A 115,343-nucleotide genomic window follows, 5' to 3' on the forward strand; every position below is an offset into this window, starting at 1 on the left:
CATCCGTAGCTCAGCTGGATAGAGTACTCGGCTACGAACCGAGCGGTCGGAGGTTCGAATCCTCCCGGATGCACCATATTCTCCGTACTTTCAGCGATGAAGATGCAGATAAGATAGTTATAATCACCGCTGGCACCAGGAAGGATAACGTTGCGTCAGCAACGGCCCATAAGGTGAATAATCCTCCCGGATACGTCACTGCCCTGCAATCGCTTTTCCCCTTATCCTGAATATACCTCTTCATCTCTATTAGCGACAAAATCAACCAATTGCGATAAAGTACTGTCTGGTTATTCGGTTTGCGAGAACACGATGTACGCACGTTATGCTGGTTTGATTTTTGATATGGACGGTACTCTCCTGGATACCGAACCCACGCATCGCAAAGCGTGGCGTGAGGTTTTGGGGCGCTATGGTCTTCGTTTTGATGAACAGGCAATGGTCGCACTTAACGGTTCGCCAACCTGGCTTATCGCCCAGTCAATCATTGAGCTTAACCATGCCGATCTTGATCCCCTGTCACTGGCGCGTGAGAAAACCGACGCGGTAAAAAGCATCCTGCTGGACTGCGTAGAACCGCTGCCGCTGGTTGAGGTGGTCAAAGCGTGGCATGGGCGGCGTCCCATGTCGGTCGGTACCGGTAGCGAAAGCGCTATCGCGGAAGCCCTGTTAGCGCATCTGGGGCTGCGTCGTTATTTTGATGCGGTTGTGGCGGCAGATCACGTACAGCATCACAAACCCGCGCCTGACACCTTCCTACTGTGCGCCCAGCGGATGGGCGTCATGCCGACGCAGTGCGTGGTATTTGAAGATGCCGATTTTGGTTTACAGGCGGCGCGGGCGGCGGGAATGGATGCCGTGGATGTCCGACTATTGTGAGTGACGGACTGTCGCTCCTGTCTCTGTTTGCCAGTAGTTTTCTCAGCGCGACGCTGTTACCCGGTAATTCTGAGGTGGTTTTGGTTGCTATGCTGGTCTCCGGCGTCAGCCATCCCTGGGTCTTAGTCTTAACAGCAACAATGGGTAATAGCCTTGGAGGGGTAACTAACGTTATTCTTGGGCGTTTCTTTCCGCTGCGCAAAACGTCGCGCTGGCAGGAAAAAGCGACTGGCTGGCTAAAGCGTTATGGCGCAGCCACACTATTATTAAGCTGGATGCCGGTCATCGGTGATTTGTTGTGCCTGTTAGCGGGATGGATGCGCATCCCGTGGGGGCGGACGATCTTTTTTTTGTGTCTTGGTAAGGCGCTGCGCTATGTTGCGCTCGCAGCGGCGACGGTTCAGGGCATGATGTGGTGGTAATAATTGTAGGTTTGGCATGTATGGCCGCCATTACAGTTATGCTTATTAAAACGATTTGGACAGGCGGGAGGTCAATTTGATCCCGGACGTATCACAGGCTCTGGCCTGGCTGGAAAAACATCCTCAGGCGTTAAAGGGGATACAGCGCGGGTTAGAGCGCGAAACGCTGCGTGTCAATGCTGATGGCACGCTGGCGACAACAGGTCATCCTGAAGCGTTAGGTTCAGCGCTGACCCATAAATGGATTACCACGGATTTTGCGGAAGCCCTACTGGAGTTTATTACGCCAGTCGATGGCGATATCCAGCATATGCTCACCTTTATGCGCGATCTCCATCGGTATACGGCCAGGAAACTGGGCGATGAGCGGATGTGGCCATTAAGTATGCCCTGCTATATTGCGGAAGGGCAGGACATAGAGCTGGCGCAGTACGGCACATCAAATACCGGGCGCTTTAAGACGCTCTATCGCGAAGGGCTGAAAAATCGTTATGGCGCTTTGATGCAAACCATCTCCGGCGTACATTACAATTTTTCATTACCGATGGCGTTCTGGCAGGCGAAATGCGGCGTTACGGAAGGCGAAGCGGCAAAAGAAAAAATTTCTGCCGGCTATTTTCGTCTGATTCGCAACTATTACCGTTTTGGCTGGGTCATCCCCTATCTGTTTGGCGCGTCTCCGGCCATTTGTTCCTCTTTCCTGCAAGGAAAGCCAACCACATTACCGTTTGAAAAAACGGACTGCGGCATGTACTACCTGCCATATGCGACGTCGCTGCGTTTGAGTGATTTGGGCTATACCAATAAGTCGCAAAGCAATCTCGGAATTACGTTTAACGATTTGCATGAATACGTTGCAGGTCTGAAGCGCGCGATTAAAACCCCTTCCGAGGAGTACGCACGGATTGGTGTGGAAAAAGACGGTAAGCGGCTACAGATTAACAGCAACGTTCTGCAAATTGAAAATGAGCTGTACGCGCCCATTCGTCCCAAGCGCGTGACGCGCAGCGGCGAATCGCCTTCTGACGCGCTTCTGCGTGGTGGTATTGAGTATATTGAAGTTCGTTCTCTCGATATTAATCCGTTCTCACCGATCGGCGTAGACGAGCAACAGGTGCGCTTCCTCGATCTGTTTATGGTCTGGTGCGTATTGGCCGATGCGCCGGAAATGAGTAGCGATGAGCTGTTATGTACGCGTACTAACTGGAATCGCGTTATTCTGGAAGGGCGTAAGCCGGGCCTTACCCTGGGGATTGGCTGTGAAACCGCGCAGTTCCCGCTGCCTAAAGTAGGGAAAGATCTCTTCCGCGATCTGAAACGCGTGGCGCAAACGCTGGACAGTATCCACGGGGGAGAGGAGTATCAAAAGGTATGTGACGAGTTGGTCGCCTGCTTTGATAATCCTGAACTGACATTCTCTGCCCGAATCTTACGGTCTATGATTGATGAAGGCATTGGCGGCACCGGGAAAGCGTTCGGTGAGGCTTACCGTAATCTGTTACGCGAAGAGCCGCTGGAGATTTTACAGGAAGAAGAGTTTATTGCTGAACGTGACGCTTCAGTACGTCGTCAGCAGGAGATTGAGGCGGCGGATACCGAGCCGTTTGCCGCGTGGCTTGCAAAACACGCCTGACCCAAAAGAAAAAGGCCACTCACTGAGTGGCCAAAATTTCATCGCTGAAAACAGGGATGATGATAACAAATGCGCGTCTTTCATATACTCAGACTCGCCCCGGAACAAAGAGTTCAGTTTATTTTTAAAAAATTATCGGAGGTGACTAAATGCCATTATTAGATAGCTTCGCAGTCGATCATACCCGGATGCAAGCGCCGGCGGTCCGGGTTGCAAAAACGATGAACACCCCGCATGGCGACGCAATAACCGTGTTTGATCTGCGTTTTTGCATTCCGAACAAAGAAGTGATGCCGGAAAAAGGGATTCATACGCTTGAGCATCTGTTTGCTGGCTTTATGCGCGACCACCTCAACGGTAACGGCGTTGAGATTATCGATATCTCGCCAATGGGCTGCCGCACCGGCTTTTACATGAGCCTGATTGGCACGCCGGACGAGCAGCGTGTTGCCGACGCCTGGAAAGCGGCGATGGCGGATGTGCTGAAAGTGCAGGATCAAAACCAGATCCCGGAGCTGAACGTTTACCAGTGCGGTACGTATCAGATGCACTCGCTCAGTGAAGCGCAGGACATTGCCCGTCATATTCTGGAGTGTGATGTGCGCGTGAACAGCAATAAAGAGCTGGCGCTGCCGAAAGAAAAACTGCAGGAACTGCATATTTAGTCTTATTGGTAAGCGTTTCCAGTATTTAAATTAACCCCGGTTTATGGCCGGGGTTTTTTATTGCTTAATATAATTTGCGTTTATTATATTTGCGGCGAGAATATATTTTAAATTAAGTAATGCCTGGCCTGTTAAATAATAAAATGTGATCTGGTAAACAGAAAAGGCGGATAACTCACGATGCCAGAGTGTATTGATCACATAAACTAAAAATCATAAATAATTAATAGAAAAACATAATGGAATGCGCCAGATATCCAGGTAATAACAAGACTCTACTAATAGCCGGTCGATGGGGTTTTTAGCAAATCTTATCTGGTATACATCAAACTTAAGGGATAAAAAATGAAGGCTAAATATTTGGCGCTGATGATCGGTGCTTGCTTTTCTCATAACCTTTGGGCAGCGAATAATATCACTATTGAGCAGCGTCTGGCTGAACTGGAGCAACGTGTTGTTAATGCTGAAAAACGGGCATCCGATGCCGAGGCGCAAATTCGCTCGTTGAAACAGCAGCAGGTCGCCGCTACGCCGACGGTGAATGTCCAGTCTGCCGAGCCCATTGCAGCAGGTAAAACACCGCCGAAGCTGACCTTATCCGGATTCAGCGATATTAAGTTCTATGGCGATGTCGAATTTAATATGGATGCGGCAAGCCGTTCCGGTAGTCTGACATCGACGAGAACGTCAGCGAATAAAGATTGGGCACCGGGAACCAATGAACGCTGGGATATTAACGGACGCCTGTTGCTGGGCTTTGATGGCTACCAGCGGCTGGACAACGGTAATTTTGCCGGATTCTCTGTACAGCCTCTGGCGGACCTGACCGGAAAAATGAACCTTGATGATGCCGTTTTCTTCTTTGGTCGTGAGAATGACTGGAAAATTAAGGTTGGTCGTTTTGAAGCCTACGATATGTTCCCACTGAATCAGGATACGTTTATTGAATATTCGGGGAATACAGCGAACGATCTTTACAGTGACGGTTACGGCTATATCTATATGATGAAAGAAGGACGGGGACGTAGCGACAGTGGGGGTAACTTCCTGCTGAGTAAAACCATCGACAACTGGTATTTCGAAGTTAACACATTGCTGGAAAATGGCAGTACGTTATATACCGAGAAGCAGTACCACGGAATGGATTTAAGCAACGATAAAAACGTGGCTTACGTCCGTCCGGTTATCGCCTGGCAAAACGGGCGTTTTTCAACGGCGATAGCGATGGAAAGTAACGTCGTTAACAACGCCTATGGCTATTATGAGAATGGGAAGTGGATCGATCAGTCAGATCGTACGGGCTATGGTTTTACCATGACCTGGAATGGTCAAAAAACTGACCCGGAAGATGGCGCGGTGATTAACCTGAATACCGCTTATATGGATGCGACCGATGAGACAGATTTTACCGCTGGGGTGAATGCGCTGTGGCATCGATTTGAACTGGGTTATATCTATGCGCATAACAAAATCGAAGCCTTCAATGCTACCAATATCGATGCCGTTTGTGAGGACGATTGCTGGATCACCGATCCCGGCAATTATGATATTCACACCATTCATGCCTCATATTTATTCCCCAACGTGATGGATATGAAAAACTTTAACATCTACCTCGGCGCCTATGCTTCATGGGTAGAGGCCAATCCGAATAATGGCGATAACAGTGAAGATGCGCGTTACGGCGGGCGTCTGAGATTCAAATATTTCTTCTGATTGTTGGTCTACTAAAAAAGGGATCCGCAGATCCCTTTTATCAGATAGTTAGTGCGCGCCGCCACCGCCGCCGCCCGCACCGAAGGGCGGTTTGGCGAACCACACCAGGCCGAGCAGCACCAGGAAGATCCCCGCCGACATCCAGAAGATTTCGTTGGCGGAAATAATCAGCCCCTGATTCGTGATTTGCTGGGCTATCCAGCCTGACGCCTGTTGGTGCGTCATCCCTAAGCCTTCCAGTTTATCGTACATAGCCTGAGCGTTTGGATTATACGCCGTAATCGACTCGGTGAGCTGCGCATGGTGTAGCGACTCACGATCGGTCCACATAGTGGTGGTAATCGAGGTGCCGATGGAGCCCGCCAGCGTTCGCGTGAAGTTCGACAGGCTTGATGCCGCCGCCAGCCGTTCTGGCGGTAACCCGGAGAGCGTAATGGTGGTCAGCGGCATAAAGAAGCAGGCGACGGCAAATCCCTGAATAAACTGCGGCCATGCGGAAGCGCCGAAATCCATACCCGGTTCGAACGTCCAGGCGCGCCAGTAAAAACAGACGGCGTACATAATGAAGCTGAACGTGACCAGCCTGCGCATATCCAGTTTATGCGCGAAGCGTCCGATAATCGGCGACAAAATTACCGGAATAATGCCGACTGGCGCCGACGCCAGACCTGCCCACGTTGCGGTATAGCCGTACACCTCTTGCAAAAGCTGCGGCAGTAGAACAATGGCGCCGAAATAGAGCATATAGGCAAGGCTGATGCACAAGCAGCCAATAGTGAAGTTACGCGATTTAAAAAGAGAAAGATCGACGATAGGGTGATCGTCGGTCAGTTCCCAGACGATCAGGAAACTGATGGCGATGACGGCGACCACGGTCAGGATGATAATTTCCTGCGAGGAGAACCAGTCCAGCTCTTTACCGCGATCGAGCATAATTTGCAGGCTGCCGATGCCAATCACCAGTAACGCCAGCCCGACGGCGTCAATACGTCGCCGTTCGGTATGCGTTTCACGTCCGCGCAGCGTGTGTAACGTCATCAGGACGACGGCGATGCCAATCGGCACGTTGATGAAGAAAATCCATCCCCAGTGGTAATTATCACTGATGTAGCCCCCCAGAATCGGGCCGCAAATCGGCGCGACAATGACGGTCATTGACCAGAGCGCCAGCGCAATGGAGCGCTTTGCAGGCGGATAGTTATTCAGCAACAGGCTTTGCGAGAGCGGAATCAGCGGCCCGGCGACCACGCCCTGCACCACGCGGAAGAAGATCAGCATATTCAGGCTGCTGGATACGCCACAGGCCCAGGAGGCCGCGGCAAAGGCGACCGTCGACCACATGAACAGTTTGACTTCGCCAAAACGTTTCGCCAGCCAGCCGGTTAAGGGAATCGAGATAGCGTTCGCCACCCCGAAAGAGGTGATAACCCATGTCCCCTGGCTTAGGGAAGAACCCAGGTTCCCGGCGATGGTCGGAATCGCCACGTTGGCAATGGTGGAGTCCAGCACCTGCATGAATGTCGCCAGCGACAGCGCGATCGTCATGATGACGAGCTGCGCGCCCTCCAGCGGTTTTTGCTGTTGCATCACACGCACCTCAGGATTAACCCGCGTTAGCCTGTACGATGTCGTCGATCAGTTTATTGACCGGCGCGAGATTAATTTCGCGTGCGTTACTTTCGGCAACCGGCGTCGTTCGTACCTGGCTGGCCAGTACCTGACCATCGCGATTAGCGGTATCCACGGTGACCAGCGTCGATAAACCAATGCGCAGCGGATGTTGTTCTAACTGGCGGGCGTCCAGTTCGACGCGTACCGGCAGACGTTGAACCACTTTAATCCAGTTACCCGTCGCATTTTGCGCTGGCAGCAGGGAGAAGGCGCTGCCTGTCCCCATATCCAGACCGACGACTTTACCGGTGTATTTTACGTCGTCGCCATAAATGTCAGTAATAATCGTCACTGGCTGCCCAATGCGCATATTCGCTAATTGGGTCTCTTTAAAGTTAGCGTCCACCCACAGATCGGTTGCAGGCACGACGGCCATCAGCGGCGTGGTGGGGCTGATCTGCGCGCCAGGCTGGACGGCGCGGCGGGAGACATAACCGGTCATTGGACTGACGATGCGAGTACGCTCCAGCGCCAGCCAGGCGTTACGCACTTCGGTCGCCGCTTGTTGAACCGCAGGCTGATCTTCCAGATTACTGTTGAGTATCATTGCCTGGTTGGCATTGTACTGTTGAATGGCGACATCCAGCTGTGCCTGCGCGCTGGCGACGGCATCGCGGGCGTGTTGCAGCTCTTCCCGGCCAATAAGATTGGCATTACCCAGCGGCACACGACGGTTAAGGTCGCTCTGCGCTTGCGCCAGGGCGGTTTTTTGCACGTCGATATTCGCCTGCAACTGCTTACTGTTAATCATCAACTGGTGCGTTTGGCGCACGCTGGAGGCCAGCGCCGTTTTGGCTCTTTCAAACGCTTGTTTGGCGTCAGTCTGATCGAGCGTGACCAGAACATCGCCCTCTTTTACAAAGTCGGTGTTATCAGCCCAGACTTTCGTCACGCTGCCTGACACCTGCGCCATGATTTGAACCTGGTTCCCTGCCACGTAAGCATCATCTGTCTCTTCAATATGACGCAATACTAAAAACCAATAAATTCCATATGCCACGGCAATAATAACAAAGAGCAAGGTAAGAAGTAGCAGCGCTGTTTTGCGTTTGCCTTTCTTCTTAGCCGGTTGCTGCGGGGGTTGGATCTCCGCATTTGCGCTCATGTTGTTCTCCACGATCTTATTATTCACATCGGCTGAGCCGACCTGTTGTCAGAAAGGCCAGCAGTAATGCGTGCCGGCCTGTCCGCTTTCCTGTTATTAATCTGGATTTTTGAGCGGGTCGGCGCTTTAGCGCAGCGCCTCAAGAACAGTGCCTTCCTGCTCCATTTGATCAAGACGCGTCAGGAGTTTACGAGTGATGTGCTCAAGTTGATCTTTTTCGGCTGTGCTAAGTGATGACCAGAGTTGATGCAGACAATGATGCTGAGGCGGAAGCACTTCTTGCAAAAATGCCTGGCCTTTCTCCGTTAATTGCAGATGCAGGCAACGGCGGTCGTTATCGCTCTCACGACGCTCAATCCAGCCGCGTTTTTCCAGCTCATCTGCAATGCGTGTCGCATTGGTGCGAGATGAACCCAGCGCGCAGCTTAATTCAGACGGCTGAATACTGTGGTTTTCCTGAGACTCCAGCGTAATCAACGCCATAAACAACGTCTCGTTAATCCCTTGAGCCTTCAGCATTTTATTGCGGTTTTCCAGGAGCTTGCCTTGCATGTGCATACAAAGACGAGTCAAAAGAATTTCCTGGTAAGGAAAGTCTTCGTGACGGCTGGCGCGAAATTTTAGCATTTGTTCAATGGGCGTAAACGAACTATCCATTTGGGCATGACCTCATTAATTTCAGCCGATATAGTAACGACAGTGACAAATAAAGTAAATGTATTATTAATACAAAATCATTCTTTCAGGCTATAAAGCAACCAATGATACGCAGACTGAGACGCCAGCGGGAACATTGGGCCCGGTAAAGCGCCGCCTGCGGCAAATCCAGGAATGACGAGAAAAGCGTGAGTGCCTGCATGAAAAAATCAGGAGAGAACGATAAGCGGGAGGGGCGAAAGCCGGGTAAACGGCCTTACAACCCGATGCAAAAGCCACCGGAATATCACGGATAGCTATCGGTGAACGACCTTCGAATCCTTGAACGGGCGCTATTGGCCTGGGAGCAGATGGGGATGCAGGGCTTTCCATAGAATTATATTATTCTTCACCGGTATAAAAATAACCATGATAAATGAATAGCATAACCTTAACAGACTGGGGAGCTCCTTAACACCCTAAGGAGCTTAAACAAAGGTAAACGCTCACTATCCGCTTAATTTACGGCTTCCTGTCGGTGAAAACCTCGCCACCAGACCAGTAAATTAAGTAAGGCTACCGTGACACCCGCCAGACAAACGCCGGCCCAGCCGGCATGTTGCCAGGCGGAGGCGGAAATCAGCGACCCCGCGGCGCCACCGATAAAGTAGCTGGTCATATAGCCGGCGGTGAGCCGGTTACGCGCATCCGGATGCAAACGATAGATGACCGTCTGATTGGTGATATGTACCCCCTGAACGGTGAGGTCCAGTACCAGAATGCCAATAATCAGCGCCAGTACCGAGGTGTGCCCAAGCCAGATCGCCAGCCAGGAGAGTAACAGCAGCAGTAAGCCGAACGTGGTGGTGAGGTGAGATTTACCTTTATCGGCAAATCCGCCAGCCGGACGCGCGCCTAAAGCGCCGGCGGCCCCCGCCAGGCCAAACAGGCCAATCATCCCCTCGGAATAGCTAAACGGCGGCGCGGCGAGCAAAAAGGCCATTGACGTCCAGAGGATGCTGAAATTAGCAAAGGTCAGACAGCCCAGCAGCGCGCGGGTACGCAGCAGCTTATCGTGAATAAACAGGCTGAATACAGAACCCAACAGCTGCGGGTAGTTAAGATGGGTGTCGGATTTGAGCTTTGGCAGTCCGCGCCACAACGCGACGGCCATCAGCGCCATCAGCGCCGACGCTACCCAAAATACGGTGCGCCAACCGCCGAGGTTTGCCAGCAGTCCGGCGACCGTTCGCGCCAGCAGAATCCCCAGCAACAGGCCGCTCATAATGGTGCCGACCACTTTACCGCGGGTGGCGGGCGTCGCAAGCGTGGCGGCCAGCGGAACCAGAATCTGCGCCACCACGGAGAACAGTCCGGTTAAGGCCGTTCCGAGTATCATCATGCTAAGCGACTGACTGCTGGCGGTGATCAGCATTCCGCCAGCCGCCAGCAACGTCATGGAGACAATCAGCGTTCGGCGTTCAAACATGTCGCCGAGCGGCACCAGAAACAACAGGCCAGCGGCATAGCCCAACTGCGCGGCGGTAACGATAAACCCTGCGGAGCTGGCGGAAAGCGAAAAGTGATGCGCGATGGTATCAAGCAGCGGCTGGGCATAGTAGTTGCTGGCGACCGCCAGACCCGTGGCCACAGACATTAAAACGATCAGCGCCGGGCTAAGCTCATGAGTGGGTTTCGTCATTATGGTAATCGTGATTCAGATAATTATTTCCTGGGAAAACAATCATAGCGGATGTTGATGAATAAAGGGGAACGGTGACGTGATGAATCGTGCGCTTTGAGGAGAGATTGCGTTGGCCGGATAGCGGCGCATGAACTGCGCCTTATCCGGCATAAAAAACGATCTTATTTCTGCGCGGCCAGCGCTTCTTTCACCCAGCCGTCAAACTGCTGCTGGTGGGCGTTGATCCAGCCGTCCACATGGCCCTGAACATCGGCTTCAGACGATTTACCGGCATGCATCATGGCGTTCTGCGCGTTGATATCCGCCAGCGGCAGCTTCATGATGGCGAACAGTTTCGCCGCCGCCGGGTTTTTCTCCGCCCATGCCTTATTGGCGACAATATGCATGGTATTAACCGGGAACCCATAGTTCGCGCCGTTCGGCAGTTTAGTATCAATATTTTTCTGTTCGCCCGGCAGGGAGGAGAACGGCACCTGTAGCCAGACGACATCTTTACCCGGCTTCATTACGTCGCTCACCCAGTACGGGGTCCAGGTGTAATACAGCACCGGCTTGCCTTCTTTAAAACGGGTAATGGTATCAGCCATCATCGCCGCATAGTTACCGTGGCTGACCTCAACGGTTTTTTGCAGATCAAACGCTTTATTCTGGTGATTGATCACGGCTTCGCAGCCCCAGCCCGGCGAGCAGCCCATCATGTCCGCTTTGCCGTCGCCATTGGTATCGAAGATTTTGGCGATTTTCGGATCTTTTAGCTGAGCGATATTGGTGATGTTGTACTGCTCGGCGGTTTTTTTATCGATCAGATAGCCCTGCGCAGCGCCGGAGACGAAGACACCCTCGCGGTAAAACTTTTTGTCTCCGCCTGCTGCGGCATACATATCATCATGCAGCGGCTGCCAGTTCACGGCGGTAAACGTCGCATCGCCAGAGGCGATGGAGGTATAGCCTACGTTGTAATCGACTTCACTCGGCTTATTTACGGTATAACCCAACTTTTCCAGCGCCCGGCTGACCAGTAACGTCTGGAAGGACTCTTCAGAAATCGTGCTTTGGATTGGTTGGACGGTAATGCCTTTGCCAGGCAGGTCGGCAGCGAAAGCGCTGGCGGTGACAAGGGTGGCAAACGCTGAGGCAAATATCACAGTATGTCGCATCGTTGTTCCTTTAATTATGGTAGGGAGTTGTAAGCCCGGTAAGCGCAATGTCACCGGGCGTCAGGAGAGTTACTTAACGAAAGGGCGGGTGATTAGCCCAACAGGACCGGTGGTATACCAGCGACGGTTACCGCGGCTACGCGAGTCGCGCCCGACGGCCTGCGTCAGACGGTCCAGAATGATGGCGAGAATCACAATGCCGACGCCGCCCACGGTTGCCAGCCCCATATCAAGACGACCAATGCCGCGTAATACCATCTGGCCAAGCCCGCCGACCGCAATCATCGAGGCGATGACGACCATTGAGAGAGCCAGCATCAGCGTCTGATTAACGCCTGCCATAATGGTGGGCATCGCCAGCGGTAGTTGCACTTTGAACAACATTTGGCGCGGGCTGGCGCCGAACGAGCGCGACGCTTCAATTAAGTCGGCAGGCACCTGGTTAATGCCCAGGATCGTCAGGCGTATAATCGGCGGTAGAGCAAAAATAATCGTCACCACCACGCCCGGCACGTTACCGATGCCGAATAACATGACAATCGGCACCAGATAGACAAACGCGGGCGTGGTCTGCATCGCATCCAGCAGCGGACGAACTATTTTGGCTGCGCGCGGGCTGCGCGCCAGCCAGATTCCCATCGGTAATCCGATCACGACGCAGAACAACAGGGCGGTCAACACCAGCGCCAGGGTAATCATCGCCTGCGACCAGGCACCGATCGCGCCGATCGCGATCAGCGATATCAGCGTTGCGATCCCCATGCCCACGCCGGAAACCTGCCAGGCAATCAGCGCAAAGAGAATAATCGCCACAGGGGCGGGCATTCCCAGCAGCAGTTGCTGAAAGCCGTTAAGAATGTAATCCACCGGCACACGAATCCCCTGAAAAAGGGGACGGAAATGGGTGACGACCCAGTCGATTCCCTCTGTGACCCAGCTATCCAGCGGGATCAGCGTCTTATGGAACGGGTCCAGAAGAGAAAAGTGTTCAGGGGCTGGCGCGGGCGCGCTGTTCAACCAGTCGGTACTGCCGCCGTCCGTGGCTACGCCTGCCGGTGTTCCCCAGGCATCAGCCGTTTGCGTCGTAGTATCGGCCACCTGTGCGGTATCCCACGGATTCGTTTGATCAGCCATTGTTACCCCCCTCGCGATCTAAAGCCTGTAGCAACATACGTTTTGAAATAATGCCAACATACTGGTGTTCTTCATCGACAACCGGCACCGCGCAGGGCGCCTGGCCGACGTGAGAGAGCAACTCGCTGAGTGGGGTTTGCGCATCAACGACTAAAGGGTCGTCGATAAGCGCCGCTTCAATCCCTTGCGCCTGGCTTAATGCCGCTTTTAATGAGTCGATGGACACGACGCCCACGAATTTATTGCCACGCTCAATGACGTAACCATATTCACGGTCTTCATCCTGTAATAATTTCAGTGCCGAACGGGGACCAAAACCTGGCGTTTTACGAATTAATCCGACCGGACTGCGACGGGCAATATCTTTGGCGCTAAAGACCTGACTAATATCCACGCCACGGAAGAACGTGCGGACATAATCATTTGCCGGATTATTCAGGATCTCATCCGGCGTACCAACCTGTACGACCTCGCCATTTTGCATAATGGCAATCCTGTCGCCAATACGCATAGCCTCATCAAGATCGTGGGAAATAAAGACAATGGTGCGCTGATGTTTCGCCTGTAATTTCACCAGCTCATCCTGCATTTCGGTACGAATTAATGGATCGAGGGCGGAAAACGCTTCATCCATTAATAAGATATCAGGGTTGATTGCCAGCGCGCGGGCAAGCCCAACACGCTGACGCATCCCACCGGAAAGTTCATCCGGGTAGGCGTGAGCGTAATTCTCAAGCCCCACCTGACGCAAGGCGTCCAGCGCTTTTTCGCGACGCTCTTGCGCCGCGATGCCCGCTAATTCCATACCAAATGCCGTATTATCCAGCACGGTCATATGCGGCATGAGCGCAAATGACTGGAAGACCATCGCAATCTTTTTCCTGCGCACCTCGCGAAGCTCAGCGTCTGATATTTTGGCAATATCAACACCGTCAATCAGTACCTGTCCGCGGGTGGGTTCAATCAGGCGATTGAGAAGGCGTACCATTGTGGATTTACCCGAGCCGGATAATCCCATGATGACAAATATCTCGCCTTCTTCAATGGCCAGACTGGCGTCTTTAACGCCAAGCGATAGCCCCGTTTTTTCCAGTATTTGCTCTTTCGATAGTCCCTTTTCAATATATTTGAAGGCACGCTGCGGATGCTCTCCAAATATTTTATACAGATTCTTCACTTCTAATTTAATTGCCATGCAATAGAATGATTCCTGTTATTTACTTATGTCGATATGTTACCTGATAGAAATAGTTACCTTTTTCTACCCTAACATACTCAGAATCTGAGACAACCCTGAATTTGCTTCTGGCATGAATATTGCGAGGTGCTATCGGCTGTGATTTCCCATGATATAAGGGCTGAACGCGAATGGAGAGGGAGAGATATTTTTTGGGACAACCAGCAAAAATCCACCTGAATTGGGGGAATCCAGGTGAATAATCTCACTCGTATTGAGTGTAGGACATGTTGTAATATTTGCGCGATTTAACCCGGTATTGCCTGAAATAAAGGCATGGGAAATGTAACGTTATTTCCCATGCCCGTAAGGTTAAAAATTCCAGTCTTCGTCTTCGGTTTCGACTGTTTTCCCCATCACATAAGATGAACCTGAGCCGGAAAAGAAATCATGGTTTTCGTCGGCATTCGGCGAGAGCGCGGCAAGGATTGCGGGATTCACGTCTGCCATCTCCGGCGGAAATAACGCCTCATAACCCAGGTTCATTAAGGCTTTATTGGCGTTGTAGCACAAGAAGGCTTTGACGTCGTTAACCCAGCCGGTTTCCGCATATAACGCTTCTGTGTAGCGGATTTCGTTGTCGTACAGTTCCATCAACAAATCCAGCGCGAAAAGCTTTAACTCTTCACGCTCGATTGCCGATAGTTTTTGTAGCGCTATCTGATACTTATAGCCAATATAATAACCGTGAACCGCTTCATCGCGAATGATTAAACGAATCAGGTCGGCAGTGTTCGTGAGCTTACCGCGGCTGGAGAAATACATCGGCAGCCAGAAGCCGGAATAGAACAGAAAAGACTCTAAAAAGACGCTGGCAATCTTTTTCTTTAGCGGTTCATCGCTGACGTAATGAGCCAAAATAATCTGCGCCTTACGCTGAAGCGGCGAGTTTTCTTCGCTCCAGGCGTAGGCGGCATCAACCTCTTTCGTCTGGCACAGCGTGGAAAAAATAGAACTGTAAGAGCGGGCGTGTACCGCTTCCATAAAGCTGATGTTCGACAGTACTGCCTCTTCATGCGGCGTGATGGCATCTGCCATTAACGACGGCGCGCCTGCGATGTTCTGGATAGTGTCAAGCAGCGTAAGACCCGTAAACACGCGAATGGTGAGCTGCTGTTCGGCGGCGCTCAGCGTCTGCCAGGCCGGAATATCATTCGATAACGGCACTTTTTCCGGCAGCCAGAAGTTACTGGTCAGCCGGTTCCACACCTCCAGATCTTTGTCGTCCTGGATCTTGTTCCAGTTGATGGCGCTAATACGAGATAATTTCATATGGCTTTCCTTATAGCGCGCAGGATACGCAGCCTTCAATTTCAGTACCTTCCAGCGCCAACTGGCGAAGCCGGATGTAATACAGTGACTTAATACCTTTTCGCCAGGCATAGATCTGCGCTTTGTTGATATCGCGGGTCGTGGCGGTATCGGGGAAAAACAGGGTGAGCGACAGTCCTTGATCGACGTGGCGCGTGGCCTCGGCATAGGTATCAATAATTTTTTCCGGACCGATATCGTAGGCATCCTGATACATGTCCAGATTTTCATTGGTCATAAACGGCGCGGGGTAATACACACGCCCGGTTTTGCCCTCTTTGCGAATCTCAATTTTGGCCACAATCGGATGAATGCTGGAAGTCGCATGATTAATGTAAGAAATCGAACCGGTCGGCGGCACCGCCTGCAAATTTTGGTTATAGATGCCATAGCGCATCACATCGTCGCGCAGCTTTAGCCACATTTCTCGTGTGGGCAGCGTAATGCCGCTGCGGGCAAATAGCGCCCTGACTTTCGCCGTTTTCGGTTGCCAGTCGTCCTGTAAATACTGCGTAAAATAGTCGCCGCTGGCATAGCGCGACTGCGCAAATCCGGCGAAGGTTTTGCCGCGTTCGCGGGCCAGCCGCATTGAAGTATGCACGGCATGCCAGGTAATGGTGTAAAAATAGAGATTGGTGAAATCCAACGCCTCCGGCGAACCGTAGGCAATGCCTTCTCTCGCCAGATAGCCATGCAGATTCATCTGGCCCAGACCGATGGCATGAGAGGCGGCATTACCGGCGGCTATTGAGGGCACGCTGCGTATATGGCTCATGTCCGACACCGCCGTCAGGCCGCGAATAGCGGTTTCTACGGTACGACCAATGTCCGGTGAATCCATGACGTGAGCGATATTCAGCGAGCCGAGATTGCAGGAGATGTCATGCCCGATGTGGGTATAGTCAAGGTTATCGTCGTAACGGGAGGCGCTATTGACCTGTAAAATTTCCGAGCACAGATTGCTCATATTAATGCGACCAGCAATGGGATTCGCGCGGTTTACCGTATCTTCAAACATGATGTAGGGATACCCGGATTCGAACTGAATCTCCGCCAGTGTTTGAAAAAAGTCACGGGCGTTAATATAGGTTTTACGCACGTGTGGATCGGCAATTAATTCATCGTACCGTTCGCTAATGGCGATATCGCCAAACGGTTTGCCGTAGCGTCGTTGTACGTCATAGGGCGAAAAGAGCGCCATTTGCGCGTTTTCTTTCGCCAGCCGGAAGGTGATATCCGGGATCACCACGCCGAGAGAGAGCGTTTTGATCCGGATTTTTTCGTCAGCATTTTCCCGTTTGGTATCCAGAAAACGCAGAATATCCGGGTGGTGCGCATGGAGATAAACCGCGCCGGCCCCCTGGCGCGCGCCAAGCTGGTTGGCATACGAAAATGCGTCTTCCAGCATTTTCATCACCGGGATCACGCCGGAAGACTGATTCTCAATGCGTTTGATCGGCGCGCCCGCCTCGCGCAGATTGGAGAGTAAAAACGCGACGCCGCCGCCGCGTTTGGAGAGTTGCAGCGCCGAATTCACCGCTCGCCCGATCGACTCCATATTGTCTTCGATACGGAGCAGGAAGCAGGAGACCAGTTCCCCACGCTGCTGTTTACCGCAATTTAAAAAAGTCGGGGTAGCAGGCTGAAAGCGACCAGAAAGCATTTCATCGGTCAGTTGGGTGGCCAGCGTTTCGTCACCCTGCGCCAGCGTCAACGCCACCATTGTCACCCGATCTTCAAAGTGTTCCAGATAACGTTTGCCGTCGAAGGTTTTCAGCGTGTAACTGGTATAGAACTTCCAGGCGCCAAGAAACGTCTGGAAGCGAAAGCCGCTGGCGTGGGTGTGCTCGAACAGGCGGAGGACGAAGGCGCGGTCGTAACGCGCGAGGACAGCGTCATCGTAATACCCTTCCCGAACCAGCGTCTCCAGACGTTCATGCTGGCTGGCAAACGTCACGGAATGCGGGCGGACGTGGGCGGCAAAGAAGGCGTCGATCGCCTGCTGGTCCTTGTCGAACTGAATATGGCCTGCTTTATCATAAAGATTCAGCATCGCGTTCAGGGCGTGGTAATCCATGGTTTCCTGCATTACGCGCTCCGGGATAGTTGTTGCCAAAATTCATTTACTCCTTTTCGGACGTTATCGATGTCGCGTTGTGTGCCCATGAGCTCAAAGCGGTACAGCCAGGGAACGCCGCATTTTTGTGCTATCACATCGCCAGCGCATCCCCAGGCATCGCCGAAATTGCGATTACCGGAGGCGATAACGCCGCGAATGCGCGCCCGGTTGTGTTCATCATTTAAAAAGCGGATCACCTGTCGCGGCACCCCACCGGCCATCCCGCCGCCGCCGTATGACGGCACAACCAGAATGTACGGTTCGTCTACCTGAATTCGCTCCCGTTCATTGAGCGGAATACGCGTGGCAGGCAGCCCCAGACGCTGCATAAAACGGTGCGTATTTTCAGAGCTGCTGGAGAAGTAGACGAGCGCGCTCATGCGTTTGCCGCGTGGGGTGTCGGGTGCAGACGGTTAATCATGTCCGGGCGGAAGCCAGACCAGCTCAAATCGCCCGCCATCACCACCGGTAATTGACGAAATCCTTGCGCCCGGAGCGTATCCGCTGCATCCGGCACCAGATCGACGTTCACCATCTCAAATTCAAATCCACGGCTTTCCATCGCCCGCTTTGTGGCGTGGCACTGAACACAGTTATTGCGAGTGTAAATAGTAATGCTCATGATTCGTATTTCCATTTAAAATGAGAAAACGGCGCGATGAAACGCGTCGGATTGTCGGATGTTGATACAGGAAATACTAGATGTAGTTGAATTAAGATTCAACCATACAAGATATGGGAATTTTCGATTGGTTTTAACGTCGCTGATGAACGCAGCGGGGTAGGGGCGGCATGGCTAATTTTTGCCGGATGGCGGCGTGAACACCCGATCCGGCCTGCAGGTTCACGCATAACAGAGTTGGCTGACATCAGCGCCATCCGGCAACAATGCGTCACATTCGCATACCGATCGCCAGACGGTTAAAGCAGTTCATTAAACCGATGGCGAAGGTCAGATCGCTGATTTCACGCGCGCTGAAATGATCGAGCAGCGGCAGGTAAACATTATCTTCGGCGTGGGTTTCAGCAATGTGCGTCACCGATTCCGCCCAGGCTAACGCCGCGCACTCTTGCTCGCTGAAATGGTGGCTTACCCGCCATCCTGCCAGCGCATCTAATTTAGCTTGATTTACGCCAGCCTTACGCAGCGCTTTACTGTGCATCTCCAGGCAAAATGCACAACCATTTATTTGCGAAACACGCAGGTAAATCAGCTCCATCAGAGTGAGGTCAAGCGTGCTCTTTTCCAGCGCGTTTTTCGCCTGCACCAGAGCGCTGTAAACCTCCGGGCTCAGTTCATAATAGGGTTGGCGTAACGTCGTCATCATGTGTCTCCTCGTGTTGATGACGAGCACTGTAGCACTATAATGGTCTGTAAAAGAGAGCCATATTTTTACAGAAAAAGCAGACCATATGCCGCGCTATCAGCACATCGCTCGTCAGTTAAAAACGGCCATTGAGCAAGGAGAACTCGCGCCCGGAACGCGTTTGCCGTCCAGTCGGACGTGGTCGCAGGAACTGGGCGTTTCTCGCGCCACGGTGGAAAATGCCTATGGCGAGCTGGTGGCGCAGGGCTGGCTGGAGCGACGTGGCCAGGCAGGCACGTTTGTGAGCAACGCTCTACGGTTTGAGACGGCGCCGCCGATACCCGCTGTTTTTGCCGGAGAAAGTCCGGAACCGAAACCCTTTCAGATGGGGTTACCGGCGCTGGATCTCTTTCCACGCGAGAAGTGGGCGCGAGTGATGGGGCGTCGGTTGCGCACGCAGACGCGCTTCGATCTGGCATTAGGCGACGTCTGCGGCGAGGCGATTTTGCGCCAGGCGATAGTCGATTACCTGCGGGTTTCGCGTAGCATTGAATGTCTGCCGGAACAGGTATTTATTACCTCCGGATATGCGGATTCTATGCGGCTGATCCTGCGTACATTGTCTGTGCCGGGAGACAGCATGTGGGTGGAAGATCCCGGCTTTCCGTTAATTCGCCCGGTGATAACGCAGGAGGGGATTACGCTGGCGCCGATTCCGGTCGATGCCGATGGGCTGAATGTCGCGGCGGGGATGCGGGATTGCCCGCAGGGGCGCTTTGCATTGGTGACGCCCGCCCACCAAAGTCCGTTGGGGGTAGCGCTGTCGTTAACTCGCCGACGGCAACTTCTGGCATGGGCGGCGAATGTGCAGGCCTGGATTATTGAAGATGACTACGACAGCGAATTTCGTTATCACGGTAAACCGCTTCCGCCGCTCAAGAGTCTGGATGCCCCGCAGCGAGTGATTTACGCCGGAACGTTCAGTAAGTCGCTCTTTCCGGCATTACGTACCGCCTGGCTGGTGGTGCCGATAAAGCAGATTGAGCATTTCCGCCAGCAGGCGTCGCTGATGCCCTGTAGCGTACCGTTGTTATGGCAGCACACGCTGGCTGATTTTATCCGTGATGGCCATTTCTGGCGGCATCTGAAAAAGATGCGCCAACATTATGCTCAGCGACGGTTATGGATTGAAGAGGCGCTGGCAGAACAGGGATTTGTCGTGACATTACAGAAAGGCGGTATTCAATTGGTTATTGAGGTTGAAGGCGATGATAAAGCGCAGGTAGCGAAAGCGAATCAGGCCGGACTGGCGGTACAGGCGCTAAGCCGTTGGTGAGTGGTTTCGTCAGGAAAGGGGGGCATTTTACTGTCGTTTACCAATATTACTTCCGCTGGCATGGCGAAACAGGTCGCATGGCAGCTGCGACAGGCGATACAGTAACCGTTTCGCCGAATGGCGCGACCTGGGCCTGCGGCAATGATGCAGGCCCAATAAAGTATGTCGCCATCCGGCAACGCACGTCGTTAGCGACGCAGGCTGAGCAGCGCCCCGATAAAAATCCCTACCGCTGCGGCGGTTCCTACGCTACACCAGGGTTTTTCACGCACAAACGTATCCGCGCACCCCATCGCATCACAGGCGGCTTGTTTTACGCGAGTACGACCCTGCATCCGCGCCCGGGTCTCTTTCAACAACGCCTGTGCTTTACGTCGCGCAGCCTCGGCTTCGTCTTTCGCATCGCTTCCCCAGGATTTAAGGACATCTTCCAGACTGTCGGCTAATCGATTGACATCATTCTGAATATCCTGAACACCATCATCGACGTCGTTTCGGTTCGGTTTGTTAAGCATATGATCCTCCATTGATTTCGATGTAGCTTTCAGTGTAGTTCATATTTTTACCTGCTGAGGCTTGTTACGGCGATATCATGCGTTTCTGGACTTTTCTGAAAGCGTTGATAACGCGCTATCGGGTAAGGTAAGCCCGCAGTAAAAGAGAATGAGGATAAAATATGTATTTACGACCTGACGAGGTGGCGCGGGTACTGGAAAAGGCAGGGTTTACCGTCGATGTGGTGACGAATAAGACGTATGGTTATCGACGCGGCGAGAATTATGTTTATGTTAACCGCGAGGCGCGTATGGGGCGTACCGCGCTGATCATTCACCCCAGATTAAAAGACCGTAGCTCATCACTGGCTGACCCGGCTTCGGATATTAAAACCTGCGATCACTACCAAAATTTTCCGCTCTATTTAGGCGGCGAGACCCACGAACATTACGGTATTCCCCACGGCTTTAGCTCCCGAATAGCGTTAGAACGTTATCTGAACGGGCTTTTTGGCGACGAAAAAAGCGACTAAAAGCGCGACTGGCAATGCCAGTCGCGACGTTAACTTATGCCTTAGCCTGATGATAGCTGCTCACTTTAAACAGGCGACGACAATAATCCAGGAAGTAGCCATAAACCGCGCCCATTAACATTGAAACAACAATGTTTGAACTCACGGCGGCCACTATCTGATGCCAGCCGGCGCCGACGGTCAGCAAGATGATAATATAAACGGGTGACTGAAAGGTGACATAAGCCAATACATCCGCCAGGTTTTTGGCCCATCCCGCCGGGCTTGCCTTACGCGCGACGCGCATAATCAGATCGCGGTAAACGCCGTATGGCCATGCAATCAAAATGTTGACAGGTATCGCCACCAGCCTGGAAGAAAGCGACTGCTCAAAGCTCATTCCGGAGAGGAATATCTCGATCAACATGTTCACAACAGAACAGTAAACAACCATCGCAAACGTGTCTGCTACGGCATGACGCAAGCGTGACTGTGGAGAGAACATGTTAATGCTCCTTGTAGCGTATCGATCAGAATGAAGTGATGGTTGGTAGTGAAATCATAAAGCACTTTTGTCTTTGCATAGAGTATATCCCTATATAATAACTATCAACTAGTGTAATATTTTTATTTATAGGCTTTTTGTCGATAAAATACTCTACGATTGTGTGTTTTTTGCTCGCGGCGAGATTTTCGTTGTTGTTAGTCATTAATTACTTTTAAATCAATGTATTATAATGCATTGTTTTTCTGGCGATTTTCAGCCACATTCCAAATGTTGTCAGATGCGATGTATTCTCGGCTAACGGCACGCGCTCTACTTTTCTCAGCATAATTATAGCTATTGCAGGCTGATTTTTAGCATAAAGCTCTGATGATGATTTTTGAATGGTTAATCTATTATTGTGCTGAAATATTCACTTCTGTATAAGGTCAGCCACCGTGAGGGTCACCGTGGCTACTGAGATACGCAATACGCTATATATTCTATGGATTTCGAATTGCTTAAAGGCGGCAAGAGAGTGAGTCACCAGGAGCATAGATAACGATGTGACTGGGGTGAGCGGCAAATCTGCCGGGAGCAGATTTGAACGTCGCGTGCGACGGCCCGTCAGGGCGAGGCCCATGGATGGGCCGGGTAATCCGTAGCCAACACATAAGCAACTTGAAGTATGAAGGGTATAAACAGCTGAACGGGAAACCTACAGATATACCGTAGGCAGAATAACCTGAAATACACAGGGGGTAATGAATATAACCTTCTGGTTAACAGATTAATATAATTAATGGAGTTATACTGAGTATATCTGTATGAACTTTAGGATCTGGAAATATAATCAATAATCGCATACAATACCGCCTGTAATAGTTTTTTGTTTTCTGCGTTAAAAGGTTTTTATTGATATGAATTTGATGTTACAGAACTTAAATAATATCCGCACGCTGCGTGCTATGGCTCGCGAATTCTCCATTGACGTTCTTGAAGAAATGCTCGAAAAATTCAGGGTTGTCACTAAAGAAAGACGCGAAGAAGAAGAATTGCAGCAACGCCAGCTTGCCGAGAAGCAGGAGAAAATTAATGCCTTTCTGGAGCTGATGAAAGCAGACGGTATTAACCCGGAAGAGTTATTTGCCATGGATTCAGCAATGCCGCGTTCTGCTAAAAAGCGCCAGCCGCGTCCGGCAAAGTATCGTTTTACTGATTTCAATGGCGAAGAAAAAACCTGGACCGGACAAGGTCGTACGCCTAAACCGATTGCCCAGGCGCTGGCGGCGGGGAAATCTCTGGATGATTTCTTAATCTAATCACGGATAACCTTTAACGGATGGCGCTTCGTTTCCTGTCTCTATTAACCGGGACTCAGGGAACGTTGCGCCATGCTCATTCTGATAAATCAGCACACGCCAAAATCGCCCTCTTCGCAATAGGGGGTGACATCTTCCGCTTTGAGGATCAATTTTTCGCCCTGCTCATTGCTGGCCTGTACCGCGACAATATGATCCTCGTTGACTTCAATCACTTTCAGTTTCGGCCCCCCCATTCGGGGCTGTACAAAATCGCCTGGTGTGAACATCACGCCCTCCTGTTGAACAATGCTATAAACCCGCCTTCAGTCTACTACACACTTACCGACGCGTGGTGAAGGTACCGCTTAATGAGTATGGGTATTCCAGGGCATTTTTTCCAGTAGTCGCGCCATTCCGCAGAAGCCGGTCATGCCTGCCAGCATTAACCCGGCCCCGACAAAACCGCTAATGAGGAAAAAGCCGCCGTGGACCGTATAGCCCAGAATCACCCCAAGCAACGTCAACCCGCCGGCGGCGATTTGCACCTGACGCATCAGTGGCAACGGTTGCGATTTGTCTTCTGTGACGGGCAATCCTGCCGCTTTCCATCCGTCGATACCGCCTTCCAGTAGACTGACCTGAGCAGGGGCGGCAATGGCCTGTAGTTTTGCTGCATTGCTGCTGGTTCGTTTACCTGACTGACAGTGAAAAATAATCTGTTCCGCTCGCAGGTTGGCGGGCAAATCGCCCTGTTCAAGCCGGGAGAGCGGCGCCAGTTGCGCATGTGGAATATGCTCGCGCAGATATTCATCGGCGTCGCGCACATCAATCAGTTTCGCGCCTTGCGCTATCAGCGCTTGCGCCTCACGGGGGGAAACTATCCCAATGGACATCGTGCCTCCTTATGGACAATAGAGATTCTTTAACGTGGCGATAATCGTATTAACCGCCTTATTTTTAATGAAATAGTGAATGCGCTGGGCATCGCGTTGACTATCAATCAGCCCTTCTTCCCGCATCCGCGCCAGATGTTGCGATGTCGCGGAGGGGCTTAGCCCGGTAATGCGCGCCAGTTCGCCTGCGCTGGTTTTTGGCGAACCGCAAAGCATACATAAAATCAGTAATCTTTTTGGGTGGCTCATCGCTTTGAGCAGGGCCGCCGCCTGTTCTGCGCTGGCCTGAAGTTGTTCAAGCTCTGTCATAGTTATTTAAGCATTTTCTAAATTTAGTTAATTCTAAAATAAACGTCAACCTGATGCCAGCGTAAAAAGCGTAAAGGAGGGTAAAAGCGCGGCGCGCGACTGGCAGGCTCAGGTAAACTGACTATGCTTAGAGATAAAATCTCTTTTTAAACAATGACTAATTTTGCTTGTATGGAGTGTATATGGGTTTCTGGAGAATTGTATTTACGATTATTTTGCCTCCGCTCGGCGTACTTTTAGGAAAAGGGTTCGGTTGGGCATTTATCCTTAATATCCTGCTGACATTACTCGGATATATTCCGGGGCTTATCCACGCATTTTGGGTTCAGATGCGTCATTAATTACCGGCCACCGGCGGCGCATAAGCGCCGCTTATCAGGATAACCTCATTCCCTCTGCTACACTTTTCTTTGTGTGTATTTTTGACAAGCGAGGTGAATATGGGACTTTTCAATTTTGTAAAAGATGCAGGTGAAAAACTCTGGGACGCGGTAACCGCTAATCATGATAAGGACGATCAGGCGAAAAAAGTCCAGGAACATTTAAATAAAACGGGAATACCCGACGCTGACAAAGTGAATGTGCAAATTGCGGATGGAAAAGCGACAGTGACGGGTGATGGGCTGAGTCAGGAGGCAAAAGAAAAAATTCTGGTTGCCGTGGGGAATATCGCCGGGATTAGCAGCGTTGACGATCAGGTTAAAACCACGACGCCAGCGGCTGAAAGTCAGTTTTATACCGTAAAATCAGGCGACACCCTGAGCGCTATTTCAAAGCAAGTGTATGGTAACGCCAATCTGTATAATAAAATCTTCGAGGCAAATAAACCGATGCTGAAAAGCCCGGAAAAAATATATCCGGGACAAGTGTTGCGTATTCCTGAAGAATAATGGCTATCAGGCCGCGCCAGGCTACATTTTTCCTGCCATCGCCTGGCGAATAATGGGAATCGGCGTCAGCAAATGCTGACGCATTAATTCGCTGGCGCGTGCCGCCTCGCGCGCCAGTATCGCTTCGGTTAGCGTGTGATGCTGAATATGTTTATCTTCCAGCATCTCGACGGACAGAACGGTTTCACGTAACCAAATAAAGCGGTAGCGGGCCGCCAGGTCAAATAAGCGTTCACGCATCTGTAGCAGATAGTGGGAGCCGCACCCGGCGACAATGGCGGAATGGAACGCCTGGTGGCGCTGGTCCCATTCATCGAGCATATGTTCACTGGCATCGCTGGCTTCCAGTTTACTGAGCATATACGCTCGCGCCAGGATCTCCGCTTCCCACGCATCATCGCCGCGTTCAATCGCCAGGCGTACCAGCATCGCTTCCATATTGGCGCGCGCGTCAAAAATATCGAGGAGTTCCGCCTCTGACATGGATGCCACGCGATAGCCTTTTTGATTCACCACGGTGACCAGCCGTTCCGCCACCAGTTGCGACAGCGCCTCGCGCAGCGGCCCTACGCCGAGCGCATAGCGGGCGGTTAATAAACTCATCCGCAGTTTCTCATCCGGCTGATAAGTGCCGCGAATAATGTCATTTTTAAGCCAGCGATAGCCATCTATGGCCGTCGGTTGGGAAAGGGCGGTCATCTTTTACTCCTGAGAAGCTTCCCGGCTGACGCCGGGAATAACTAACGTAGGTTTTGCAGGGGGGCTTTTTGCCACCTTATCAGTTTTTTCCAGCGAGACATAATGGGGACAGTACCTATTATGCCCAGCCCTAACAGCCCCGTCGAAATGACTTCTAGTTGCTGTGCTGGTCGAAATAGCATCACCACCAGAACAAAGCAGATAAAGCCGATAACCAGCCAGGTGAGCCACGGATAAAGCCACATTTTCAGCTTAATTTCTCCGCCCTGCGCCAGCAGAATTTTACGCATCCGCAATTGCGAAATCGCAATCACCAGATAGACCAGCAGCGCGATGGCGCCAGAACTGTCGATAAGAAATTTAAACACTTTTGCCGGGGCGTAATAATTGACGACAACGGTTAAAAAGGCCGCGCCGGTAGAGAGGAGAACCGCCACCCAGGGCGTTTTGCTACGGTTAGTTTTTCCCATTATCGCAGGCGCATCGCCGCGGCGGCTAAGGGAATAGAGCATCCGGGACGCGGTATATAATGCGGAGTTCAGACAACTGGTCACCGACAACAAAATCACGCAATCCATAATGAATTTTGCGTGCGGAATATGAAGCAGCTCCAGTACCGAACGGTACGAACCTACACTTTTCAGACCCGGCATATTCCACGGGATCAGCGCCACCACCACAAAAATGGAACACAGGTAAAAGATGGAAATTCGCCAGATAACAGAATTGGTGGCGCGTACGATATGTTTATCCGGCGTATCGGATTCCGCGGCAGCAATAGTGACGATTTCCGCGCCCATAAAAGAGAACATGGTGATCAACATGGCGCTTAACACCGCGCCGAAGCCGTTAGGCATAAAACCGCCGTGATCCCATAGCCGGGAGATACCGCTTACCTCGGCATATGGATAAAAACCGCTAATCGCCGTCGCGCCCAGCGCGATAAACGCCAGGATAGCAATCACTTTACATAGCGCCAGCCAGAATTCGAATTCGCCGTAATTTTTGACGCTCAATAAATTGCTTCCGGTTAAGGCAAGCGTAATCACTAATGAAAATAGCCACACCGGAATACCCGGTATCCATGAATTCAGAATAATGGCGGCAATATTGGCCTCCAGCGGAATAACCAGCACCCAAAACCACCAGTATAACCAGCCGATGGTATACCCGGCCCAGGGGCCGATCGCTTTATCCGCATAGGTGGAAAAAGAACCGGTATCCGGCGTGGCGACGGCCATTTCAGCCAGCATTCGCATAATCATGACGACTAAAAGTCCTGCGAACAGATAGGCCAGCAGTACCGCAGGGCCGGCCTCCGCAATCGCCACGCTGGAGCCGACAAACAGGCTGGCGCCGATGACGCCGGCGATCGATAACATGGTGACGTGGCGTGATTTCAGCCCGCCCCCTAATGCATGTGATTCTGACAATTGCCCCATCCTAAAACCTCTTTATTGTTATTGCGCTCGTTTACCGGATGGCGCCTGGCTTAATTCGGCCTACAATCGAAACGGTTTTTGTAGGCCGGATAAGACAGTTACGTCGCCATCCGACGCTGCTTATTGGACATTACGCTTGTTTCGCCTCATCAAAGCACTGGGCGATAATCTCCAGGCCTTGCCGAATCTGCGAGGCCTCAATAGTGAGTGGAACGAGGATGCGCAAGATGTTGTAGTAAGGACCGCAGGAGAGCAGAATTAACCCTTTCTCGCGGGCGCGGGCCACAATGTCGGCGGTCAGAGCCGCGTTCGGTTTGCCGGGGTCGCCATTTTCGAACAACTCAATGGCGATCATGGCGCCCAGTCCGCGCACGTCGCCAATCTCACGGTGCGTTTCCGCTATCTCCATCAGGCCATCGCGCAGCGTTTTGCCAAGCGTATTTGCCTTTTGCAGTAGATTTTCCTGCTCGAAAATGTCCAGTACCGCCAGCGCGGCGGCGCAGGCAATCGGGTTTCCGGCATAGGTGCCGCCCAGACCGCCCGGCGCGATAGCGTCCATCACGTCTGCCCGGCCGGTAACGCCTGCCAGCGGAAAGCCGCCGGCGATCGATTTCGCAAACGTGGTAATATCTGCCGCAACGCCCATCTGTTCCATGGCGAACAGCGTACCGGTCCGGCCCGCGCCGCTTTGCACTTCGTCGGCAATCAACATAATGCCGTGTTGGTCGCATAGCGCGCGCAGTCGCTGCATAAACGCGGGAGAGACGGCGTAAAATCCGCCTTCGCCCTGTACCGGCTCAATAATAATGGCGGCGATATCTTCCGGCGCGGCATCATTTTTAAAGATGCGTTCAATGCTGGCGATCGCGTCGTCGTCGCTGATGTTGTGTAGCGGGCAAGGATAAAGCGCGCGGTAGACATGGCCTGGCATCAATCCCATACCAGCAGAGTACGGGTGTACTTTCCCGGTCAGAGAGAGCGTGTAGTGGGTACGACCGTGGTAAGCGCCGCTAAACGCGATAGCGCCGCTGCGTTTTGTCGCCGCGCGGGCGATTTTCACGGCGTTTTCAACCGCTTCTGAACCGGTCGTGACCAGCAACGTTTTTTTGGCGAAATCGCCCGGTACCTTCTGGTTCATGCGTTCGCACAACGCCAGATACGGTTCATAGGCCAGCACCTGAAAACAGGTATGCGACAATTTCTTCAGCTGCGCTTCGACCGCTGAAACAATGCCCGGATGTAAATGACCGGTGTTCAGGACGGCAATGCCGCCCGCGAAATCGAGATACTCACGGCCTTCGACATCCCAGACCCGACAATTTTCCGCCCGCTCGGCGAAAATCGGGTGAATCTGGCCCACGCCGCGAGGAACGGCGTTATGACGGCGCTGCATTAAAGCGTTATTGGTATTCATTAGCGACTCTCCTGTTAAAGGCCGATGCACATATATTTGATTTCTAAATAATCTTCGATGCCGTATTTGGAACCTTCACGGCCTAATCCGGAGGCCTTAATACCGCCGAAAGGCGCGACTTCGTTGGAGATAATGCCGGTATTAATACCGACGATGCCGTATTCCAGCGCTTCGCCGACGCGGAAAACGCGGCTTAAATCGCGAGCATAAAAATAGGCTGCCAGGCCGAACTCGGTATCGTTAGCCTGCCTGATGACATCCGCCTCGTCGCTGAAGCGGAACAGAGGCGCGAGTGGCCCGAATGTCTCTTCTTTGGCGACTTTCGCGTTATCAGGGACATCCGCCAGAATGGTCGGTTGAAAGAAGTTGCCGCCCAATTTGTGCGCTTCACCGCCCGTAATGACGCGGGCGCCTTTTTCCAGCGCGTCGGCGATATGCTCCTGGACTTTCGCCACGGCTTTTTCATCAATCAGCGGCCCGATAGCGACGTCGGCTTGCAGGCCGTCGCCGACCGCGAGCTTATTTACCGCCTGGTTGAGTTTTTCCGCAAAACGATCGTAAACGCCGTCCTGAACATACAATCTATTGGCGCAGACACAGGTCTGCCCGGCGTTGCGAAACTTCGAAGCCAGCGCGCCTTCGACGGCTTTATCCAGATCGGCATCGTCAAAGACGATAAACGGCGCATTGCCGCCCAACTCCAGCGACACTTTTTTAATGTCTTTGGCGCATTGTTCCATTAGCTGGCGGCCAATCTCCGTCGAGCCGGTAAACGACAGTTTGCGTACCAGCGGGTTGCTGGTCAGCTCGCCGCCGATATCGCCTGCCGAACCGGTAACGACGTTAAATACGCCTGCGGGAATTCCGGCGCGCCGGGCCAGTTCCGCCAGCGCCAGCGCGGAAAACGGCGTCTGGCTGGCGGGTTTGAGTACCATTGTGCAGCCTGCGGCCAGCGCGGGGCCGGCTTTACGGGTGATCATTGCCGAGGGAAAGTTCCACGGGGTAATCGCGGCGGTGACGCCGATGGGCTGTTTAATCACCAGCAGCCGTTTATCGGCCTGATGACCTGGAATCGTGTCGCCATAGATACGTTTCCCCTCTTCGGCGAACCATTCAATAAACGAGGCGGCGTAGCTAATTTCGCCTTTCGCTTCCGCCAGCGGTTTGCCCTGTTCCAGCGTCATCAGACGCGCCAAATCGTCCTGATGTTCCATCATCAGATTGAACCAGCGACGCAGGATATTGGCTCGCTCTTTGGCGGTGAGCGCGCGCCAGGCGGGCAGGGCGCGATTGGCGGCGTTGATGGCGTCGCGCGTCTCTTCCGCCCCCATTTTGGGCACATTGCCGAGCGGTTTCCCGTTGGCGGGGTTGCTCACGGGGATGACATCGCCGCCGCGCGCGTCGCGCCAGTCACTATCGATAAAGGCCTGCTGGCGGAACAGGGTAGAGTCGTTAAGTTGCATAATTGCTTCCTGTCTGAAGGGTTAACGGGTAAATGCGGCGTGTAATGCGTCCACGCTGCGTGCCGCACGCAGCGTACGTCCGGGGTTGCTCTGGCTTGCGCGTAGCGCCTGAACTTTGCTGACGATATGCGCGCCGATAGGTATCGCGGATGTCGCCGCCGGGGAGGGGGCGTTACAGGTGTGAATGGAACGCGGCGTCGTGACAAACAGAAAATCATCAATCAGTTTGCCGTCCGGCGAAACCGCCTGCGCCCGCACGCCTGCCGGCCAGGGCTGGAGATCGTTGACGGTCAGGCTGGGGCAATACTTTTGTACTCGCCGCAAATAGCCGCTTTTGCACAGCGAGTTTTTCATCTCGCCCAGTCCGGAAAGCAGATGGTTTTGCAGTACGCGACGGATGCCGGCGGAGCGAAAAATCTCCAGAGTGTCGGTGAAGGAAACGTCGCGCTTACGGTAGCCTTCGCGTTTAAGCGCCAGCACCGCATTCGGCCCGACCGTGACGCTGCCGTCGATCATGCGGGTAAGATGGACGCCGAGAAACGGCATTGCCGGATCGGGGATCGGGTAGATCAAATGGTTAACGATCCGGTTGTGTCGCGGGGCCAGACGAAAGTACTCGCCGCGGAAAGGGCAGATAATAAAACCGGGCTCCACGCCCAGCATTTTGACCAGCCGATCCGCCATCAGTCCTGCACAGCCGATAAGCGTAGCGGTTTCGATTTCCCGACCTTGCGAGGTGCGAATGACAACGCCAGCGGCATGTTCTGTTAGCGCGCTGACCTCGGCATGGTAGATGATCTCGCCGCCTTTGGCCTGAAAGCGGTTCGCCATGGCCGTCGCGACATCGCGATAGCTGACAATCCCGCTGGAAGGGACAAAAATCCCGCCCAGGCCAATGATATTGGGTTCGCGTTCACGCAGCTCCGCCGCGCTTAACCACTCGCGCTCTAAGCCGTTGGCCGCCGTCCGCTCCCATAGCGCGCGCATCCGCGCCATTTCCAGCTCCGAGGTGGCGACCAACATTTTGCCGCAGGTGTCGTAGCGGATGTTGTTTTGATCGCAAAAGGTTTTGGTCGCCTGATTGCCTGCCAGACAAAACTGCGCTTTGAGGCTGCCGGGCGTGTAGTACACCCCGGCATGGATCACGCCGCTGTTATGCCCGGTCTGGTGGCAAGCTGGCGCGGACTCTTTTTCCAGCAACGCGATGCGCGCATCCGGGTAGAGATCAATAAGTTGCATGGCGGTCGACATGCCGATAATGCCGCCGCCGATAATCACAAAATCATACATCCGCGTAATTCCTTCGCCGTGGCGCTTATTGGTGAGTTTGATAATGGCTGGCGGCGTAGGCGAAGTAACCGCGCTGGCGCATCAGTTCGCGACGCAAGTCAGGATGCGGCGTAAAACGATCGCGCCCATGTAGCCAGAACAGATTGTTAATCAGCAGGAATTTGCCGACCGGTACCGGTACGGAGAGGATGTTTTGACTGGTTTCCAGCGCGTCTGAAAGCTCGCTGAGCCAGACGCCTTCTTCAAAGTCTTTTGGCTGGACGAACTGGTCGATATAACGCATGACCGGGCGGCCTTGTTGGTCGACATCAAACACCGGGTGCCAGACGTCATGGCTAACATTCTTGCTTGGCGGCGCCGCCCAGCGCATGACGCGACGCGCCAGCGGATGGGTAAAAAACGACTCCAGATGTTCCCAGTCATCAAGGTGCAGCAGCAGCGAATTACCGCCTTCCATATTTTGTTCGTCGATTTTCATCATCAGCACGTAGTCGGTCACCTCCTCAACATAGGTGCCGTCATTGTGCAGTTCCATTACGCGGTGGGGCTGGCGCAGATAACTGTCGGAGTTGTCGACGTTTTTGACCACGAAACGCGCGTAATACTGGCCGCTCATCGCATCGTAGTTGGAGCGACCAATAAGATGCGCCACCGCCGTCGCCAGTTTGACCATCTCTTCTGCCTGTGCGACATCATCGATCCCTTCGGCGCTGATCAACAGCGCGCCTTGTGCACGGTTGAGGAGCGTTTTGATCAACAGCGGTTGTAGCTGATTGCCGCACAGATCGTCGAGGATCTTGCCGATTTTGAAACGTAAGAAAGATTTGTATTCCAGCGCCTGCACCGGCCACTGCGCAACCTGATGGAGAAATTGTCTTGTGGTATCCGCCGTAAACGTTAACGCCAGCAGGCGCGGCGACTGCACCGAAGGGGCAAGGGTGAAACCAGTATGGCGTTGGGCTAAATCATCTGTGTTCGCTTTTACGGCAGTCAGTGCATTCATCAGAATCATTCCTCTCGGTAGATGGTCAGGGAGACATGGCGATGCTCATTTCGTAGCCATAAATTAAAAATATCGACATTTTTCAGGAACGCGTATGAAATAACCGCTTTTGTTTAATTATTGTGATCAAAAACAACAAATATTTAACAATGCGAAAGGTGAGGTTAACGGTGCCACGAGCCTGACAACGGCAAGAAGGGGGGTAAAATGAGCGAGTTATGGGAGAGTGATGCTGGCGGGGTTGCCCGGCCTGGCACATGAGCGCGTAGGCCGGACAAGTACAATGTATTTCAGCAGTCAATTAACCGGCGTCAACCTGCGGTTTACGGCTGTGTTTACGGATCAGACGTAACACTGGCGGTACGACAATGACCATGATCGCCATGATCAGCAGGGCTTTGGCAACGCCGCTTTGCCACAAAATCGCCATATTGCCGTTACTGATGGAGAGTGCGCGACGCAGGTTCTGCTCCAGCATTTCCCCCAGTACGAATCCCAGGATCAGCGGCGACATGGGGAAGTGCATTTTACGTAAAATGTACCCTAACACGCCGAGCGCGACCATCAGCACCAGATCGAAGGTGGTGCTGTGTACCGCATACACCCCTACCGCCGATACGGCAGCGATGGCGGGTACCAGGAACCACAGCGGAATGGTGAGCATACGGGTAAACAGACCGATCAACGGGATATTCATGATCAGCAGCATCACGTTCGCAATCAGCAGCGCAGCGATGAGTCCCCAGACGATATCCGGCTGTTCGGTGAACATCGCCGGGCCTGGCGTGATGTTGTACAGCGTCAGCGCCCCCATCATCACTGCCGTAGTGCCGGAACCGGGAACGCCCAGCGTCAGCATCGGGATGAAGGAGCCGCAGGCAGAGGCGTTGTTTGCCGCCTCCGGCGCCGCGACGCCGCGAATATCACCTTTGCCGAAGCTATCGCTGTTGCCGCTGAGTTTTTTCTCGGTCATATAGGTAATGGCGCTGGCGATGGTCGCCCCGGCGCCGGGCAATACGCCGACAAAAAAGCCGATTACCGAAGAACGCAGGGTGGTGCCGATACACTGCGCGCCTTCTTTCAGGTTGAACAACATTCGACCCGTTTTGCGGACCATTGTTTGCCCGCTGCTGGTATGTTCCAGCATTAAAAGTATTTCTGATACCGAGAACAGGCCGATCACCACGACGATAAACTGTACGCCGTCGGAAAGATGAACGCTGTCAAAGGTAAAGCGATAAACCCCGGTGTTGGCGTCCACGCCGACGGTCGCAAGGCCAAGACCGATCAGCGCTGCCAGAAATGATTTAAGCGGGTTTTGCGCCATCATGCTGCCAAGACAGGCGATGGCAAAAACCATTAAGGCGAAATATTCCGCCGGACCAAAGGCCAGCGACCATTGCGCCAGTAAAGGGGCGAACAGAATGATGCCGCCGATAGCGATTAATGAACCGAAAAATGAGCTTACTGCGGAAATCGACAGCGCTACGCCGCCTTTCCCTTGCTGCGCCATCGGGTAACCGTCCAGCGCCGTCATGATCGCCGCCGCATCGCCGGGGACGTTGAGCAATATGGAGGAGATCCTGCCGCCATACTCACAGCCAATGTACACCGTCGCCAGCAGAATTAGCGCCGACTCCGCAGGCAGATGCAACGCAAAGGCCAGCGGCAGTAAAATTGCCACGCCGTTGATCGGTCCCAGGCCCGGCAGCAGACCGACGATCGTGCCCACGAAGCAGCCAATCAACGCGATAACCAGGTTTTCCGGCGTCATCGCCACCGCAAAGCCCTGAGAAAGATATATCCAGGTATCCATCGTTGCTCCGTTAACTCAGCCAGGCGCCGAGAGGTAAGGTGACATCAAGCAGCCGGTCAAAGGCATACCACAGCAGAATGCCTAATACCGCGCCGGAGATACCCGCCGCTGGAATCGTGGCGCCGAACAGCATCCCGATAACCATGGTGAGAAGCGCGGTGGCGATGGGAAAACCCAGCCATTCGAATCCCCAGGCATACATCAACAGGATGATGATCATGGTAACTAGCTTTTGCAGAACATGGCGGCGCGGCCAGCTCACCGTGTCGGGATGGCGCAATAACAGCGCCAGCGCGCAGAGCGCCATCAGGCCGATAATCCCCAGCGGAAAAGGGCGGGGGCCGACGGGTTCATAGCTGTATTCGCTTTGGATCTGCCAGGCGATGAATAGCCCGGCAATACAGAGCAACAGCCAGATACCCGCAAAGATACGATCGCTCATCATTGCCTCCGCGATTATTTCGCGAGTCCGAAGGCTTTCGCCTGTTCACGGTAATCAGTAACCTGTTTTTTCACGTAGTCATCGAGCTGCTGGCCGGTCATGTCGAACTCAAACAGGCCGCGCAGATCGCGCTGCTTTTTAAACTCGTCGGTTTGCTGAAGCTTCTTGAAGGTATCCACCCACCACTGGTAATCGGCATCGCTGACTTTGGGCCCGACGTAGAAGCCGCGAATAATCGGCCACACCAGGTCGTAGCCCTGTTCTTTAGCGGTAGGGATATTGGCAAGCTGGCCCGGCAGACGATTTTCTGAAAAGACGGCAAGCACGCGGATTTTGTCGCCGCCCAGATAAGGCACCATTTCACTGAGATCGCCGGAGACAACCTGAACATGGTTGCCCATTAATGCCGTCACCGGCTCGCCGCCGCCCTCAAAGGCAACGTAGCGCATCTTGTGCGGGTCGACGTTCGCCTTTTGCGCCAGCAACGCCGACTTCATCCAGTCCTGGCTGCCAATAGAGGCGCCAGCGCCAATGACCACGCTGTTGGGATCTTTTTCCATCGCCGTCATCAGATCTTTCAGCGTTTTCCACGGGGAATCCGCACGCACGGCGATCATGCCGTAATCAGTGCCCACGCTTGCCAGCCAGCGCACATCATCCACGCCGTAGCGACCAAATTTCCCCTGCGACAGGTTGAGCAGCGAACCGCCGGAAAAGGCGACCACAGTCCCGGGTTCGCCAGGGCGTTGGGCGACTATCGCGTTATAGGCCACAGCGCCGACGCCGCCGGGCATATACGTTACCCGCATGGGTTTCTCGATAGCGCCAGTCTCCAGCAAACTCACCTGAATCAGCTTACAGGTAAGGTCGAAACCGCCGCCAGGTTTGGCTGGTGCGATACATTCCGTTCGCGACGGCGCCTCCTGCGCCAGAACAGAGGTACTCATTAATAAAATGCTTGCAGTAAGGGTACGAAGTAATTGTTTTTTCATTTTTTATCCTCACGCCGGACGTCCGGATTTTTCAGGTTCGGAAGAAGATTTTTGTGATTATGTGAGCCGACATGTAGCAGTTCGGTTGCGTGATTGTTAAAACAATAACCTTTCAATTCCCTTTCAATGCGGCAGAAACTTTACAGGATGTGATATGCGTCTCTTATTGGCGGAAGATAACCGTGAGCTGGCTCACTGGCTGGAGAAAGCGCTGGTGCAAAACGGCTTTGCCGTGGACTGCGTATTTGACGGCCTGGCGGCTGACCATCTTCTGCACAGTGAAATGTACGCGCTGGCGGTGCTGGATATCAATATGCCGGGAATGGATGGACTGGAGGTGGTGCAACGGCTGCGTAAACGCGGTCAGACCTTGCCCGTTTTGCTGCTCACGGCGCGAAGCGCGGTGGCGGATCGCGTAAAAGGTCTCAACGTCGGCGCCGATGACTATCTGCCGAAACCCTTTGAACTGGAGGAGCTGGATGCCCGTTTACGGGCCTTGCTCCGACGCAGCGCTGGGCAGGTTCATGAAGTTCAGCAACTGGGTGAATTGATCTTTCATGATGAAGGGTATTTTCTGTTACAGGGACAGCCGTTAGCGCTGACGCCGCGTGAGCAGGCGCTCTTAACCGTATTGATGTACCGACGAACGCGACCAGTTTCGCGTCAGCAGCTTTTTGAACAGGTGTTCAGCCTGAACGATGAGGTAAGCCCTGAAAGCATCGAACTTTATATTCATCGACTGCGTAAAAAACTCCAGGGAAGCGATGTACGAATTACGACGCTGCGCGGCCTGGGTTATGTGCTGGAGCGCGGCGATGAAGTGGGTTAAGCCGCAATCGTTGTACCTGCAACTCTTACTGTTCCTGGGGTTGCCGCTGATTCTGCTATGGGGGCTATCGGCGTTTAACAGTTATGTCAATGCGCTACAGGCCGCCACTCAGGCTTATGACCGTACGTTGCTCTCCTCGGCGCGAACGGTATCGGAACGGCTGGTGGTGCGCAATAACCATCTGGAAGTTAACGTGCCCTGGGTGGTGCTGGATAGCTTCGAGCTTAATATGAATGATCGACTCTATTACAAAGTCGTCGACCCTTCCGGAAAGGTCATTTCCGGTTATGACGATCTGCCCGCCATGCCGCCTGCTACGCCTCGTACCCGGCTTTATCCGGCGCTGGCGTGGTTCTATCATACCGAGTATCGCGGCGAGGCGATCCGCGTGGCGCGTTTGCTACAGCCGGTCAACGAAGGCGGCATTATCGGCATGGCGGAGATTTATGTCGCAGAGACGCTGCAGTCCCGTCGTTATCTGGCGGGCCAACTGCTGTTCTCTTCCTGGATCTCACAGGGGCTGCTGGTGTTGCTGACCCTGGTGCTGGTTGGCTGGTTATTACGCCGGATCCTGCGCCCTATGCGTCAACTTTCGTCATTAATGGTACGCCGCGAACCGGGTCTGTTAACGCCGCTGCCGGAACTGCTGCCGTGGTCGGAAACACGCTTGTTAATCGTGGCGTTTAATCGCTACATTGACAGGCTCCGCGGCATCCTCTCCCGGCAGGAACGCTTTAGCGCCGATGCTTCTCACCAGTTAAAAACGCCGCTGGCGGTGTTAAAAACGCAGGCGGCGGTGGCGTTAGCCAGCCAGCACCCTCATCACTGGTACGAAAGTCTGCAGGCGATGAGCGTAACGCTGGATAGCACCATTCAGCTCACGGAAAGATTGTTGCAACTTTCTGCGGTAAAGCATAAAGAGCAGGGCGAGCGGCGTTTTTCCCCGGTGAATCTGTACGATATCGTACAGAGCGGCTGTTTTACCCGCCTGGCGCAGGCGCGGAGTAAACATATCGACCTGGGCTACGAAGGCGAACAGGAAGCGATGTGGATCGAGGGGGATGAGGTACTGCTTAGCGAGCTGTGCGGAAACTTGCTGGATAATGCGCTGAAATACACGCCTGAGCAAGGCATCGTCACCGCGCGGCTTGAACGGGATAGTGATGCCGTGACGCTGGTTGTCGAAGATAGCGGCCCCGGTATTGATGATGAACACATCCATCTGGCGCTACAGCCGTTCCACCGGCTCGATAATGTAGGAAATGTGGCCGGGGCGGGCATTGGTCTGGCTTTGGTCAATGATATCGCACGCCTGCACCGTACTCATCCCCATTTTTCCCGTAGCGAAGCGTTGGGAGGGTTATACGTTCGGATACGCTTTTTAAGCCTTGTTCCGCAGTAATGCGCACAAATGTGTCAGCGGTAAAGCACGTTTACAAAAAGTCGCATCTTGAGGTGTGACGTTTTAATCAAATGATCATACATTCCCCCTACAAACCGTAGCGTTAATTAAAAATATAGTGGGTGCAGGGGCATGAATAATCATACTAAACGACGGGGAATAGCATTAACCGTCTTTCTTGTTGGGGTTAACATCCTGGCCTGGATTTGGGCGTTCTGTGTTTTTCATCACCATGCCGTCATGCTAAGCGCAGCCATACTGGCGTATAGCTTTGGGCTGCGTCATGCGGTTGATGCCGATCATATCGCAGCCATCGATACCGTCACCCGTAAACTGATGCAGCAGGGTAAAACGCCTTTAGGCGTGGGGGCGTTTTTTTCATTGGGTCATTCGACCATTGTCGTTCTGGCATGTCTGGCGATTGTTGTGACGTCGATGGCATTTCGCGATCGTATTGATGTTTTGCATCAATATGGTTCGTTGATTGGTACGGCTGTTTCCGCTTTTTTTCTGCTGGCGATGGCCCTGCTTAACCTGTTTATTTTGTTCAACGTCTGGCGGCAATTTCGCTCGGTTACCCGCGGCGAGTCAGTGAGGGCGCATGACGAGGCGATACCTGGCGGGCTGATGACGCGTATATTTCAGCGTACGTTTCGTTTGGTCACTTCCAGTTGGCATATGTATTTTGTCGGTTTTCTGTTTGGTCTGGGATTTGATACCGCAACCGAGGTTGGGTTGCTGGGCATTTCCGCTTCAGCAGCTAACCAGGGGCTATCTCTCTGGTCGATGATGATTTTTCCTGTGCTGTTTACCGCCGGGATGGCGCTGGTGGATTCCCTGGATAACTTTGTCATGGTCGGCGCTTACGGTTGGGCTTTCTCGCATCCATTACGTAAGCTTTATTATAATATGACCATTACCGCCGCATCCGTCATTGTCGCGCTGGCGATTGGCGGGCTTGAGGCGCTGGGGTTGATTGATGATGCGTTACAGTTAAGCGGAACATTTTGGCAGACCGTAAGCACGCTTAACGATCATATGGGGAATGTGGGCTTCTGGGTAGTGGGCGCTTTTGTGCTATTCTGGCTGCTCTCGTTGTTGAATTATCGCTGGCGCGGCTATGATAAAATCACCCTCAATACCTGATTGATTTCTGTAAAAATAACATTTCGGCAGTGGTGTCATATCATTGCCGAAGCATTTTATCTCCTGAGAGTATATTCTTCCCGGTAAGTGCGTTATTTTTCATGCTTGCCTTTCGTTATCAATTTAAGCAATCCGATATAACATACAATACCAAAAATAATAATAACAGTTGTATACCCAAGAATCAGCCAGTCTGCATGTGTCATAATATAATCCAGTTATCAGGTATCCCGTGTTAAGGCGATCTTTAAGCCTGTTGTCAGCAAGAACCACTGTACCCGTTCAGTGCTGTTGACAATAACGTATTGTTTATGCACAAGAGCGTTGTTACAAATAACGTATGCATTGAGCATAGACCCCACCCGCATTTTTGTAATGCCATAAAGCAAGGCTACACCTTTAATCTACTGACGGTATGCCAGGCCAGAAGAGATAAAATGGTGGTTGTCATCATCATCTGTTCCTGACGCCAGGTTAATGACACACACATATGAAAATGTATAACCGCTGCACGCTTTTTAGCACGTTATCTGTAACATACCGTGTTAATCAATTCCATAAAACCGAGTATAGTGTAAGTGAATTTCGAGTAATTGTCATTATGATTATATGGTGGTTAACTTATTTTTTAAATTCTGATTAAATTTTAGTTTTTTATCAGTTCATCAGGATTTATGAAAAATCTGGACGTAAAAAACATATTTACGTCCAGGCTTTCTTTTTAGCAAATCGATTTCCCGGTAAAATAGGGGGTCGACCACATGCGCTTATATTCCCATTCAGGCTTTAGTATGCCGATGGAAAAAAGCAATTTTTTTTGTCTTTCCTGGCAGTAATTTCTGGCGCGGCTAATATTTAGCCACATTAGTATGCTGCCGGGACTGAGTGGCCTGCACTCATTTTTAATTGCACCATTAGATACGTCAAAGTAGACGTTCATCTGGCTTTCAGATTTCAGTACGATATCAAATGCACAGGGTATCCCTTCAATATAAAGAATATGCCCAAACAGAAGGTGATGCAGTTGACTAAAAAAGTTGGCAAGGTTATCAGCGGGATAGCAGGATGAAGTATTGCCGAAACGAGACCGAAATAACTCGATAAAAATATGAGTCAGTTCATCAGAAGAACAATCAGCAACGCTTTTTACACTTCCGCCTTTTTTAAGAAATCGCTGATATTCATTACGGCGTGTTTTTTCAAACTTAGAAGAGAACGCTTCTTTGACCAGACAATTTTGTTTTTTTCTGGTGAGTTTCCATATGGCATTGCGTATTTGTGGCTGATGTAACGCCGAAAGTCGGTTAGTACGATCGGGTAAGAAGCAGCGTAAATCTGGTGCCATCGGAATAAGTATCTCATCTGACGATAGCGGGAAGGTTCTGCGCGTCAGGATGCCAATATTCTGATCATTACAAATAAAGTAGGCGCCTTTAATCTTATCATCTTCTTCATAGTGGAAGAATTTAAAATGCCAGTTATGGCGCTTCATAAAATAATCAACAATATCTGGGTGCATATTGATACTACCGCCGTATTGCGCAAACACCTCCCGGTATAGGGTAAAGGAAGACGGCTGCCAGCGGGTTAATATACGCTTAACTTCTTGTATTTTCACCAAAACTCCTGACTTGGCTTACTGAAAATTCTATTTTGTATTATTTTTTTGCTTAACCAAATAAAAATGTGACAAATGTTTAGCTTGTATTTAATGGTTAACATGCTAATCGATGACGTTATGGTGAAGGGAATAAGATTAAGATGTTGATCATAGCATGAGTGAAAGCGACGGTTTAATGCCGCGCTTTTCACTCGCAAGCCATTCTGTATTTAACCATCCAGTAGCGATACAGATTTCAAAGAGATCCGCTGAACGGTAGCAGGATCTGCACATCCGCGTATGAAATAGTTCTACCGGGAGAGGCTGTTAACCTCTTGTATTATTGTATCCAGAATATGATAGCGTTTCCGATACTCTGCGCGTTTTTTGCTGGGGATACTTTCAGGCGCTTTACGCATCACCTGTGATGGCAGATGATATAAGGCACCTTTCTTAACGCCGTTTAGCGACTCCCAGAATTCACTATAGCTGGCCACAAAAGTTTTTTTCTTCTGGAATAAGTACCTGAGTTGACGATAAACATGGTTGTTTTCACTTACCGCATAAATCTCGTCGACATTACAGGCCTGCATCAATGTCGCAAATGCTTCATACAGCATCCGTTTAGGAAAGAGACCGTAACAATCTTTGGTGGCGTTACGTATGACTTGTGGGCCGATATGTTTACTGGGCCCTTGTAACCCGGCAACCAGCGCTATTTGCTTCCCTTCATGGCGGATAAAGGAAAATGATAAACGTGCCAACGGCGTATCATTGAAGCACAGCGTTAATGTCAGCTCACCTTCTCTGTCATAGCCACAGGGACCGCAGTAGATATCTACCAGAGCACCGTTTTTTCCTTCCAGGTGAGCGAGTAAGATTTGTTCCTCGGACAGAAGGATCTTTTTAATTTTACTTTCCGGAAAGGACTGAACGAACTGGTAGTGTTCCAGAATAGCTCTTGCCCGGCAACGTATGCTAAGCCCGGTATACAAATAGGGCCGCTGGATTTTTGCCGGCAATAGGGGACGATGAATGATCAGCGTTCTGGGCTGAGACAGATGGCATAATTCATTGAAGTATTTAATTGTCGTTACGGGGTTAATAAGGCAACGTAATACAAATTTATAGCGAAACTTACGCTCTCCCCAGCGTTTATGGCGATAAGGCGTCTGCGCCATGACTTCTTTTAACATTAATAATGGATTATATCTTTCCATATCACTTTGCTGCATCGTCATACTACGTCCCTACTACTCGATAGACTTATAACCGAGACGGTAGCCTGATTGAGTTAAACGTAAAGGCAACGAAGAAGGCCTGTACAGACGACGTTGTTAAACAGTTTATCAATGGCAGCAATAAAACGCCTGAACACGCTTTTTAATAGATTTTCTGCTAATGAGTGGGATGAGTCCTGAACGTAGTATTAAAACGAATGCCGCGTTTATTATTTTAAATAATGTTTATACTCTAAATAATTCGAGTTGCAGGATGGCGGCAAGCGAGCGAATCCCCAGGAGCTTACTAAAGTAAGTGACTGGGGTGAGGGAACGCAGCCGCAGCACATGCAACTTGAAGTATGACGAGTATAAGCCAATATATTTATTTGGCTGGTATTGTGTAAGTCAGACAGCAAAGCACCGTGATACGTGATTATGTAACCAGACGCAAAGGGGGTATTCACCTTATCTCTAAATGCAAATCTATATGATAAATTTTATCATGTACTGTGTTGCTCTCTCTGGGAGAAAATATATGGAGCGTTCACTCGATAGTCTGGCTGGTATGGCTACATCTGCTTTTGGCGCGGGGACTTCTGCTGCTATGCGGCAAGCCACCTCTCCCAAAACCATTCTGGAATATATCATTAACTTTTTTACCTGTGGTGGGGTGCGTCGGAAAAATGAAGCACAATATCAGGAATTGATAGACACTATGGCTGATACATTGAAAAGTTCAATGTCTGACAGAGGTGCTCCGTTGCCAGAAAACATCATACTGGAGGATATGGATGGGTGTCGTGTCGAATTTAATCTTCCTGGTGAGAATAACGAAGCTGGACAAGTTATTGTACGGGTCAGTAAAGGCGACCATTCTGAGATGAGAGAAATTCCGCTTGCCTCTTTTGAAAAAATATGTCGAGCTTTACTATTCAGATGCGAATTTTCTCTCCCTCAGGATTCTGTAATATTAACTGCCCAGGGAGGCATGAATCTTAAAGGCGCTGTCCTTACCGGAGCAAATCTGACGGCAGAAAATTTATGTGGCGCAGACCTAAGCGACGCAGATTTAGGGGGGGCAGTACTGTTTATGGCGGATTGTGACGGTGCAAATTTTAAGGGCGCAAATCTATCGGGAGCATCATTAGGCGACAGTAATTTAATGAACGCCTGTCTGGAAGATAGTATTATGTGTGGCGCTACCCTCGATCGCGCTAATCTTACTGGTGCCAATTTACAACACACAAGTCTGTTAGGCTGTAGCATGGTAGAATGTAATTGTTCCGGTGCAAATATGGATCACACTAATCTTTCAGGTGCAACCCTTATACGTGCCGATATGAGCGGTGCGACATTAAAGGGTGCTACTATAATGGCTGCTGATATGGAAGGCGCTATCTTAACCCGGGCAAACCTGCGAAAGGCGAGTTTCATTTCTACGAACCTGGACGGGGCTGATTTGGCTGAGGCTAATTTAAACAATACCAGTTTTAAAGATTGTACACTAACCGATTTGCGTACTGAAGACGCCACAATGTCTACAAGTACACAAACACTCTTTAACGTATTTTATAGTGAAAATATTTAGCCCTACTTGACGTAAATCTGAAATAAAAGAAATGTAAGAATAACTATCTGCTACTGAATAGTAGCTGAGAGTAAATTATTTACAGTGTCTTTTATTATTACAGGAGTATGCGACGGTAAAAATATCTGAATAACCATTTCTATTTTCTCAAGTAGAACTTCCAACTAAAGCGAATTGTTTGAAAAGGAAAACGCTATGCCTGGATGTATAAGTGCCTGTTCGTGCGTTGCCAGCCCAACGCCTCCCGAGCCTAAGGGCCCCCCTAAGCCTAAGTGGATAGAGTTAAAAGGTTATTGTGTTACATGTACTCATGAGTCTGATATTCGCCCGCCTTCTGAAAGGGAAGACAGACGACAGAGAAAAATACAGGCGATTGAACTTTATTGGTTGCGGCGTCTCCTGGACGACTTGGGAATACAAGAAGGTACTTCTCAAGACACGGCAGTAAAACCCACTAACTGTGGGTTGTCATATTTTCCAGTAGCTCCTGGAGAACGAGAAACCGATGTTTGATGGTTTTCTGTCTGCAAAGCGCCTGATAAATATTACCAGGCGCTTTGTATTTTGGCACCAACATCACTTTCATCATCAAATATCGAATGACTACAATCGTATCCGATCCCACCATTACCCAGACGGAAAGTCGCTGGCAAACTGTAAGAACGGTTCGCCGTCGGCAGGGAAGCGGCGGTGAACCCTGAACCGCGCTATACCATCTTATCTGGTTGTTTATTATCATTAATGCTTTGAAAAATAATTAATTTCCTCTATTCCTGTTTTGTAAAACCTTCGTTCAGTAGGCGCATTCTGCCCCCCTTCCCGGATTACTGGCAAAGTGGAGCCCGGACAGAGAGTCATATTGCAAAATCCCGTTTCCGTTTTTTTATTACCAGATTTTTGCGGTTGAAAGATTGCCTTTTTCTTAATTGAATGATAATTATTATCATTAGCATATGATAATAATTACTATATAGCCGTAACCTGGCAAGGATGTGAGTTTGAGGGCAACAGCGCTACTTTAGACATTATTTAGGGAATGGGTATGAGAGTTAAGAAGTTCATCTGGTTAATAACCGTGGTTTCTACAGGGATTAATAGTCCATTATCAGCAGCAGAATCTACAGACGACAACGGCGAAACGATGGTGGTTGAATCCACTGCCGAGCAAGTATTAAAGCAACAGCCGGGCGTTTCGATTATTACTCGTGACGATATTCAAAAGAATCCTCCCGTTAACGATCTTGCCGATATTATTCGTAAGATGCCTGGGGTTAATCTTACCGGCAATAGCGCCTCGGGGACGCGCGGAAATAACCGACAAATTGATATTCGTGGTATGGGGCCGGAAAATACCTTAGTGCTGATTGACGGCGTGCCGGTGACGTCGCGAAATTCGGTTCGCTATAGCTGGCGCGGAGAACGCGACACCCGTGGCGATACAAACTGGGTACCGCCGGAGATGGTAGAACGTATTGAAGTGATCCGTGGGCCCGCCGCCGCGCGCTATGGCTCCGGTGCCGCAGGCGGGGTGGTGAATATCATCACCAAACGCCCCACTAATGACTGGCACGGCTCGCTGTCGCTCTATACCAACCAGCCGGAAAGCAGCAAAGAAGGTGACACCCGGCGGGGTAACTTTAGCCTTAGCGGCCCGTTGGCTGGAGATACGTTGACGATGCGCCTGTACGGTAATCTCAACAGAACCGATGCCGATAGCTGGGATATTAACTCCTCCGCCGGTACCAAAAATGCCGCCGGACGGGAGGGGGTCACCAATAAAGATATTAATAGCGTCTTCTCATGGAAAATGACCCCGCAGCAAATCCTTGATTTTGAAGCGGGATACAGTCGGCAGGGGAATATCTATGCCGGCGATACGCAAAACAGTACTTCAAACGCGGTTACCAAAAGTCTGGCGCAGTCCGGGCGGGAGACCAATCGCCTGTACCGGCAGAATTACGGTCTAACTCATAACGGCATCTGGAACTGGGGGCAAAGCCGCCTGGGGTTCTACTATGAAAAAACCGATAATACCCGCATGAATGAGGGGCTCTCCGGCGGCGGCGAGGGGCGTATTACCAACGACCAGACGTTCACCACTAACCGCCTGACCTCGTATCGCACCAGCGGCGAGGTGAATGTCCCGGTGATATGGCTATTTGAGCAAACGCTCACCGTCGGCGCGGAGTGGAACCGCGATGAGCTGAACGATCCTTCCTCTACCAGTCTGACGGTTAAGGATAGCAATATCGCCGGGATTCCCGGTTCGGCGGCTAACCGTAGCAGCAAAAATAAATCGCAAATCAGTGCGCTGTACGTTGAAGATAATATCGAACCCATGGCAGGTACCAATATTATTCCGGGTCTGCGTTTTGACTATTTGAGCGAATCCGGGAGTAATTTTAGTCCCAGTCTTAACCTTTCCCAGGAGTTAGGTGAATACGTCAAGGTGAAAGCCGGTATTGCCCGTGCCTTTAAGGCACCGAACTTGTATCAAACCAGTGAGGGGTATTTACTCTATTCGAAAGGCAACGGTTGTCCAAAAGATATTACGTCGGGCGGCTGTTACCTGGTCGGTAATAAGAATCTCGATCCTGAAATTAGTATCAATAAAGAGATTGGGCTGGAATTTACCGTAGACGATTACCACGCAAGCGTCACGTATTTCCGTAACGATTATCAGAATAAGATTGTCGCAGGTGATAAAATTATTGGCAGAAGCGCATCTGGCGCTTATGTATTGCAGTGGCAGAACGGCGGTAAAGCGCTGATTGAAGGTATTGAAGCCAGCATGGCTGTTCCGCTGATGCCGGACCGTCTGAACTGGAATACCAATGCGACTTATATGATCGCTTCTGAGCAAAAAGATACCGGCAATCCCTTATCGATAATCCCGAAATATACGGTGAATACCTTCCTCGACTGGACTATTACCAGCGCGCTCTCCGCTAACGTCAACTGGACGTTATACGGCAAGCAAAAACCGCGAACACATGCGGAGTCGCGTAGTGAAGAGACCAAAGGATTGTCCGGGAAAGCGCTGGGGGCTTACTCACTGGTCGGCGCTAACGTTAATTACGATATCAATAAGAACCTGCGTCTTAATGTCGGTATCAGCAATATCTTCGATAAACAGATCTATCGCTCCGCCGAAGGGGCAAATACCTATAACGAACCGGGTCGGGCTTATTATGCCGGTGTGACGGCCTCGTTTTGATGGATTATGCCCGCCGCTGGCGGGCATAATCTGGCGGCGGGTTAATGGCAGCGTGGTTTTTGGCTTGCCGGTTCGCGACTGATATCCAGCAATGCACTGCGAAAAGAGGCGTTAAACATGGGCCCGTGGCCCAGGCCCGGGTAATGCTGCAGGGCCGCGTTAACGCCGTTGTTCTCAAGCGTTCTCACGGTCTCCTGAACTTTTTGCAGGAGCTCGGCCATCTGGCGTTGCCTGCTATCCCCATTCGACGCTGAACCTTCCATTATGATGAGTTTTTTATGGCAGAACGGCGACGGCTTCACTGTCGTAAGGCGATTCAACAGGGCAAAATTATCCCTGCTGAGTGACGGGCTGGCGCTGTAATAGATATGAAAGAAGGATGACGACAGCCAGGAGTCCAAAACGAACAGGCCGCCATAAGAATGTCCCCATACCCCGCGCTGTTCGGGGTTGATGGTGATTCCTTGTTCCACCTGCGGCGCGATATGTTTCTCCAGTAGCTGGCGGAACGCTGGCCCGCCGCCGGTTTTACGATGGAAACGCGGGTTATTTTCACTGCCTTCGCGATCGATTCCCGGCGCCGGCGTATAGTCATAAGCTCTGCCGTTAAGATCAAACGGCAGGTTAGTCTGATAGCCAATCGCCACAATCACCGGCGGCGAGTGGTCTGCCAGTTGTTTGAGCAGCGCCTCCGGCAGCCTGTCCATCACTGCGTTGCCGTCCAGCATATATAAGACAGGATAACCCGACGGCGGGGCGGCTTTATTGGGAATAGCGGTCCATACCCGGTAATGTCTTGCGCCATCAGCAGATTGAAAGTCATTGACCCTAAAATGGTAATATCCCGAACCTTTATCAGCAATATTCGGCCCTAATGGCTGCATATCCGGCTGCGCATAACTCAGCGCGCTAAAACAAAAACTCACTAAAAATAGCGCCATGCGATAGCACTTGTTGTGGTACTGGCGACCATACATCGGATGTGATTCCTTTTTGGCAGGTGAAGTTTTATCGGGGCAGTAGACGTAATCCGTCAATCAGCGCGCCGCGCCACCAGGCATAATCGTGACCGCCGGTGTACACGCTGCAATGGCTTTCGACGCCGGCGGCGCGCAATTTTTCATGCAACTGTTTGACCTGCGGGACCGTCGAACCTTCCAGCGATCCCACGCACAGATGCGTACGTACGGCTGGCGAGGGCGCGGATAACACATGTTCGCTGACCCATGAGCGCTCTTCTGCGCTGAAATGGTCCGGGCGATTGCGGTTGTCCGGCGTCCACCACATTGAGGGGGAGTGGCTCAGCACCAGGCCGAAGCTCTCTGGCGCGTGGCGGGCCGCCATCAGCGCGGTCACGCCGCCGAGGCTTTGCCCTGCCAGCACCGTTTGTGTACGGTCCGCCCACCGCCGTTCCGGGTATTTGGCGCGAAGGGTTGGCAGCAGGCGTTCGGCAATGTCGAGCACCAGCTCGCGGCGACCGCCGAGGATTGCGACGCGTTCACGCGCGTTGATGTTATCAATGCCGAGTACGGCCACCGGCGCGATGCGTCCGCTGCGGATGGCAGCGTCAATGGCGGCACTTACCCCAAGATGGTCGAACCAGATCTCGCCATCCGTGAGTACCAGTAAGCCCAGCGGTTGTACGACAGGAACGTCAGGAAGATACAGCCGCACACGGCGACGTTGTCCGGCGAGCCGATGTTCTGAGGTGAAAAGCTGCCCGGCGTAAGCGCGACAGCCTGACCACTCCTCCTGTGCCGGGGCGTGATCCAGCGCCAGAACGGATTCCTGCGCATTGCCCCGAACATTTATTCCCGGCGTGCTGTTCAGCGGGTCCGCCTTCCCGACAAGGGAGGCGAAACGGCTTCCAAGCTGCAACACCGTCTCGTCCGGGGTTTCCGGTGGTATTTCGACCATCGTATAGGAACCGCAGTAGGATGCCGGTAAGCGAAGCGTCAGATGCCAGATATCCGTTGTGGGCAGTTGCGTCATCATACCTTTCGCCACGTTATCTTTATCGGTGACACGGTTCAGGCGGACATAAACCCCCCGCAGAGGAGAGGCGGCACGCCACAGGAAGGTGACTTCCCGTTCATCGTCTGCGTCGTTAATGGCTGTCACCAGCGGCAGCGCGAGCGAGTTTGCTTCTCGCCAGAAGTGAGAAGCGTCAACCTGGCTTCCGGCGGCGAGTTGGCGGCGAAGGCGCGTAGCGGTCTGTATAGCGACAGGAGCGACGGGCGGGCTCAGTCTCATTTTCTGTATTCCATCTCATTTATATTTCGGTCAGTATCAATAGCTAAAGCGGCTGTTACAGGAACAGCCGCTTGCGGGCTTTCTTTTGCGTAAATCGTGGCGATAAAAACTATCCTATGACCTCTCCTTGCGTATCGCGTGTCTGGCCGATGCTGTCCCGCCACAGACGAGCATACAGGCCATGAGCCGCTATCAACTGCTCATGGCTACCATATTCAGCGATACATCCTTTATCGATTACGACAATAACATCGCAGCGGCGAGCGGTGGTCAGTCGGTGCGCGACGATAAGCGCGATGCGTTTCTCGGTGTGCGTCACTCCGGTAAGCGAGGTTATTAAGCGCTCCTCGGCGCTGCGGTCGATACGCGCTGTCGCCTCGTCGAGCAGCAGAATGTGCGCCTGCGCCAGTTGCGCGCGGGCGAGGGCAATCAACTGACGCTGGCCCGCGGACAGATCCGTGCCGCCGTTATTGACCGGAGTACGAAACCCCAGCGGCAGATGTTGCACAGTTTCAAAGAGTCCCGCCCGTCGCGCCGCGATCTCTACCTCCGTGTCGCTGCTGTCTGGCCGCGAATAGCGGATATTTTCGGCAATATCGCCGCTAAATAATGCGACATCCTGAGTGACCAGCCCCGTCTGGCGACGATAATCACTAAGCGACGCGGCATCAATTAGGCGCTCACCGACACGGATTTGCCCGCTGCCGGGAGAGTAGAGCCCGGCCAGCAGCTTGATCAGCGTCGATTTGCCGACGCCGCTACGTCCGACCACCGCGACTACCGTTCCTGGCGGAATGGTGAGCGAGAGATTATCAAGCACAGGTTGCGTTTTTTCGGGATAGCGGAATGTCAATGCCTCCAGACGTAGCGCGCCGCCAGTGCCAGGCGTTATGGATGACGGTTCAATATTCTCCGTTTCCTCAGTCGCCAATAGCGCATTGATATGTTTGCCGCTGGCGGTCGCCTGCTGCCAGGAATCAACAATGCCTGACAACTGCTGTACCGGGCCATAAAATTGTCCCAGTAGCAGGAAGAACGCCGCCAGTATCCCGGGCGTCATTTCGCCTCCGGCGACCCGAGTCGCCCCGATTAAAAGCACGGCGGCATAGGCGGCCTCGGTGCAGAAGGTCAGGAACGGAAAATAGACAGCAAGGTATTTTTGCGCCCGCACGCGGGTGGCGCGGAAGTTGTCTGATAACGCCCGTAGCCTGGCGGCTTCCTGCTTCTGTTGGCCGTGTGACTGAACTACCCGCATACCGGAGACCTTTTCCTGAAGCGTACTGTTCACCTTACCAATTTCCAGCCGTGCCTGGGCGTAGGCAGGCGAGCTCAAACGGCGGTAAATCCACGTCGCCAGCATTACTACAGGCACGGCGCTTAATGCCGTTAATGCAAGAATGGGGTCAAGCCAGAACATTGCCGCGGCGATAGCGACCATCGTCACGATGCTGGTGGCCGCGCTGGCAAGACCGTTTTGCAGAAATCGGGCGAGTGAATCAACGTCGACGGTCATGCGAGTAAGACGCGAGTCGATGTGCTTCTCGTGCCAGGGAAGACTCAGGCGTAGCAGGTGGCTGAAGCTGCGTAAGCGTACCGTATGCTGTACCGACTCTGCCGCGCGGGCGGCGAAGATCGTTTGCAGCGCATAGCAGCACCAACCGATCGCCACCAGGCACAGCGCGAGCAGGGCGCATATGCCAATAGTCGACATATCCCCTGCGGCAACGCCTGAGTCAATACCGCGCTGCAAAAGCACCAGCACGCCAACGCCTGCGGCGGAATCAAGCGCGATAAGCAGGGCGGCGATGACGAACATCCAGGCTACTGGCGTCAGCAACGATGAGACTTGACGCCCGTGGCCTGCCAGCGCCATCTGTACGGCGCGTTCCGGAACGCGCGTCATCCGGTCGACAAAACCTTTTCCGGCGGGGGGCTGGCGCTCATGCGCGTCGTCGGATTTTACCGCCTGCGTTGTTGGCCATAGCGCACGTTGTTCCGCCGGGGCGAGGGCGAGAAAATCACCCTCGCCGCTCATCAGCGAGCGAAACGTCGGACACCTTGCATCCAGCTCCGCCTGGGTACCGATATCCACGACGCGGCCTTTATCCAGCACGACGATCCGATCGGCTAACTGCAGTGTTGAGCGGCGGCGCGCAATCACCAGCAGCATATGCTCATTATCGGCATAACGACCAAGAGCCGTGTTAATTTCCGCTTCAGTACCGGCATCGACCGCCGAGGTGGTGTCATCGAGAATCAGCAGTTCCGGCGCGGTAATCAGTGCCCGGGCTAGCGCAATACGCTGGCGTTGGCCGCCGGAGAGGTTGCTTCCGCGTTCGGCCAGTCGGGTGTTGAACCCCTGCGGTAGCGCATTGATGAACCCGCTGGCGCCTGCGGCATCGGCGGCGCGTCGAATGTCGTCCTGAGTCGCTTGCGGGTGCCCATAGGCGATGTTTTCCGCCACCGTACCGGCAAACAAAAACGCGTCTTCAAACACTACGCCAACGCGACGACGAAGCGCCGTCAGTTTCAGGTCGCGAATATTCTGTTGACCCGCAGTGGTGTTGAGCCATACTCCGCCGGAGGTGGGATCGTAAAAGCGCGCCAGCAACATCAGCAACGTTGATTTCCCGGAGCCGGATGCGCCAACCACTGCCACGGTTTCACCGGCGTGAATGGAAAAGGAGATCTCATTGAGGATACGGTTACCGTTGTCGTAGTGGAAACTCATCTTCTCCACGTCCAGCCCAATAATCTGACCCTCAACCGACTCAGTACCGTCTTCCATGCGAGAACGCGTGTCGATAAGCGCGAAGACGCGCTCTACCGACGCCTGTGTGCGCTGTGCAATAACCAAAAACGATGCCAGTACGCGGGTAGGACCGGTCAGCATAGCGAGAAAACTCGCGAACGCAACGAAGGTTCCCAGATCGATGCGCCCGTTCATCACCGACCAGCCGCCATAGCACAGCAGGACGATTTGCCCTATCACCGGTAGCGCCAGCATGGTTGCGCCCGGCATCGCCTGCGAGATAGCGGCGCCGATGCGTACCCGCACCATCTGCCGCGATTGACCATCGAGCCAACGCGTTTCGCGTAACTCCGCCACGCAGGACTTCACCACTGAGATCTGTTCCAATACTTCGCGCATATGCTCCGTCATGTGCGCCAGCCGGTCTGAGGCAAGCCCCGTTTGCGCGAAAACACGGCGACGGGCGCGCAGGGCGGTAATAGCAAGGGCGGCCAGTACGCAAATCACGATAAGCGTCATGGATGGCGACATCCATAGCATCACCGCGATACCGGCCACATAGTAAGTGAGCACCGCCAGCGGCACCGGACACATCTGTAGCAAGGTGTGTACCTGTTGAAGATCGCTGTTGGTACGCGAAATGACCTGCCCGGTACGCAAGGCGTCCTGGCCTGCGCCGTCCAGTTTTTGAATACTGTCGAACGCACGGCTACGTAACGTATGCTGAACCCACAACGAGAGTTCTCCGGCATAGCCGCGGCGCACGTAATTCCCGATAAAATCAAAAAGGGCAATTAATATCAGGCCGCAGGCAAGTAACGGCAGGTGGGTCGTATCGCCTGCTATCGCGTCATTGACGGCCTGACGCGTTATTAGCGGCGTCAGCGCAGCCAGTAAAATGGTCGATACTGATGCTACGATGACAATGATGCTCAGTGTTTTACGTTCCCAACACACGCGGGCAAGGCGAACTATCCAGGCACGAGCGGGCATGGGGGAATGAGTCGCGGGCATTAAGCCTCCTTATCGGTGAAAGATGAGATATGGCGACGCAATCTGGGCTCAGCCGCCATATTGTCATTGCGCTGCCGCGGTTAGCCGTGTTGCAGCATGGCGATCAGTTTTTTTGCCACCTCGGTCGGGCAAGGCTGGGCCGCCATTTCCGCCGCGACCTCCTGCGACGCCTCGCGAAGCGCGCGATTACCGAGGAAGGTATTGATCATGCTGCTGGTAAGCCCGCTCTTACCGGGAATAATGCCGCATCCGCGCTCGACCACGGCGCGGGCATTGACGGGTCTGTCGGCACCCTGACCAAAGACTATCTGCGGAATGCCGGCATGTAGCGCCGTCAGGGTGTTGCCTGCGCCGCCATGGTGGATAAAACCGTCGGCGCCGTTAAGGAAAACGCCCATCGGAAGCCAGTCGACCAGACGGACATTCGGCGGCAGCGAACGTAAATCCGAGCGGGCGTTTGCCGGAAGATGCAGGATGATTTCGGCATCTACTTCGCCGGCAGAATCCATTACCCAGGAAATCAGATCCAGGCCATCCACCATCGGTTTGACGGTGCCGAGGCTGACCAGAAGACGCTTGCGATCAGGTGTACGTTCCCACCATTCTTCCCAGACGGCGCCGCCGTTATACGGGACGTATTGCATGGAGATAACCGGCTCTCCGTCATTTTGCAGTATGCTCATGCTGGGCGGTGTGACGTCTATCCACGCCAGATCTCTTGGTGGCGCGCTGACCCCATGGCGGCGGTAGGCGTTAGAAAGTGATTTCGTCACGCCTTTGATGTGCCAGGGCGTATGACCGAAGCCGACGGTTTGCATCACTACCGGAATGTCATACTTAGCGGCAATCAGTGGTCCAACGACCCCAAGGGGAGGGTAGACGATGAGATCTGGCCGCCACTGCCCGGCGAACGCGACCAGTGGGTCAGTCATCTCTTCGCTGAAGAATGAGAAGTTCCCCATTTTTGTTCCAATGTTATTTTCTTTTCGCAATGCCTCCTGACGGCGATAACCCGCTTCCGAATCGAAACCAGGCGCAGCGTCAAATACCACCAACCCAGCTTCGGCTGCTTTCTGTGCAAATTTTCCACCGCTTGCAATCAGTACTTCATGGCCATTAACACGAAACGCTTGCGCCAGGGACAGCACAGGGTATAGCAGTCCATACAGTGGTGGACCGACAAACAGAATACGCATGAGAAATCCTCTCTCTCCACGTCATAAATCGAACAATCTGTTAATGAGAATGATAATAATTACCGATATCATTTGTAAAATGCAATAACTAATACGACACTTGATCATGTGATGATTTTTTGCGTAAAAATCGGGAAAGAGGAGAGCGTTAAGCGGTGAAGTTTGGTTTCAGGCTTATTTATGCGCGTATGGTCGCACAGGCAAAGCGCCAGGATTGGGGAACTGGATTCGCATACCAGACGCCCGTTGATTATTAATCATAACTTCGTAAATAACCTTTCAGACAATGAGGTAAGCGTACCGACAGCAAGGTAACGGGAAACGTCGGTAGTTGTATTGATAACGCGTTGCGGGGCAATTTAATGGTATCCGGCGGCAGATCGTGTTCTGTGCAGACTTTCCGGCGTTAAATCCCGTATCACCTGCGAGCCTGGACTATCTCTGTGGTATCAACTCTGTAGTAATTTTGTCCCCTTCGTCTTCATTAGCCAATGAAACCGGCTTTAACGTCACCGTTCGAATGTTGCGAACGAACAGCTCCTTATGCGGAATATCGTCACCGCTCTGCGATTTTTATAGCGCATCAGCCACACGATTTATTGGTTCTTGAAAACCAAGGTTTTTGATAAAACAATCTCCCATGAGAAAAGCGACTAAAATTCTTCTTTATCTGATGTAAAGGAGAAAATCATGGCTACTATTGGGTATATTCGGGTGTCAACAATTGACCAAAATATCGATTTACAGCGTAATGCGCTTACTAGTGCAAATTGTGACCGCATTTTTGAGGACCGTATCAGTGGCAAGATTGCAAACCGCCCCGGCCTGAAACGAGCGCTAAAGTATGTAAATAAAGGCGATACTCTTGTCGTCTGGAAATTAGACAGACTGGGCCGCAGCGTGAAAAACCTGGTGGCGTTAATATCAGAATTACATGAACGTGGAGCTCACTTCCATTCTTTAACCGATAGTATTGATACCAGTAGCGCGATGGGGCGATTCTTTTTTCATGTAATGTCAGCACTGGCCGAGATGGAGCGAGAATTAATTGTCGAGCGAACCCTTGCCGGACTGGCTGCCGCCAGAGCGCAAGGACGACTGGGAGGGCGCCCTCGGGCGATCAATAGACATGAACAGGAACAGATTAGTCGGCTATTAGAGAAAGGCCATCCTCGGCAGCAATTAGCTATTATTTTTGGTATTGGCGTATCCACCTTATACAGATACTTTCCGGCAAATCGTATAAAAAAACGAATGAATTAAAATAAAAATTACAACAGGATGGATATAACATTTTTGTAATACAGACGTATGGTATGAATAAACCGAAAGGGTATACGAAAAAGACAGCATCTAATAAAAAAGAGAAAAAATTCAACGCATTAACATATATAGTATAACACACTCACGATAAAGCCTATGTTATATCCAGCTATAGACGACATCGCTCAAAACACTACCAGACGCAGTGTTCACATAGAAAGGCTTTTTAATCAAACTGTTAGATGTAAGCATTTACGGACAGAAAAAGTAGTAAAGTTTATGCCTTAAGTGTCGATAACCTGGATGACACAGGTAAGCCTGGCATAACATTGGTTATCAAAAACCTTCCAAAAGGAAAATTTTATGGCACAAGTAATCAACACTAACAGTCTGTCGCTCCTGACCCAGAATAACCTGAACAAATCCCAGTCCGCACTGGGCACCGCTATCGAGCGTCTGTCTTCTGGTCTGCGTATCAACAGCGCGAAAGACGATGCGGCAGGTCAGGCGATTGCTAACCGTTTTACCGCGAACATCAAAGGTCTGACTCAGGCTTCCCGTAACGCTAATGACGGTATTTCTATTGCGCAAACTACTGAAGGCGCGCTGAACGAAATCAACAACAACCTGCAGCGTGTGCGTGAACTGGCGGTTCAGTCTGCTAACAGCACCAACTCCCAGTCTGACCTCGACTCCATCCAGGCTGAAATCACCCAGCGCCTGAACGAAATCGACCGTGTATCCGGTCAGACTCAGTTCAACGGCGTGAAAGTCCTGGCGCAGGACAACACCCTGACCATCCAGGTTGGTGCCAACGACGGTGAAACTATCGATATCGATCTGAAGCAGATCAACTCTCAGACCCTGGGCCTGGATTCACTGAACGTGCAGAAAGCGTATGATGTGAAAGATACAGCAGTAACAACGACAGCTTATGCCGATAATGGTACTACACTGGATGTATCGGGTCTTACTGATGCAGCTATTAAAACGGCTACGGGTGGTACGACTGGTACGGCTTCTGTAACCGGTGGTGCGGTTAAATTTGACGCAGATAATAACAAGTACTTTGTTACTATTGGGGGCTTTAGTGGTGCTGATGCCGCCAAAAATGGCGATTATGAAGTTAACGTTGCTACTGACGGTACAGTAACCCTTGCGGCTGGCGCAACTAAAACCACAATGCCTGCTGGCGTAACAACTAAAACAGAAGTACAGGAGTTAACAACTACACCGGTAGTTGCTTCAGCAGATGCTAAAAATGCCTTAATCGCTGGCGGCGTTGACACTGCCGATGCTAATGCCGCTACATTGGTCAAAATGTCTTATACCGATAAAAATGGTAAGACAATTGAAGGCGGTTATGCGCTTAAAGCTGGCGATAAGTATTACGCCGCAGATTACGATGAAGCGACAGGAGCAATTAAAGCTAAAACCACAAGTTATACTGCTGCTGACGGCACTACCAAAACAGCGGCTAACCAACTGGGTGGCGTAGATGGTAAAACCGAAGTCGTTACTATCGACGGTAAAACCTACAATGCCAGCAAAGCCGCTGGTCATGATTTTAAAGCACAGCCAGAGCTGGCTGAAGCAGCCGCTAAAACCACCGAAAACCCGCTGCAGAAAATTGATGCCGCGCTGGCGCAGGTGGATGCGCTGCGTTCTGACCTGGGTGCGGTTCAGAACCGTTTCAACTCCGCTATCACCAACCTGGGCAATACCGTAAACAACCTGTCTGAAGCGCGTAGCCGTATCGAAGATTCCGACTACGCGACCGAAGTCTCCAACATGTCTCGCGCGCAGATTCTGCAGCAGGCTGGTACTTCCGTTCTGGCACAGGCTAACCAGGTCCCGCAGAACGTGCTGTCTCTGTTACGTTAATTTATTTCGTTTTATTCAGCCCCGTGAATTCGGGGCTTTTTCATTCAGCATAGATGAATATATCTTTATGGAATGTATAGCTGTAAATGATATTTCCTACGGGCGAGAGGCTGAAATATGGCCGCGGGATTATTCTATGCTTGCTCGTCGAGTCCAATTTCTACGTTTTAATGATATCCCTGTTCGATTGGTGAGTAATAATGCCCGGATAATCACAGGCTACATTGCGAAGTTTAATCCGAGGGAAAATTTGATTCTGGCTTCGGATAAACCTAAAGGAAATAAGCGCATTGAAGTTAAATTAGAGTCTCTGGCAATTCTTGAAGAATTATCAGGTAATGACGCTTTTAATCTTTCGCTGGTGCCGGCTGACGAATTTAATCTTCAGCAAGATACTCCATCAAGAAGAGATTATTTCTCGATTTGCAATAAGTGCTATAAACAGGGAGTCGGTATCAAAATCTATATGAAGTATGGACAGGTTTTGACTGGCAAAACGACAGGCGTAAATGCGTGTCAGGTTGGTGTGAGGACATCCAATGGCAATCATATGCAAGTTATGTTTGACTGGGTGAGCAGGATCACGTCTTCGGACTACGCTGAATAACGCATACGGTAATAAAAAATTCCGTGAGAAAATATTGATCCTGGAGGAACAGAGACCATTCGACAGCGCATAGATAGTTTCGCCGCTGCTCGTGCCACTACGGCCAGGACGCTTAAAGCAGCTGACAGAAAAGAATTGATCATTAAGCTTCGCAAAGAAGGTCTGCTGAATCTTCGTAAATCTATGGATACCGTAGCCCAACATCCTGGCGTCTCACGGGCAACTGCTTATCTTTATGTTCGACAGCCTGACTGAGAGCTTTGCCCCAGCCTGGCAGGACTCTCAGTGAGTGTTCTATTTTCTTTGACTCTCGTATTCCAATTCTTTCGGGAGTTATTGGTGAGACTTTTGGCGTTTTGCCCTGTCACCCATTGCGTCATTTGACGTCAATGCCCGTGAGGCTCTCAGCAATTCTCACCAGGCGGCAATAGACACAAAAAAGCCCGCAGAGCTTGTGCTGTGCGGGCTTAGTAGACTTCATTGTACTTCAAACAACTAAAAAGTGGTGGAGCTGGCGGGAGTTGAACCCGCGTCCGAAATTCCTACATACCATTTTTAGTATAGTAAAAACAGTGTGTTGCGTTTAAAAACAGCGTGTTAGTATTATTCAGTATTCGTCCGTTTTACGCGTTTTTAATGCCCTGCCGCCAAAATGCCGCCATAAATTAGCGCTTCCAATTGAGGTTGTGAAGCGGGTTTTTTGTCACTGCGTCTTCAAGGTGGTCAGGGGCAAAGTGAGCGTAAACCATCGTCATTTTTATATCGGCATGGCCCAGAATATCACGCAGTACCAGTATATTTCCGCCGTTCATCATAAAATGGCTGGCGAATGTGTGACGCAGTACGTGGGTGCACTGGCCTTCAGGCAGTTCGAGACCGGCTCTTTTTACTGCACGCTCAAAAGCTTTTCTGCACGGGGTGAATAACTTCCCTCTATTCTTGGGGAGTTCGTCATACAGCTCCTGAGATATTGGCACGGTACGGTTTTTCTTGCCCTTCGTCTTGGTATAAGTGATGCGGTATTTTGATAGCTGATGGCCCTGCAGGTTTTCGGCTTCACTCCATCGGGCGCCAGTTGCCAGGCATACTTTTGCAATCATCAGCAAACTGGGACTCTGCGAATCAGCACAGGCATCCAGTAGACGCTTAATTTCTTCAGGTGCCAGGAACGCCAGTTCGCCCTCTGCGATTTTGAATGTTGGCAGCCCAGCGAGCGGGTTGGGTGCTGGCCAGTGGCCCAGCTTTTTCAGTGTGCCAAAAACAGATGATAGGTTACGTTGTTCAAGGTTTACCGTACGGGGCTTAACTGGCGACATAAGCACGCCATCTTCATTTTTTACTTCACCTTTTAACCGTGCTTCCCGGTATTTCGTAAAATCGCCTGCGGTTAACTCTGAGGCAATGGGATCGCCCAAGCCATTACAAATAATGCTGAGTTTTGCCATCAGGCGTTTGGGGTCTGCCAGCGTCTGCCCATAAAGTGAATGCCACTGCTCAATCACTTCTGATAAATGCCGCCGATCTTCCTTCTCCCCCAGCCACGGTTTTTTGTTCACCTCATCCATGGTGTGGTTTTCGAATGCTATGGCCTCGCCTTTAGTCGCAAATTGCTTGCGTACACGCTTGCCATCCCGTCCGTTCGGGTAGCATTCACACAACCATTTTCCGTTAGGCTGTTTTCTGATGCTCATAAGTTAGAGGCTCTTGATTATTTTTAAAGCGCGGCCCACTACCTCAATGTCGTCTAGGCTGCACTCAAAGGATGATTCGTCTTGATGCACCACTAATCTGTTTCCTGGTAGACGTGTTAACTTAACGATACTTTTTATTCCGTCGATATCTACCAACCATATGCCATTAACTGGTGGTGTCTGGCTGCGGTCTACTAAATAAGAATCTCCAGCAGTATTAACTAACAATAGGTCGCCTGAGTCTGAGGGAAGCAGGCTGGTATCAATGATTGCTTTTCCTGCCTCGACCAATAAACCACCGTTGAGAGTTGCCTTGTCAATTTCAGGGGAAACCAGTTCCGAAAGAGGTTTAACTTTGCCGGAGTTCACGAAATTGATATCTTTTTTATGGTCAATGTTTGAACCTGGCTCTCCCTGTCCGGTAGTGAGCCACAGTAACGAAACTCCCGTTTCTAAAGCACACTGAATCACCCATTCCGCCGGAAAACTATCTCTTAAGTATCTGTTTGCCATAGTGCTTTTGGATGCGCCCAGGTGATCACACAGTTGTTGTCTGGACTTAAAATCGTAGGCAGCCATTAACCTATGTATAGCCTCTCTTCCCCCGGTATTCTCGCCAGCTTTCACTTGTATCATTTTTCAATCCTATTGACGTATCAAAAATTGGATCGTAGTATCTCGATGTATCAATTATTGAATCAAATAAAACAAGATAAAACGACGTAAACCAAACCTTAACCGAGAGATATTGCACTATGAGCACTGATATTTCAATTCGTGTACCAAAAGAGATGGCAACGCCTGCTGAGTTCGCGGAGTGGGAAGGTATCTCCCGTGGCTCCGTGTATCAAAAAATTCACCATGGTCAGCTTGCTAAGTACATGGTGAAGAAAGAAAAAAATAAAGGACGTGTAAGCCTGCGGTACCTGATGTACAAAACCGACCAGGTTCGTGAGTCTCTTGGTCATTCCAACTTCCGCGTCATTGTTGGTCAGTAAGTTCGATTATGAGAACTTTCTAAGGGGCTTGCATGTTTGATTATAAGATTTCCAAACATCCACACTTTGACGAAGCCTGCCGGACTTTCGCGCTGTGTCACAATATGGCGAAGCTGGCAGAACGCGCAGGAATGAATGTCCAGACGCTGCGCAATAAGCTGAACCCGGAGCAACCGCATCAACTTACGCCGCCGGAGATCTGGCTGCTGACTGATATCACAGAAGACTCAACGCTGATTGACGGTTTTCTGGCTCAAATCCATTGCCTACCGTGCGTGCCATTGAATGAAGTGGCAAAAGAGAACCTGCCGCATTACGTCATGAGTGCAACTGCGGAGATTGGGCGTGTAGCTGCAGGCGCAGTATCCGGTGATGTGAAAACCAGTGCAGGCCGCCGTGATGTGATCAACAGCATCAACTCTGTCACGCGCCTGATGGCACTCACCGCAGTTTCATTACATGCGCGTTTGCAGGCGAATCCGGCGATGGCAAGCGCAGTAGATACCGTGACGGGCCTCGGCGCTTCGTTCGGCCTGATCTGAGGTGGTTATGCTGACTAAAGAACCATCTTTTGCATCACTGCTCGTTAAGCAAAGTCCTGTAATGCACTGCGGTCATGGCTGGATTATGGGGAAGGATGGAAAGCGCTGGCATCCGTGCCGCTCTCAGGATGCGTTGCTGGCTGAGCTGTCCACTAAAAAGCAGGGGAAACCATGGCTATTGAAGGCGATGCTGCGACTGTTCCGCTAAGCGCTGGCCTCCGCCTTAATGGGTTAAACCACATCGCGGAATTAAGGGCGAAAGTGTTTGGCTTAAATATTGATTCAGAACTGGAGCGCTTTATTAGCGATATGCGGGACCAACGGGATATTAACCATGAGCAGAATAAACGCGCACTAGCCGCAATATTCTTTATGGCAAAGATTCCGGCGGAACGTCATAGCGTCAATGTTAGTGAGCTGACGACTGACGAAAAGCGGGAGCTGATTAAAGCAATGAACCATTTCCGTACAGTGGTGAGTTTATTTCCAAATCGGCTAGCCATGCCGAATTAACCCACAACCGAAATTAAAGGCGTAAACCCGCCGGGCTTCTTATTGCCCAAATTCAGGAGAAACAACAATGCGAAATATTGAAACCCGTATCACCAAAACCGGACCAGATGATGCTGGCCTTAACCAGATGCTGACTGATGCACGGATGGAAGAGCGCCGGGCACGTGCTGCGGCAATGGCAGCCCGTCTTGATAGCCTGGCCTGCCATATCACGTCACGCCAGCTTAACCACGTTGAAGCGGCGGAGCTGCTGCGTATTGCGGCTGAAAACATTCAGAACGAAGCGCAGGAGATCCACTGATGGCTGATTCAATGGACCTTGTACAGCAGCGCGTTGAAGAAGAACGCCAGCGCCATATCCACACCGTCCGCAACAGAACGCCGGGCGTTTCACGTGTTCTTTGCATTGATTGTGATGCACCGATCCCGCCAGCACGCCGCCGCGCCATTCCGGGCGTGCAGTGCTGTGTCACTTGTCAGGAAATCGCAGAGCTGAAAGGCAAACACTATAGCGGAGGTGCTTTATGAATACCCAAAAGATGGTAATTAGCCAACGTGCAGCGCAATGGCTTGATGACGGGTATTTATTCATCGATACCGAAACCACCGGGCTGGGAGACGATGCGGAAATAGTAGAAATATGCATTATTGATAGTCATGGATTTATTATGCTTAATACTCTTATTAAGCCAACTAAACCTATTCCTGATGAGGCGATAGCCATTCATGGCATTACTAATGAAATGGTGGCTTTTGCTCCTAACTGGACTGATATATGTGGGGCTGTGGAGGAACTATTTCGGCGCTTTGGGTTTGTTATCTATAACGCCGATTATGATCTCCGGTTAATTCGTCAGACCTACGCATTGAATGGAAGACCTTCTGAAGGTGCGCCATGGATGCTTGCTGCTCATTCTGTTTGCGCGATGAAGCTTTATGCAGAGTATCGAGGCGAGCCGGGACGATTTAATGGCTATAAATGGCATAAGCTGGTTGATGCTGCTGCGCATGAAGGTGTTGTGGTTGAGGATAAGGCGCACCGTGCTTTAGCTGATTGCAAAATGACACTAGGGCTTGTCCGTTCTCTGGCTAAAGGCGGTGCTGTATGAGCACTATCCTGAAATGGGCGGGTAATAAAACCGCCATCATGGCAGAACTGAAAAAACACCTTCCAGCAGGCCCGCGACTAGTTGAGCCTTTCGCGGGTTCATGCGCTGTAATGATGGCGACAGACTATCCTTATTATCTTGTCGCGGATATTAATCCAGACCTGATAAGTCTTTACAACGCCATTAAAAGCGGACCTGAATTATTAATCTCAATTGGCAAGGATTTATTTGCTAAAAATAAATCGGCAGAAGATTACTACGATATTCGAAAAGAATTTAACCATGGACGTGATTGGCCTGTGGATTGCCGCGCTGCCATGTTTATTTATCTTAATCGCCATTGTTATCGCGGACTGTGCCGCTATAACTTGAGCGGTCACTTTAATGTTCCTTACGGTAATTATAAAAATCCGTACTTCCCCGAAAACGAAATACGCGCTTTTGCAGAAAAGGCACAACGTGCAACGTTTATCTGCGCCAGCTATGACGAAACACTGGCACTGCTGAAGATTGGTGATGTGGTTTATTGCGATCCGCCATATGACGGAACGTTTACCGGTTATCACACCGCCGGATTTACTGAGGATGATCAGTATCATCTGGCGTCTATTCTTGAGCGTCGTTCATCAGAAGGTCATCCGGTCATTGTGTCCAACAGTGATACGTCTTTGACCCGTTCTCTTTATCGCAATTTTTCCCGCTATCGGCTGACGGCAAAGCGCAGCATGGGTGTGGCTGCCGGTGATGGTAAGTCCGCAGTGGAAATTATTGCTACTTCTAAACCCCGTTATTGGATTGGTTTTGACCCTGCAGGCGGTCATGACTGCTGCGTTAAACATGAGGTGCGGGTGTGAGTGCGTGGGCTTATTACAACGAGATAGACCCGTTTGCAGCTGCGCGGTTGCGTGTACACATGGCTGCCGGTCGCATTATGCCGGGTGTCGTAGATGAAAGGAGTATTGAAGATGTCAGACCCGATGACTTACGAGGATTTGTTCAAGTCCATTTCTTTGCAGGGGTTGGTATTTGGTCATATGCCTTGCGCCGTGTGGGCTGGGAAGACAGCAGGGAGGTCTGGACAGGTTCCTGCCCATGCCAGCCTTTCAGCGCGGCAGGCAAAGGAAAGGGGTTTGCTGACGAGCGGCACCTATGGCCCGCCATGCATTGGCTGGTCGGGCAGCGTCGCCCTGTCGTTGTCTTTGGCGAGCAATCTGCAAGCGCTGACGCAAATGACTGGATCGACCTTGTACAGACTGACGTGGAAGCCATGGGTTATGCCTTCGGGGCGAGTGCGTTTCCGGCTGCGAGCGTCGGTGCCCCGAACATCCGGGACAGAACTTATTGGGTGGCCCACACCAACAGCGAATGCCTGGAAGCATCCCAGCAACGCGGGCCGTCAGGGAGGATTGAACTTGCAGACAGCTGCGCAGCTTTCGGGCTGGACGACTCCGAGCGCCAGCGACAGCAGGCGGGGAGGGCGAGGGATTACCGAGGGCATGTCCGGCAGCAGCCTTGCGCAACAGGTAAAAATGGCTGGCTGGCCCACGCCAACAGCCAGCGACCACAAAGGGGGATATCCTGGGGGGAGAATTCGCAACGGGAAAATATCGACAGATCGTCTGGATGCGGTGGCGCAGATTGCAGGCCCGGTCCGGTTAACGGCTTCTGGAAAGATGCTGACTGGCTCAAATGCACAGATGGAAAATGGAGGCCAGTTAAATCCGGCCTTGAGCCTCTGGTTAATGGGGCTGCCTCCAGAGTGGGACGAATTCGAACCTACGGAAACGCCTTAAACGCAGAAGCGGCAGTAGTATTCATCAAGTCTTATATGATGGGGGCTGGCCTGTGAAGTTGACCAGCTTCGAAATGGTGGCGACCGGCGGCTCGAATGAGGCCGCCGCAGCCTTTCCATGGAATACCCCAAAAAAAGCGGTTAACCCGTATCTGGAACCGGCGGAAGTAGCGCCGGAGTCTGCGCTTTCAAACCTCATCACTCTGTACGCTGCGGATAACGAGCAGGAGCAACTGCGCCGTGAGGCGTTGAGTGATGAGGTTTGGGAACGCTATTTCTTTAATGAATCCCGTGATCCTGTCCAGCGTGAAATAGAGCAGGATCGGCTGATTAGTCATGCCAAAATGGCCCGCGAACAGCAGTGCGTTAATCCCGATTTGGTGATTATTGCCGATGTAAGCGCTATGCCTGCCCATATCAGCAAGCCTTTGCTGGAGCGAATTAAATACTTCAATACCCTGAGACGTCCGAAAGCGTATTCCCGCTATCTGCGCGAAACTATCAGACCGTGTATTGAGCGGCTGGAACGCGTGCGGGGCTGCCAAATGTCCGCCTCGTTTCGGTTTATGGCGAGCCAGGACGGGCTGGAGGGGCTGCTGGTACTGCCTGAAATGAATCAGGATCAGGTCAAGCGTCTTTCCACGCTGGTTGCGGCACATATGAGCATGTGTCTTGATGCGGCCTGCGGTGATCTGTTTGTCAGTGACGATGTTAAACCAGAAGAAATCCGCCAGGCATGGGAAAGGGTTGCAGCAGAAGCCATGCGCCTTGAGGTCATCCCGCCAGCGTTTGAACAGTTACGCCGCAAAAAGCGCCGCCGCAAGCCGGTGCCTTATGAACTGATCCCACCATCGCTGGCGCGTATGCTGTGCGCGGACTGGTGGTATCGCAAACTGTGGCAGATGCGCTGCGAGTGGCGGGAGGAGCAGCTGCGCGCCGTCTGCCTGGTCAACAAAAAAGCGTCCCCGTATGTCAGCTATGAAGCCGTGATCCACAAACGCGAGCAGCGCCGCAAATCGCTGGAGTTCTTCCGCTCGCATGAGCTGGTCAACGAAGACGGCGACACGCTGGACATGGAAGACGTGGTGAACGCCAGTAACAGCAACCCGGCACACCGCCGTAATGAAATGATGGCCTGTGTTAAGGGACTGGAGCTGATCGCGGAAATGCGCGGAGACTGTGCGGTGTTCTACACCATCACCTGCCCGTCACGCTTCCACGCAACCCTCAACAACGGCAGACCTAATCCTAAGTGGACCAGCGCCACCGTCCGTCAGAGCAGTGACTATCTGGTTGATACGTTCGCCGCTTTTCGCAAGGCAATGCACAAGGCCGGGCTGCGCTGGTACGGCGTCCGCGTTGCAGAGCCGCACCATGACGGCACCGTGCACTGGCATCTTCTGTGCTTCATGCGTAAAAAAGACCGCCGTTCCATCACCGCGCTGCTGCGTAAGTTTGCCATCCGTGAAGACCGCGAGGAGCTGGGCACCAATACCGGGCCGCGCTTCAAGTCCGAGCTTATCAACCCGCGTAAGGGCACGCCGACCAGCTATATCGCTAAATACATCAGCAAAAACATCGACGGGCGAGGGCTGGCTAAAGAAATCAGCAAAGAAACCGGCAGATCGCTGCGTGACAGCGCCGAGCATGTCAGCGCATGGGCGTCATTGCATCGTGTCCAGCAATTTCGTTTCTTTGGTATTCCGGGGCGTCAGGCATACCGCGAGCTGCGCTTGCTGGCTGGTCAGGCGGCGAGAGTCCAGGGCGAACGCAAAGCGGGTACGCCGGTACTGGATAATCCGCGTCTGGATGCGGTACTGGCAGCTGCAGACGCGGGTTGCTTTGCCACCTACATCATGAAACAGGGTGGTGTACTGGTTCCCCGCAAACATCACCTGGTCAGAACGGCATACGAGCTTAACGATGAGCCGAGCGCCTACGGCGACCACGGTATTCGTATCTATGGCATCTGGTCCCCGATCATTGAGGGCCGGATCTGCACGCACGCAATCAAGTGGAAGATGGTCCGTAAGGCCGTTGACGTTCAGGAGGCGGCAGCCGACCAGGGCGCTTGCGCCCCTTGGACTCGTGGCAATAACTGTCCCCCTGTTGAAAATCTGAACAAATCAGGGGGTGATTTACCCGATATTAAAACCATGGATGAGAAGGAGCTGCAGGAATATCTCCACAATATGGGCCAGAAGGAACAGCGGGAGCTTACCGCCAGGTTGAGGCTGGTAAAACCGAAGCGGAAAACAGTATACAAACAGAATATTTCGGAGCAGCGGCGCCTGCAGCTTAAGGCAGAACTGACTTCCAGAGGCTTTGATGCAAGCAATGCGGAAGTGGATCTGCTTTTGCGTGGTGGTAGCATCCCATCTGGAGCAGGGTTGCGCCTGTTTTATCGGGATCAACGTTTGCAAGAAGATGATAAATGGCGCCAGTGGTACTAAGGCGCCTTAGATTGAAGGGTTACAAGCCAGCCAGACTCTTGCCGCGAATGCGGGCAACTTCATACTTCAGTTCAGCCGCCTTGGCCTCGCAGAGCCTTAAGGATTTTAGCCATTGTTCCGTTGTAGGTTTACCAAATATGTCTTCCATTACTACAACCAAGTAAAGGCAGCGGCCAGTGCCTAGTTCACCTGCAACCAGGCAGGCTGCGTTAGTTCCTGCCATAAGTTCAATACATGCTTTACGCATCGATTTATTCCTCATTCCGTTGTCTCTTGTAAAGCATCGCAGTTGAGCCATCTGTTTGAAACATAAAAAAACAATTTACATTTGATGGGTAATTATATACTGTGTTTATATACAGTTGTTTTTGATTGGAGGGGAAAATGCAGGACTATTTTTTGGAGTCGTTGAAGCTCCAGCGCATTGATTTTTTTGTGAAGCTTGTAGCGGCTAGTGAGTGCGATGATGAAGAGAAGCGGCTTGCTATCCAGTGGGTTTCGGAGCTGACTGATGAGTTGATGGCGAAAATCCGTACTCATGAGTACAACCGCTCAATGGATCTCCCCAGTTAGGAATAGGAACGTTGCTGGCGTCTGAACTTGCTTCTGGCGTCAGCAAGGTTGAACAACGAGCTTTGCGAGGCGTTAGCTATGTAGTGCAGTCTATGCCGCATGAGATCGCATGATCGTTTGAGGATCGTTTTTGATAAGGCCCGCCAGAACTGGCGGGCTTTTGCTTATGTCATGCAGGTGCATGAAAACCACTACATAAAGTGGGCAGGCGTGGCGGGGATACGAGCGCGCGCTGATATGTATAATTGTATAAACAAATATTGTTTCAGTTGCTCCATACGAATCACAGGGTATAAAATCAGTAAAATTTCTTTAACTTCTATTATCCCAAAAGTAAGAGTGATTCGATGGCTAATTTGTTAGATTGGAATACACTTCATCACAAAGTACAAGCATACTTGGATCCTGAGAATGGAATCGATAAACCACAAAAAGCTTTTCCAATTTTGATGGTGGCAACGTTACTAAATGTATCTGATGAAGAAGCTGAAGATGCCATAACTGATGGTTCAATGGATAGAGGTGTTGATGCTGTTTATGTCGATGACCGTGATGGCAGGAATTCTATCCATATATTTCAGTTTAAATATGCTGATACCTTTGAGAATACTAAAAAGAATTTTCCCAGCAATGAAATCGATAAGTTAGTGTCATTCTTTGATGACTTATTGGATTTAAATAAATCTCTCGAGAAAACTTGCAATCCGATATTATGGAATAAAATTAAAGAAATTTGGGCTGCACTTGAGAAAAGTAATCCTTCCATTGAAGTTCACTTTTGTGGTAACACAATGGAAATGCAGAACGGAGAAAAAGAAAGAGCCAATGCGTCATTAAGTAAATATAAATATTTCAATGTTCACCATCATAGTTTGGACACTATTGTTAATTATTTTGTTGAAAGAAAGAATAGCGTTATTGATGAGCAGTTACAGATAGTGGATAAGGACTATTTTGACCGTACCGATGGCAGTATTAGAGGGTTAATATGTACTGTTGAAGCTTCTGAAATTGTAAGGATAATTACAAACCCTGAAAATCCAAAGGAGGTTAGGAAAGAAATTTTTAATGATAATGTAAGAGTTTATTTAAGTCGAACAAATAAAATAAACAGACGCATAATTGAAACTGCATTATCAGATCGCAGCCCATTATTTTGGTATTTGAATAATGGAATTACTGTAACTTGTGACTCTTTTTCTTATATAAAAGGGAAAAGAGCTCCATTGGTAGAATTAAAAAATATCCAAATCGTGAATGGAGGGCAGACATCTAATGCATTATTTGAAGCTAGCTTAAATTCCGAAGAAAGACTGGAAGATGTTTTAATATTAGTAAGGATAATTGAAACTAAATCTCAACCAGTTAGTCTGGCTATTGCTGAGTCAACGAACAGTCAAACTCCAATTAAAAGTCGAGACCTTCGTTCAAATGATGATATTCAGAAAAAATTAGAGGAAGCTTTTGAGGGCATGGGGCTTTTTTATGATAGAAAGGATGGGCAGCATTCGAACCAGCCTAAAAGTGTCAGAGTTGATGCTTTGAGTGCCGGACAAGCTCATTTAGCTTATTCGCTAGATTTACCTGAAGTAGCTAAAAAGGATAGGGGGAGGATTTTCTCAGATCTTTATGAAACTGTATTTACAGATGAATTAATGGCTGATGAGCTTCTGGCTTCTATCAAAGTACTTTCAGTTATTGAAAATAAGAAGAAATTATTGCAATCCTCTATCAGGAAAGAGGAGAAGTTCAATTCTGCGCATATGTTTTTAATTGATGGTGCTTATCATGTGTTATTTGCGGTAGGACAAATCTGTGATGCTAAAGGCGTTGATAGATTGAATTATCAAAAAGCAATTACGTTTGTTCCTGCCGCGATAAAATATATAAGTGCAATGGTCGAAAAAGCCCAGCGTGATGATGCTTCATTTTCATTTAATAGGTACTTCAAAGACGCAAAGACTAAAACCAAGATTGCTGCTTATATTCAGGGTATGGAAAAAGGTTTGTAAAGTGCAGAGTTCGCTAAGCTTGAATTTTCAGGCTTAGCGAGAGATTTAATTATTATGTTTTAAATATGAATAAGATGGTCTTTAAATTCAACCTTTATGTTATCTAGGTTATATCATATGAATATGCTTCAAATTTAATTACTTCATCGTTTAGCCAAGAATTAAGTTCAGTTAGACGCTTCTGTAAAGGCAATAGTTCATTACGTACAAATACTTTCGCTGCCTTCTCCACATCCCCAAACCCCCCAACATTACTCGGCATAATCCCCATCATCTGCGGCGGAACGCGGTGTGCTGCCATCATGTCATCGCGGCTCACGTTCTTGATGTTCAAAAACTCATCCTTAGCTGCAACCTCCGAAAGTGGAATGATTTGGATACCGTCCTTTTTACCGTTGGGCGAGTACATAAACAGGTTGCGGAAGTTGCCCGGCCCTTTGGCGCTTTTCATTGCCTGGCGGATGTTGTTCACGTCCTCCTGGTTCTGCGCGGCGTCAGTCATGTACATGATGAAGCCTGCGTGGCTACCGTTAATGTAGTACTTCCGGCGGAACAGTGTTGCGGACTCATTCAGCAGGGCGGAAGGGATAGCTGACAGATATTCCGGCAGACCGTAAATCTCCTGGTTTAAATCCGGCTCCATCAGGTGAAAGATGCTGCCTTTGGTGAACTCGTAGGGGTGCGTGGTTAGGCCGTATTGCACAAACCAGTAGGTGTCTAAATCGATCCCGCGGCGGGTGTATTTCGCCAGTGATGGCTCCAGCGACAGAATGCCGCCGAGTCGGTTGGTGCGCTTCTCCAGATAGGCATTACCGAATACCAGATAGTCCTGCACAAACCGGCTGAACGCCTGCTGGCTAAGAAGTGGATGCGGGATAAAGGTGCTGGTCAGAATGTTGCGTTTTACCGCAATGGGAGAGCTGTGATGCACTGCGGCACGGTAGGTTCGCGCCAGCCCGTCAAAGCTGACCGGCGGCTCATACCAGCGGTCCATCTGCACGCATTCCACATAGTCCAGCAGCTCGCGGCGGTCCAGCACCGGGATTGGATCACCAAAGCTGAAAGCCTCGGCAGTTACGTCTGCGTTTTTAGGCGCCATATCTTCTGTTGGCGTTGTGCTGGTTAAGGCTTCGAGCTCACTCATCAAAAAATCTCCACAATGTTGCTGGTATTGGCGGATTCGCCCTGCAGCGGTTCGTTAAACAGTGCATGCATCGTTGCCCAGGCCAAATCTGCGTGGCTGGCCTCTTCGCTGCGGCTGGCTTCATAGGTTGGACGGTTGCCGCTGGCGGTGGTGGCGCGGCGGATAGCCATAAAGGACTGCGCAATGTCGGTGTGCCCAGCGTCAAACTCCAGACGGCGGTGGCTGATAATGTCGTACGCCTTGAGCACCAGGGCATTTTTGACGTTAGGGTTGTAGACAAACTCCCGCACGGCAGGAAAGAACGCTTTTACGTTCTCATAAACACCGTGCCCGACGCCGGTCGAGTCGATGCCGATATAGGTCACGTTGTACTGCTGCGTCAGTTTTTTGATAGCATCAGCCTGGGCGCGAAAGTCCATCCCGCGCCACTGATGACGCTCCAGAATTCGGAACTTCCCGCCAGGTACAGTTGGCGGTGCCATAACCACGCAGCCTGCGCTGTCACCGTTCTGCGTACCTTTTGCCGGGTCATAACCGATCCACACTTCGCGCCAGCCAAACGGGCGCAGCGCCAGCGCCTGAAAATCGGTCCAGACTTCCCAGCTGTCCACCATGCACGCCTGCAGCTCGCTGAGCGGGAACACGGACGCGAGATCGTCCACGAACTCACACATCAGCAGGTTCTGGTATTCGTCCGGGCTGTACTCCATGCGCAGCTGGTCGAGGTCGAACAGGTTACAGCCGCCGCGCACCGCATCCTCCACGGTGACGATCTGGCGGTACTGCCCGTCAGGGCAGAGCAGGCCGCGCGCAAGGTTGCTGTGGGTCAGGTCAATATCCACCTTGTCCGCTTTGGCACGGCCCCGGTTAAACAGCGCACCGGACCAGAACGGATAAGCACTGTGGGTCAGGCTGGAGGGCGTGGAAAAATAGGTTTGTCGCCATTTTTTGTGAATGGCCATACCGGAAGCCACTTTGCGCAGTTCCTGGAATTTTGGTATCCAGAAATATTCATCCAGGTACAGATTACCGTGATAGCTCTGCGCCGTGCGGGCGTTGGTGCCGAGAAAGTACAAAGCTGCCCCATTGGGTAACACCATGGGATCGCCTTTCAGCTCAACATCCACCTCTTTTGCAAAGTCGATGATGTACTGCTTAAAGACGTGCGCCTGTGCCTTACTGGCAGAAAGGAAAATCTGGTTGCGTCCGGTCAGCAGGGCGTCAATCAATGCTTCACGGGCAAAATAAAACGTGGCGCCAATCTGGCGCGACTTGAGCAGGTTGCGGATGCGGTTTGTTTTCCCGGCTTCAAACCAGTGACGCTGATAGTCGAACATAGAGGCGTGGAAGACTTCTTCCAGCTTTTCGATCTGTTCATCAGTGAAAACATTCTTTTCCGGCTGACGGCGTGGGCCTTTGTTGCGGTTGGCGACGTTAGGGTTTAAGTCGGCTTCGTTGCCACCATTGTTAAACTTGCCGATCCGCGCGTGGCGCTCCGACTGGCGCGCCAGCAGGTCAATTTCTTTGAAATCTTTCCCTTCTTTATGCTCCTTCATAATGAGCTGGCAGTAGCGTGCGGCGGTGGTGAGCTGCATCTGATCCAGCGGCCCATAGTCGCCCCACTTGTCGCGTTTTTTCCAGCTGTGAACGGTTGCAACTTTTTCGCCCAGCATTTCAGCAATGCGGGCTACGCGGTATCCCTGAAAGTACAGCAGCATGGCCTGCCTACGGGGATCGAGGTCTGCGGGGGTCAGTGTCGTGTTCATGGCCCAAACATACGGCCTTGGATGGCGGCTTTCCCCGGCTGCGGTTTGTGTGGTTTACCGTACAAATACAGCGCGTTGTCTCACTCCCCCTATCACCGCAAACATAAGGCTCCAGTAAGTTATTTCTAACGGAGCACGGCTCATGACAGTGAAAGCAAAGCGTTTCCGCATCGGGGTGGAAGGTGCCACCACTGACGGGCGCGAGATCCAGCGTGAATGGCTGGTACAGATGGCTGCCAGCTACAACCCGACGGTCTATACCGCGCTGATTAACCTTGAGCACATCAAGTCTTATCTGCCGGAGAGCACTTTTAACCGCTATGGCAGGGTGACGGGGCTGGTTGCAGAAGAAATCCAGGACGGCCCGCTGGCGGGCAAGATGGCACTTTATGCCGATATCGAACCCACTGACGCCCTGGTGGAACTGGTGAAAAAAGGCCAGAAGCTTTTCACCTCCATGGAGGTCAGCACGAAGTTTGCCGACACCGGCAAAGCCTACCTTGTGGGGCTGGGTGCGACGGACGATCCTGCGAGCCTTGGCACCGAAATGCTGGCTTTCAGCGCCAGCGCCGCACATAATCCGCTGGCAAACCGTAAGCAGAACCCTGAAAACCTGTTTTCGGAAGCTGTCGAAACGCTGATCGAACTGGAAGAGGTCCAGGACGAAAAGCCGTCCCTCTTTGCCCGCGTCACCGCGCTGTTCACCAAAAAAGAGCAGACCGATGAGGCGCGTTTCTCCGATGTGCATAAAGCCGTGGAACTGGTCGCCTCCGAGCAGCAGAACCTGAGCGAGCGCACTGATAAATCCCTGTCCGAACAGGACAAGCGCCTTTCTGAGCTGGAGTCCTCCCTGCAGGAACAGCTGGCCGCCTTTGCCGAGCTAGAGCAGAAGCTTAGCAGCGAAGACAGCCGTAAAGACTACCGCCAGCGCGCGCCGGGCGGTGACGCACCGGCAGGCACCCTGACCAATTGCTGATGGAGCATAAAACCCGATGAAAAAGAAAACCCGCTTTGCCTTTAACGCTTACCTGCAGCAGTTGGCGCGCCTGAACAGTGTGGAGGTTGAAGAACTCTCCAGCAAGTTTACCGTGGAGCCGTCCGTGCAGCAGACGCTGGAAGACCAGATCCAGCAGTCCGCCGCTTTCCTGACGCTGATTAACATCACGCCGGTCACTGAACAGTCAGGACAGTTGCTGGGGCTGGGCGTTGGCAGCACCATTGCCGGAACCACCGATACCACCACCAAAGAGCGCGAGCCTACCGATCCGACGCTGATGGAAGACGTGGAATACAAATGCGAACAGACCAACTTTGATACGGTGCTGACCTACGCAAAACTGGACCTGTGGGCCAAGTTCCAGGACTTCCAGGTGCGTATCCGCAACGCCATCGTCAAGCGTCAGGCGCTGGACCGCATCATGATCGGCTTTAACGGCGTGAAGCGCGCCAAAACCTCAAATCGTGCTGAAAACCCGCTGCTGCAGGACGTCAATAAAGGCTGGTTACAGAAAATCCGCGAAGACGCGCCGGATCATGTTATGGGCAGCACCACAAAAGACGGTGCAACGACTGCAGGCGCGGTCAAAGTGGGCAAGGGCGGCGACTATGCCAACCTGGACGCCGTGGTGATGGATGCCGTCAACGAGCTGATCGACGCGGTTTATCAGGATGATGACGATCTGGTTGTCGTCTGCGGACGTGAACTGCTGTCTGACAAGTATTTCCCGCTGGTCAACAAAGAGCAGGACAACAGCGAGAAAATTGCCGCCGATCTGATCATCAGCCAGAAACGTATGGGCGGCCTGCAGGCCGTGCGTGCGCCTTATTTCCCGGCAAATGCCCTGCTGATCACCCGTCTGGATAACCTGTCCATCTACTGGCAGGAAGATACCCGCCGCCGTTCTGTTATCGACAACCCGAAACGTGACCGGATTGAAAACTTTGAGTCCGTCAACGAGGCGTATGTGGTCGAGGACTACCGCTGCGCGGCGCTGGTAGAAAACATCGAAATCGGTGATTTCAGCGCGCCTGCCGCACCGGAAAGTGGGGAATAACGCATGAGCCTGAGTCCCGCACGGCAGCACCGCCTGCGCATTCAGGCTGAACAGGCCGCCCGTGAGGGCGGCAGTGTTCGCCATGCGTCGGGCTATGACCTGATGCTGCTGCAGCTGGCAGAAGACCGCCGCCGCCTCAAGGGCGTCCAGTCCACGGTGAAAAAGGCGGAAATCAAGGTGGAACTGCTGCCGAAATATTCCGCCTGGGCGGAGGGCGTGCTGGCTGCCGGAGGTGCGCAGCAGGATGACGTGCTGATGTACGTGATGCTGTGGCGTATCGACGCCGGTGATTATGCCGGTGCGCTCGAAATCGGGCGCCATGCGCTGCGCCATGGCTGGGTGATGCCACTGGGCAACCGTAACGTGCAGACCGTGCTGGCAGAAGAAATGGCAGACGCGGCGCAAAGCGCTCTGCTTGCCGCTGCCGGTTTTGATGCCGATCTGCTTCTGCAGACGCTGGACCTGACCACCGATCTGGATATGCCGGACCAGTCGCGGGCGCGCCTGCATAAAGCCATCGGTGCTGTACTGAGCGAAAGCAACCCGGCGTCTGCCCTGAATCACCTTAACCATGCGCTGCAGCTTGATCCCCGCTGCGGTGTGAAAAAAGAAAAGCAGCAGCTGGAGCGCAGACTGCGCAATGACAGCCGCTAACGAACGTGCCCCGCGCACGGGCGGCACGGGATGGCGAAAGGCACTGCTACATCAAAATTCCGTCCACCGCCCACTTATTCAGGAGAAAGCCGCATGAAGTTTGTTGCGCCCGAACAGGCACCGGAACAGGCGGAGGTCATCAAAAATACGCCGTTCTGGCCTGATGTGGACCTGTCGGAATTTCGCAGTGTGATGCGCACTGACGGCACGGTGACGCAGCCGCGTTTAAAGCAGGTCGTGCTGACGGCGATCTCTGAGGTTAACGCTGAGCTGTACGACTTCCGCAACCGTCAGCAGATGCAGGGCTGGCGGACACTTGCTGAGGTTCCCGCAGAAATGCTGGACGGTAAAAGCGAGCGCATCCGGCACTACCACAACGCTGTTTTTTGCTGGGCGCGCGCTGTGCTTAATGAGCGTTATCAGGACTATGACGCCACGGCGTCAGGCGTGAAGCGAGGGGAGGAGCTGGCGGAGGCCAGCGGCGATCTGTGGCGTGATGCCCGCTGGGCCATCAGCCGGGTGCAGGATACACCGCACTGTACGGTGGAGCTTATCTGATGAAAGTGCGTGCGCATCAGTATGACACGGTGGACGCGCTTTGCTGGCGTCATTACGGGCGCACGCAGGGTGTCACTGAGCAGGTTCTGCAGGCAAATCCGGGGCTGGCTGAGTACGGCCCATTTTTACCGCACGGGCTGCAGGTGGAACTGCCGGACATTACGGCGTCAACCACGGCGCAGACCGTCCAGCTATGGGACTGAATTATGACGCTTGAACGAATCAGCGCCTTTATCACTTACTGCATTGCCGTGCTGCTGGCATGGCTGGGCGATCTGTCGCTCAAGGATGCGTCAACGGTTGGCGGCGTACTGATTGGTGTGCTGATGCTGGCTATCAACTGGTACTACAAACACCAGTCTTTCAAATTGTTACGTGGCGGCAAGATTTCGCGGGGGGAATATGAATCCTTCAATCGTTAAGCGCTGCCTTGTCGGGGCGGTGCTGGCTATCGCAGCCACGCTGCCCGGATTTCAGTCGCTTCATACCTCCGTTGAGGGGCTGAAACTGATCGCCGATTACGAGGGATGCCGCCTGCAGCCTTATCAGTGCAGCGCGGGCGTCTGGACTGACGGGATCGGCAATACGTCCGGTGTGGTGCCTGGAAAAACCATCACGGAACGGCAGGCGGCGCAGGGACTTATCACCAACGTGCTGCGCGTGGAGCGAGCACTGGATAAATGTGTGGTGCAGCCGATGCCGCAAAAGGTCTATGACGCGGTGGTGTCGTTTGCTTTCAACGTGGGCACCGGCAACGCCTGCAGCTCCACGCTGGTTAAGTTGCTGAACCAGCGGCGCTGGGCGGATGCCTGCCTTCAGCTGCCGCGCTGGGTTTATGTGAAAGGTGTATTTAATCAGGGGCTGGATAACCGCCGTGCGCGGGAGATGGCCTGGTGCCTTAAAGGAGCTGGACTATGACGCGTGCGCTGGCAGTAGTGGTGGCGCTGGCATTCGTTGCGCTGGGCTGGCAGTCGTGGCGGCTTAACAGTGCCAGCCACACCATCGAAACGCAGCTCGCGGCGCTGAAAAGCAAAGCGCAGGAACTGACGAAGAAAAATAGCCAGCTGATCGGTCTGTCCATTCTGGCTGAAACCAACAACCGGGAGCAGGCGCGGCTCTATGCCGAAGCAGAACAGACCAGCGCACAGCTGAGACAACGACAACGCCGGATCGAGGAACTGAAACGTGAGAACGAGGATTTACGCCGCTGGGCTGATACTCCTTTGCCTGCTGACATTATCCGGCTGCGGGAACGCCCCACGCTCACCGGAGGTGCCGCTTACCGTCAGTGGTTGTCCGCGAGTGACGCCGTGTCGGTTGGATCAGGCAACGCCGCGCACTAACGGTGATCTGAACGCGTTGCTGGATGAAACGGAGGCCGCCTGGGCGGTCTGTGCAGACAAAGTGGACATGATTATTGCGTGTCAGGAGCGAAACAGTGAACAAACCACAATCCCTGCGCCACGCCCTCAATAAAGCGGTGCCTTATGTCCGCAATAATCCGGACAAACTGCATCTGTTTGTGGATAACGGTTCGCTGGTTGCCACGGGGGCCAGCTCCATGTCATGGGAGTACCGTTACACCCTGAACGTGGTGATTGAGGATTTCAGCGGCGACCAGAATCTGCTGATGGCCCCGGTTTTGCTGTGGCTGCGGGATAACCAGCCTGATGCCATCAATAATCCGGCGTTACGGGAAAAGCTATTCACCTTTGAGGTGGATATTCTGCGCAACGATGTCTGTGATATCAGCCTTAATCTGCAACTGACGGAGCGTGTGCTGGTCAGCACTGACGGCAGTGTGTCGAGTGTTGAAGCTGTTGCGGAACCCGATGAACCTGAAGAAATGTGGACGGTTAAACGTGGCTGAACTGCAGAAAGTGGACGACTGGCTGAGTGCCTTGTTGGCGAATCTGGAACCAGCCGCAAGAGGCCGCATGATGCGCCAGCTGGCGCAGGAACTACGCCGGACACAGCAGCAGAATATCAGAATGCAGCGCAATCCAGATGGCAGCAGTTATGAACCGCGCAGGGTAACAGCACGCAGCAAAAAAGGGCGCATCAAACGTCAGATGTTTGCAAAGCTGCGCACCACAAAATACCTGAAAACTGCCGCCAGCGCCGATTCTGCCAGCGTGCAGTTTGAAGGTAAGGTGCAGCGCATTGCCCGCGTTCATCACTACGGCCTGCGCGATCGCGTCAGTCGAAAAGGACCGGAAGTGCGTTACGCAGAGCGCCGCCTTCTGGGTTATAGTAATAATAGTTATCTAATCGTTAGTGATTTACTAATGAAATGGCTAACGCATCGTTAGCCATTACGATATTAATGAGTTTTAAGTGCCTCTGTTAAAGATTTTCGATGATGTTCCCAAAAGGCAAAATCATTCACTTTTGAATTAAACTCCAAATGCTCTTCAGAATATATTGTTTCACGGTGATCACATCCAAGAAGACATAGAATTAATCTTGTTAGATATATTGTTAAATGTTCACAAGCAACAGCAATGTTTATCAAGTTGTTACTTGGTATAATTACACCATGTATAATTATATTTCTGATTTCAGAAAGTCCTAGCTTACCAGATTCATTAAACAATGGCCATAAGTCATGAGTATGGATTAAATATTCTTTAAGAAATTCTTGTGTGGCATCTTTTAATGATATTCTATTCAGTTCTCCTAGTTTGCTTTTTATTTTTCCTCTAGTTGTTGAATCTTTAATAACGTCCTTGGTGATGACTCTTTCAATTGTTTGTCTTAATGATTTAAACTCGCTTTCACATAGAATGAAGGTCGTATTGTTTTTTTCTTTATGAGTTAAGATAATAGATTCAAAAGATTGGAAAAGTGAAAGATATCGAGACTCAAGATATTGGTTTGATGCATTGAGAACATTAATGGCTAATCGGATGTTCTGTCTGTAATGGGATGACAAATATGTGTGAAACATATTTTCAATATTTTCTTTGGCTTGTAATGGCATCATTAAGTGTTCTTTTTTGGTATCCTTAATAGGATTTTTTATCCTACAGCGAAAAACTGTATATACACCATCATTAGATTTTAGGTTCCAGTAACGACAAACTACTTTGTTACTATTGATAAATGATAAGATATCATTAAATGCGTCAATTTTGTCAATGTAGTTATTTCTTACATCATCAATGGTTAAATTAGAATTATTGGACTTTATTTTTAGGATTTGTTTTGTGCTGATTTCAAATTTTTCATTGCGTTCTAGTTTTGATTCGATATCTAATTTTATATCTTCGTTATTGTTAAGTTTAACAATAATAGGCTCTGACTTTGTAAGAGTGATGTTACCATCCGAAGATAAATTGTACTGAATGTTAGGGGAAAGTAGTTGATGGTCACTGTTGTAGAATGTTATTTCCGTATCCGGCGTATTATGTGCTTTATTATTTATAATGACTTCATTGGGAATGATGTTAAATGTATAGTATTGAGTTTTTCCTGAGTGACAGTCGGCGATATTTTCTATTCTACAATCGATTAGTTTTATCACTGAGCGAACATCACCATTTACATAATGAGTGCAAAATTCAATGTCTAAATTATTTTTTCCATAAAGCTTGATGGTTTTTTTACTATAGGTCTTTATCTGAATCCTATCCCAGCTTTCTTTATTGTTGACAGTAACATTGCAAGTCATTTCGATACTGTTTTCTGTTTTTATATTATCGTTATTAATAGTAATTGGGTTGTGGTCATAAAAAAAAGTAACTTTAATTGATTCATACGTATTCACTGATATTTATCTCCTTGTGTGGTAAGCGACACAATATTATCAAATTTTGAATCAAGAAAAAGGCTGCCATAGTTGCCTTATGAACGCACAACTAACCGAAATCATGCGCCTTATCACCAACCTGATCCGCACAGGTGTAGTCACCGAAGTGGACCGGGAAAACTGGCTTTGTCGGGTGAAAACGGGCGACCTTGAAACCAACTGGATTAACTGGCTGACGCTGCGCGCGGGTAATGCCCGGACATGGTGGCGACCATCGGAAGGCGAACAGGTGGTGCTGCTGAGTCTGGGAGGTAATCTGGAAACCGCTTTTGTGCTGCCCGCCATCTACTCCAATCAGTTTGCGCCGCCGTCGGATTCTGTGGACGGCTGCGTGACGGAGTACCCGGACGGGGGCTGGTTTGAGTATGAACCCGCCACCGGGCGGTGGCATGTCCGGGGTATCAAATCCATGGTGATCGAGGCGGCGGACAATATCACCCTCAAAACCAGTGAGTTTGTGGTGGAGGCTGACACAACACGCATTAACAGCGAGGTGGTGATCAACGGCGGAGTCACCCAAGGCGGCGGCGCAATGAGTTCTAACGGGATCGTAGTTGATGACCATGAGCATACTGGTGTTCTGAAAGGCGGCGACAACACGGGAGGTCCGGTATGACGTTGTATATCGGTATGAGCAGGAATGACGGGCAGGCCATTACCGATACCGATCATCTGCGCCAGTCGGTGCGGGATATTCTGCTGACGCCGCAGGGCAGTCGTCTTGCTCGCCGGGAATATGGTTCCCTACTGTCAGCCCTGATTGACCAGCCGCAGAACCCGGCACTGCGCCTGCAGATTATGTCTGCAGTCTATGTAGCGCTGAACCGCTGGGAACCGCGCCTTACGCTGGACTCCATCACCATCAACGGCAATTTTGACGGCTCTATGGTGGTTGAGCTTACGGGACATAGTAATAACGGAGCACCGATTTCCCTTTCCATATCAACAGGAGCAGACAATGGCAGTCATTGACCTTTCACGGTTACCGCCGCCGCAGATAGTGGACGTGCCGGATTTTGAGACGCTGCTGGCTGAGCGCAAGGCCGCTTTTGTGGCTCTTTATCCTGTAGATGAACAGGACGCGGTGCGGCGTACGCTGGCGCTGGAATCTGAACCCGTCACCAAGCTGCTGCAGGAAAGCACATACCGCGAAATCCTGCTGTGCCAGCGTATTAACGAAGCTGCGCAGGCGGTGATGGTGGCCTATTCGATGGGAAATGATCTTGAGCAGCTGGCAGCCAACTGCAACGTGAAACGTCTGACGGTAGTGCCTGCTGATAATGATGCAGTACCGCCGGTCGCCGCAGTGATGGAAGATGATGAGGCGCTGCGCCAGCGCATCCCTGCAGCATTTGAGGGACTGTCCGTTGCTGGCCCGACGGGAGCCTATGAATTTCACGCCAGAAGTGCGGACGGACGTGTGGCAGATGCCAGCGCAACCAGTCCGGCTCCTGCAGAGGTGGTACTTACCGTACTGAGCCGGGAGGGTGACGGTACAGCAGTAAAAGATCTGCTGGATGTGGTTGAAAAAGCCCTGAACAGTGAGAGTGTACGCCCGGTGGCTGACCGTCTGACGGTTCGTAGTGCGGAGATCATACCGTACCGGGTGGAGGCTACCATTTTTCTTTATCCGGGGCCGGAAGCGGAGCCTGTTATGGCGGCGGCAAAAGCCAGCCTGCAGAAGTACATCGCCAGTCAGACGAGGCTGGGACGTGATATCCGCCGCAGCGCCATTTATGCCGCGCTGCACGTGGAGGGCGTCCAGCGTGTGGAGCTAACGTCCCCTCTGGAGGATGTGGTGCTGGATAAGACGCAGGCGGCATCCTGTACTGAATGGAGCGTTACCAACGGGGGCACGGATGAATAGTCTGTTGCCGCCGGGTTCGTCGCCGCTTGAGCGCCGACTGGCGCAGACCTGCAGCGGGATTTCCGATCTGCAGGTATCGCTGCGTGATTTGTGGAATCCGGCAACCTGTCCGATCAGATTCCTGCCCTATCTGGCCTGGGCGTTTTCTGTTGACCGCTGGGATGAAAGCTGGACAGAAAGCGTCAAGCGCCGCGTTGTGCAGGACGCTTTTTATATCCATCAACACAAGGGGACAACCCGCGCCGTGCGGCGCGTGGTGGAGCCGTTCGGCTTCCTGATCCGCATCATTGAGTGGTGGCAGACCGGCGAAACGCCGGGAACGTTCCGTCTGGATATTGGCGTACAGGATCATGGTATCACCGAAGACACCTATCTGGAGCTTGAGCGCCTGATAAGCGATGCCAAACCATGCAGCCGTCATCTGGTTGGTATGTCCATCAACCTGCAGACAGGTGGCCCGTATTTTGTGGGGGCAGCCACCTACACCGGCGAAGAAATCACGATCTACCCGTATATCAACGAAACCATTATTTCCGGCGGCACCGCTTATGAGGGCGGGGCGGTCCATGTTATTGACACAATGAGAGTGAATCCATGAGCGCAAAATTTTATACCCTGCTGACGGAGATCGGCGCGGCGAAACTGGCAAGCGCCGCCGCGCTCGGTGTCCCGCTGAAAATTACCCATATGGCGGTGGGCGACGGTGGCGGTGTGCTGCCCACACCCAGCGCGCAACAGACCGCGTTAGTTGCTGAGAAGCGTCGAGCAGCGCTGAATATGCTGTATATCGACCCGCAGAACAGCAGCCAGATTATTGCTGAGCAAGTGATCCCGGAAACTGAGGGGGGATGGTGGATTCGTGAGGTCGGCCTGTTTGATGAAACCGGCGCACTGATCGCCGTGGGTAACTGCCCTGAGAGCTACAAGCCGCAGCTGACAGAAGGGAGCGGACGTACGCAGACCGTGCGCATGGTACTGATTACCAGCAGCACCGATAACATCACCCTGAAAATTGACCCTGCAGTAGTGCTGGCAACCCGTAAATATGTAGATGATAAGGCGCTGGAGCTGAAGGTATATGTAGACGACCTGATGGCAAAGCATCTTGCTGCGCCGGACCCGCATTCACAGTATGCGCAGAAGGACAGCCCTACACTCACAGGGATTCCAAAGGTACCGACGCCAGCGGCGGGTAACAGCACTAAACAGATTGCAAACACGGAATTTGTGGCATCGTCTATCGCGGCAATAGTGGATTCTGCGCCTGCAGCACTGGATACGCTGAACGAGCTGGCAGCGGCTCTGGGGAATGACCCGAACTTTGCCACGACGATGATAAACGCCCTGGCTGGAAAGCAACCGCTGGACAATACACTGACGAATTTAAGCGGAAAAGATATCGCCGGCCTTCTCACATACCTCGGTTTAGGCGAAACGATAAATCTGGCAAAAAATGCCGTCCCGGCGACACGGCGGGTTAACAGTAAACCACTGACCGGTGATATCACTTTGTCAGCTGCTGATGTGAATGCATTCGCGCTGGGGGTAACGGGAGACTACACACTGGAAAATGACAAATCAGTCGGCTGGAACTGGAAAAGCGGTGTTTACAACGTTCCTACTGGAGGTGCATCCAAGCTGATTTTGCATTTTAATATGAATATCGGCAGTTGTCCGGCAGTGCAGTTTTGTGTGAATTACAAGAATGGCGGTATTTCCTACCGTTCGGCACGCGACGATTTTGGCTTTGAACTTGACTGGACTGAATTTTATACCACAACACGAAAACCATCCGCAGGTGATGTCGGTGCATTACCTGTTAGTGGTGGCGTAATTAACGGTAATCTCGGTATCGGTACACCTAATATATTGGGAGGTAGTTCTATTGTATTAGGCGATAACGATACCGGCTTAAAACAAAACGGCGATGGTCTACTGGATATTTATGCTAATGGTGTTCAGGTATTCCGCTTTCAGAACGACACACTGGAGAGTAAAAAATCCATCAATGTTACCGGACGATTAACGCCAACAGACTACGGTAATTTTGACAGCCGATACGTACAGGATTTCCGTCTGGGTAGTTATGAATCTGGACAGGCATGGATGGGCCCGGGATTCAGTGATACACCTGGTTATGTACTGACAGCGGCAACTAACGGCAATGGTGATGAGCTTATTGACGGTCTCGGAAGACGTCCAATGCAAAAATTGATTGGCAACCAGTGGTATAACGTGACGAGTGTTTAATTATGATGCATCTAAAAAATATCGTAGCCGGTAATCCAAAAACGCCTGACCAGTATCAACTCACTAAAAAATTTGGTGTAGTTTGGCTGTATGATGAAAAAGGTAAAAACTGGTATGAGGAACAGAAAAATTTTGCAGCAGACACGCTAAAAGTTGCCTACGACAAAAGTAATATAATTGTGGCAATCAATAAAGATGCGTCGAAAATAAATCCTGAAGGGCGCAGCGTTGTTGAATTACCGGATATCACAGCTAATCGCCGGGCAGATGTGTCAGGACGCTGGATGTATGATGGCGAACGTGAGCAGATAATTAGGCGGGTTTATACACCGGAAGAACTGTGCCAGCAAGTAGAAGCGAAAAAGGTAAAACTGCTCGAAGAGGCCGAGACCGTTATTACGCCGCTGGCGCGGGCAGTAAAGCTGGGTATCGTCACCGATGAGGAGCAGCAGCGACTGGTGGCATGGGAACAATACAGCGTTCTGGTCAGTCGGGTGGATACATCTGCCCCTGACTGGCCGGAGAAACCGGCCAGTCATTAATTATTATTGTGGTAATACAGGCCACTGTATTTTATTAAAGGTGGCCTCGTCTGAAATGCCTGTTAAAACCAGTGATTTAAGCTCCCTGATATACGCCATCCATTTAGTCAGGCTGGCCTTATCGTCGTCACTGATTTCACCCAACGCCAATTCGGTTCGCCAGTCGGCAATGGCGCTGTTAGCGGCATCCAGTAGTTTCTGTCGGGTGGTTTCGGCCTTAGCCTGATAATCCACCGGAACGGGTAAAACCTTACCATCTCTGTACAACCATGAGCCATCACCACGGCAATCATCAGGACAGTCAGCAGCGTCTATTTCCGCAACAGACATATTAACCGGCCACAGCATTGATACAGCATATGTGTTTCCACGTTGCGGGACTGGCTTATTAATAACCCCCCAGATAACCCCCTCATGGTCGTACATGATTTTTGCGGTATCATCAGAAAATAATGACTGACATTCATACCAGTCCTGCCCGTCTTCTGATTCCAGAAAATATGCACCTATATTTATTTCGGACTGCGTTTTCCCCCTGTTTACGGGGGCGTCAATAAGTCTGAAATTTTTAATGTCCTGATATTTTTTCATTATGCCGTCCCCCCTTGTACGGTATACCACTGAATACCTAATCTTTTTTGCAAAGGCGCATAAGCAATGCCATCAATATTTTCGCCTTGATTATCTTTCCAGACGGAGGTAACTACATATCCGGGGGTATTAGGCCAGGAACCTGCATTGTTCCAGGTAGCCACTGATGTGCCAGCCCCTAATTGAACATCTGCGACGAGATTATTATTCAGATGTGTACTTAGCCAGCCGTTCCAGACATTACCAAAAATATCCCCGTTACCAGCCATGCGTGACGTGCCATTTCCTGCCTGTACTTCGCCTGTAGCTACAGCGTTTCCGTTTACTTTCAGGGAAACCATGCTCTCCACAAGATTACCGATGAAACGTAATACATGTGTGTAGTTCGAGTAAACATCAAGCACGCCATCGCCGTTCTGTTTAAAACCAGTGTCATTATCACCAAGAACGATCGAATTGCCGCCCAGCGCATTATCAGTACCAATGCTTAGCGGACCGTTAAGACGTCCTCCGGCAATGGGCAGCGCCTGAACGTCATTTGCTGTGGGTTTATTAGCTGTGTTGTAGTCAACAATCCACGGGCGGCTGGTATTCGGTACAGTTCCCCAGTCCTGACGCTTTGCGTTAGCGCCCATATGCGCGTAATAGTGCTGAAACCAGACTTCACCGATTTTCTCAACAAACAGATATCCATAGCTGTACAGCTTGCTGCCATCCGGATAGGTCGGAAAATCAGCGACCGTATCAGAATTCGACACCGCCACCCGCCACCATCCAGGTGTATTAGCTGATGCCATCGTGCCGTTATCGGTAATTTCTCCAACAGCACCGGCGGAAATGGCCCCCACATCTGACGCCCACAAAGTGATATCACCGGTCAGTGGTTTACTGTTAACCCGCCGTGTCGCCGGGACGGCATTTTTTGCCAGATTTATCGTTTCGCCTAAACCGAGGTTTATGAAAATGCAGAAAACGGTCGTAAATGGCATGATCCCAGCCTTTTGCGAGGGGACCTGTTGTGCAAATTGGCTATGTACGGGTGTCAACAAATGACCAGGATACTGATTTACAGCGAAACGCGCTGAATTGCGCAGGATGTGAACTGATTTTTGAAGACAAAATAAGCGGGACCAAATCAGAAAGGCCCGGATTAAAAAAGTTGCTCAGGACGTTATCAGAAGGGGACACACTAGTTGTATGGAAGCTTGATCGCCTGGGTCGCAGTATGCGCCATCTGGTCGTTCTGGTAGAGGAGCTACGGGAGCGTGGCATTAATTTCCGCAGTCTTACGGATAGCATAGATACTTCCACACCAATGGGGCGTTTCTTTTTCCATATCATGGGCGCACTCGCTGAAATGGAGAGGGAATTAATTGTGGAAAGGACCCGCGCCGGACTTGCCGCTGCGAGGGCGCAAGGGCGAGTCGGTGGCAGGCGTCCAAAGCTCACTCCGGAGCAATGGGAGCAGGCCGGACGGTTGCTTGCCGCCGGTGAAACTCGTCATCGTGTTGGATTACTTTTTGATGTTAGCATTTCCACTCTTTACAAGAAATTCCCTGTAAATCAGTCGCGTTGAAAGTGGCGATATTGTACCAGCACTGACACATCGTGAAATACGTGCGCCGCACGCCTGGCAACCAGAACATAAGGTATCCCTGTCAACCGGAGAGACTGCCTTATGGCTCAGGATTACCACCACGGGGTGCGCGTTGTTGAAATCAACGAGGGCACCCGACCTATTACCACGGTGAGCACTGCCATCGTGGGCATGGTCTGCACCGGCGATGATGCTGATGCGTCCGTGTTCCCCCTCAATAAGCCGGTCCTGCTGACTGATGTGCTCACCGCCAGCGGTAAAGCGGGGGAGTCCGGCACGCTGGCCCGCTCGCTGGACGCGATTGCAGATCAGGCAAAACCCGTGACTGTCGTTGTGCGTGTGGCGCAGGGAGAAACCGAAGCGGAAACCACCTCCAATATTATCGGCGGCGTAACTTCCGACGGTAAGAAAACGGGCATGAAAGCGCTACTGTCGGCGCAGTCGCAGCTCGGTGTCAAGCCGCGCATTCTTGGGGTGCCGGGACATGACACTCAGGCCGTTGCTACTGAACTGCTGGGCGTGGCGCAAAGCTTGCGCGGGTTTGCCTACCTTGCTGCTAATGGCTGCAAAACGGTGGAGGAAGCTATTGCCTATCGCGAGAATTTCAGTCAGCGCGAGGGAATGCTGATCTGGCCTGATTTCATCAACTTTGACACCGTGCTGAAAGCAGACGCGACGGCTTACGCCTCCGCCCGTGCGCTCGGCCTGCGTGCCAAAATCGACGAGCAGATCGGCTGGCATAAAACCCTGTCCAATGTGGGTGTGAACGGTGTCACCGGCATTTCCGCTGATGTGTTCTGGGATCTACAGGACCCGGCAACCGATGCGGGACTGCTGAACAAAAATGACGTCACCACATTGATCCGCAAAGACGGCTTCCGCTTCTGGGGTTCCCGTTGTCTCAGTGACGATCCGCTGTTTGCCTTTGAGAACTACACCCGCACGGCGCAGGTGCTGGCTGACACTATGGCGGAGGCGCACATGTGGGCGGTGGATGGCGTGCTTAATCCGTCGCTGGCCCGCGACATTATTGAAGGACTACGCGCCAAGATGCGCAGTCTGGTCAACCAGGGATACCTGATTGGTGGTGACTGCTGGCTGGATGAGTCTGTTAACGATAAAGACACCCTTAAAGCCGGGAAACTGACCATCGATTATGACTACACGCCGGTGCCTCCGCTTGAAAACCTGATGCTGCGCCAGCGCATCACCGATCGTTACCTGGTCGATTTTGCCAGCCGTGTCGCTGCATAAGGGGGAATCATGGCTTTACCACGCAAGTTAAAACACCTGAACCTGTTCAACGACGGGAACAACTGGCAGGGGATCGTTGAGTCTCTGACCCTGCCGAAATTCACCCGCAAGTTTGAGAAGTATCGCGGCGGCGGTATGCCGGGCGCAGTGGATGTGGACATGGGGCTGGATGACGGCGCACTGGACACGGAATTTTCAATCGGCGGCACCGAACTGCTGTTATTCAAGCAGATGGGCAAGGCAACCGTTGACGGCATCCAGCTGCGTTTCACCGGTTCCATTCAGCGTGACGATACCGGCGAAGTGCAGGCCGTTGAGCTGGTTGTGCGCGGGCGCCATAAAGAAGTGGATTCCGGCGAGTGGAAAACCGGCGAGAGCAGCAGCACCAAAGTCAGCAGTACCAACAGCTACGCGAAGCTGACCATTAATGGTGAGGTGCTCTATGAGGTCGATCTGGTCAACATGGTAGAAATCGTTGGCGGCGTGGACCTGATGGAAGCACACCGTAATGCCCTCGGCCTCTGATTAACCTTAACGGCGCGGGCAGCCGCGCCAGTATTTCATTAACAGGATACGAACATGAGCGACAAGCTGACTGAAAAGACCGTAAAACTGGATACTCCCATCATGCGCGGTAAAGCTGAAATTACCGAAATTGTGCTGCGCAAGCCTCAGTCCGGCGCACTGCGTGGCACCCGTCTGCAGGCCATTATGGATATGGACGTGGGCGCAATGATGACTGTGATCCCACGAATCTCCACCCCGACGCTGACCGCGCAGGAAATGGCAGAGCTGGACCCCGCCGATCTCACCGCGCTGTCGGTAGAGGTGGTGACTTTTTTGTTGAAGAAGTCGGTGCTTGCCGGTTTACCGACAGCCTGACGATTGATGATCTTGTGGCGGACATCGCCACCATCTTTCACTGGTCGCCATCCATCACTGACGTTATGCCGCTGACTGAGGTGCTGGCGTGGCGGCATAAGGCAATTCAGCGAAGCGGGGCCAGCGATGAGTGACAATAACCTGCGTCTGCAGGTGATTCTTAATGCGGTTGACAAGCTCACCCGCCCATTTCGATCCGCGCAGGCCAGCTCAAAAGAGCTGGCTACAACGATTCAGCAAAGCCGCGCCCGTTTAAAAGAATTAGATGCTAAGGCGGGCCGCATTGACGGTTTCCGCAAGGCCAGCGCGCAGCTGGCAGTCACCGGTAACAGCCTGAAAGCCGCACGCGAAGAAGCTGCAAAACTTGCCACGCAATTCTCTGCCACCAACCGCCCGACGGCGGCGCAGGCACGGTTGCTTGAGCAGGCAAAAAACCGCGTTACGGAGTTACAGAGCAAATATAACGGTCTACGTCAGTCGGTGCAGCGCCAGCGTCTTGCGCTCAATGAAGCCGGGCTGGACACGAAAAAGCTCAGTAGTGCGCAGCGGGAACTGCGGCAGAATGCCGACGAAACCCGGCAGGCCCTGGACCGGCAGCAGAAATCCCTTAAACGCCTGGGCGAACAGCAGGCGCGAATGAACGCCGTCCGCGATCAGTATTCACGCCGTCTTGAGGTGCGGGATCGCATCGCCGGGGCAGGGGCTACCACTACGGCTGCGGGGGTGGCAATGGGCGCACCTGTTGTGGCGGCAGTTAAGAGCTACGCCAGCATGGAAGATGCCATGAAAGGCGTGGCAAAGCAGATAAACGGGCTGCGGGACGATAATGGCAACCGCACAAAACAGTTTTATGACATGCAGGATGCCATCAAGGCCGCCAGCGAACAGCTGCCGATGGAGAACGGCGCTATAGACTATGCCGCGCTGGTTGAAGGTGGTGCTCGCATGGGGGTGACCAATCAGGACGATCCTTACGAAGAGCAGAAACGTGACCTGCTGGCTTTTGCATCCACGGCGGCAAAAGCGGCAACGGCCTTTGAGCTGCCCGCAGATGAACTGGCAGAAGGGCTGGGGAAAATCGCGCAGCTCTATAAAGTTCCGACGCGCAATATTGAACAACTGGGCGATGCGCTGAACTACCTGGACGATAACGCCATGTCAAAGGGTGGGGACATTATCAACGTCCTGCAGCGTATGGGGGGCGTGGCTGACCGCCTTGACTTCCGAAAGGCCGCGGCGCTGGGTTCAACATTCCTTTCTCTTGGGGCTGCCCCGGAAATCGCCGCCAGCGCCTCTAATGCCATGGTGCGTGAACTGTCCATTGCCACCATGCAAAGTAAACGATTTTTTGAAGGCATGAATCTGTTGCAACTCAATCCGGCGGAGATTGAAAAGCAGATGACCACCGATGCCATGGGCACAATTCAGCGGGTTCTGGAGAAGGTCAACAATCTGCCGCAGGATAAACGCCTGTCAGCCATGACAATGATTTTTGGCAAAGAGTTTGGCGATGATGCGGCAAAGCTGGCTAACAACCTGCCGGAGCTGCAGCGCCAGCTGAAACTCACATCAGGCAGTGGTGCTAATGGCTCCATGCAGAAAGAATCCGACATTAACAAGGATTCATTGTCTGCGCAGTGGTTGCTGGTTAAGACGGGCGCGCAAAACGCTTTCAGCAGCCTGGGGGAAACGCTGCGCCAGCCGCTGATGGATATTATGGGCATGGTTAAGCGCGTGACCGGGGCGTTGCGTCGCTGGGTTGAGCAGAATCCCGTGCTGGCTGGCACGCTGATGAAAGTGGCGGCAGCTACGGCAGTCATTACTGTTGGGTTGGGGGCGCTGGCAGTGGCGGTGGCTGCGGTACTAGGGCCGCTGGCGGTTATCCGGTTTGGCCTGTCAATGCTGTCAGTTAAAGCGTTACCTTCTGCAGCCGCCGCTGCCACACGTACAGGTAGCGTGCTGCGTTTGTTGATCTCTGGTCCGCTGGCTTTGCTGCGCGTGGCATTATTTGCTGTTGGTAGCCTGCTGGGTGCGCTGCTCAGTCCTGTAGGGCTGGTTGTGGCTGCACTGGCAGGCGTGGCGCTGGTTATCTGGAAATACTGGCAGCCCATTAGTGCATTTCTGGGGGGCGTGGTGGAAGGGTTCAGAGCCGCTGCTGCGCCCATCAGCGCCGCCTTTGAGCCGCTCAGACCCGTGTTTCAGTGGATTGGTGACAGGGTGCAGGCCTTGTGGGGCTGGTTCAATGATTTACTTACCCCGGTTAAATCCACTGCCGAAGAACTGAACAGCGCAGCTGCAATGGGGCGTCGGTTTGGTGAGGCGCTGGCGGAAGGTCTGAATAGGGTGATGCACCCACTTGAGTCACTTAAATCCGGTGTGTCATGGCTGCTGGAAAAGCTCGGTATTGTCAGTAAGGAGGCGGCAAAGGCGAAACTACCTGCGCAGGTTACGCAGCAGCAGTCCGCCACAGTGAACAGTGACGGCAAAGTGGTGCTGCCGCCAGGCGGGTTCCCGGCTTACGCGGGGATGTACGACACGGGCGGGATCATTCCACGCGGGCAGTTTGGCATTGTCGGAGAAAATGGCCCTGAAATTGTGAACGGACCGGCAAATGTTACCAGCAGGCGGCGTACTGCTGCGCTGGCCTCTGTCGTTGCTGGCGTGATGGGGGTAGCTGCGACACCTGCAAAAGCGGTTCCGCTTCATCCGTTCAGTTTGCCTGCGAGGGCATACCAGCCCCCGCTTGCTAAGGCAGATAGCCCGCCGCCGGTTATTCGTTATGAGATAAATGCGCCCATCCATATCGTCGCTCAGCCTGGGCAGAACGCGCAGGATATTGCCCGTGAAGTGGCACGACAGCTTGACGAGCGGGAGCGCCGGGCCAGGGCAAAAGCGCGCAGCAATTTCAGCGATCAGGGGGGGTATGAATCATGATGATGGTACTGGGTTTATATGTATTTATGCTGCGCACTGTCCCTTATCAGGAACTGCAGTATCAGCGCAGCTGGCGACACGCCGCCAACAGCCGGGTGAACCGCCGTCCGTCAACGCAGTTTCTTGGCCCGGATAACGACTCACTGACACTATCCGGGGTTCTGCTGCCGGAAGTGACCGGCGGCAGACTGTCATTACTGGCGCTTGAACAAATGGCTGAACTGGGCAAGGCATGGCCTTTGATTGAAGGCAGTGGAACCATTTACGGCATGTTTGTTATTGAGAGTCTGAGCCAGACAAAGACGGAGTTTTTTGCCAGCGGAATGCCCAGGCGCATTGAGTTTACGATCACCCTCAAACGGGTTGATGAGTCGCTCTCTGACATGTTCGGGAGTCTGAGTGACCAGCTCAGCAACCTGCAGGATTCTGCAGCCTCTGCGATTGGAGGTATCAAAAACACGGTTGGAGGATTGCTGCAGTGAACGTTAATTCTGATCTCCTGAATCTGAACAGCAAAAGCCCGGCTTTCAGTATCACCATCGAAGGCAAAGACGTGACGACGGTGATGGACGCGCGCCTGATGAGTCTGACACTGACGGATAACCGGGGCTTTGAAGCGGACCAGCTTGATCTGGAGCTGGACGACGCCGACGGGCTGATCGCCCTGCCGCGACGTGGGGCTGTGATTCAGCTGGCGTTGGGCTGGAAAGGCCAGCCGCTTTTCCCTAAAGGGGCTTTTACCGTAGATGAAATTGAACACAGCGGAGCCCCTGACCGGCTGACCATCAGGGCGCGTAGCGCAGATTTTCGTGAAACCCTCAATACACGGCGCGAAAAATCATGGCATCAGACAACGGTGGGGGAGGTGGTAAAGGAAATCGCCGCCCGGCACAACCTCAAAGTGGCGCTGGGTCAAGACCTGACGAATAAGGCGCTGGATCATATGGACCAGACCAATGAAAGCGATGCAAGTTTTCTGATGAAACTGGCGAGACAGTATGGGGCGATTGCTTCCGTTAAAGACGGGAACTTGCTGTTTATTCGGCAGGGACAGGGAAGAACGGCAAGCGGCAAGCAGCTGCCGGTTATCACCATCACGCGCAAAGCCGGTGACGGTCATCGGTTCACCCTTGCTGATCGTGGTGCCTATACCGGTGTTATTGCCAGCTGGTTGCATACGCGTGAACCCAGGAAAAAAGAGACAACCCGTGTTAAGCGTCGTCGAAAGAAAGCCACCACCCCCAAAGAGCCGGAAGCAAAACAGGGAGATTATCTGGTGGGAACGGATGAAAACGTGTTGGTTCTTAATCGTACCTACGCCAACCGGAGCAATGCAGAGCGCGCAGCAAAAATGCAGTGGGAACGTCTGCAGCGCGGGGTTGCTTCATTTTCCCTGCTGCTCGCTGAGGGGCGGGCTGATCTCTATACGGAAATGCCGGTGAAGGTGACGGGATTTAAGCAGCCGATTGATGATGCAGAATGGACCATTACCACCCTGACGCATTCTGTCAGCCCGGATAATGGATTTACGACCAGCATGGAGCTTGAAGTAAAGATTGATGATCTTGAAATTGAATAATTGGTTCTCAATATTGAGTGATGATGTATCATTATTGCGATTACGGCAAAAGTGGTGGGATAACAGCAATGATGAACTGTCCAGAGTGCGGTCATGCAGCACATACCAGAAGCAGCTTTCAGGTATCAGCTACGACAAAAGAACGTTACAACCAGTGCCAAAATATAAATTGTGGCTGTACGTTCGTTACTCATGAAACGTTTGTACGGCACATTATAAAACCGAATCTAATTTCTTCTGCGCCACCACATCCGGGAAAAGGTGGTCAAGGCCACATGAGTTTCTGAACAGAACCCGCTTTAATGGCGGGTTTTTTGTTGCCGCCAGTCCGACACGCTGTCGCCATTTTGCCGCCACTACCAAAGAAAAAGGGGCTACGTTTTCACGTAACCCCTTGTTTTATTTGGTGGAGCTGGCGGGAGTTGAACCCGCGTCCGAAATTCCTACATCCTCGGTACTACATGCTTAGTCAGTCTTTACATTCGCCTGGCACCTGCGGACGGACACGCCACTACCAGACTAGCCTGATTCGTTTTAACGCTTCAACCCCAGGCAGGGCATCCGCGCGATCTCTTTTGGGTTTGACCTCTCTTGATCCCCGTCCTAAGAGCGGAGGCTAGGGAGAGAGGGCTCTAAGCAGGTTATTAAGCTGCTAAAGCGTAGTTTTCGTCGTTTGCGACTATTTTTTTGCGGCTTTTTACGAGGCCAACCGCCCCTCGGCATGCACCTTGGGTTTCGCAAATCCCGTCGAATCCAGAATCAGCCCCAATGTGTAAGGTAAGTATAACAGACTTGTGACACGCGTGACCAGCCCCCGTATCTTCTTATCTTCAACGATTTACCGCTCGCGCAGCGCTTCTTTCGCGCGATTAAACGGTTTGATTAAATAGTCGACAATGGTTTTTTCACCGGTTTTGATATCCACCGTGGCGATCATGCCTGGAACAATCGAAAAACGGCGTCCTGATTTATTTTGTAGATAGTCCTGGTGGGTGCGGATAAACACGCGATAGTAGAAAATTTCCGGTTTCACTTTATCCTGAATGGTGTCCGGTGAAATGGTCTCCACCACGCCGTCAAGCCCGCCGTAAATGGCGTAATCGTAAGCAGTAATTTTAACCAATGCGCGTTGGCCGGGATGAATAAAGGCGATATCACGCGGCGAAAGGCGGGTTTCAATCAGCAGACGATCGTCTACCGGCACTATCTCCATCATCTCGCCGTTAGGCGGGATCACGCCGCCAATCGTCGTGACCTGGATATTTTTAACAATGCCGCGTACCGGCGAACGCACGGTAAGGCGGGTGACGGAATCCTCGCGTCCTTTTAAAATGGCGGAGAGCATATCGACCTCAGCGTTCGCTTTCGATAACGCTTCGCGTGCCTGCACATAATATTGTGAGCGCAGATCGGTAATTTTTAAGCCTAAATCGCTTTTTTGTCGTTGCAGGCGTAGCACTTCAACATGACTGGCCGCGCCGCTTTTCTCCAGCCGCTGGGTAATGGTCAGCTCTTTATTAACCGACGCCAGCGCATCCCGTAGCTCGGCTTCGGTATCGGCCAGCTGCGCGCGGCGGCTTTTATAGAGACGCGTCTCTGCGGCAATCAGATCCGGCCAGCCGTTCAGCTCAGCGGGAAAGGCGAGAGGTAAGTCGCTGACTTCCGCAGTTAACCGTGCGCTGGAGGCGAGTGAAGCGCGATATTTTGCCGCACTTTCACCAACATTGGACGCCAGACGCGTCGGATCAAGCCGGGCGACAATCTGGTTAGCCTGAACTCTGTCGCCTTCCCGCACCGTCAACTGCGCCAGAATGCCGCCATCCAGCGACTGCAGAACCTGTTCGCGTGAACTGGGGATCACTTTCCCGTTGCCGGTGGAAACCTCATCCAGTCGGCCAAACCACGCCCAGATGCCGAGAATGAGAAATAACAGTGAGCAGATCAGAACAATACGACCCGCGCCGGAAAACGCCCGTTCACGCTGAATATCGGGATCGTCCATCGCGGCATCATGCTGACTGATTTTCATTTTTCCACTCCCGACGGTGACTTTGCATCCGATCCGCGTTAAGCGCCTGCGCTTTTGGCGCATCCATCACCAGTTGTCCTTCTTTCAGGACAATGACACGCTCAACCAGCTCCAGTATTGGTACCCGGTGCGTCGCAACGACCAGGGTACGATTGCCAAGCCACTGATGTAACCGCTGAATAAACTCTCGCTCCGTATGCTCGTCCAGCGAGGCGCTGGGTTCGTCAAGTAGCACAATATTGGGGGAGCGCAGCAGCATTCTCGCCAGCAACAGGGACTGACGCTGCCCGCCGGACAGGCCGTTACCACCCTCCATAATGGGATGATCCAACCCTTTTGCCAGCCGCCTGACGAAGACGGCGCCGCCGCTGACTTCGAGCGCGTCAAAAACCTGTTCATCGTTGGCGTGCGGCGCGCCGAGCGTCAGGTTCTCTCGTAGGGTGCCGAAGAAAAGCCGCGCGTTCTGGCTAAGAAAGCCGATGTTGCGGCGTAAATCCGCCATATCGATGTGCGACAAGCTGAGATTATCAAGCCGGGCATCTCCCTGAATCATCTCCAGGCCGCCCGCCATCGCCTGTAAAAGTGTGGATTTACCCGCACCGTTACGCCCCAGTATCGCAATCCGCTCGCCTGGCATGATCTCCAGACGCACGAGGCGCAACGGTATGCGTTGATCGTCGTTATGGTAACGAAACTGAGCGTTTTCAAAGAGGTAATGCCCGTGGAGGATGTCGCGGTGTATCAGGCTATCGTCATGCTGTGTTTCGGTGGGCAGTTGCATAATGTTGTCGAGACCCATCTTCGCCGCTTTCACCTGCTGCCAGCGCGCCAGCACGCCGCACAGGTTAGCCATTGGCGCGATCATCCGCGAGCCGAGCATCGACGCGGCGACCACGGCGCCGGTAGTCATACTGCCTTCAATGACCATCGGTGCGCCGAACATAATCACTGCGGCATACACCAGACTTTGTACCGACATCCCCCAACTGATAAGCCCTTGCGTGAGTTTGCGGGTGCGTAGACCCGACTCGCCGGTAATACGGATATAGCTATTCCACTGCTGAAGAAAGCGGTTCTCCGCCTGCATCAGTTTAATATCTTCCAGCCCCTGAACGCTTTCGACCAAGACTGCATTGCGTAGCGTCGCTTCGTGGGCGGCCTGGTTGGCGAGGACAGACAGTCTTTTTTGCAGTGCGACGCCCGGCAGGATCATCAGCAGAGCCGCCACGGGCGCTATCCATGCCAGCGGTGGGGCAATAATCGCCAGGACTATCATAAACAGGAAAAAGAAAGGCAGATCGACAATGGTCGCCAGCGTTGAAGAGGTAATCATCTCGCGGATCTGCTCCAGTTCGCGTAACTGCGAGATAAAACTGCCGGTGGAACGGGGGATAGCGCTGTTGCGCAGCCTTAACGCATGACCGAATACCCGATCGGAAATGCGCATATCGGCGCGTTTACCGAGCACGTCCATAATGTGCGTACGCGCTTCACGCAGGAGAAAACCGAACAGCACCGCTACCAGCACGCCGAAGGAGAGCACGTACAGGGTAGGATATGACTGAGCGGGGATCACTCGATCGTAAACCTGCATAGAGAACACAATCCCGGCCAGCGACAGCACGTTAATCAGAAAGGCGGCGACCATTACCGGTAAATAAGGGCGAATATCCTGCAGAACCAGCTCGCGCATCCAGTCGGGTTTAAAGCGGGAGATATAGCGATCGACGCGGCTATCCTTGAGCGCCGATAGCGGGCGTAGCGCGGCAACATAGAGGATCTCCGGCAATAACTCGCTGAGCGTCAGGCGGTTACGCTGACCCTCTTCTTCAATCACAAAAACGTCTACCGCATCTTCGCCATTAACATGCTCGATGACCAATAACTGCCTGTCCCGGAGCTCGACAACCAACGGCAATCGCCACTGACTAAATGCCGTTTTGTCTATGTCCGGCGCGTGAAAGGATAAACCCGCCTGCCGCGCGAGCTGCGTTAAGGCGGTCGTTCTGCTTTTACCCCTAAACCACGGGGCGTTGGCCTGAATTGAACCGGGAGAACAGGCAACGCGATAATGACCGGCGACATAGCTGATGGCCTGCGCCCATTGGCTTAGCGCGCGCTCACTGAGTACCTCTTCTACATCGGGGGCGGCGCGGGTCATGGCTGGATCTCCACGGATTGAATGCTGCGATGATTTAACGCGAACGCCTGACGAAGCGCGCCGGTGTTATACAGACAGTTCAGTTGCAACTGATGCAACTGGCTTTCCGTTTGCAGTTCGGCAAAACGCGCCTGGTAAACTTCCTGCTCCGCATTAAGCACGTCGAGCAGCGGGCGGGAACCGAGGTCAAGGTATTGCTGCTGATACAGTTCGCGCGTGCGTTCGCTAAGCTGCTGTTGCCGACGAAGGATTTGTAACGCGCTGGCAAGACTCATTGCCTGGCTGCGCGCCTCCATCAGTTTCTGGCGGACATCAAGCCGGGTGCGCTGAATGGTCGACTGAGCCGCGTCTACCGCATGGCTGGCGGCGTTGCGTAGGGCAGTCAGCCCTCCGCCCTGATAAAGCGGCATCTCAACTTTCACCCAGGTGGAATACTGGGTTTTATCCAGCACTTCATGACTGGGATATTTATCATTAAGATAATGTTGTACAGAAGGTTCGAGCGAAATCGTCGGCGTCATTTGCGCGCTGGCATAGTCCAGATTCGCCCGCGCAACGTTGGCCTGCGCCCAGGCGGCCAGTACCGCGGGCACCAGCCGATCGTCGGGAGTCGCCGTCTCACAGCTGCGAGCGAGTTTCGCCGGGAAGTCATTATTGATGCCGTTAAGCGAATTCCAGCCCAGCCAGCTCATCAGTGAGGCTTTCGCACTGTCGAGATTGGCCTGATACTGCGCCAGTTGCGAGCGGGCGGATTCGATTCTGGCTTCGGTTTGCACTACGTCAGATAGCGACGTAGCGCCTTCATCGCTGCGCTGCCGGATAAGTTTACCGATGCTGTCCAGCGCGACGAGCTGTTCTTCCGCCGCTTCTACCATTTGCTGCCAGCTCTGCGTTTGTACAATGGCGTTGGCGGTTTCGTGCGCGACGGTATCAATACTGAGCAACACATTGGCCTGTTGCTGTGCTGCGCCTGCGGTTTCGGCGCGAACCTGGCTTGCCACTTTGCCGAAGTCATAAAGCATTTGCGATACCGACAGCACCAGCGAGGGACTATACCCGTGATCGGTGTAGGTATTGCTGTACCCATTGTTCACACCAGCGCTGACTTGCGGATAATATTTCGATTTGGCGACCTCTATTTGTTCATTCTGTGCGAGCAGTTTGCCGACGGCTTCGCGAATAGAAGGATGCCAGCTAACGGCGCGATTGACCGCGTCATTGAGCGTCAGGTTGCCCGGCGCGGCGGCGCTGAGCGGCAACTCAGCGGCGGAGCCATCCAACGAAGGAAGCATCTGGTCCGTTGCTAATCCTTCGGATGTAATCATTGGCGGCGCTTCTGCGCCCCGGGGCTGGTGATGAAACAAAGCAAATGCCAGTACGATGGCGACAGGCGCGACTCTTCCCATAGTTTATCCCTTTTAAATATCACCGCTTGTTGCCCCGAACGTCGTGGCGTTCGGGGCTTTTTTATCAACCGCCGGTTATCAGGTGGTTGTTCTGCAACAGCTCATTTAGCGTGAGCTGCACATTCTCCAGAGTGACAAGGTCAGTGGATTTAAACGCGCTGCCAGCGCCGTCGCGATCGACGGATATCACCGTATTGGCACCGCTGGTATGAACCTGAACAAAGTTACCCAGCGTCGCCGCCTGGTGATCCCAGCCGGTCAGCAGTTCGTGGATATCGATCTTGTCGCCCTGCGCGGTGGAGAAGTTTTGCCAGCGATCGGCGCCGTTGCCGCCGGTCGCGTCCGCGCCGTTTAACAGGTGGTAAATCAGCGTATCGCCATAGGCGGAGCCGATGAGAACATCGTTTTGGTTGGTACTGACGATTTGCGGCGCCATATCAATGGTCAATGTGGCGCTATCCGTATGACCCATCTTGTCATCCAGTTGATAGGTAAAGACCTCTTTACTGGTGATGGACGACATCGCGATGCCATTATTCAGCGTGTAGGTGTAAGCGCCATCGAGGTTAATTTGCAATGTGCCGTAATGTCCCTGAATCGTGGCGCTGGTGGTATTCGCCGCGGCGTCCAGCGTGGCGGCGCTGCCGTTATACCCGCTAATGCTCAGGCGGGTATTCACCGTATTAAGCTGATCCATCGCCCCCGCCGCATCGCTGCCGTCAAAAATATTGCCGAGAACGGTATGCGTTCCGGACGTTTCAAAATTATCCAGATCGACGGTGGTGCCGATGACGCGTGGCGTGATCGTCGCCGCCCCGGCCAGGGTATTGGTGCCGGTAAAGTTAAGCGTGTACGTTCCGGCATCCAGCTCCAGGCCGCTCAGGTTGACGGTCACCGTCGCGCTGCCCAGCGTGATATTCGCCACCGGAACGGTTCCGTTGCGTATGACGGTCCCGTTCTCCTGAATGGCCCAGCTAATATTCAGATTGCCCAGCGTAATGAGCGTGGAGACATCAAAGACCAGTGACGCGCCTTTAAGTACGGTACCTGTTGCAACGTCAAAGGTGCCGCTCCCGCTGCCCGATTTGCCGAGTAGCCCCCAACTGACGCTGCCGACGCTGGAGTCCAGCCAGGCAGAGGTATCCTGAAGCGTGGCGACGCTAAGGGTATCGCTGACATCATTAATCGCATCCAGCGCCCTGGCGGTTGGCGTGATATTGAGCGAGGCCGTATCGGTATCGCCGTTTGGCGCTTTGACTGTATAGATAAAGCTGTCCGGCGTTTTAATGCTGTCGGCGCCGACGCCGTTCTTCAGCGTGTAGGTATAGTTGCCTCTTGCGTCAATGATGAGCGAGCCATACAGTCCGTTTACCTCCGTCGTGCCGGTCGCCGCAATCGCCACGCCGTTTACTTCAGTGAGGAGGGCGTCCGTAGGGGCGACATCATTGGTCAGTACGTTGCCGGTGGTGTTGGCGGTGATACTGTCAACGGCATAGGTGTGGTCCTGGGAAATCGCCAGCGTATAGCCAGTGAGGACGCTAATGCCGCTGGCGGTATTCAGCACGAACAGGTATTCGCCGCCAGGCAACGTCAGGGTCAGCGGCTGGGACTGTCCGGCTAACAGCAGGGTGTTAATCCAGCCCTTTTGCACCCGAAACTGCTCATATTGCTGAATGGCATCGTTGAAGCGATAAACGTACAGATCGAACGTGGAAACCAGTGAGACGCCGCCGACGGTTCCCTGTAACGTCATGGTTCGCGTAGCGCCTTCTTCAACGTTAAAGATGATCGGATTAGTCATATCATCAAGCAGATTCGCGTTCAGTACATTACCAAGTCCGACGCTTAATACCGTGACGCCGCTTTGTGTCGAGGGACCGTTGTTGACGTAGCTAACGTGAGTATCAAAGACCAGAGAGGCGTTATTGTCTGTCGCTATCACGCTGCCCGGTACAGGCGCGGGACCCAGATTGATAACCAGTTGCGCGGCGCTGCTACCGACGCCATTCTGGGTAATGGTGTAGGTGAAGCTCTCTTTATGTCCGTATCCTGCCGTGGGCTTAGTCAGCGTGTAGGTGTAACTGCCATCCTGATTAATGTGCAGCGTGCCGTATTGCCCCTGGATATCCACGCCGCCCGCGCCGACCGGCGTACTGACGCCGTTGGCGTTGGTGATGGCGGTGACCGTGGTGCCCGTCGGCGCGGTATCATCAGCCATGACGTTGCCGGTACTGATGGTTGGCCCGCTAATAATACCTGCGCTGGTCTGGTGTACATCGACATCCAGGCTGGTATATGACCCGGTAGCGAGCAGACTGGTGTTATAAGTGAGTACCCGGTACTGGCCTTCGCCCAGGCCGCTCAGGTTCAGAGTAACGCCGCTCCCGGTCAGGGTAAGCAAATTCGCGAAGTCGCCAACGGCGGTGTTGACGATCGTCGTCCAGGCGCCGAGGCTGGTGTCGTAGCGCTGTACCACAATCTCCTGAGTACTGAGCAGCGAAAGCACGATTCCCGTTGCGGCGGCATCGATGGTGACGTCGCCCGTACCACCTTCAGCAATGGTGAACTCAACCTGAGCGGTATCGTTACCCAAAACCGAGGCGACATTGCCAAGCGCGCCAACCAGCAGCAGGCCGTAATCCGAATAGTTTTGCGTGCTGGTGACGGCGGTCGAGGTCAGATCAAGGCTGGTGATGTTATCCCTTGCCGCCAGCGGCAGAACCGGCGCGGTAATGCCTAACGTGTCGGAGGCGTTACCCGCAGCGTCAGTGGCCGTCACGTTAATGAGTTGACCTTCAATTTGTTTTGTCGGCAAGGTGAGAGACCATGCGCCGTTGCTGCCGGCGGTGGTGGTGAGCGTCACGCCCCCCGCCAGCGTGACGGTTACGGTGCTGTTTGCCTCAGCCTGTCCGGAAAGTGAACCGCCATCGGCGCTGAGCGTACCTGACGGCGTACCGGGCGCCAGCGTATCGACAATCACCGTCGCGGCGGTGGAGACGCTGCCTGTACCGTTGGCGTTAGTCGCGGTGGCGGTGAAGGCGTGGCTGCCTTCGGTCAAATTGCCTGTCGGGGTAAAGCTCCAGTTTCCGCTGGCGTTCGCCGTGGTGGTGCCGAGCAGCGCCCCGTTGTTATAAATGCTCACCGTGGCGCCCGCCTGAGCGGTACCATTCAATGTGGGTTGTGCGTCATTAGTGACCTGACCGTTGGCGATAGCGCCGGTATAAATACCCACATCATCCACTACGTTGGTGATGATCGGTGCTTCCGGCACGCGCGTATCGGGCGCGGTAAATCCGGCGGCAATGCCAGTGTTGCCTGCTTTATCCTGGGCAAATGCCAGTAGCGGCTGACCATTGGTCTGCGCGGGCGTGAGTGTGGCGGTGAAGCTGCCTGTACCGTCGGCGGTGGCGGTTCCCAGTACCACACCAGTCTCAGAGGTAATCGTCACTGTACTGCCTGCTTCCGCGGTGCCCGTCACCCGATTACCGGTAGCATTGATGACCAGGTTGCCGGGCGCGCCGGGCGCAATGGTATCCACGATAATCGTTGTCGATGGCGAAGCGGCGCTAACGTTGCCAGCCGCATCGGCGGCGCTAACGCTATAGGCGTGACTTCCCTGGCCGAGCGCGGCGGTTGGCGTCCAGCTCCAGTTGCCGCTGGCATTGGCGTTCACGGTCGCGACCAGCGCGCCATTATCGAAGATGCTTACCGCGCTGTTGGCTTCCGCGGTACCGTTGAGCGTCGGCTGTGTGTCATTGGTCGATTGTCCATTGCCAATGGCGCCGGTGTTGTTCGGGACATCATCAACGATGCTGGTTATAAGCGGAACCGTTGGCGCAAGGGTATCGACCACGATAGTAAAACCGCTGGTGGCCGGGCTAACGTTGCCTGCCGGGTCGGTGGCGGTCACTGTTAATGTGCGCGTGCCATCGTTTAACCCTGTCGTCGGCGTGAAGCTCCACGCGCCGCCCGCGTTAGCCGAGGTGACGCCAAGCAGAGTGTTGCCATCATAGATACTGATCACGCTGCCCGCTTCGGCAGTGCCGTTCAGCGTGGGGCGGTTATCATTGGTTATCTGACCATTAGCGAGATTTCCTGTGACCCCACCCGCGACGTCATCCACCACGGACGTCAGGATTGGCGTTTGCGGCGCGGTGGTATCGACCGTCAGGGTGAAAGCCGTACTGTTCGGGCTGCTGTTTCCTGCGGCATCGGTGGCGACGGCGGTGATGACGTGTGTTCCGCTTGCCAGCGTTGAGGTGGAGACGCTCCACGCGCCGTCAGGTTGAGCCGTTGTCGTGCCAATGACCGTACCATTTTCATAGAGCGTGATCGTGGCGCCGGCTTCTGCGGTGCCGCTGAAGGTTGGCGTAGGATCGTTGGTATTTTGGCCGTTCGCGATCGTGCCGAGGCCTGGCGCCTGATCGTCACTGACTGATGTGATTACCGGCGTCAGCGGCGGCGTGGTATCGACGACGAAATTAACGCTGTCTGAAACGGGACTGGCGTTGCCTGCGGCATCAACGGCAATGACGGTAATTACATGGTTGCCCGTCGCCAGAGAGGCATCGGGCGTGTAGCGCCAGCTACTGCTATTGTCGGCGGGAATTTCAGCCAGCAGCGTGCCGTTATCGTAGAGACGAATAGTTGTGTTGGCTTCACGGGTGCCGCTAATGACAGGGCGCGCCTCGTCTGTGATCTGTCCTGAACTCAGATTGCCGGTAATGGGGCCCGTACCGTCGTAGACCGTATCAATAACAGGCGCGGCGGGAGCCGTGGTATCAATAGTAAACGAGCGTATTTCGGACGCGGCGCTGGTATTGCCTGCCGCATCGGTTGCTGTCGCCGTCAGGTTCCAGACGCCCGCGCCCAGCGAGGTAGACGGCGTAAAGCTCCAGCTACCGTTGGCCTGAACTTGCGCCGTGCCGACCAGCGCGCTGCCATTATAAATCGAGATGGTTGTACCCGCCTCACCGGTACCCGAAAGTGTTGGTCGGGTTTCGTTCGTCGAGCCGCCGTTGGGGACGATGCCCGTCACCGGCGCCGTATTGTCTGCCACGCTGGCGATAACCGGCGCGGCGGGCGGTGTGGCGTCAATCGTCAGCACAAATCCGCTGGACACCGCGCTGCTATTACCCGCCGGATCGGTGGCGCTAAGGGTGAACGTGTGGCTACCGTTTGCAAGCGGCGTCTGTGGCGTAAAACTCCATGTGCCGTCGCTATTCACCGTCGTGGTACCGATGGACGCGGAATTACCGTCAAGATAGACATTAATCGTCGCGCCAGCCTCTCCGCGCCCGTTCAGGGTGGGCGTCGCATCGTTCGTTAGCTGCCCGCTTACCAGGTTGCCGGTAATACCGGGTTGGTCATCTACGACGGAGGTAAGAACCGGGATCGCCGGAGGCGTAATATCGACCACGATCGTCCACGGCGCGGAGACCGCGCTGGTATTGCCCGCCGGATCGGTAGCGCTAACCGTCAGATTATGGCTTCCCTCTGATAAATTGCGGGGCACCGGGAAGATCCAGCTACCGTTTTCGCCTACCTGAGCCGTGCCAAGCGGCGTACCGTTATCAAAAATGGTGATTGTCGCGCCAGGTTCGCCAGTTCCGTTCAGTATTGGCTGCCGATCGTCGGTGGATTGCCCCGGTAACACCGGGACGGTCGGTTGATTGTTATCGTCAATCACGGACGTGATAACCGGCACATCTGGCGCCTGCGCGTCAATGTTCAGCGTAAAGCCGTCCGAAGGCTGGCCGCTATTGCCGGCGGGATCGGTCGCCACGGCGGTAAAGATGTGTGCGATGCTCTCCAGCGGCGCGTTCGGGGTGAAGCGCCAGTTGCCGCTTTGATCTACCGTAGCGGAACCGATTTCTACGCCGTTATCCAGAATGCGGATCGTGGCGCCTGCTTCTCCCGTTCCGTTGAGCGTCGGGCGTGAATCATTGGTGAGCGCGCCGTTATCCAGCGTACCGGTCATGCCGGGGACATCATCCGTTGCGCTGGTAATAACCGGTTGCGCCGGCGCGCTAAGATCGACAGTGATCCCGACCGGTGCGGACAGGCCGCCCGGGCCATTCGCATTGGTTGCCTGGACGGTGAAGTAATGTGTGCTTTCGCTTAATGGCGTCGCGATCTCAAAGATCCAGTTCCCGCTGGCGTCAACGGTGGCAAAGCCTGCCGAATCGCCATCAATGAAAACTTCAACGGTAGAGCCGATATCCGTGGTGCCGTGCAGCGTTGGCGTGGTGTCGTCCGTGGCGCCGCCCGCCGCAATATTCCCCTGTACGCTCCCGACATTATCTTCAATCGCCGTGATGGCCGGGACGGCGGGCAGACCGCTGTCGGAAGCGGGAAAATTCGTAGCCGGGCCGTTATTCCCCGCGCGATCGATAGCAATTGCCGTCAGCGTACCGCCATCGGTTTGCGCCGGACTGAGCGTAACGACGAATTCACCGGTGCCATTAGCGACAGCGCTGCCGACCAGGGTGCCATCGGCATGATGAATTTCAACGGTAGCGTAAGGGTCGGCAAGTCCGGCCACGCGCGTGCCATCGTCGTCCACCGTCTGGACTGTTGGCGCGGGCGGGGCGGTGATATCCACGGTAATGGTGATCGGTTGGGTTTGCGCCGTGGTATTTCCAGCATCGTCAGTCGCGCTGAAGGTTAGCGCATGGCTGACTTCTGATAATTCGGGCGTATTGAATGTCCAGACCCCGTCGGTGACGAGCGCCGTCCCGATTGCCACGCCATTGTCGTAAATCGTGACGGTGCTGCCGTTTTCGCCGCTGCCGTTGATAGTCAGCGTCCGATCGTTAGTAAAAGCGCCATCGGTTAATGGCCCGGTCACTGGCGCAATATCGTCAAGGATCTCATTGACGACGGGCGGCTGCAACGGAACGGTGTCGACGGTGAAGGTAAAGCTGTTCGATACGCCGCTGCTGTTTCCGGCGGCATCGGCGGCAATGGCGGTCAGGGTGTAGACGCCATCCGGCAACGCGCTGGTCACCGGCAGCGTCCAGGTGCCGGTCTCATCGACGGTGACTACGCCTAAAACGCTGCTGCCGTTATAGAGCGTAATAATGCTGCCGATGTCGCCAGTGCCGTGAATGACCGGTGTATTGTCGTCAGTGGTTGCGCCGCTGACAATAGTATCCTGGACTTCGCCGACGTTATCTTCGGCAAAAGTGATAACTGGATTGGCGGGCGCAGTGGTGTCTAGCGTAAAAGTGACTGAGGCGGAAGGTGGACTGATATTACCCGCTATATCGGTTTCCGTGACGGTAATGGTATAGGTTTCTGGCGTCAGTGCCGCAGGCGTAAAGCTCCAGCTTCCGTTATCGCCTACCGTTGTGCGACCAATTTCACTGCCATTATTGTAGAGAATTATCGTGCTGCCGATCTCTCCCGTGCCGCTGAAGGTCGGCGTGGTATCGTTCGTTGCGCCATTATTGCCGATGTTGCCGATAACCGGCGCGACGTTATCGCTGATTAGCGGCGCGTCAGGCTGCGCTGGAGGCTGGGTATCAAGGGTAACGGAGAAAACGCCGGAGGTCTGGCTACTATTGCCTGCGGCATCCGTGGCGGTGGCCGTCAGGATGTTTAACCCTTCGCTCAGATTACGGGTTAGCGGATAGGTCCAGCTACCCTGTGGATTGACCTGGACGGTAGCCAGTTCTACGCCGTTATTGTACAGGGTGATGATGGCGCCGGGTTCGCCGGTGCCGCTGAGGGTCGGCATACGCTGATTGGTAATACTGCCGTTTGCCAGTAGCACCTCGCCTTCTCCGCCGGTGATGGCGGCTGACACGATCTGCGGCGCATCCGGTGCCTGGGTATCGATGCGTAGGGTAAAGCTGATGGATTCTGGACTTTCGTTCCCCGCCGGATCGTTGGCGCGAGCGGTCAGAGGGTGGTCGCCGTCGCCCAGCGCGGCAGGCGGCGTAAACTGCCAGCGCCCGTCCGTGCCGACCAGCGCCTGACCTATGGCATTGCCATTATCGTAAAGGATGATTGTGTCGCCTGCGGTGCCGCTACCGCTCAACCGGGGCTGGGATTCCTGGGTAATCTGATTGGTATCAATCGTATTTCCGTCGCCGTCAGCTACGCCGATAACGCCGGGGGCGGCAGGGGCCTGGGTATCAATGGTAATCGTAAAATCGGTCGAAAAAGGCGTGGTGTTGCCGTTACTGTCGCTGGCCGTCACGGTAAAGGTGTAGGTGTCGTCCGCCAGTGGCGAGGCCGTGGTGTAAGCGTAGCTCCAGACGCCGGAATTACCGACGATAATATCTGCTATCCGGGCACCATTCTGATACAGGTGTACTGTGGAACCCGGTTCACCTGTACCGTTAATCGTTGGCGTGCTGTCGTTAGTGAGCCCCAGATGCGCGACGCTACCGAGAATACCTGGCGCATCATCTGTAATGAAGGTGATTACCGGTTGCTGCGGCGATTGCGTATCGACCACCAGGTCGAATGACGCGGCCGGACTGGCATTGCCTTTAGCGTCGGTTGCGATTACTGTCAGTTGATGCGCGCCTTCACCTAAATTTTGCGACGGCGTAAACGTCCAGCCACCGTTGGGCTGTAGCGTGGCGAGTCCCAGCGAAACGCCGTTATCAAAAATTTCGACACGCGCGCCGGCCTCCGCCGTACCGCTAAGGGTAGGACGGTTGTCGTTGGTGGTTTGTCCGTTAACCAGCGGCCCGGTGAAGCTTTCAACATCGTCCAGCACCTGAGTGATAATGGGCTTATCCGGGGCGGTGATATCGGGCGCTTGCGCTGTGGTTGGCGGGCTGACGTTGTTGGCGCTGTCGGTGGCGGTGACGGTAACCTGTTCGCCGTTGGTCTGTGCGGGGACGAGGGGAAGGGTAAAATGACCTTCGCCATCTGCTTTGCCGCTGCCGAGCGGCGTGCCATCCGGCGTGGCGATCGTGATGGCGCTACCCGGTTCGGCGGTGCCGCTGATACTAGTGCCATCCTCACTAATTACCACGTTTTTTGGCATTTCCGGCGCGGTACTGTCCGGCGCGATAACCGTCGCGGCGGCGCTTTCGTTTTTCGCGACATCGGTGGCGGTAGCGATAAGCGCCTGGCCGTTAGTCTGCGCCGTATTCAGCGGAACGATAAATTGTCCGTTGCCGTTAGCGACGGCGCTGCCAAGTACGGTGTTGCTACTGTCGCGGATAGTGACCGTTGCCCCGGCTTCCGCCTGACCGCTTACGGACAGACCGTCGGTCGCCACGATAAGGCCGTCCGGTGCCGCTGGCGCAGTTTTATCCGGCGCGTTCAGCGTTTCTACCGGACCGCTATTCGTGGCTTTATCGGTAACGCTAATGCTTAATGTTTCGCCGTTAATTTTCGCCGGGCTAATACCTATTGAGAAGGTACCGTCGTCGCCTGCCGTTCCACTACCGAGCGTATTTCCCTGGCTGTCTTTGATAACCACAGTACTGCCAGCTTCCGTAGTGCCGGTAAGTCTGTCGCCGACGTCGCTAACCGCCAGGCCTTCCAGCACCGGCGGCTGCGTGTCGATATCAATGGTAAAGGAGGCGGACTGCCCGCTGGTGCCGCGATCGTTGGTCGCGGTAGCGGTAAAGACATGGTCGCCATCGGCAAGTGCCAGCGAGGGGGTAAAGCTCCATTTGCCGTCAGCGTCAGCGACAATGGGCGGAAAGGTCGGTACAGGAAAGCCATTATCGTTAATCGATATCGTACTGCCTGGTTCAGCAGTACCGCTGAGGGTTGGGCGGTTATCATCTGTGGCATCGCCATTTTTCAGCAGCCCGGTAACGGTGCCAGCGTCATCCGTCACGGTAAGGATAGTCGGCTGGGCAGGATACTGTGAGTCAGAAGCGGTAAACTCCGTGGCGGGGCCGATGTTACCAACGGCGTCCTGAATACGCGCTTCCAGACGCTCGCCGTGGGTCTGAGCCGGATTCAGCGTGATGCTGAAGTGGTTATTTTCTCCGGTAATCGTGGAGCCCAGGTAATTTCCCGCCGGGTCATAGATCGACACGGTACTACCAGCTTCAGCGGTGCCGCTAACGGTTGTGCCGTCTTTCGCGACATTATCAATGATAGCGGCGTCAGGCGGCGTGGTGTCCACAATGATAGTAGGCGTTGTCGTCACGCGGCTCGTGTTTCCGGCTTTGTCGCTTTGTTCGACGGTAAAGGTATGTTCGCCATCGCTTAACGGTGTAGTCGGGGTAAAGGTCCAGCGTCCATTTTCGTCTACGGTAGCGCTGCCGATAACGGTTGAACCCTCTTTAATCGTGATGGTATTGCCTGCCTCTCCCTGCCCGGAAAATAGCGGTTTTGCCTCGTCAGTCCGGTCATTATTCTGTAGCGGCCCGGTGAGCAAACCGGTGTTATCGGCAATCAGTTCAACGCGTGGGGCATCGGGGCTGAGTGTGTCGATAGTCAGTGTAAAGCGGGCTGATTCGCTACTTTCGCCTTTAACGTTAGTCGCAATGGCGGTGAAATGATTTTCCCCATCCGCTAGCGCGCTGGTAATGGCAAAATGCCAGTTTCCGCTGCTATCAACCGTTGTGGAGCCTATTTCCTGACCATTGGCGTAAATATGGATGACTGTGCCAGCGCTGCCGGTTCCCTCCAGCGTGGGGGTATTGTCGTTCGTAAACTGATTATTGCTCAGCGTGCCGGTGAGGGGAGCGGCATCATCGATAGCGGCGGTGATAGCTGGTGTATCGGGGAGAGGAATGTTGGGCGCATCAATGGTTGCGGATGGGCCGGTATTGCCGGCATCGTCAGTCGCGGTCACGGTAAGTTGTTCGCCGCTAATCTGTGGCGCTGTTAGATCAATACTAAATTTACCGTCGCTATCCGCTTTGCCCTCGCCAACGACGTTACCTGAAGGATCTTTGATGGTAATGGTACTGCCCGCTTCGGCCTCGCCGCTCACCGTTTTTCCGTCCGCTGAAATCAGCAACTTGCCGGGAGCGAGAGGCGGGGTAGTATCTACAGGATTACTGCTACCTGGAGTATTGCCGTTAGGGTTACTGCCGCCGGGATTGCTGTTATCAGGGGGATTACCGTCAGGATTGGTGTTATCGGGGGGCGGATTATCGCCATCCGAATGATGGTGGGAATCGCCGCCGCCGGAAGACGCGATAGCGGCAATGCCGCCAGCCGCCACCGCGCCAGCCAGTACCCACGGCCAAACGGCGCCGCCTGCTTCATGGGAAGTGCCGGAAGTGACCAGCAGCTCATTAATATCAGCGATTTGTTCAAAATGTAGCCCGGCTTGCGGATTTTCTACCCACCATAACGTGCCATCATTTTCCGCCAGTACCAGCTGGCTTGCGCCCAGATCGTTGGTAACGTAAAAGTTTTTAATCGTGATCGTTTCGCCGGAATGGAGCGTCACCACCAGATCCTGATTAATGCGCGTAAGTTGACTAATCTCTTCCCGGGCCACTGATAATTTAACAATTGACGGGGCGTTAAGAGTGACCGATGAGGATTCCACAGTGGTGGAGACGCCAGTCAATTTCGAAACCACGGCGAGTAGAGGCATAAATTAGCTCCTGATGGATTTGCTCTGTGTATTAATTAACGGGCACGACGTTCAGGGCAAAATGCGTAGACGAGCCTTCCCGTTCATCGTGAGAGATGAATTTCCGTAGCCATATTCTTTTTTATGAGCGTAGGTGAAGGTCTGGTTTTCTCGCCGAATAACCCTTTGTTTTTTGTGCCTGACTAGTGCTTTCGTATTAGATGATATAGTCAGAAAAAAATCTTTCTGCAAATTAAGATCTATTGATAAAGGTGTTAGTGCGTCTGAAATATAACGGAGTTTGTGTTAAGGAGAGGTGGGGTGGGCTAACAACGCATGATGATTTTTTATTTATCTTTATGTTTTATAATGAATTTTAATTTCTTCGTCTTTTTCTTTTTTAACATAAAAACAATACCTTTTGTGAAGGTATTCAGCATTATTAAATTTTATAAAAATCATTTGAAGTATTGTGTTATTAGGCTATAAAAATTTTTTAAACAAAGAATATATTCTTGTTGTGGTATTTATTGCTATTGATAAGCGTCAGGCACAGAGAATATATTTTCGAGGCATGCATGAGATATGAATATTGACCAGCTTCATACTGAGAAGCTGGTCACAAAAAATGTCTATTATCGGCCTGCATTTTTCATAATGCGTGCTTTATCCAGTTGCCACTCACGTTCTTTAAGATCGGAACGTTTATCATGTTGTTTTTTACCTTTCGCCACGCCGATCTTCACTTTGCACCAGGCATTTTTCCAGTACAGAGAAAGCGCGACGACAGTATAACCTTCACGATTAATACGGCCATACAGCGAATCAAGCTCACGCTGATTTAACAACAGTTTGCGGGTTCGGGTTGGGTCGCATACGACATGTGTCGAGGCGACCGCCATCGGCGTAAAGTTTGCGCCAAACAGCCAGGCCTCGCCATCTTTGAGGATAACGTAACTGTCGCCGATATTGGCTTTTCCTGCGCGCAGAGATTTTACTTCCCAGCCTTGCAGGGCGAGACCAGCCTCGAACTCTTCTTCGATAAAGTATTCGTGCCGGGCGCGCTTATTCAGCGCGATGGTGGCTGAGCCCGGTTTATGTGCTTTTTTCTTCGTCATAAGTGTCGTGAATTCATAGGTAATCTGATATCGAAAACACCCCATTACGTCCTGATGAGGTGCAAAAATCTATCTTAGCATGAGTTGGGCTATGCACGCACAATTAAGGCATGACGGTTGGGGACAGCATTTTTTTTACTCGCTGATAAGTGGTATTATTTACACGATTTATGTTGATGGGAATTGCTATGCCTCAGATTAGTCGGACTGCTTTAGTCCCCTACAGTGCGGAACAGATGTATCAGTTAGTGAATGACGTGCAATCGTATCCCCAGTTTTTGCCTGGGTGTGTTGGTAGTCGCGTCCTGGAGTCATCGCCAGCACAGATGACGGCGGCTGTTGACGTGTCGAAGGCGGGTATCAGCAAGACGTTTACGACGCGTAATCAGCTAACGCGTAACCAGAGCATTCTGATGCATCTGGTGGATGGCCCCTTTAAAAAGCTGATCGGCGGCTGGAAATTTACCCCGCTCAGCCCCGAGGCGTGCCGTATTGAGTTTCAGCTTGATTTTGAGTTTACCAATAAACTCATTGAGCTGGCGTTTGGTCGTGTATTCAAAGAGTTAGCGTCCAACATGGTGCAGGCGTTTACGGTTCGCGCCAAAGAGGTTTACCGTGCCGGATAAACTTGTGGTTGAAGTGGCTTATGCGCTGCCGGAAAAGCAGTATTTGCAGCGCGTAACGCTGGAGGAGGGCGCGACGGTCGAAGAGGCGATTCGCGCTTCCGGCTTGCTGGAATTGCGCACAGATATCGATCTGGCGAAAAATAAAGTGGGCATCTATAGTCGTCCGGTAAAACTCACCGATACGGTGCAGGATGGCGATCGGGTTGAAATTTACCGTCCCTTAATCGCCGATCCAAAAGCATTACGCCGCCAGCGCGCCGAAAAATCGGCTGGCAGATAATTAACCTTGCCGGATAACGGTGTGAAAGCCGTACCACACCTGAAGCACAGGTGTGCCTGTAAGCCAGATGAACGTAGCGCCATCAGGCAAATTCGTACCAAATGGCGGGGGAGAGGTTTGCAGGCCTGATGAACGTAACCTCATCAGGCGGTATCACAAAATTACTTCGTCAACGCCGGTTTGTTATCAATATTGGTTAACACGCCGCTGCTGTTAAAGGTGAGCGTCAGAGTCTGCTGCGTCACGTTCTCATGTCCTGGCTGCTGGCGGAAGACATAAAACCAGGTGTTCGTACCAAAAGGATCGGTCATCATCGGCGTGCCTAAAGCATACGCAACCTGTTGTTGCGTCATACCAACACGCACTTTGGCGACATCCGTAGGTGTAAGATAGTTCCCCTGATTGATGTCAGGTCGGTAAACCACTCGCTCCAGAGTGGAACAGCCTGCGGTCAACATCAGGAGTACTGCTGCGGCAGCAGTCAGCGTTTTACAGCGCATAGTGATTGGGTTCCTTTTCGGGCCTGAGCAGTACGTGGCTCATATTAATATGCCGATGATAATAGACCTTTCATCACTTTAAAACCTTTTGCTGTCGGGTCTTACGGCGTTTTTGTTGTGAACTCAGACCTTCGGGAGGTAAAAAAGTTTACGCCGCCAGCAGTTCTTTTGCGTTTGCCAGCGTATTACGCGTAACTTCACTTCCTCCCAACAGGCGGGCCAGTTCCTGTAAACGCGCACGTTTATCCAAAGGTTGCATATGTGTTTCGGTCATTGCCCCGTCTGTTTCTTTACTGACAAAGAAGTGCTGGTGACCGCACCCGGCTACCTGTGGCAGGTGAGTGACGCACATCACCTGAGTGGATTCGCCAAGCTGACGCAGGAGTTTACCGACCACGGCGGCGGTTGGGCCGCTGATGCCAACATCGACCTCGTCAAAAATCAGCGCCGGCGTTTCCATTTTGCGCGCGGTAATCACCTGAATAGCCAACGCAATGCGCGACAGTTCACCGCCAGACGCGACTTTAGCGATAGGTTGCAGCGGCTGACCTGGGTTTGTCGTCACTTTAAACTCCACGCGATCGGCGCCGTCGTTGCTCAGATGATGCTCATCAAATTTCACGTCGATAGTAAACAGACCGTGCGGCATTGAAAGTAAATGCATACTTTCAGTGATCAACTGCCCCAGCTCCTGGGCGTAAAACTGACGCTGTTGATGCAGCGCTTGCGCCGTTTCCAGCGCTTGTTGGTGATGCTTATTAACCGCCAGCGTCAGCGTTTCCAGCGAATCGGCCTGATCGTCGAGCTGCTGCTGTTCTTCGAGCAGTGACTGATAAAGCTGCGGCAACGCTTCCGGGCTGACGTGATGTTTTCGCGCCAGCGAAATTTGTTTAGCGATGCGCTGTTCAAGCTCAAACAGGCGATTGGGGTCTAAATCCAGACGCTCGCAATAGTGGCGTAATTCATCGCTGGCTTCGGTGAGTTGAATAGTGGCTTCTTCCAGCATATCCAGGATGCCGGAAAGCTTGCTGTCCATACCCACCAGCTCGCTAACCAGTTGTTTTGCGCTATATAACTGGCTTTGCAGGTTAACGTCTTCGCCGTCCGCGAGTAGCGCCAGAGCGTTCTGGCTGGTCGTAAGCAACTGCCCGCTGTTGGCCAGCCGTTTGTACTCTTCGTCAATTTGCTCGAATTCGCCGGCCTGCGGATTAAAGTCGTTCAACTCTTTTAACTGATATTGCAGCAGTTCCGCGCGCGCGGCGCGTTCCTGGCTTTGTTGCTGGTGATGGGCGAGATCGCGGCAGCTTTGATGCCATAATTGGTAGCGGGCAGCCATCTGCTGCGCTAAAGCGGCTTCGTTGGCATAGCTATCCAGCAGCGATTTTTGCTGTTCGGGTTTGGTAAGCTGCTGGTGCGCATGTTGACCATGAATTTGAATCAGCAACTGACCGAGCTCGCGTAATTGAGACAGGGGCACAGCGGTGCCGTTAATAAAGCCCCGTGAGCGGCCATCGCTGCTGATAACGCGGCGAAGTAAGCATTCGCGACCTTCTTCAAGCTGGTTTTCTTCCAGCCAGCGCAATGCCGCAGGCGTGTCTTTCAGCGCAAAGCGGGCACACAAATCGGCGCGGGTCGCTCCGGTACGGACCATATCGGCCTCAGCGCGACCGCCCAGACACAGACCCAGGGCATCAATCGCAATAGATTTACCCGCGCCGGTTTCACCAGTAATGACGGTCATTCCGCTCTGAAAATCGATCTCAAGCTCACGAACGATAGCAAAATTGCTGATGGTCAGTTGCGCCAACATAGCTGTTTTCCTGTATGAAAAACCATGACTGTAATTAAATACAGTATAAACTGGTTTTTTATACAGTAAAGAGGCTAACGTAAAATTAGAATAATTTTTTTGACCAACCGAGTTTTGTGCTTAATGTATTGAAATAGCTATAGTCTTTGGGATGTATCAGGTTGAGGTGGTAGTCGCAGCGGCGAATCAGCACATCTTCTCCTTCCTGAATAGGCAGCGCTATCTGGCTGTCGCAGCTAATTTCCAGATCGCTACGGCGATGCGAAAAACGCAGACGAATCGTGCTACTGCTGTTAATGACTAACGGGCGCGCCGACAAGGTATGCGGGAACATCGGCACCAGGGTGATTGCATCCAGTGAAGGGGTCAGAATAGGGCCGCCTGCGGAGAGCGAATAGGCGGTGGAGCCTGTCGGCGTAGAAATGATCAGACCATCAGATCGCTGTGAAAAAGCGAAGGTTTCATCAATATAAACCTCGAATTCGATCATATGCGCCACTTTTCCCGGATGCAGCACCACTTCATTAATGGCTGTGCTGATACGCTTCTGGCGGTCCTGTTGGCAGACCTGCGCTTCCAGCAGAAAACGTTTTTCGGAGATATAGCGCCCTTCCAGCACATCAGATAATTGTTGCAGGGCGTTGTCCGGATCGAGATCGGTCAGGAAGCCAAGATTACCGCGGTTAATGCCAATCACATTGATGTCATAACGCGCCAGCGTACGCGCTGCGCCAAGCATATTGCCGTCGCCGCCCACGACTACCGCCAGATCCGCCTGTTGACCAATTTCCGCCAGCGTGCCGGTTGGCACATTTTTTAGCTGTAATTCGTGGGCGATTTGTTGCTCCACAATGACCTCATAACCCTGATCGCATAGCCAACGGTAGAGCATTTCATGTGTCGTGAGTGCGGTGGGATGACGCGGATGCCCCACAATGCCGATACACTTGAAATGATTATTCATTTTTCTGAGGTCCTTGTAGCGAAGATTGATGACAATGTGAGTACTTCCCTTGAAACCCTGAATCTGATCCCCATAATAAGCGAAGTTAGCGAGATGAATGCGAAAAAAACGCGGAGAAATTCATGAGTAGTAAAGAACAGAAAACGCCTGAGGGGCAAGCCCCGGAAGAAATTATCATGGATCAGCACGAAGAGGTTGAGGCAGTTGAACCAAACGATTCTGCTGAGCAGGTGGATCCGCGCGATGAAAAAATTGCGAATCTGGAAGTTCAGCTTGCAGAAGCCCAGACTCGCGAACGCGACACCGTGTTG

The 115,343-nt window shown here is 52.6% G+C and carries 105 protein-coding genes, 1 other RNA gene and 3 pseudogenes (1 of these 109 cut by a window edge); 60 read left to right on the top strand and 49 right to left on the bottom strand.

Annotated features, from left to right (window positions below):
* Positions 1-312: 312 nt before the first annotated feature.
* The 5 genes from yqaB to NA197_RS07325 all read left to right on the top strand — a co-directional run bounded on the left by yqaB (position 313) and on the right by NA197_RS07325 (position 5,315).
* Positions 313-879: a fructose-1-phosphate/6-phosphogluconate phosphatase gene (yqaB, locus tag NA197_RS07305; RefSeq protein WP_000271296.1), complete on the top strand. Its 567-nt coding sequence runs from the start codon at positions 313-315 to the stop codon at positions 877-879.
* Positions 876-1,301: a YqaA family protein gene (locus NA197_RS07310; protein ID WP_001279499.1), complete on the top strand. Its 426-nt coding sequence runs from the start codon at positions 876-878 to the stop codon at positions 1,299-1,301. The genes yqaB and NA197_RS07310 overlap by 4 nt, the downstream gene beginning before the upstream one ends.
* Positions 1,302-1,377: 76 nt before the next feature.
* Complete coding sequence (gene gshA, locus NA197_RS07315; RefSeq protein ID WP_000611821.1) at positions 1,378-2,934, top strand: glutamate--cysteine ligase; 1,557 nt, start codon at positions 1,378-1,380, stop codon at positions 2,932-2,934.
* 149 nt (positions 2,935-3,083) lie between these two features.
* Positions 3,084-3,599, top strand: coding sequence for an S-ribosylhomocysteine lyase (gene luxS, locus NA197_RS07320; protein ID WP_001130193.1), 516 nt, complete (start codon positions 3,084-3,086; stop codon positions 3,597-3,599).
* A 345-nt stretch (positions 3,600-3,944) separates the two neighbouring features.
* On the top strand, positions 3,945-5,315 hold the full coding sequence (locus NA197_RS07325; RefSeq protein ID WP_000645142.1) for a carbohydrate porin: 1,371 nt from the start codon (positions 3,945-3,947) through the stop codon (positions 5,313-5,315).
* Between the two features lie 48 nt (positions 5,316-5,363).
* Here the strand turns inward: NA197_RS07325 and emrB are convergent, their stop codons facing one another.
* From emrB to NA197_RS07385, 12 genes are all read right to left on the bottom strand, one after another.
* Positions 5,364-6,902: a multidrug efflux MFS transporter permease subunit EmrB gene (gene emrB, locus NA197_RS07330; protein ID WP_001187297.1), complete on the bottom strand. Its 1,539-nt coding sequence runs from the start codon at positions 6,900-6,902 to the stop codon at positions 5,364-5,366.
* 16 nt (positions 6,903-6,918) lie between these two features.
* Entirely contained in the window at positions 6,919-8,091 is a 1,173-nt protein-coding gene (emrA, locus tag NA197_RS07335; protein WP_001275597.1) for a multidrug efflux MFS transporter periplasmic adaptor subunit EmrA, read from the bottom strand.
* A gap of 126 nt (positions 8,092-8,217) precedes the next feature.
* Complete coding sequence (gene mprA, locus NA197_RS07340) at positions 8,218-8,748, bottom strand: transcriptional repressor MprA (RefSeq protein ID WP_000378431.1); 531 nt, start codon at positions 8,746-8,748, stop codon at positions 8,218-8,220.
* 496 nt (positions 8,749-9,244) lie between these two features.
* A complete protein-coding gene (locus tag NA197_RS07345) occupies positions 9,245-10,429 on the bottom strand; it encodes an MFS transporter (protein WP_000165758.1) in 1,185 nt (394 codons plus the stop codon).
* Between the two features lie 164 nt (positions 10,430-10,593).
* Complete coding sequence (gene proX / locus NA197_RS07350; RefSeq protein WP_001216613.1) at positions 10,594-11,589, bottom strand: glycine betaine/L-proline ABC transporter substrate-binding protein ProX; 996 nt, start codon at positions 11,587-11,589, stop codon at positions 10,594-10,596.
* 69 nt (positions 11,590-11,658) lie between these two features.
* Complete coding sequence (gene proW, locus NA197_RS07355; RefSeq protein ID WP_000775021.1) at positions 11,659-12,723, bottom strand: glycine betaine/L-proline ABC transporter permease ProW; 1,065 nt, start codon at positions 12,721-12,723, stop codon at positions 11,659-11,661.
* The gene (proV, locus tag NA197_RS07360; RefSeq protein ID WP_000985529.1) at positions 12,716-13,918 is read right to left on the bottom strand and encodes a glycine betaine/L-proline ABC transporter ATP-binding protein ProV; all 1,203 of its coding nucleotides are present in this window, start codon (positions 13,916-13,918) and stop codon (positions 12,716-12,718) included. The genes proW and proV overlap by 8 nt, the downstream gene beginning before the upstream one ends.
* A 354-nt stretch (positions 13,919-14,272) precedes the next feature.
* Complete coding sequence (gene nrdF / locus NA197_RS07365) at positions 14,273-15,232, bottom strand: class 1b ribonucleoside-diphosphate reductase subunit beta (protein WP_064043576.1); 960 nt, start codon at positions 15,230-15,232, stop codon at positions 14,273-14,275.
* 10 nt (positions 15,233-15,242) lie between these two features.
* Positions 15,243-17,360, bottom strand: a complete 2,118-nt coding sequence (gene nrdE / locus NA197_RS07370) for a class 1b ribonucleoside-diphosphate reductase subunit alpha (protein ID WP_371062072.1) — start codon at positions 17,358-17,360, stop codon at positions 15,243-15,245.
* Positions 17,360-17,770, bottom strand: coding sequence for a class Ib ribonucleoside-diphosphate reductase assembly flavoprotein NrdI (nrdI, locus tag NA197_RS07375; RefSeq protein WP_064043574.1), 411 nt, complete (start codon positions 17,768-17,770; stop codon positions 17,360-17,362). Before nrdI ends, nrdE begins: the two co-directional genes overlap by 1 nt.
* Positions 17,767-18,012 carry a glutaredoxin-like protein NrdH gene (gene nrdH, locus NA197_RS07380; protein WP_000028870.1) on the bottom strand — a complete coding sequence of 82 codons (246 nt, stop codon included), beginning with the start codon at positions 18,010-18,012 and terminating at the stop codon, positions 17,767-17,769. The genes nrdI and nrdH overlap by 4 nt, the downstream gene beginning before the upstream one ends.
* A gap of 271 nt (positions 18,013-18,283) precedes the next feature.
* Positions 18,284-18,715, bottom strand: a complete 432-nt coding sequence (locus tag NA197_RS07385) for a carboxymuconolactone decarboxylase family protein (RefSeq protein WP_000209807.1) — start codon at positions 18,713-18,715, stop codon at positions 18,284-18,286.
* 88 nt (positions 18,716-18,803) lie between these two features.
* Here NA197_RS07385 and NA197_RS07390 point away from each other — a divergent pair.
* Positions 18,804-20,138: pseudogene (locus NA197_RS07390) on the top strand (PLP-dependent aminotransferase family protein).
* A gap of 83 nt (positions 20,139-20,221) precedes the next feature.
* Here NA197_RS07390 and NA197_RS07395 read toward each other — a convergent pair.
* Positions 20,222-20,548: a DUF883 domain-containing protein gene (locus NA197_RS07395; protein ID WP_001519557.1), complete on the bottom strand. Its 327-nt coding sequence runs from the start codon at positions 20,546-20,548 to the stop codon at positions 20,222-20,224.
* A 161-nt stretch (positions 20,549-20,709) separates the two neighbouring features.
* Here NA197_RS07395 and NA197_RS07400 point away from each other — a divergent pair, with 161 nt between their 5' ends.
* A complete protein-coding gene (locus NA197_RS07400) occupies positions 20,710-21,060 on the top strand; it encodes a DUF2002 family protein (RefSeq protein ID WP_000281304.1) in 351 nt (116 codons plus the stop codon).
* Between the two features lie 34 nt (positions 21,061-21,094).
* Here NA197_RS07400 and alaE read toward each other — a convergent pair whose 3' ends face one another.
* On the bottom strand, positions 21,095-21,544 hold the full coding sequence (gene alaE / locus NA197_RS07405) for an L-alanine exporter AlaE (protein WP_000492669.1): 450 nt from the start codon (positions 21,542-21,544) through the stop codon (positions 21,095-21,097).
* An 899-nt stretch (positions 21,545-22,443) separates the two neighbouring features.
* Between alaE and stpA the strand changes: the two genes are divergently transcribed.
* Entirely contained in the window at positions 22,444-22,845 is a 402-nt protein-coding gene (stpA, locus tag NA197_RS07410; RefSeq protein ID WP_001051100.1) for a DNA-binding protein StpA, read from the top strand.
* A gap of 89 nt (positions 22,846-22,934) precedes the next feature.
* On the opposite strand, the gene NA197_RS07415 is transcribed toward stpA, so the two are convergent.
* From NA197_RS07415 to NA197_RS07425, 3 genes are all read right to left on the bottom strand, one after another.
* Positions 22,935-23,114, bottom strand: coding sequence for a hypothetical protein (locus NA197_RS07415; protein ID WP_000494935.1), 180 nt, complete (start codon positions 23,112-23,114; stop codon positions 22,935-22,937).
* Between the two features lie 78 nt (positions 23,115-23,192).
* Entirely contained in the window at positions 23,193-23,720 is a 528-nt protein-coding gene (locus NA197_RS07420) for a rhodanese family protein (protein WP_064043573.1), read from the bottom strand.
* Between the two features lie 9 nt (positions 23,721-23,729).
* Entirely contained in the window at positions 23,730-24,029 is a 300-nt protein-coding gene (locus tag NA197_RS07425; protein WP_000137434.1) for an ArsR/SmtB family transcription factor, read from the bottom strand.
* A 182-nt stretch (positions 24,030-24,211) separates the two neighbouring features.
* Here NA197_RS07425 and NA197_RS07430 point away from each other — a divergent pair, with 182 nt between their 5' ends.
* On the top strand, positions 24,212-24,370 hold the full coding sequence (locus NA197_RS07430) for a YqaE/Pmp3 family membrane protein (protein ID WP_000508175.1): 159 nt from the start codon (positions 24,212-24,214) through the stop codon (positions 24,368-24,370).
* Between the two features lie 99 nt (positions 24,371-24,469).
* The gene (gene lysM, locus NA197_RS07435; protein ID WP_000522406.1) at positions 24,470-24,919 is read left to right on the top strand and encodes a peptidoglycan-binding protein LysM; all 450 of its coding nucleotides are present in this window, start codon (positions 24,470-24,472) and stop codon (positions 24,917-24,919) included.
* A gap of 21 nt (positions 24,920-24,940) precedes the next feature.
* Here the strand turns inward: lysM and csiR are convergent, their stop codons facing one another.
* The 9 genes from csiR to NA197_RS07480 all read right to left on the bottom strand — a co-directional run bounded on the left by csiR (position 24,941) and on the right by NA197_RS07480 (position 35,480).
* The gene (csiR, locus tag NA197_RS07440; protein ID WP_064043572.1) at positions 24,941-25,618 is read right to left on the bottom strand and encodes a DNA-binding transcriptional regulator CsiR; all 678 of its coding nucleotides are present in this window, start codon (positions 25,616-25,618) and stop codon (positions 24,941-24,943) included.
* A 41-nt stretch (positions 25,619-25,659) separates the two neighbouring features.
* Positions 25,660-27,060, bottom strand: coding sequence for a GABA permease (gabP, locus tag NA197_RS07445; RefSeq protein ID WP_000531288.1), 1,401 nt, complete (start codon positions 27,058-27,060; stop codon positions 25,660-25,662).
* A 130-nt stretch (positions 27,061-27,190) separates the two neighbouring features.
* Positions 27,191-28,474, bottom strand: a complete 1,284-nt coding sequence (gene gabT / locus NA197_RS07450) for a 4-aminobutyrate--2-oxoglutarate transaminase (protein WP_001095565.1) — start codon at positions 28,472-28,474, stop codon at positions 27,191-27,193.
* A gap of 14 nt (positions 28,475-28,488) precedes the next feature.
* Entirely contained in the window at positions 28,489-29,937 is a 1,449-nt protein-coding gene (gene gabD, locus NA197_RS07455) for an NADP-dependent succinate-semialdehyde dehydrogenase (protein WP_064043571.1), read from the bottom strand.
* A 21-nt stretch (positions 29,938-29,958) separates the two neighbouring features.
* Positions 29,959-31,227, bottom strand: coding sequence for an L-2-hydroxyglutarate oxidase (gene lhgO / locus NA197_RS07460; RefSeq protein ID WP_023233241.1), 1,269 nt, complete (start codon positions 31,225-31,227; stop codon positions 29,959-29,961).
* A gap of 25 nt (positions 31,228-31,252) precedes the next feature.
* Positions 31,253-32,230 carry a glutarate dioxygenase GlaH gene (gene glaH / locus NA197_RS07465; RefSeq protein ID WP_000993105.1) on the bottom strand — a complete coding sequence of 326 codons (978 nt, stop codon included), beginning with the start codon at positions 32,228-32,230 and terminating at the stop codon, positions 31,253-31,255.
* Between the two features lie 301 nt (positions 32,231-32,531).
* Complete coding sequence (locus NA197_RS07470; RefSeq protein ID WP_000382034.1) at positions 32,532-34,046, bottom strand: tripartite tricarboxylate transporter permease; 1,515 nt, start codon at positions 34,044-34,046, stop codon at positions 32,532-32,534.
* A 10-nt stretch (positions 34,047-34,056) separates the two neighbouring features.
* Entirely contained in the window at positions 34,057-34,491 is a 435-nt protein-coding gene (locus tag NA197_RS07475; RefSeq protein WP_077905333.1) for a tripartite tricarboxylate transporter TctB family protein, read from the bottom strand.
* An 11-nt stretch (positions 34,492-34,502) separates the two neighbouring features.
* The gene (locus NA197_RS07480) at positions 34,503-35,480 is read right to left on the bottom strand and encodes a Bug family tripartite tricarboxylate transporter substrate binding protein (RefSeq protein WP_000744413.1); all 978 of its coding nucleotides are present in this window, start codon (positions 35,478-35,480) and stop codon (positions 34,503-34,505) included.
* A 154-nt stretch (positions 35,481-35,634) separates the two neighbouring features.
* Here NA197_RS07480 and tctD point away from each other — a divergent pair, with 154 nt between their 5' ends.
* The 3 genes from tctD (at position 35,635) to NA197_RS07495 (ending at position 38,857) form a co-directional block, all read left to right on the top strand.
* Complete coding sequence (gene tctD, locus NA197_RS07485) at positions 35,635-36,309, top strand: transcriptional regulator TctD (protein WP_001237934.1); 675 nt, start codon at positions 35,635-35,637, stop codon at positions 36,307-36,309.
* Positions 36,296-37,711, top strand: a complete 1,416-nt coding sequence (locus NA197_RS07490; protein ID WP_000872340.1) for a sensor histidine kinase — start codon at positions 36,296-36,298, stop codon at positions 37,709-37,711. Before tctD ends, NA197_RS07490 begins: the two co-directional genes overlap by 14 nt.
* A 132-nt stretch (positions 37,712-37,843) precedes the next feature.
* Complete coding sequence (locus tag NA197_RS07495; protein WP_001059351.1) at positions 37,844-38,857, top strand: HoxN/HupN/NixA family nickel/cobalt transporter; 1,014 nt, start codon at positions 37,844-37,846, stop codon at positions 38,855-38,857.
* A 721-nt stretch (positions 38,858-39,578) separates the two neighbouring features.
* Here the strand turns inward: NA197_RS07495 and NA197_RS07500 are convergent.
* Positions 39,579-40,475 carry an antimicrobial resistance protein Mig-14 gene (locus tag NA197_RS07500; protein ID WP_000701508.1) on the bottom strand — a complete coding sequence of 299 codons (897 nt, stop codon included), beginning with the start codon at positions 40,473-40,475 and terminating at the stop codon, positions 39,579-39,581.
* A 293-nt stretch (positions 40,476-40,768) separates the two neighbouring features.
* Positions 40,769-41,698, bottom strand: a complete 930-nt coding sequence (locus NA197_RS07505; protein WP_000178742.1) for a VirK family antimicrobial peptide resistance protein — start codon at positions 41,696-41,698, stop codon at positions 40,769-40,771.
* A 517-nt stretch (positions 41,699-42,215) separates the two neighbouring features.
* Between NA197_RS07505 and pipB2 the strand changes: the two genes are divergently transcribed.
* Both pipB2 and NA197_RS07515 read left to right on the top strand, forming a co-directional pair.
* On the top strand, positions 42,216-43,268 hold the full coding sequence (pipB2, locus tag NA197_RS07510; RefSeq protein ID WP_023212488.1) for a type III secretion system effector PipB2: 1,053 nt from the start codon (positions 42,216-42,218) through the stop codon (positions 43,266-43,268).
* A gap of 1,042 nt (positions 43,269-44,310) precedes the next feature.
* Positions 44,311-46,485 (top strand): TonB-dependent siderophore receptor, encoded by a 2,175-nt coding sequence (locus NA197_RS07515; RefSeq protein ID WP_001543298.1) that lies wholly within the window; start codon positions 44,311-44,313, stop codon positions 46,483-46,485.
* Positions 46,486-46,526: 41 nt separating this feature from the next.
* Here NA197_RS07515 and NA197_RS07520 read toward each other — a convergent pair whose 3' ends face one another.
* From NA197_RS07520 to iroB, 4 genes are all read right to left on the bottom strand, one after another.
* Complete coding sequence (locus NA197_RS07520; protein WP_064043570.1) at positions 46,527-47,462, bottom strand: alpha/beta hydrolase; 936 nt, start codon at positions 47,460-47,462, stop codon at positions 46,527-46,529.
* Positions 47,463-47,493: 31 nt separating this feature from the next.
* A complete protein-coding gene (locus NA197_RS07525; RefSeq protein WP_001239929.1) occupies positions 47,494-48,738 on the bottom strand; it encodes an esterase family protein in 1,245 nt (414 codons plus the stop codon).
* Positions 48,739-48,847: 109 nt separating this feature from the next.
* Positions 48,848-52,504 carry a salmochelin/enterobactin export ABC transporter IroC gene (gene iroC, locus NA197_RS07530; protein WP_023212149.1) on the bottom strand — a complete coding sequence of 1,219 codons (3,657 nt, stop codon included), beginning with the start codon at positions 52,502-52,504 and terminating at the stop codon, positions 48,848-48,850.
* An 80-nt stretch (positions 52,505-52,584) separates the two neighbouring features.
* The gene (iroB, locus tag NA197_RS07535) at positions 52,585-53,700 is read right to left on the bottom strand and encodes a salmochelin biosynthesis C-glycosyltransferase IroB (RefSeq protein WP_001221110.1); all 1,116 of its coding nucleotides are present in this window, start codon (positions 53,698-53,700) and stop codon (positions 52,585-52,587) included.
* Between the two features lie 690 nt (positions 53,701-54,390).
* Between iroB and hin the strand changes: the two genes are divergently transcribed.
* From hin to NA197_RS07555, 4 genes and pseudogenes are all read left to right on the top strand, one after another.
* Positions 54,391-54,963: a flagellar phase variation DNA invertase Hin gene (gene hin / locus NA197_RS07540; RefSeq protein ID WP_000190917.1), complete on the top strand. Its 573-nt coding sequence runs from the start codon at positions 54,391-54,393 to the stop codon at positions 54,961-54,963.
* A 363-nt stretch (positions 54,964-55,326) separates the two neighbouring features.
* A complete protein-coding gene (locus tag NA197_RS07545; protein ID WP_000079796.1) occupies positions 55,327-56,847 on the top strand; it encodes a FliC/FljB family flagellin in 1,521 nt (506 codons plus the stop codon).
* A gap of 67 nt (positions 56,848-56,914) precedes the next feature.
* Entirely contained in the window at positions 56,915-57,454 is a 540-nt protein-coding gene (fljA, locus tag NA197_RS07550) for a phase 1 flagellin gene repressor FljA (protein WP_000388872.1), read from the top strand.
* 27 nt (positions 57,455-57,481) lie between these two features.
* Positions 57,482-57,709: pseudogene (locus tag NA197_RS07555) on the top strand (helix-turn-helix domain-containing protein); the annotation flags it as partial.
* Between the two features lie 410 nt (positions 57,710-58,119).
* Here the strand turns inward: NA197_RS07555 and NA197_RS07560 are convergent.
* Positions 58,120-59,145 (bottom strand): site-specific integrase, encoded by a 1,026-nt coding sequence (locus tag NA197_RS07560; protein WP_060634075.1) that lies wholly within the window; start codon positions 59,143-59,145, stop codon positions 58,120-58,122.
* Positions 59,146-59,148: 3 nt separating this feature from the next.
* On the bottom strand, positions 59,149-59,781 hold the full coding sequence (locus NA197_RS07565; RefSeq protein ID WP_023214647.1) for a phage repressor protein CI: 633 nt from the start codon (positions 59,779-59,781) through the stop codon (positions 59,149-59,151).
* A gap of 119 nt (positions 59,782-59,900) precedes the next feature.
* Here NA197_RS07565 and NA197_RS07570 point away from each other — a divergent pair, with 119 nt between their 5' ends.
* The 10 genes from NA197_RS07570 (at position 59,901) to NA197_RS07615 (ending at position 66,552) form a co-directional block, all read left to right on the top strand.
* On the top strand, positions 59,901-60,143 hold the full coding sequence (locus NA197_RS07570) for a Rha family transcriptional regulator (protein ID WP_000102106.1): 243 nt from the start codon (positions 59,901-59,903) through the stop codon (positions 60,141-60,143).
* 32 nt (positions 60,144-60,175) lie between these two features.
* On the top strand, positions 60,176-60,685 hold the full coding sequence (locus tag NA197_RS07575; RefSeq protein WP_061872887.1) for a phage regulatory CII family protein: 510 nt from the start codon (positions 60,176-60,178) through the stop codon (positions 60,683-60,685).
* A gap of 7 nt (positions 60,686-60,692) precedes the next feature.
* Entirely contained in the window at positions 60,693-60,893 is a 201-nt protein-coding gene (locus tag NA197_RS07580) for a phage filamentation protein Fil family protein (protein WP_438796679.1), read from the top strand.
* On the top strand, positions 60,857-61,198 hold the full coding sequence (locus NA197_RS07585; RefSeq protein WP_000963480.1) for a DUF5347 family protein: 342 nt from the start codon (positions 60,857-60,859) through the stop codon (positions 61,196-61,198). Before NA197_RS07580 ends, NA197_RS07585 begins: the two co-directional genes overlap by 37 nt.
* 67 nt (positions 61,199-61,265) lie before the next feature.
* Positions 61,266-61,499, top strand: coding sequence for a DUF2732 family protein (locus NA197_RS07590; protein WP_001244238.1), 234 nt, complete (start codon positions 61,266-61,268; stop codon positions 61,497-61,499).
* On the top strand, positions 61,499-61,726 hold the full coding sequence (locus NA197_RS07595; protein WP_080157475.1) for a TraR/DksA family transcriptional regulator: 228 nt from the start codon (positions 61,499-61,501) through the stop codon (positions 61,724-61,726). Before NA197_RS07590 ends, NA197_RS07595 begins: the two co-directional genes overlap by 1 nt.
* Positions 61,723-62,307, top strand: a complete 585-nt coding sequence (locus NA197_RS07600; RefSeq protein ID WP_079969918.1) for a 3'-5' exonuclease — start codon at positions 61,723-61,725, stop codon at positions 62,305-62,307. The genes NA197_RS07595 and NA197_RS07600 overlap by 4 nt, the downstream gene beginning before the upstream one ends.
* Positions 62,304-63,161, top strand: a complete 858-nt coding sequence (locus NA197_RS07605; protein ID WP_079969919.1) for a DNA adenine methylase — start codon at positions 62,304-62,306, stop codon at positions 63,159-63,161. The genes NA197_RS07600 and NA197_RS07605 overlap by 4 nt, the downstream gene beginning before the upstream one ends.
* The gene (locus tag NA197_RS07610; protein ID WP_079969920.1) at positions 63,158-64,156 is read left to right on the top strand and encodes a DNA cytosine methyltransferase; all 999 of its coding nucleotides are present in this window, start codon (positions 63,158-63,160) and stop codon (positions 64,154-64,156) included. Before NA197_RS07605 ends, NA197_RS07610 begins: the two co-directional genes overlap by 4 nt.
* A gap of 17 nt (positions 64,157-64,173) precedes the next feature.
* Positions 64,174-66,552, top strand: coding sequence for a replication endonuclease (locus NA197_RS07615; RefSeq protein WP_080157493.1), 2,379 nt, complete (start codon positions 64,174-64,176; stop codon positions 66,550-66,552).
* Positions 66,553-66,571: 19 nt separating this feature from the next.
* Here the strand turns inward: NA197_RS07615 and NA197_RS07620 are convergent, their stop codons facing one another.
* Positions 66,572-66,799: a hypothetical protein gene (locus NA197_RS07620; RefSeq protein WP_001749759.1), complete on the bottom strand. Its 228-nt coding sequence runs from the start codon at positions 66,797-66,799 to the stop codon at positions 66,572-66,574.
* A gap of 137 nt (positions 66,800-66,936) precedes the next feature.
* Between NA197_RS07620 and NA197_RS07625 the strand changes: the two genes are divergently transcribed.
* Entirely contained in the window at positions 66,937-67,125 is a 189-nt protein-coding gene (locus NA197_RS07625) for a hypothetical protein (RefSeq protein ID WP_001749760.1), read from the top strand.
* A gap of 347 nt (positions 67,126-67,472) precedes the next feature.
* Positions 67,473-69,137, top strand: coding sequence for an AIPR family protein (locus tag NA197_RS07630; RefSeq protein ID WP_001284991.1), 1,665 nt, complete (start codon positions 67,473-67,475; stop codon positions 69,135-69,137).
* Between the two features lie 103 nt (positions 69,138-69,240).
* Here the strand turns inward: NA197_RS07630 and NA197_RS07635 are convergent, their stop codons facing one another.
* On the bottom strand, positions 69,241-70,281 hold the full coding sequence (locus NA197_RS07635) for a phage portal protein (protein ID WP_063328721.1): 1,041 nt from the start codon (positions 70,279-70,281) through the stop codon (positions 69,241-69,243).
* Entirely contained in the window at positions 70,281-72,047 is a 1,767-nt protein-coding gene (locus NA197_RS07640; RefSeq protein WP_079812917.1) for a terminase ATPase subunit family protein, read from the bottom strand. Before NA197_RS07640 ends, NA197_RS07635 begins: the two co-directional genes overlap by 1 nt.
* Before the next feature lie 142 nt (positions 72,048-72,189).
* Here NA197_RS07640 and NA197_RS07645 point away from each other — a divergent pair, with 142 nt between their 5' ends.
* From NA197_RS07645 to NA197_RS07695, 11 genes are all read left to right on the top strand, one after another.
* Positions 72,190-73,023: a GPO family capsid scaffolding protein gene (locus tag NA197_RS07645; protein ID WP_000216276.1), complete on the top strand. Its 834-nt coding sequence runs from the start codon at positions 72,190-72,192 to the stop codon at positions 73,021-73,023.
* 16 nt (positions 73,024-73,039) lie between these two features.
* Positions 73,040-74,101, top strand: a complete 1,062-nt coding sequence (locus NA197_RS07650) for a phage major capsid protein, P2 family (protein ID WP_000730759.1) — start codon at positions 73,040-73,042, stop codon at positions 74,099-74,101.
* Positions 74,102-74,104: 3 nt separating this feature from the next.
* Positions 74,105-74,755 carry a phage terminase small subunit gene (gene gpM / locus NA197_RS07655; RefSeq protein WP_000059173.1) on the top strand — a complete coding sequence of 217 codons (651 nt, stop codon included), beginning with the start codon at positions 74,105-74,107 and terminating at the stop codon, positions 74,753-74,755.
* Between the two features lie 93 nt (positions 74,756-74,848).
* Positions 74,849-75,313 carry a head completion/stabilization protein gene (locus NA197_RS07660; RefSeq protein WP_079812918.1) on the top strand — a complete coding sequence of 155 codons (465 nt, stop codon included), beginning with the start codon at positions 74,849-74,851 and terminating at the stop codon, positions 75,311-75,313.
* On the top strand, positions 75,313-75,516 hold the full coding sequence (locus tag NA197_RS07665; RefSeq protein WP_000868184.1) for a tail protein X: 204 nt from the start codon (positions 75,313-75,315) through the stop codon (positions 75,514-75,516). Before NA197_RS07660 ends, NA197_RS07665 begins: the two co-directional genes overlap by 1 nt.
* A 3-nt stretch (positions 75,517-75,519) precedes the next feature.
* Complete coding sequence (locus tag NA197_RS07670) at positions 75,520-75,735, top strand: HP1 family phage holin (protein ID WP_000171565.1); 216 nt, start codon at positions 75,520-75,522, stop codon at positions 75,733-75,735.
* Positions 75,716-76,231: a lysozyme gene (locus tag NA197_RS07675; protein ID WP_001069921.1), complete on the top strand. Its 516-nt coding sequence runs from the start codon at positions 75,716-75,718 to the stop codon at positions 76,229-76,231. The genes NA197_RS07670 and NA197_RS07675 overlap by 20 nt, the downstream gene beginning before the upstream one ends.
* Positions 76,228-76,656, top strand: coding sequence for an Rz-like lysis system protein LysB (gene lysB, locus NA197_RS07680; RefSeq protein ID WP_080157480.1), 429 nt, complete (start codon positions 76,228-76,230; stop codon positions 76,654-76,656). Before NA197_RS07675 ends, lysB begins: the two co-directional genes overlap by 4 nt.
* On the top strand, positions 76,541-76,789 hold the full coding sequence (gene lysC, locus NA197_RS07685; RefSeq protein ID WP_229026266.1) for an Rz1-like lysis system protein LysC: 249 nt from the start codon (positions 76,541-76,543) through the stop codon (positions 76,787-76,789). The genes lysB and lysC overlap by 116 nt, the downstream gene beginning before the upstream one ends.
* Complete coding sequence (locus NA197_RS07690; protein WP_001039945.1) at positions 76,752-77,183, top strand: phage tail protein; 432 nt, start codon at positions 76,752-76,754, stop codon at positions 77,181-77,183. Before lysC ends, NA197_RS07690 begins: the two co-directional genes overlap by 38 nt.
* Positions 77,176-77,625 (top strand): phage virion morphogenesis protein, encoded by a 450-nt coding sequence (locus NA197_RS07695; RefSeq protein WP_079969922.1) that lies wholly within the window; start codon positions 77,176-77,178, stop codon positions 77,623-77,625. The genes NA197_RS07690 and NA197_RS07695 overlap by 8 nt, the downstream gene beginning before the upstream one ends.
* Positions 77,626-77,636: 11 nt before the next feature.
* Here NA197_RS07695 and NA197_RS07700 read toward each other — a convergent pair whose 3' ends face one another.
* A complete protein-coding gene (locus tag NA197_RS07700; protein WP_080157482.1) occupies positions 77,637-79,082 on the bottom strand; it encodes a hypothetical protein in 1,446 nt (481 codons plus the stop codon).
* A 79-nt stretch (positions 79,083-79,161) separates the two neighbouring features.
* Here NA197_RS07700 and NA197_RS07705 point away from each other — a divergent pair, with 79 nt between their 5' ends.
* The 6 genes from NA197_RS07705 to NA197_RS07730 are packed head-to-tail and all read left to right on the top strand — an operon-like array spanning position 79,162 to position 83,783.
* Complete coding sequence (locus NA197_RS07705; RefSeq protein ID WP_079969924.1) at positions 79,162-79,740, top strand: phage baseplate assembly protein V; 579 nt, start codon at positions 79,162-79,164, stop codon at positions 79,738-79,740.
* Positions 79,737-80,096 carry a GPW/gp25 family protein gene (locus NA197_RS07710; protein ID WP_023217834.1) on the top strand — a complete coding sequence of 120 codons (360 nt, stop codon included), beginning with the start codon at positions 79,737-79,739 and terminating at the stop codon, positions 80,094-80,096. The genes NA197_RS07705 and NA197_RS07710 overlap by 4 nt, the downstream gene beginning before the upstream one ends.
* Entirely contained in the window at positions 80,083-80,991 is a 909-nt protein-coding gene (locus NA197_RS07715) for a baseplate assembly protein (protein WP_023217835.1), read from the top strand. The genes NA197_RS07710 and NA197_RS07715 overlap by 14 nt, the downstream gene beginning before the upstream one ends.
* On the top strand, positions 80,984-81,589 hold the full coding sequence (locus NA197_RS07720) for a phage tail protein I (RefSeq protein WP_001086804.1): 606 nt from the start codon (positions 80,984-80,986) through the stop codon (positions 81,587-81,589). Before NA197_RS07715 ends, NA197_RS07720 begins: the two co-directional genes overlap by 8 nt.
* Positions 81,586-83,241 (top strand): phage tail protein, encoded by a 1,656-nt coding sequence (locus NA197_RS07725; protein WP_080157484.1) that lies wholly within the window; start codon positions 81,586-81,588, stop codon positions 83,239-83,241. Before NA197_RS07720 ends, NA197_RS07725 begins: the two co-directional genes overlap by 4 nt.
* 2 nt (positions 83,242-83,243) lie before the next feature.
* Positions 83,244-83,783 carry a tail fiber assembly protein gene (locus NA197_RS07730; protein WP_080157486.1) on the top strand — a complete coding sequence of 180 codons (540 nt, stop codon included), beginning with the start codon at positions 83,244-83,246 and terminating at the stop codon, positions 83,781-83,783.
* Between the two features lie 3 nt (positions 83,784-83,786).
* On the opposite strand, the gene NA197_RS07735 is transcribed toward NA197_RS07730, so the two are convergent.
* On the bottom strand, positions 83,787-84,404 hold the full coding sequence (locus tag NA197_RS07735; protein ID WP_077947440.1) for a tail fiber assembly protein: 618 nt from the start codon (positions 84,402-84,404) through the stop codon (positions 83,787-83,789).
* Positions 84,374-85,327: pseudogene (locus tag NA197_RS07740) on the bottom strand (phage tail protein); the annotation flags it as partial. The gene NA197_RS07735 and the pseudogene NA197_RS07740, both read right to left, overlap by 31 nt.
* Before the next feature lie 65 nt (positions 85,328-85,392).
* Between NA197_RS07740 and fin the strand changes: the two are divergent.
* The 9 genes from fin (at position 85,393) to NA197_RS07785 (ending at position 92,907) form a co-directional block, all read left to right on the top strand.
* Positions 85,393-85,950: a serine-type DNA invertase Fin gene (gene fin / locus NA197_RS07745; RefSeq protein WP_080157489.1), complete on the top strand. Its 558-nt coding sequence runs from the start codon at positions 85,393-85,395 to the stop codon at positions 85,948-85,950.
* Positions 85,951-86,052: 102 nt separating this feature from the next.
* Positions 86,053-87,225, top strand: coding sequence for a phage tail sheath protein (locus tag NA197_RS07750; protein WP_000046109.1), 1,173 nt, complete (start codon positions 86,053-86,055; stop codon positions 87,223-87,225).
* Positions 87,226-87,234: 9 nt separating this feature from the next.
* Positions 87,235-87,750, top strand: coding sequence for a phage major tail tube protein (locus tag NA197_RS07755; protein ID WP_001207652.1), 516 nt, complete (start codon positions 87,235-87,237; stop codon positions 87,748-87,750).
* A 54-nt stretch (positions 87,751-87,804) separates the two neighbouring features.
* Positions 87,805-88,107, top strand: a complete 303-nt coding sequence (locus tag NA197_RS07760) for a phage tail assembly protein (protein ID WP_001280962.1) — start codon at positions 87,805-87,807, stop codon at positions 88,105-88,107.
* 14 nt (positions 88,108-88,121) lie between these two features.
* Positions 88,122-88,241, top strand: a complete 120-nt coding sequence (locus tag NA197_RS07765) for a GpE family phage tail protein (RefSeq protein ID WP_000763316.1) — start codon at positions 88,122-88,124, stop codon at positions 88,239-88,241.
* The gene (locus NA197_RS07770) at positions 88,234-91,041 is read left to right on the top strand and encodes a phage tail tape measure protein (protein ID WP_080157491.1); all 2,808 of its coding nucleotides are present in this window, start codon (positions 88,234-88,236) and stop codon (positions 91,039-91,041) included. The genes NA197_RS07765 and NA197_RS07770 overlap by 8 nt, the downstream gene beginning before the upstream one ends.
* On the top strand, positions 91,038-91,523 hold the full coding sequence (locus tag NA197_RS07775) for a phage tail protein (RefSeq protein ID WP_000980409.1): 486 nt from the start codon (positions 91,038-91,040) through the stop codon (positions 91,521-91,523). The genes NA197_RS07770 and NA197_RS07775 overlap by 4 nt, the downstream gene beginning before the upstream one ends.
* Positions 91,520-92,620: a phage late control D family protein gene (locus NA197_RS07780; protein WP_006501166.1), complete on the top strand. Its 1,101-nt coding sequence runs from the start codon at positions 91,520-91,522 to the stop codon at positions 92,618-92,620. The genes NA197_RS07775 and NA197_RS07780 overlap by 4 nt, the downstream gene beginning before the upstream one ends.
* Before the next feature lie 68 nt (positions 92,621-92,688).
* On the top strand, positions 92,689-92,907 hold the full coding sequence (locus NA197_RS07785; protein WP_000980498.1) for an ogr/Delta-like zinc finger family protein: 219 nt from the start codon (positions 92,689-92,691) through the stop codon (positions 92,905-92,907).
* Positions 92,908-93,024: 117 nt separating this feature from the next.
* Here NA197_RS07785 and ssrA read toward each other — a convergent pair.
* From ssrA to smpB, 6 genes are all read right to left on the bottom strand, one after another.
* Positions 93,025-93,387: a transfer-messenger RNA gene (gene ssrA / locus NA197_RS07790) on the bottom strand.
* A 71-nt stretch (positions 93,388-93,458) separates the two neighbouring features.
* The gene (locus NA197_RS07795) at positions 93,459-94,622 is read right to left on the bottom strand and encodes an HlyD family type I secretion periplasmic adaptor subunit (RefSeq protein WP_000342601.1); all 1,164 of its coding nucleotides are present in this window, start codon (positions 94,620-94,622) and stop codon (positions 93,459-93,461) included.
* A gap of 7 nt (positions 94,623-94,629) precedes the next feature.
* A complete protein-coding gene (locus NA197_RS07800) occupies positions 94,630-96,810 on the bottom strand; it encodes a type I secretion system permease/ATPase (RefSeq protein WP_064043308.1) in 2,181 nt (726 codons plus the stop codon).
* A complete protein-coding gene (locus tag NA197_RS07805; RefSeq protein WP_064043307.1) occupies positions 96,807-98,216 on the bottom strand; it encodes a TolC family outer membrane protein in 1,410 nt (469 codons plus the stop codon). Before NA197_RS07805 ends, NA197_RS07800 begins: the two co-directional genes overlap by 4 nt.
* 64 nt (positions 98,217-98,280) lie before the next feature.
* Positions 98,281-109,755, bottom strand: coding sequence for a biofilm-associated protein BapA (gene bapA, locus NA197_RS07810; RefSeq protein ID WP_064043306.1), 11,475 nt, complete (start codon positions 109,753-109,755; stop codon positions 98,281-98,283).
* A 614-nt stretch (positions 109,756-110,369) separates the two neighbouring features.
* A complete protein-coding gene (smpB, locus tag NA197_RS07815) occupies positions 110,370-110,852 on the bottom strand; it encodes an SsrA-binding protein SmpB (RefSeq protein ID WP_001518569.1) in 483 nt (160 codons plus the stop codon).
* A gap of 188 nt (positions 110,853-111,040) precedes the next feature.
* On the opposite strand from smpB, the gene NA197_RS07820 reads away from it, so the two are divergent.
* Both NA197_RS07820 and NA197_RS07825 read left to right on the top strand, forming a co-directional pair.
* Positions 111,041-111,478 carry a type II toxin-antitoxin system RatA family toxin gene (locus tag NA197_RS07820; RefSeq protein ID WP_001543334.1) on the top strand — a complete coding sequence of 146 codons (438 nt, stop codon included), beginning with the start codon at positions 111,041-111,043 and terminating at the stop codon, positions 111,476-111,478.
* Positions 111,468-111,758 carry an RnfH family protein gene (locus NA197_RS07825; RefSeq protein WP_001112990.1) on the top strand — a complete coding sequence of 97 codons (291 nt, stop codon included), beginning with the start codon at positions 111,468-111,470 and terminating at the stop codon, positions 111,756-111,758. The genes NA197_RS07820 and NA197_RS07825 overlap by 11 nt, the downstream gene beginning before the upstream one ends.
* 161 nt (positions 111,759-111,919) lie before the next feature.
* Here NA197_RS07825 and bamE read toward each other — a convergent pair whose 3' ends face one another.
* The 3 genes from bamE to nadK form a co-directional block, all read right to left on the bottom strand.
* Complete coding sequence (gene bamE, locus NA197_RS07830; protein ID WP_001203445.1) at positions 111,920-112,258, bottom strand: outer membrane protein assembly factor BamE; 339 nt, start codon at positions 112,256-112,258, stop codon at positions 111,920-111,922.
* Between the two features lie 148 nt (positions 112,259-112,406).
* Positions 112,407-114,068 (bottom strand): DNA repair protein RecN, encoded by a 1,662-nt coding sequence (recN, locus tag NA197_RS07835; protein ID WP_000880965.1) that lies wholly within the window; start codon positions 114,066-114,068, stop codon positions 112,407-112,409.
* Positions 114,069-114,153: 85 nt separating this feature from the next.
* Positions 114,154-115,032, bottom strand: coding sequence for an NAD(+) kinase (gene nadK, locus NA197_RS07840; protein ID WP_001059155.1), 879 nt, complete (start codon positions 115,030-115,032; stop codon positions 114,154-114,156).
* A 122-nt stretch (positions 115,033-115,154) separates the two neighbouring features.
* Here nadK and grpE point away from each other — a divergent pair, with 122 nt between their 5' ends.
* Positions 115,155-115,343 carry the beginning of a nucleotide exchange factor GrpE gene (grpE, locus tag NA197_RS07845; RefSeq protein WP_001518875.1) on the top strand. The gene runs 402 nt beyond the window's last position, so only the first 189 of its 591 coding nucleotides appear in the window; the start codon lies at positions 115,155-115,157; the stop codon falls past the right edge of the window.

This window comes from Salmonella sp. NW884 (assembly GCF_051700745.1).
Lineage (GTDB): Bacteria > Pseudomonadota > Gammaproteobacteria > Enterobacterales > Enterobacteriaceae > Salmonella > Salmonella enterica.

Excerpts from the sequence above, each read along its gene's own strand:
- NA197_RS07565 (WP_023214647.1), bottom strand. The coding sequence starts at position 59,781 with ATGATACAAGTGAAAGCTGGCGAGAATACCGGGGGAAGAGAGGCTATA.
- NA197_RS07750 (WP_000046109.1), top strand. The coding sequence starts at position 86,053 with ATGGCTCAGGATTACCACCACGGGGTGCGCGTTGTTGAAATCAACGAG.
- NA197_RS07420 (WP_064043573.1), bottom strand. The coding sequence starts at position 23,720 with ATGTCCATTGGGATAGTTTCCCCCCGTGAGGCGCAAGCGCTGATAGCG.
- NA197_RS07575 (WP_061872887.1), top strand. The coding sequence starts at position 60,176 with ATGTTTGATTATAAGATTTCCAAACATCCACACTTTGACGAAGCCTGC.
- NA197_RS07775 (WP_000980409.1), top strand. The coding sequence starts at position 91,038 with ATGATGATGGTACTGGGTTTATATGTATTTATGCTGCGCACTGTCCCT.
- NA197_RS07820 (WP_001543334.1), top strand. The coding sequence starts at position 111,041 with ATGCCTCAGATTAGTCGGACTGCTTTAGTCCCCTACAGTGCGGAACAG.
- nrdF (WP_064043576.1), bottom strand. The coding sequence starts at position 15,232 with ATGAAATTATCTCGTATTAGCGCCATCAACTGGAACAAGATCCAGGAC.
- gabP (WP_000531288.1), bottom strand. The coding sequence starts at position 27,060 with ATGGGGCAATTGTCAGAATCACATGCATTAGGGGGCGGGCTGAAATCA.
- NA197_RS07385 (WP_000209807.1), bottom strand. The coding sequence starts at position 18,715 with ATGACGACGTTACGCCAACCCTATTATGAACTGAGCCCGGAGGTTTAC.
- tctD (WP_001237934.1), top strand. The coding sequence starts at position 35,635 with ATGCGTCTCTTATTGGCGGAAGATAACCGTGAGCTGGCTCACTGGCTG.
- hin (WP_000190917.1), top strand. The coding sequence starts at position 54,391 with ATGGCTACTATTGGGTATATTCGGGTGTCAACAATTGACCAAAATATC.
- NA197_RS07670 (WP_000171565.1), top strand. The coding sequence starts at position 75,520 with ATGACGCTTGAACGAATCAGCGCCTTTATCACTTACTGCATTGCCGTG.
- lhgO (WP_023233241.1), bottom strand. The coding sequence starts at position 31,227 with ATGTATGATTTTGTGATTATCGGCGGCGGCATTATCGGCATGTCGACC.
- mprA (WP_000378431.1), bottom strand. The coding sequence starts at position 8,748 with ATGGATAGTTCGTTTACGCCCATTGAACAAATGCTAAAATTTCGCGCC.
- NA197_RS07600 (WP_079969918.1), top strand. The coding sequence starts at position 61,723 with ATGAATACCCAAAAGATGGTAATTAGCCAACGTGCAGCGCAATGGCTT.
- proW (WP_000775021.1), bottom strand. The coding sequence starts at position 12,723 with ATGGCTGATCAAACGAATCCGTGGGATACCGCACAGGTGGCCGATACT.
- nrdH (WP_000028870.1), bottom strand. The coding sequence starts at position 18,012 with ATGAGCATTACTATTTACACTCGCAATAACTGTGTTCAGTGCCACGCC.
- NA197_RS07480 (WP_000744413.1), bottom strand. The coding sequence starts at position 35,480 with ATGAAAAAACAATTACTTCGTACCCTTACTGCAAGCATTTTATTAATG.
- stpA (WP_001051100.1), top strand. The coding sequence starts at position 22,444 with ATGAATTTGATGTTACAGAACTTAAATAATATCCGCACGCTGCGTGCT.
- NA197_RS07650 (WP_000730759.1), top strand. The coding sequence starts at position 73,040 with ATGAAAAAGAAAACCCGCTTTGCCTTTAACGCTTACCTGCAGCAGTTG.
- NA197_RS07495 (WP_001059351.1), top strand. The coding sequence starts at position 37,844 with ATGAATAATCATACTAAACGACGGGGAATAGCATTAACCGTCTTTCTT.
- NA197_RS07395 (WP_001519557.1), bottom strand. The coding sequence starts at position 20,548 with ATGCTTAACAAACCGAACCGAAACGACGTCGATGATGGTGTTCAGGAT.
- NA197_RS07645 (WP_000216276.1), top strand. The coding sequence starts at position 72,190 with ATGACAGTGAAAGCAAAGCGTTTCCGCATCGGGGTGGAAGGTGCCACC.
- NA197_RS07325 (WP_000645142.1), top strand. The coding sequence starts at position 3,945 with ATGAAGGCTAAATATTTGGCGCTGATGATCGGTGCTTGCTTTTCTCAT.
- bapA (WP_064043306.1), bottom strand. The coding sequence starts at position 109,755 with ATGCCTCTACTCGCCGTGGTTTCGAAATTGACTGGCGTCTCCACCACT.
- NA197_RS07505 (WP_000178742.1), bottom strand. The coding sequence starts at position 41,698 with ATGACGATGCAGCAAAGTGATATGGAAAGATATAATCCATTATTAATG.
- csiR (WP_064043572.1), bottom strand. The coding sequence starts at position 25,618 with ATGACCGCCCTTTCCCAACCGACGGCCATAGATGGCTATCGCTGGCTT.
- NA197_RS07400 (WP_000281304.1), top strand. The coding sequence starts at position 20,710 with ATGTATTTACGACCTGACGAGGTGGCGCGGGTACTGGAAAAGGCAGGG.
- NA197_RS07625 (WP_001749760.1), top strand. The coding sequence starts at position 66,937 with ATGCAGGACTATTTTTTGGAGTCGTTGAAGCTCCAGCGCATTGATTTT.
- glaH (WP_000993105.1), bottom strand. The coding sequence starts at position 32,230 with ATGAATGCACTGACTGCCGTAAAAGCGAACACAGATGATTTAGCCCAA.
- NA197_RS07570 (WP_000102106.1), top strand. The coding sequence starts at position 59,901 with ATGAGCACTGATATTTCAATTCGTGTACCAAAAGAGATGGCAACGCCT.
- NA197_RS07475 (WP_077905333.1), bottom strand. The coding sequence starts at position 34,491 with ATGATGAGCGATCGTATCTTTGCGGGTATCTGGCTGTTGCTCTGTATT.
- NA197_RS07545 (WP_000079796.1), top strand. The coding sequence starts at position 55,327 with ATGGCACAAGTAATCAACACTAACAGTCTGTCGCTCCTGACCCAGAAT.
- NA197_RS07620 (WP_001749759.1), bottom strand. The coding sequence starts at position 66,799 with ATGCGTAAAGCATGTATTGAACTTATGGCAGGAACTAACGCAGCCTGC.
- pipB2 (WP_023212488.1), top strand. The coding sequence starts at position 42,216 with ATGGAGCGTTCACTCGATAGTCTGGCTGGTATGGCTACATCTGCTTTT.
- luxS (WP_001130193.1), top strand. The coding sequence starts at position 3,084 with ATGCCATTATTAGATAGCTTCGCAGTCGATCATACCCGGATGCAAGCG.
- lysM (WP_000522406.1), top strand. The coding sequence starts at position 24,470 with ATGGGACTTTTCAATTTTGTAAAAGATGCAGGTGAAAAACTCTGGGAC.
- emrB (WP_001187297.1), bottom strand. The coding sequence starts at position 6,902 with ATGCAACAGCAAAAACCGCTGGAGGGCGCGCAGCTCGTCATCATGACG.
- gabD (WP_064043571.1), bottom strand. The coding sequence starts at position 29,937 with ATGCAACTTAACGACTCTACCCTGTTCCGCCAGCAGGCCTTTATCGAT.
- NA197_RS07665 (WP_000868184.1), top strand. The coding sequence starts at position 75,313 with ATGAAAGTGCGTGCGCATCAGTATGACACGGTGGACGCGCTTTGCTGG.
- gpM (WP_000059173.1), top strand. The coding sequence starts at position 74,105 with ATGAGCCTGAGTCCCGCACGGCAGCACCGCCTGCGCATTCAGGCTGAA.
- NA197_RS07415 (WP_000494935.1), bottom strand. The coding sequence starts at position 23,114 with ATGTTCACACCAGGCGATTTTGTACAGCCCCGAATGGGGGGGCCGAAA.
- NA197_RS07730 (WP_080157486.1), top strand. The coding sequence starts at position 83,244 with ATGATGCATCTAAAAAATATCGTAGCCGGTAATCCAAAAACGCCTGAC.
- NA197_RS07725 (WP_080157484.1), top strand. The coding sequence starts at position 81,586 with ATGAGCGCAAAATTTTATACCCTGCTGACGGAGATCGGCGCGGCGAAA.
- NA197_RS07490 (WP_000872340.1), top strand. The coding sequence starts at position 36,296 with ATGAAGTGGGTTAAGCCGCAATCGTTGTACCTGCAACTCTTACTGTTC.
- NA197_RS07590 (WP_001244238.1), top strand. The coding sequence starts at position 61,266 with ATGCGAAATATTGAAACCCGTATCACCAAAACCGGACCAGATGATGCT.
- proX (WP_001216613.1), bottom strand. The coding sequence starts at position 11,589 with ATGCGACATACTGTGATATTTGCCTCAGCGTTTGCCACCCTTGTCACC.
- nadK (WP_001059155.1), bottom strand. The coding sequence starts at position 115,032 with ATGAATAATCATTTCAAGTGTATCGGCATTGTGGGGCATCCGCGTCAT.
- NA197_RS07720 (WP_001086804.1), top strand. The coding sequence starts at position 80,984 with ATGAATAGTCTGTTGCCGCCGGGTTCGTCGCCGCTTGAGCGCCGACTG.
- NA197_RS07635 (WP_063328721.1), bottom strand. The coding sequence starts at position 70,281 with ATGAGTGAGCTCGAAGCCTTAACCAGCACAACGCCAACAGAAGATATG.
- NA197_RS07560 (WP_060634075.1), bottom strand. The coding sequence starts at position 59,145 with ATGAGCATCAGAAAACAGCCTAACGGAAAATGGTTGTGTGAATGCTAC.
- NA197_RS07640 (WP_079812917.1), bottom strand. The coding sequence starts at position 72,047 with ATGAACACGACACTGACCCCCGCAGACCTCGATCCCCGTAGGCAGGCC.
- nrdI (WP_064043574.1), bottom strand. The coding sequence starts at position 17,770 with ATGAGCGCGCTCGTCTACTTCTCCAGCAGCTCTGAAAATACGCACCGT.
- iroC (WP_023212149.1), bottom strand. The coding sequence starts at position 52,504 with ATGCCCGCGACTCATTCCCCCATGCCCGCTCGTGCCTGGATAGTTCGC.
- NA197_RS07755 (WP_001207652.1), top strand. The coding sequence starts at position 87,235 with ATGGCTTTACCACGCAAGTTAAAACACCTGAACCTGTTCAACGACGGG.
- NA197_RS07705 (WP_079969924.1), top strand. The coding sequence starts at position 79,162 with ATGAACGCACAACTAACCGAAATCATGCGCCTTATCACCAACCTGATC.
- NA197_RS07515 (WP_001543298.1), top strand. The coding sequence starts at position 44,311 with ATGAGAGTTAAGAAGTTCATCTGGTTAATAACCGTGGTTTCTACAGGG.
- NA197_RS07595 (WP_080157475.1), top strand. The coding sequence starts at position 61,499 with ATGGCTGATTCAATGGACCTTGTACAGCAGCGCGTTGAAGAAGAACGC.
- proV (WP_000985529.1), bottom strand. The coding sequence starts at position 13,918 with ATGGCAATTAAATTAGAAGTGAAGAATCTGTATAAAATATTTGGAGAG.
- iroB (WP_001221110.1), bottom strand. The coding sequence starts at position 53,700 with ATGCGTATTCTGTTTGTCGGTCCACCACTGTATGGACTGCTATACCCT.
- NA197_RS07520 (WP_064043570.1), bottom strand. The coding sequence starts at position 47,462 with ATGTATGGTCGCCAGTACCACAACAAGTGCTATCGCATGGCGCTATTT.
- NA197_RS07630 (WP_001284991.1), top strand. The coding sequence starts at position 67,473 with ATGGCTAATTTGTTAGATTGGAATACACTTCATCACAAAGTACAAGCA.
- NA197_RS07800 (WP_064043308.1), bottom strand. The coding sequence starts at position 96,810 with ATGACCCGCGCCGCCCCCGATGTAGAAGAGGTACTCAGTGAGCGCGCG.
- lysB (WP_080157480.1), top strand. The coding sequence starts at position 76,228 with ATGACGCGTGCGCTGGCAGTAGTGGTGGCGCTGGCATTCGTTGCGCTG.
- NA197_RS07345 (WP_000165758.1), bottom strand. The coding sequence starts at position 10,429 with ATGACGAAACCCACTCATGAGCTTAGCCCGGCGCTGATCGTTTTAATG.
- smpB (WP_001518569.1), bottom strand. The coding sequence starts at position 110,852 with ATGACGAAGAAAAAAGCACATAAACCGGGCTCAGCCACCATCGCGCTG.
- NA197_RS07605 (WP_079969919.1), top strand. The coding sequence starts at position 62,304 with ATGAGCACTATCCTGAAATGGGCGGGTAATAAAACCGCCATCATGGCA.
- nrdE (WP_371062072.1), bottom strand. The coding sequence starts at position 17,360 with ATGCAGGAAACCATGGATTACCACGCCCTGAACGCGATGCTGAATCTT.
- NA197_RS07710 (WP_023217834.1), top strand. The coding sequence starts at position 79,737 with ATGACGTTGTATATCGGTATGAGCAGGAATGACGGGCAGGCCATTACC.
- NA197_RS07675 (WP_001069921.1), top strand. The coding sequence starts at position 75,716 with ATGAATCCTTCAATCGTTAAGCGCTGCCTTGTCGGGGCGGTGCTGGCT.
- NA197_RS07760 (WP_001280962.1), top strand. The coding sequence starts at position 87,805 with ATGAGCGACAAGCTGACTGAAAAGACCGTAAAACTGGATACTCCCATC.
- NA197_RS07585 (WP_000963480.1), top strand. The coding sequence starts at position 60,857 with ATGGCTATTGAAGGCGATGCTGCGACTGTTCCGCTAAGCGCTGGCCTC.
- alaE (WP_000492669.1), bottom strand. The coding sequence starts at position 21,544 with ATGTTCTCTCCACAGTCACGCTTGCGTCATGCCGTAGCAGACACGTTT.
- NA197_RS07525 (WP_001239929.1), bottom strand. The coding sequence starts at position 48,738 with ATGAGACTGAGCCCGCCCGTCGCTCCTGTCGCTATACAGACCGCTACG.
- NA197_RS07715 (WP_023217835.1), top strand. The coding sequence starts at position 80,083 with ATGGCAGTCATTGACCTTTCACGGTTACCGCCGCCGCAGATAGTGGAC.
- NA197_RS07470 (WP_000382034.1), bottom strand. The coding sequence starts at position 34,046 with ATGGATACCTGGATATATCTTTCTCAGGGCTTTGCGGTGGCGATGACG.
- NA197_RS07425 (WP_000137434.1), bottom strand. The coding sequence starts at position 24,029 with ATGACAGAGCTTGAACAACTTCAGGCCAGCGCAGAACAGGCGGCGGCC.
- NA197_RS07785 (WP_000980498.1), top strand. The coding sequence starts at position 92,689 with ATGATGAACTGTCCAGAGTGCGGTCATGCAGCACATACCAGAAGCAGC.
- fljA (WP_000388872.1), top strand. The coding sequence starts at position 56,915 with ATGGAATGTATAGCTGTAAATGATATTTCCTACGGGCGAGAGGCTGAA.
- NA197_RS07795 (WP_000342601.1), bottom strand. The coding sequence starts at position 94,622 with ATGGACGATCCCGATATTCAGCGTGAACGGGCGTTTTCCGGCGCGGGT.
- emrA (WP_001275597.1), bottom strand. The coding sequence starts at position 8,091 with ATGAGCGCAAATGCGGAGATCCAACCCCCGCAGCAACCGGCTAAGAAG.
- NA197_RS07580 (WP_438796679.1), top strand. The coding sequence starts at position 60,693 with ATGCTGACTAAAGAACCATCTTTTGCATCACTGCTCGTTAAGCAAAGT.
- yqaB (WP_000271296.1), top strand. The coding sequence starts at position 313 with ATGTACGCACGTTATGCTGGTTTGATTTTTGATATGGACGGTACTCTC.
- NA197_RS07615 (WP_080157493.1), top strand. The coding sequence starts at position 64,174 with ATGGTGGCGACCGGCGGCTCGAATGAGGCCGCCGCAGCCTTTCCATGG.
- gabT (WP_001095565.1), bottom strand. The coding sequence starts at position 28,474 with ATGAATACCAATAACGCTTTAATGCAGCGCCGTCATAACGCCGTTCCT.
- bamE (WP_001203445.1), bottom strand. The coding sequence starts at position 112,258 with ATGCGCTGTAAAACGCTGACTGCTGCCGCAGCAGTACTCCTGATGTTG.
- recN (WP_000880965.1), bottom strand. The coding sequence starts at position 114,068 with ATGTTGGCGCAACTGACCATCAGCAATTTTGCTATCGTTCGTGAGCTT.
- NA197_RS07770 (WP_080157491.1), top strand. The coding sequence starts at position 88,234 with ATGAGTGACAATAACCTGCGTCTGCAGGTGATTCTTAATGCGGTTGAC.
- NA197_RS07660 (WP_079812918.1), top strand. The coding sequence starts at position 74,849 with ATGAAGTTTGTTGCGCCCGAACAGGCACCGGAACAGGCGGAGGTCATC.
- NA197_RS07805 (WP_064043307.1), bottom strand. The coding sequence starts at position 98,216 with ATGGGAAGAGTCGCGCCTGTCGCCATCGTACTGGCATTTGCTTTGTTT.
- NA197_RS07430 (WP_000508175.1), top strand. The coding sequence starts at position 24,212 with ATGGGTTTCTGGAGAATTGTATTTACGATTATTTTGCCTCCGCTCGGC.